Below are 115,343 nucleotides of genomic sequence, written 5' to 3'. Positions count from 1 at the left end.
AAATTAAAACAAGTGGGTCTTCTTATATAATCGCGACGTCACAATCGATTTTGACTAATTATTTAAGTAAGCGTATTAAAGAAAATTTCATGAATTATCAAATATATGTAGAAAATAGTAGTCATTTGCCAAAATTACTGCAGCAACAAAAAGTTGATATGGTCATCACTTATGAGGATGATTCTGGTGCAGGTTTTAAAAAAGTATTTACTACTTCAATTTCTATAGGCTTACTAAAAGATCAAGAAAAATGTATCATTGACTATTCAAAGGAACTCTTCTTCGTTAGTAATGACAAAAAGTGTCCTTTTAGAAATAAGACGATACAATTTCTAAAAGAAAATAATTTATCTCAGCGTCAACTTCAACAATTAGATTCTTATTCGCTTATGGAAGAGTTTATTCAGGACGGAAAAGGGATAGCCTTTTTGCCGATTAAAAATGATAAATTGGTACCAATTGAAGATGTTCCAGTTGAGAAATTAGCTGTTCATTTTTTTACAAATCAAAACTCTTTCAAACAAATCCCTGATGAACTATTTGGTTAATAAAAAAATCCCTCCTTTATGAATCTAAAAGAGGGATTTTCATATTCTATACAATTGATTTTTCACACATTTTGCTCCACTTCTGCACTTTTCTCCTTCTTATTCCGTTTCATATTCTTCAGTCCCTTAACCGTCCCAACCAATCCTTTCGGAAAAACGAGTAGCACGATAATATACAATAAACCTAGAATAATCGTCCATCTTTCAAAAATCGGATATTCCGTCGCTAGTTCTGATAAATAATATTTTAGGGATTCAATAATCCCAGATCCAGCAATAGCTCCAATTAATGTTCCGACTCCTCCAATCATTGTCATCAAGAGTGCATTTAGTGTCATTTCAATTGAAAATACAGTCGTATTGACAAAGCGTAATGTAATAACAAATAAACCACCGCTAATTGCAGCTACTATTCCTGCCACTACACTTGCGATTATTTTATAATGGAGGACTTTATATCCAAGTGCTTCAACACGTTGTTCATTTTGTGAAATTGCCTTTAATACTTTCCCAATAGAAGACTTTGTAAAAAGACGTAATAGAATAAAAATGAAGCATAAACATACAAGTGATACATAATAAAAAGTAAAACGATCACGGAATATTTCTGGTACCCCAAATGTAAAACCATCTCCTCCGTGAGTGAGCCCACGCCATTTTTCAGCAAGGACGAAAAACAACTGTGAAATAGCAAGTGTTAACATTGCATAAAAATGACTTTTCAATCGTAAAGAAAGCAAACCAATTATATAACTAACGATTGCTGAAACGATAATTGCAGCTACTATTCCAATTAAAAAGTTCGTTATTGATACGCCTTGTCGATCAAATAAAAGCGCTACCCCATATGCTCCTATCCCAAAGAACATACAATGACCGAACGATACAATTCCTGTATACCCAAGCAATACATCAAAACTCATTGCAAAAATAGCAAAGATGAAGATTTGAGTGAACAAAATTAACAGGCTCCGTGAATCATTTACGAACGGAAATACACTTAAACAAATGAGCATACATACTCCGAAGTATACTTTAATTCGGTCCGATGTGTTGTTCACCATTTCACCCCTTTTCACCAACAAGTCCAGTTGGCTTCACTATTAAGAAAAATAGTAACATTAACATATTAATTGCAAGTGATAAATCTGGTATAAAATACGCTGTAAAAGCACCAGCTAATCCGACAATTAAAGAAGCAATAGCTGAACCTTGTACGCTTCCTAATCCACCGATAATTACTACTATAAAAGCTAAAATTGCATACTGCATGCCCATCTCGGCGAAAATAACGCCCGAATACGGTGCTAATAAGAATCCTCCCAAAGCTGCCATCCCTGCTCCTAATAAAAAGACGAAAGAAAATATCGCTTTTACATTAATACCAAGCGCTTGAACCATTTCTTTATCCATTACACCTGCACGGATCATAAGACCTATCTTCGTCTTTTTGAGTAATAGTAGTAGTGCGATGTAAATAATTATCCCAATCAAAATAACAAATAGACGATATTTAATTAATATAATACCTCCGAATGTAAAACTTCCTTGTAACCATAACGGTAATTTTGCACTAATAGGGTTTGGCCCCCAAAATATTTTAATACACTCACTAAGAACGAGCATTCCTCCAAGCGTAACGAGCAGCTGTCGAACATGATTTCCATATACCGGTCTAATAAGAAACCTTTCTAAAATAAATCCTAGGAACATTCCCATGGCTACTGCTCCAACTAAAGCTAATATATAACTTCCTGTCATATTAAATAACCAAACACCTGTAAATGCTCCCCATGCAAATAAACCACCGTGTGCAAAGTTTAAAACGCTCATTAGACCGAAAATAAGTGAAAGACCTGATGCTAACAAAAAAATGAGCATCCCTGTTGAAATCCCATTTACAAATAAATTGATTAACACATCCATCCTTTTCACCTCGGATTCATGTTAAGAGATTCCTAAATATTTATGACACATTTCCTTATCCTTTTTTAATTCATTCATAAAACCGTTATGAACAATTCGTCCGTTATCCATAATGTAAAAATAATCACCAATTTGACTAGCCATCATAAAATTTTGCTCAACAAGTAAAACTGTTGTTTTCTCTTTCATCTTCAAAATAGCTACCATTAATTTCTCCACCATTATCGGGGATAGCCCTTTGCTCGGCTCATCAATAAGTAATAATCCATCACTATTAATAAACGCTCTTGAAATAGCCAACATTTGCTTTTGCCCTCCGCTCAAGAGCCCACTTTTCTTATTCCAAAACTGCTTTAAATCCGGAAATAGTTCCAGCATCCACTCTATTTTCCCTTCTACTTCCTCACCTTTTCCCCTAGCAAGAGCGAATGTTTCTTCTACTGTCAAATCATGAAAAATACCTTGATTTTCTGGTACATACCCTATTCCTTTCCTTGAAATTAAATGTGTAGGTAATCCACTTACTTTTGCACTATCATAATAAATTTCACCATCTGCAATGCGGTGAAATCCCATAACTGAACGTAATGTCGTTGTTTTCCCTGCCCCGTTTCTACCAAACAGTACAGTAATCGTCCCTTTCTCAACAGCAAGAGATACTCCTTGCAAAATATGAAACTGATCTAAATACGTTTCTATATTATTCACTTGTAATAGTGCCACTATATAATCCCCCTAAATAAGCACTTTGTACACGCTCATCTTTCATAATTTCTTCTGGCAATCCTTCAGCCAATAACTCTCCATGAAATAAAACGATAAGATGATCTGACAAACCTAGTATCATATCCATTTTGTGTTCGATAAGTACAATTGTGCTCTCTGGATGTTTCTTAATATTTTCAATCACTTGTAATATAGCAGGGACTTCCTCAACCGAAATACCTGCCGTCGGCTCATCAAGTAATAACACATCCGTTTTTAAAGCCAATAACATCGCAAGTTCTAGCTTTCTTTTCTCTCCATGTGCCAAATCTTTCGCTAATATGTTCTCTTTCTCGTGAAGTAATACTGTTTTTAAGAAACGTCTCGCCTCTCCAACTTGTTGCTTTAATTTTGCTGAACTCGGGAAAAAACTATAGTAATCTTGTACGAATGATTGAACACTTAAACGGACATTTTCAAGTACCGTTAATTCTGGGAATATGTTTGTAAGCTGAAAAGAGCGACCGATTCCTAAGCGTGTTCGATCTGAAATCGATAGTTTTGTAATATCTTGCCCTTTAAAATACACTTCACCTGTTGTAGGTGAAATCTGTCCACTTAGTAAATTAAATAATGTTGTCTTCCCCGCACCATTTGGCCCGATAATAGAAATGAGCTTTCCTTTTTGGACAGTTAAATTTACATCTTTAATAACTTGATGTTCACCAAAAGATACACTAAGATTTTTCGTCTCTAGCAAATGTGTCACGAAATCCCTCCCTTTAAAGCCGTGAGTATGAAGGAAATATGTATAAAGAGGGTCCCCCCTCTTTATACAAAAACAACAGAAAATTCAGTCTATTTATTTTGAACTGGTGGTTCTGTTTCTTTCATCGTTAATTCTCGCTCTAACACTGGCACCGGATAATCAACACCATCTTGCTTTTTCAATGTGATAGAATACAGCGTCTGCATCGCTTGGTGGTCCTTCTCTCTAAACTTCATCTTTCCTTTCGGTGTATCAAATTCCATTCCTTCCATTTTCTTAATCAAGGTATCTACATCTGTATCACCTTTTGTTTTCTTTAAGGCTTCTACAATAGAAATTGCTGCTGACATTCCTCCCGCTGTAAACAAATCTGGCACTACACCATTAAAACGTTTTTTATGCTCTTCAACTAGCCAATCATTCACTTTATTTTTTGGAAGTGTGTGATAATATACAGAAAAACCTTGCATACCTACTAATGCATCCATTGTTTTTAATGCTGGTATATCTGGCGCACCTGTAGAAATTTTAATACCTTGCGCTTCCACATTCATATCTTTCAACTGTTTCCAAGGTGAATTTGCCCCTGCCCAAACGATAAATAAATAATCTGGTTTTGAACTAATGATATTTTGAATATTCGCTGTAAAATCTGTTGAATTTGTATCCGCGTATTGCTCATTCACAATGCTCGCACCTAATTTTTTCGCACCCGCTTTAAATGCAGCAATCCCTTCACGACCAAAAGCGTTATCTGGGGCAAATGTCGCAATCTTTACATCTTTTTTCGCAATTGCTGCTGCTCCTGCAATCGCATCTTGTGAGGAACTTCTTCCAGTTCTAAAAATATATTTATTCCAGTTCTTCCCGGTAATACTATCCGCAACTGCCGGTTCTACAACCATAATCTTTTCATATTCCCCGGCCAGTGGTAAAACCGCTAACGTATCACTTGAACTAGACGATCCAACTAAAAAATCAACTTTCTCTTCTTCTAATAACTTCGTAGCTTTTTTAACTGCTACATCCGCTTTCGTTTCTGTATCTTCTACAACAAACTTAATCTTTTTCCCATCTACTTTCCCAGTTCCACCAGTTGCATAATCTAACCCTAATTCAAATCCGTTCACTGTTTGTTTTCCATACGATTCTAGCGGTCCTGTTAAAGAAGCAAGGACTCCTACCTTAATCGTTTTTTCATCCTCTGTACTTGTTTTCTTTCCTGAACAAGCTGCCGTTATTAATAACGAACCTAAAACACAACCAGTAAACATTGTCTTTAGCCACTTTCGTTTTTTCATCGACATTGTGATCCTCCCCATACTTTACTTTCTGATAGAATCAAACACGCCAAAATCCCCTGTCCGTAATCATGACTAACTAATTCGATAGATAATGGAAAACTCTTGTAGTACCCTCTACATTCGGCACAAATATATAATCACCTTCCTATGTAATGGAAACGGACATACAATCAATATATATTCTGCAATCCAATTGAAAATACTGTTTCATTTCAGTAATGATCATACAAAAAGACTAACTTATTTTTTAAGTTAGTCTTTTCACCTTAATTAGAGTTAAGTTCTACTTTCTCTAACCCTTCAGCCAATTGTTTCTTATCTAGTCCTTCTCCTATTACTACTAAGTTTGTCGGGAAACCGAAGTCTTGTTCTAATAAAGTTGGTACTCCGAACGAATATTGGAATAGGTGAGGGTATTTATCTCCACGGAATTTCACAAAACCTTTCACTCGATAAATACTATCTGGTAAATTCGAAAGCCATTCATATAATTTGTCTTGATCAATCGGTTTCGTAAATTGATATGTCATCGTTTGTATATGTAAATGCTGTTTGACATGTAGTGTCTCATGTTCCTCATCATTTGGAAATTCTGCTTCTTCTATATCTTTTAAAGATATATTACAATACTTTGTCTCATACATTTTCGCATGATCATTTATTGCCTTTACTTCTTCAAATACTGTGTTCTTATCTTCATCTGTTAGTAAATCTGCTTTATTAACAAGAATGTGACTACCAAATTTAAGTTGCTCATGCAATAGCTGTTGTACATTTGCACTTAATATACTTCGGTTTAACCACCTTACTGCATCTAAAACGACTACAATTGATTTCACTTCCAGAAAAGGAGCTAAAATTGGCGAGACACACGCGTCTAACACTTCAATTGGATGCGCAACACCTGTCGTTTCTATATAAATTACATCTGGTCTTTCTTGTTGGTATAACGAATGTAATTGTATTTCAAGCTCTTCTTTTAATGTACAACAAATACATCCTTTAAGAAGTTCTCTTAAAACATTCTCTTTTCCAATAATATCTGTATCTACCGAGTATTCACCAATTTCATTCATTAATACTGCAACTTTTCTATTCTTCTTTTTCTCTGCTAACAATAAATTTTGTAATAATGTTGATTTTCCACTACCTAAAAAACCACCTAATATATGAATCTCCACTTTATTCATTCAACCGACCATCCATTTCTTTACTTCAAATGTATTCAAAGCGTAATAATTACGATTTATATTTATCATTTTATTAAAAGAATGACCATTTGTAAATATAAGAGATTCACTGTTCATTTACTTCATATGCAACTCTAACTCCAGACTCAATTGCCCCTTGCATCCATCCATGTGTTAATGTCGTATGCTCTCCTGCAAAGTGTACTTTTCCAGATGGTGGTGTAATATACGGAAATAACTCGAGCTCTTGGCCTGGTTCGAAAGCTGTAAATGCACCGCAAGAATACGGATTTTTACTCCAGCTAAAAGATGTTCCAGTGACAAACTCACTATAGACGATGTCACCGTATATTTCCGCTAAATTTTTTAATGCGTAACGAATACGATCTCTTTGCGGGAGACTATCCCATGTTAACGCCTCATCTGCCCACGTATAACTTGCTATAACGATAGCTGGTCCTGGAGTATGAATGCCATAACTCGGATAGTATGTAAAACGTATCGGTAAATCAGTAATAGATTTACCTCCACACTGTCCCGCTTTCTCCCAAAATCTACTTTTAAACTCTATTGCAATTTTAGTTGCAGCAATATAATTTAATTCACGAATTGCTCTTTTTTTAAAATAAGAGAATAAATAGTATGGCTGAACTTCTACAAACCTTAACGCTGAAAATGGAATTGTAATAATAGCAAAATCACTTGTTATTGTAAATTGCTCTAACGTTTGTTCATGATTTCCTTGTAACATTACTTTATTATCTTCTTGTATAATTTTATCAACCTTATACTGCATTAAAATATGTTCCCTTAATTGTGGTAAGAATGCATTCGATAACTTATCCATTCCACCAGTTATTTCATAATATTTCGTTGTTGAAGTAAAGAAAATCATTTCACGTAATACTTCAATTAAGGACATTCCCATATAAGCTTCCATATCAAGAAGTACCCCAATCATATCTATTGCACCATCTGAATAATACTCCATTAAAAATGAACCAAGCGAATACGTTTTATACTTTTTTTCAACGATAAGCCAGTTTTTATCAGGATCCTTCTTAATATAATTTAGTATTGGTTCTAATACCTCAATCATTAGCTCTTCTGCCGTTTTTCCTCTTTCTTTATCCAAAACCGGATATTCAAGTACACTTGGATCATTTTCAAACACATTCAATCTCGTTTGAATGTTATTCGTATAAATGATATCTGCAAAAGTTTTATTTATAAAAAGGTTTAAAGGTAGTTTAAATTTATGAATATACGCTAAGGTTAACTTATGGGTGTCAGGGATTCTCATCGGTCCCGCATTAAAATATAAACCCACACTAAATGGTTCCCGAATCGTATACACTCTGCCACCTATTCTGTTATTTGCTTCTATAATCGTTACTTCGTGCCCAGCCTCTTTTAATAAAGAACCTGCAACTAATCCAGAAATCCCTGCACCTGCAATCGTAATCCGTTTTGGGTTATTCTTTTTAACAAGCCCTGCATGAATAATATGAAGCATTTCTTCCATTGTTAATGGGTTCCCCATACCATTTCCCCTTTTACAAAGGATTTTACTGAATTATATTCGGTTCACTGAATTCCTATGTTTTGTTCGCAGATTTGCACGGATACATTTTCAAATACTTGAATATCTTTTATAAAATGTAATAAACTAGATATGACTCTATAGAAGTAAGACGTATTATCTTACATAACAAAACCAATGAAATTGCGAGGAATTTTGAAATGAAAAAAGGTATTAACCGTGTTGTATTAGTAGGAACAGGAGCAGTTGGATGTAGTTATGCTTACTGCATGATTAACCAAGCCGTAGCTGAAGAATTTGTTTTAGTCGATGTAAATGAAGCAAAAGCTGAAGGGGAAGCAATGGATTTAAGTCATGCTGTTCCATTCGCCCCAGCTCCAACTAGAGTATGGAAAGGCAGCTACGAAGATTGTAAAGATGCTGACCTTGTAGTTATTACAGCTGGATTACCACAAAAGCCAGGCGAAACACGTTTAGATTTAGTTGAGAAAAACGCCAAAATCTTTAAACAAATCGTTCGCAGTATTATGGATAGCGGATTTGATGGCATCTTCTTAATCGCAACAAACCCTGTAGATATTTTAACTTATGTAACTTGGAAAGAATCTGGTTTACCGAAAGAACGTGTAATCGGTTCTGGTACAACGCTTGATTCTGCTCGTTTCCGCTATATGTTAGGTGAGTACTTCGATATTGGTCCACACAACATTCACGCTTATATTATCGGAGAACACGGCGATACTGAACTTCCAGTTTGGAGCCATGTTTCCGTTGGTATCCAAAAACTACAAACACTGCTTGAAAAAGACAACACGTATAATCAAGAAGATTTAGACAAAATTTTCATAAACGTCCGTGATGCAGCTTACCATATTATTGAGCGTAAAGGCGCAACTTATTATGGTATCGGTATGTCACTTCTACGTGTTACAAAAGCAATTTTAAACGACGAAAATAGTGTATTAACTGTATCAGCTTACTTAGAAGGTCAATACGGTCAAAAAGATGTTTATATCGGGGTACCTGCTGTTTTAAATCGCGGCGGTGTTCGTGAAATTTTAGAGGTTGAATTAAGTGAAGATGAAGAATTAAAATTCGACCACTCTGTTCAAGTATTGAAAGAAACAATGGCTCCGGTTCTTTAATTAAGATAAAAAGCAATCCAATTTATTTTGGATTGCTTTTTATTTTCATTATCTCCTATGACTTTTTAGTGATTTTCTATCATTTCTTATTTTTTAGTCGCATCCTCATTATTTATATCAAGTACATCTAATAAAAAGATAAAGATTGGTATCCCGATAATAAGCCCCCATATTCCGAGGAAATGCTCTGAGAAGATAAGAATCATAAATGTGTAGAATATTGGTAAATTTGTTTTTGCAGACATAAACTTCGGATTTAAAAAATAACTTTCAAGAGCATGGATTACTGTTATGAATACGAGTATGTATACTACGTACATAACTCCGCCTACGTTGTAAGCAATGATACAAAGTGGAAACAAAGAAATAATCACACCTGCAACAGGAATCAACCCTAGTAAGAAAATCATAACAGCTAATACAAGTAGCTGTGGAAATCCTAAAACGATTAATGCAATGACAGTAAGAATACAATTTACAACGGCAATTAAAAACTGAGCCTCAATTACTTTGCCGAACGATCTTGCAAATCTTTCACCAAAATATGCAATTTCCTCATAAAAGATTTTTAACTTACTATCTTTAAACTTAGATGTAAATGTAATAATACGCTCTTTTTCTAATAAGAAAAATAAGCTTAAAATTAGAGATAATAATATTTGTAAACTTACCTTCCCTATATTTGCTATCGATTGATAGATGACATCTACACCTTGTTCTATATATTTTGATACTTCCATCCCATTAATTGTCGAAAGTGCATATTTAACGATTTCATTATCAGGTGGATTTTGAAAAAATAGTTTAAACTGATAAATTAATTGTGAAATTTGTATCGTCAGCACAGGTAAATATTTATATAACGTTGTGCCTATAAAGGAAACCAATATTATATATAAACATGCAATAACAATTTTCCGGTTTACTTTCAATTTTCTTGAAATAAAACGTTGAAATCGATCCATTAAAAACGTCAGTATAAACGTAATTAATATTAAATTAATCATACTTTTTAATGCGTATAATACAAGCGCTACTATTATTAAAACGAGAAACCGTTGAAACCCTCTACTTCGAAAAAAACTCTTTACTTCATTCATTAAGAATTAACCTCCCCCTTCAATGGATGGAAATTGAATATATTACATTTTATGAACTCCTATAGACAATCTTTCTTACTAATTGAGAAGAATCCTTTTTTTCTTTTCATATTGTTAGATTCCAGTTATTTTTCATATAATCTTTTATAAACTAGGTAATTTTCTATTTTTAGACTGCTGTTCATACGCATATCCAATATTGAAAAGCTCTTTTTCACCAAACTGTTTCCCTACAAACACTACACCGATTGGTTCTCCATTTTTATCATATCCAGCAGGAACCGCTAATTCCGGATAACCAGCTACAGCTGATAGAAGAACTTCATCGTTATTAATCATAACTAGAGCATCCAAACCTTTTTCTACTAAATACCTATCTAGCTCTTTTCTTGCATTTTCTTGACTCGTTTGCACTACGTTTTCAAACTCTTCTTTCGTTATAACAGATTTTTCAGACCCTTCAATTAATGTTTGTCCGTATTTTATTCGTCTTTTACTATCCTTTTTATTAAACGCTATAATCTCTTCTAACGATTTTACCGGTACATTCTTTTGCTGTGAAAGATAGTCGTTTACATTATGCTTGAACTCATATTCTAATGTTTGCAAATTATCTACACCCTCAGCACTTAACTGGATATTATCAGTTAATATCGCACCTGCATCTTGAAGGTCTTTTCTAATTTTTTCTGCTACTGCTTTTCTATTTTCATCTTGTTGGTCTACAGAAAAAAGAAGCCCTATCTTTTTCCCTTTTAATCCATCTATCGATAAATCCTTTGTATAATCAATTCTTTCTTTATCTTTCATTTTTTCTGTCATAACATCTTTTTCGTCATAACCTATCATTGCATTAAATAATGTTGCTGCATCTTTTACCGTTCTTGCCATAGGTCCTGCTGTATCAAGAGTTTCAGCTAACGGAATAATTCCTGTTCTACTTACCATACCTAAAGATGGACGTAACCCAACTACTGATTGCTGCGCCGCGGGTGCAACAATCGATCCCGTCGTTTCTGTTCCAATTGCAAGCGGTGCAAAATCTGCTGCAACTACTGTAGCAGATCCTGAACTTGATCCTGAAGTATCGAATGTAATCGGACCGTATGGGTTTAAATTTTGTCCTTTCTTCCCGCTATACCCACTTGGCATTGTAAAAGATAAATAGTTCGCCCACTCAGACATATTCGCTTTTCCTAAAACAAATGCTCCTTCTTCTTTCAACTGCTTCACAATTGTTGCGTCTTGATCTGCAATCCAATCTTTTAATACATAAGTTCCTGCACTAGTCGGCATCACTTTTTCCGTCTGTACATTATCTTTTACAACGACAGGAATACCATATAAATTCGAATTTTTGTTTCTACCCCGCTCTTGATCTAACTTTCTTGCTTCTTCCATCGCATTAGGATTTATCTCTGTAACAGAATTTAATGTTATTCCATTTTGATCATGTTCTTGTATTCTAAAGAGATAAATACTCGTTAATTCTTCATATGACAACTTTCCATCATCAATCATTTTTTGAAGCTCATCTACAGTCGCATTTACGACTTCTTTTTCTTTTATCTTTACATTTTCTATATTGATTCCTTTAAGCTGATTATGTATCGGTTGTAGCACTCTTTCTTTATCATATACAATACGCTCAGGTTCCTTTGGAAAATAATTTTTATACACGTAATATCCACCAGCACACGCTAATAAGACAATGCCTCCAGTGATAGACAGCGTTACCTTTACCCATTTCTTCATGTTGCTTCCTCCACTCTATAAGATGCTTAGCTATACAAAAAAGAGAGTTACCTTTTACTTAACTCTCTCCAATCAAAATGCTAAATGAAAAAATGAAAGATTTCAATCTAATTACTTCTTTTTTTGCATTTGCTTTGCTAACATTTCTTTCACTTGATTATACGTTAACCCTGAATTTTTATTTAAACGCTTTACTTCCTCAACATCAGTACCTACCACTGTATATTTTTTCTCATCATTCATTTTTCTAATTCCCTTCTCACCGTATTATTTCTTATATTTCTTCCCTAAATACGCATAAATTAACACCACTACAAAAAAGGAAGCTGTTTTTAAGCACAGCTTCCTTCTCGTTACATATTGTATTTCTTAATAAAATTTCACTACATCTTCAGTAGGTAAGAACGTTCTTTCTGCTGGTTGTTCGTTTGGTTCACCAAATGGCATTTGACCTACTAAGCTCCACTCTGCCGGAATGTTCCAAGTTTCTTTCACTTCAGCATCTACGATTGGGTTGTAATGTTGTAATGACGCTCCAATTCCTTCAGCAGATAATAGCATCCACACAGTATGTTGTAACATCGCATTTCCTTGATGAGACCAGAATGGGAACTGATCTTTATATAATGGCGCATTTTCTTGCATTTTTTCTACAGTTGCTTGATCTTCAAAGAATAGAACTGTTCCTACACCTGCATGGAAGCCTTTTAGTCTTTCTACAGTCGCTTCAAAGTTTTCTGCTGGTACGCGGGCTCTTAGTGTTTCTTTAACGATATCCCAAAACTTTTCATGCTCTCCATCCATTAATACAACCATACGACCACTTTGCATATTGAAAGATGTTGGTGCGTGTAAAGCTGTTTTTAACACTTCTTCAATTCTTTCTTTCGTAATTGCATCGTTTTTTGCTACTTTACGAATTGAACGGCGGTTCACGATTGCTTCTTTTAAGTTTGTTGTAGTTGCTGACATTTTAATTCCTCCAAATGTTTGTTTTATAATTTATTTTGTTATTTCATAACAAGCGAATTAGCAATATCCATCCGTATTACATTGCATACCTTCAAATGAATTTGTTTTATCCTTTTCAATTTCTTTATCAATGACCCTTTCTAGTGTTTCTTTACTAGCAAGCCCTTGAATGACTTCATCTCCAATCATGACAGTTGGAACAGCCATAATATTCGCTTCATCATATGCGTGTTGAATTGCTTCTTGATGCTTTTCTTTATATTTACGAGTTACTAAAGCATCTTTAAATTCCGCCTCAGGAAGTCCTACTTCTACCGCTAATTTTGTTAACACATCAATATCTTCAATGTTTTGCTCTTCTTGGAAAAATGCTGTGAATACGCGGTGATGATACTCATTACCTAGTCCACGTTCTTTCGCAAATTGACATCCTTCGAAAGCTAAATGTGTATATGGATGTGGTGAAACACGTGGCAAGCGCATATCAATTCCTAACTTCTTCGCTGTCGGAAGAATGAAAGCATCCCATGAACCTAATTTTTCTGGTTCATTCCATGGATCTATTTTTGAATATGGACTTGGACGTAATTCAAATGGCATCCATTCAATCTCTACATCTTTCTCTTTCGCTACCTCATCTAATGGACCTTTTGCTAAAAAACAAAACGGACATATAAAATCTGAGTATACTTTCATTTTTACAGTCATAACTTTTACACCTTACCTTTATCGTTGTAATCAAATCAGTTACATTAATGACAAAAAAATATAAATATGATTTAAGCATTCATTTTTTCTTGCAAAGTTTCAAACAACTGCCCCATTGTAATATTTCTCAAAACTTCTTCCATCGCGGATTGTGCTTGAATTAAAATGATTTCTAACACCGCTTGAATATTCGCCCCAATTGGACAATCTGGATTCGGTTTCTCGTGAATATGAAATAGCTTGTCTTCTTCGACTACGTTCACTGCATGATACACATCTAACAATGTGATTTCATATAAATCCTTTAGTAATCCCGCGCCACCCGGTCCACGATTTACGTAAACAAAGCCAGCTTGTTTCAAGTACGACATGATTTTACGAATGACTACTGGATTTGTATTAACACTCTCAGCCATATAGTCTGAAGTACAATGTGAAGATGGATTGTTTTTCAAAATAGATAAAATATGAACAGCTATGGAAAAGCGGCTACTAATTTTCATCGTAATCACCACCTCGATGTAATCATTATAGTTACAACTAAAAAATAAGTCAATCCTTTTCATAGATTTTTTATAAGTAAATTAAAAAGTGTCCCATTATGATATATGAGACACCTCTTTTTATTCTGCAAATAGCGATTGAAATTCTTCAATAAATAGCTGCACAGCGATTGAAGAATCCTTTAATGAAGGAACAGCTAAAGCAATTTCTCTCCATACTTGTGGTTCCAATTCTCTCGTTTGCACATTTTTTGGTAAATTCGTTAAAGATAATTCAGCTAATATTGCAATGCCCAATCCTTCTTGAATCATATTTAAAGCTGTAGTAACTGTCGAAATTACATATTCAGCCCGAAGTGGTACGTTTGCTTGTTTAAACATATCAATAATGGGTGGTTCGTATCCACCCTTACATAATATGATCGGTTCATTCTCTAAATCACAAATTGTAAGAGCGTCCTTCTTACAGAGAGGATGATCCTCTCTTAAGATAGCAACCATTTTCCCCTTCGTTAATGGAACAATCTCCATATCTTTATTAGGCAAAATAACAATCCCTATATCAATAACCCTCGATACTAACCAATCTTCAACTTCTTTAATCGTCCCTTCACAAAGAACTACTTCTAAGTTCGGATACTTTTCCTTAAAAAGGTTTATCATTTTGGGTAAGAAATGTGCAGAAGCGCTCGGAAAACTCCCAATTCGAATCGTCCCAACTTCGTGTCCTTTCTCCATCGCAACTTCTTGTTCAATCTTCGCTACACCGTTCAAAATCTCTCTAATATGTACAAGAATCCTATTTCCTACATCCGTAACGAGTAGCCCTTTTCGTTTATCACGTATAAGAATAGTAACTCCTAACTCTGACTCAATACTTGAAATCGCATGACTAACAGCTGGCTGCGTCATATTTAACACCCTGGCAGCCTTCGTAAAACTACCTAAATCAACAGTTTTTATTAATACTTGCAGTTGTGTAATGGTCATAACTAATCACTTATACTCCTCATAAAAAAGATTCATTTTATTTATTACAGTCGATATCATATCATAGTGAAATGAATAACAACAAGGAGGTCTTTCAGTGACACAGCTTTCTCGAACTAAGACGGCCATCATCCTTACCTTTCTCGTTTTCATGTGGGGAATCAATTGGCCTTTATCAAAGTTTGCCCTGCATTATACACCACCTGTTTTATTTGCAGGCGTTCGAACTTTAATTGGAGGATTCATTTTACTTCTGTTCGCATTACCGAAATACAAAGAGTTACATTTAAAAGAAACGTGGCATTTATACGTTATTTCTTCCTTACTTAACATCATTATATTTTACGGATTACAAACTGTCGGCCTTCAATATATGCCTGCTGGGTTATTTTCCGCCATTGTATTTCTACAACCAGTTTTACTCGGTATTTTCTCGTGGATATGGCTTGAAGAATCAATGTACGGCTTGAAAATTTTCGGGCTTGTTCTCGGATTTATTGGTGTAGGCGTTATTAGCTCAAGCAGTTTAACAGGACATATTTCTGTTATTGGAATCCTTCTCGCGTTAGGATGCGCTATTGGCTGGGCACTTGGCACAGTATTCATTAAGAAGACTGGTCACCGTGTTAATGCCATTTGGATGGTAACACTTCAGCTTATTATTGGTGGTCTTTGCTTAATTGGATTTGGTACAGAGTTTGAAAGCTGGTCTAGTATCGCTTGGAGTATGCCATTTGTTAGCGTACTTCTCTTTATTTCATTCTTTGTTATTGCAATGGGGTGGCTTGCATACTTCACACTTGTTGGAGCTGGTGAAGCAAGTAAAGTTGGGGCTTATACATTCCTCATTCCACTAATAGCTATTATTGTAAGTTCAATTTTCTTACATGAGGCTATTACCATTAGCTTATTCATCGGACTATTATTTATTGTTGTGAGTATTTGTTTTGTAAATATAAAACCGAAAACACTTGCTGTAAGGCAGCAAGTTGAATTGAAATAAACGTAAGAAAGAGCCTACTGTTTGTAGGCTCTTTCTTACGTCTTACTTTTTACGACGTACTACAAAAACACACGCACTTACCGACGATACTATCGCAAAAATAGATAAGACAATTGCTATCAATTGCATATTACTAGTACCTTCATTCTTTTCTACACTAGAAACTTCACCATGTTCTCCTGTTAATGACGTACCTTTTGCAATTGTAGTAAGTGAATGCGGTTTTTCAGCTTTTTCATCGCCTGTCCATTCAACAATTTCTTCATCTTTATATTGTTGATATGCGTCCCAAGCTATTTTTTGCTCTTTATCCGGATTTTTAGCGACGAAAGTAAATCGCTGGAACTGACCGGGTAAAATCCCTTCTCCTGTTGCTTCCCATACTACAGTTTTAACTTTTCCAGCTGTATCTTTTTGCTCCTCAACTTTCCATCCTGGCACTGGTTCATACTGCTGGAACTCTACTCCAGACGGTATTTTCAGTGTAACTTTTGTTGTTGCTACATTTTTTTCAACTGGTACTTTTATCGTATATGTCTCCCAAGAACCAACGTCAGAAGTTGCTGGTTTTACAGTGACGTGCGCACTAACAGGTAACGAAAACATTCCCATTGCAATAATTGTTGCGATCATTGTTGTTCCTAATTTTTTTATACGTTTCATTTTCTATTAGCTCCTTTTCATACATAGCTTCTTTTTATCTGCCACCGACAATAAATTTAAAATCTGTATCGAGACTATCAAGAGATTTTGTTAATCCACGAACATGTATATTCCAGTTTCCTGTCATATTAATATACATACCTTCTGTTTCATATTCTCCTGGTGAAACTACTGAAACTTTAAATGAACCTTTCCCCATGTTCATATCTAATGATTGAGTCGTCAATATCATTTGTTCCATATCAGTAACAGGCTGTCCCTTTTCGTCCTTTAGTGTAATATGGAATTTATTTTGTCCTACCTTATTCGGACTTACATTTAGCGTAAGTTCATATCCATTATCTAATTGCTTACTCTCTGTAAATGGTCCAGTAGGAGGCATCGGTGGTGTTTGTACGTTTGTCATAAAAGCTACGATTACGAAAATGATAATTCCAATGACAAACTCTACTTTCACCGTAGCTCCTAATCCTTGCTGCGCTCTTATTCTCCCTTTCACATAATGAATAATTCCCAATATCCCCATGAAAATAAATAATAGTATCTTTGCTAATAAAGCCAATCCATACTTCGTATCAAATAACGAGTGGATTGTTGGAATAAAAAATGTACTATTAAAAAGGCCTGTTATTAAAATCACAATGACAGCACCTGTTGCCCACGGTGAAAAACGCTTAATCATATCCCAATACATATGCCACTTATTATCCTCTTTACATAAAAGAAAAATAATAGATGATAAACCACCAACCCATAATGAAGCTGCTAATAAATGTAGAAAATCCATAACGACAGCAATGTCTTTAAACTTTAAACCGTATGCGTGACTATTAAAGGCCTTCATAACAAGTAGCCCTATAAACAATAGTATTGGAATACTCCATACTTTAAACGACGAAAACTTCTCATGCTTCACCGCAAAATACGTAACAATTATAAGCGTACTAATGAGAACCATTTGAGTAATCCATACATAACCAAAAACAGAAAGCTGTAATGTTTCTTTTAATAGTAAAGGATTGAATGCTTCTAGCCATGAAACATCAGCATTTATTTTCGCTTGCAGTGGTAGATTGAATAACAAGCTAATCAATATCCCAAATAAAGAGATCCATATTATGTTCTTACTCCTTGATCGAACCGAGGTTGCATTCCCTTTATACATAATAAGATTAAAGAAGAGAACTCCTAAAAATAGCGAGAAACTCGTATATAGAATCCCACGTTCCATAATCATATCGATTTGCGGGACATACCCCATCTCTTCCACTTGTACATCGTCTGTTCCCGCTTCCGCTAATCCAATACGGAATGGAATAACCCCTTGAATTGGATGCCCATCAGCTGAAATAGCTTTCCACTGAATAGAGTAGAGACCATTTTTGAGATTTTCTTTTAATCCGGCTTCTAATAGTTTTTTATTTTTTTTATCAATATGAGCATCTTTTAAATCGACTCTTTTACCTGATGTATCTCTCACATACAATGTATTAAAACGTGAAACTTGTATGTCCTCATCGAATTCAATTTTCACAACAGATGGTGCTCTCTTCAACGTTTCATTTTCCGTAGGGTTTGATTTCACAACATACGCATGAGCAGATGCACTTTTCGGTATCAATATGATAAGCACACACGCAAGTAATAACCATGTCCCTAATCTTCTCATTACTTTCACGCTCATTTCACTTCTTTCTTCCTCATCGCTCTATTTTCATTACTTTAACTTCCGAAGTTTGATTCTCCGGCGAAATATTAACCTGATTAAATATAAACTTCTAGAAAGTATAACTCTTTATTTCTCTTCCACCTTTAAACTTCTAATATGATAGTAACTATCACGATAGATACAACTTACAATTTTAAAGTAGATTGTTATTATATCATAAAATATATTAATGTAAGTTCTTGAAGAAGAAAAGTTATCGTGAATCATTTGTGAAGAAAATGTGAAATACATAAATAAAAAGGTGTTACGTAATAACGTAACACCTTTTTAAAAATACCCTTCTTCTATTTCTCTTCCGGATAATCACAATACTCGATAATCGTTCCTTCTGTATCCGCTGGGTTAAGATAAATTAACCTTCTACCGTGCTTATTAATGCGCAGTGTATGCTCTAACGTTCGAATTCCTTGTTCTTTCAATTCCTCTAAAGCTACATCTAAATCATCTACTCGATACGCAACATGATGTACACCTTTACCTTTTTGTTTTATAAATCGGGCAATTGGTGAAGTGGTGTTATTTGTCGGCGCAAGTAATTCAATTCTATCTCCATCCACTTCAAGAATGGCTACTTCGCTTTCTACACCTGGTGCCTCACTTACGTAACGATCTATTAATTCTCCTGATAGAACCTGTTCATAAAAACGTATGGTACTATCTATATCACGAACTGCGATTCCGATATGATCAATTGTTTTTTTCATTTTATTTCCCCTACTACTTTATTTTTTCTCATTATTAATAGTAACAAAAAAAGCTATAGAAACAAGTCTATAACTTTTTTTATTTAACCTATTTTCTTATCCGCTCTAGTTGCTGGTTGAACTTGGTTTTTCACTTTTAAAATGCTAATGCCATATCCGATAAATCCACCGATAATCGCTGGGAAGATCCAGCCTAATCCTACTTCCTGCATGGGAAGGAATTTAGTGAACACTTGGCTTACTACTTCAATGTTAACTCCAGCTGCACTTAATCCATCAAATAAGCTGATGATAAATGTTACGATTAAGCTTACTTGATAAACTTCAGCTCTTCCTTTAAATAATGAATGGAAGAATGTTAAGAAAATCAATACGATTGCTAGTGGATAAATTGCTGTTAATACTGGAACAGAAACTGCGATCAATTGTGTTAATCCTACGTTTGCAACAATTGCACTAAATACACATAGCGTAATTGCAATTGCTTTGTAAGGAACATTTGGGAATAACTTATGGAAGAATGAAGAACATGCTGATACAAGTCCCACACTAGTTGTTAAACAAGCTACTGTAATCATTAATCCTAATAATACTCCGCCATATGATCCGAAATAGTAGTTAGAAACTTTCGCTAATACTTCTCCGCCGTTCTCTAAATGTCCAAGCTTTGCAACACTTGAAGCACCCATATAAGAAAGTGCTGTATAGATAATTGCTAAAATAGATGCTGCAATAATTGTCGCTTTTGCACAAACGACCATAATTTGTGTTTTCGTTTTCGCACCTTTTTCTTTAATAGCATTGATAATGATAATCCCGAATACAAATGATGCTAGCGTATCCATCGTTAAGTATCCTTCTTGGAATCCTTTAAAGAATGCATGTGATGTATAAGCTTCCACTGGTGCTTGCATATCTCCAATCGGATGTATAAAAGCAACGATTACTAAAATACCGATGAAAGTCAACTTAATTGGCGTTAAGATTTTTCCAACAATATCGACAATTTTCGCGGGATTTAGCGAAAAAAAACAAGTGATACTAAAGAATATAATTGTGAAAAGAATTAAAGGTGTAGAACCTACTCCTTCTGGCATAAACGGCTTAAGACCAATTTCATAAGAAACATTTCCTGTTCTTGGTATTGCAAATAACGGACCAATCGCTAAGTATAAAACTGTTGTAAACACAATCCCAAACACTGGGTGAGCACGACTAGCTAACGACTGCAAATCATCTTTACCTGAAAAACCAAATGCTAGTACACCTAGTAATGGTAATCCAACACCAGTTACTAAAAATCCAGCGTTAGCAATCCATACATTCTCTCCAGCTGATTGACCAAGCATCGCTGGAAAAATTAAATTTCCCGCTCCAAAAAATAGTGCAAATAACATTAATCCAATAACTACTATGAACGAAAACGGTACTTTATTCGCCATAATATAACCCCCATTCAAGTTTCCTTATCTCATTTTCCAATTTTAACTAATTGAATTTTCTGAATATTTAATTTAAGTATCAACTATTCTTGAATTCATTATAGTTTGCTATATAATATTTTGCAATACTATTTTCGAACTTTTCTTTTATTTTATAAATATACATTTTTTAACATGAAAAATAGACTAAAAAACCAACATGGTCATCCATGTTGGTTTTTCCATTTACTATCATGAATTAAAATTTTGCTGCTACTTTTTTAACGTTTTCTAGACCTTCTTCAACAATTTGTTGTGAACGATCTGGATATTGATTGTGTCCTTCAATTACAACTGTCTCTGGATTTGTAATTCCCCAGAATCCAAGTACAGTTGTTACGTAATTAACTGCCATTTCCATAGGAGCCATTTGTTCTGAAGAGTAATCTGAACCACGAGCACCTAACACAACTACTTTCTTACCACCAACTAAACCTTCTGGGCCATTTGCTGTATATTTAAACGTTTTTCCAGCTTGAGATAAGTATGAAATATATGTGATTAATGGTGCTGGTACTGTAAAGTTCCATAATGGGAATGCAAATACAACCTTATCAGCTTCTAAAAACTGATTTAAATATTGATCTACTGTAGCAACTGCCTTCTCCTCTTCAGCTGTTAACTCCATACCTTGGCTACGTTTATATCCACCTGAAATCGCGATATTTCCGTAATAAGGAAGATCTAATGCAAATAAATCTAATTCCGTAATTTCTGTATTTGGATTTGCTTCTTTATAAGTACTTACAAATGTTTCATACATTTTTGAACTAACTGCTTGCTCCGCTGGACGATCGTTTGCTTTTACAAATAATACTTTTGACATTTTTTTATTCCCCTCTACATTCTTATTTTCTTCTTTTTTACCAAATAATGAGCTAAATAGTCCCATTTTCTTCACCTAATCTTTCTTTTCATATTCATTATTCATCATCATAAAAATTCTTATTCTAAGAAAAAGTTCCAATAGATACCTTAAGTTACGCCGTTGCAACTTTTTGTTATTTAATTACCTTATGTAAGTGATTGTAATATAGTCACTTACTTTAGTCAAGTAACTTTTAATAAAAAAATAAAATCTCGACTTAAAAATATTAAGCGAGATACAATTGAACACCAAATACATCTTTATTACTTGTATAATAAACTTAGAGAGGAAAATTCATATATAGAAAGGATTTATTCATGAGCACTATAGAAAAGATTCAAACTTTTATTATTCTTTTTGCTGTTACATGCGGCATCGTACTCGGACAATTTAATATGATACATACGTATTCAGACAAATTTATTGTCCCCTTCTTATTTTTCATGCTATATGGATTATTCCTCAGCATCCCATTAAAAGAAATAAAAAAAGGATTTCGCAATTTAAAATTTGCTGGAACAAGTCTTACTATTAACTTCTTATGGACACCTTTACTCGCTTGGGGGTTAGGGGCACTATTTCTTTCCGATCATCCAGCACTTTGGGTTGGATTTATAATGTTAATGGTTACTCCATGTACAGATTGGTACTTAATCTTTACTGAAATAGCGAAAGGTAATGTAGCACTTTCTACTGCAATTTTACCTGTAAATTTAATTTTGCAAGTTCTACTCCTTCCCATTTATTTATTTTTATTTGCTGGTGTCATGAAAACTGTAGCGGTTTCTGTTTTAGTAGAAAGTATTGTTATCGTAATCGTCTTACCATTTATACTTGCACACGCTACAAAATTCATTATGAATAAAATAAAAAAAGCTGAAACTCTCGAGAATAAACTCATTCCGTTTTTTAGCTCTGCTCAAATTGTATTTTTAAGTTTAGCAATAGTAGCGATGTTTGCATCACAAGGTAAATATTTACTACAAAATATGAATGTTGTTTTATTATTACTCGTTCCTGTTCTATTGTTCTTCATCATTAATTTTTTACTAGGACAATTTATCGGGCGCATGATGCATTTATCTTACAAAGATACAGTAAGTCTAAGCTTAACAACGTTAGCAAGAAACTCACCTGTTGCACTCGCTATCGCTGTGACCGCTTTTCCAGATGAGCCTCTTATCGCACTTGCACTCGTTATTGGACCATTGATTGAGTTACCAGTATTAGCTTGTGTGTCACAAGTTTTGTTGCTTATTAAGAAAAAACGGCAATACGCATAATAAAAAACGTCCCATTTTGGGACGTTTTTTATTATGGAAAGATTACATACAACACTTATTTCTTATTTATCATTACAAATGAAATTACCGAAACTACAAACATAATACTACCAATTATAAATCGATGGGCTCTAAAAATTTTATATGTTATAGAGAATTAACCTTTCGTTACATTAACAGATCCTTTCTAATTAAAAATGATAGGAAACGTAAATATAACGAAAGCTGCCCAAAGTCCGTAGATTGGCAAATACTTCGTAATGGCATCTTGGATAGCTGTCGGTCCTGATTTGTTTTGCAAGAAACGCATATAGGAAAACATAATCCAAATTAGATTTGCCCAGATCAGTATGTTTACACCTAAAACAGCTAGTCTATTAGGTGTAATCCCGTAAGAAGAAAGTCTGAATACTATGGCTGACAATGCGACAGTGTCAATAATAAGCGCCAGAACAATTAAGGAAAAATTTATATAATCTGAAATGTTCTTTTTCTCGTCCGAGTCACTCTCAACGATAGAAAATATAGTAACAGCCAATACACCAAGCAGTATTCCGTTGAATGCCATTAGGAAATTACGATCCAAGAACGGGTTTTTCCCGACCAAAATTATCGTTATAAGATAAATAAACAATGTGACTAGGACAAGCGGACTAAAGATTTTAGATATGTATGGTGTAATATTTTTAGCAAGCTTAAGATTCATTGATACTAAGTATGCAGCCACAATAGCGAGAGCCGCTGCTCCAAATAAAACAACATTACTAAAATAGAATTCTCCTATATCTAAGTCAACAAAGCTAAATAAACGCATGGTGAATATTGCTAGTATCATTCCGCTCACTGCCATGCTCCCGTAGAGAAGACAATATTCTAAATTAAATTTAATATAGGCTAATCTTGTACCGCCTTTTGAATATTCATTTCCTGTAAACGCAAGCCCTACTAAGACCCATAAAAATATAGGAAGATGTAAATAAGCAAGTATGGTACTGTCTTTATAATTTATTGGCAACGTATTAAGATACACCCCGGAAACTAGGAATAACGCTATAAGGGAATAAATAATACTTTTTTTCGGCTTATTATTGTAAACAAAATAACCAGCAATAAAGGGAATTACACCAAAAGCCAAGTTTATTGGAGCAATTGCTTCCTGCTCAACAAAGTGGAAAATGATCCTGGTGCTTATGCCGGCCAGAATAGCTAAAAGGCCCATGAATAAGAAACCTTTTTGAAACAAAGATGTTTTTTCTTTATTTACTTTCTCCTTGAAATGCAACCTTTCATACCAAGCAGCTAGAACCTGGGAATCAGGGTTTTGGTCCCATGCTTGTGAGAATGCTTTTTTAAAAGCTTTCGGATCTTTTCTATACATCTTCTCCAACTCATGGGGGTTATCCATATGTTTAACAATCAAATTGTTAATGTTCATAGTTATACCTCCTCTAATTTTAAAAATAAGGTTGTTACCTTTTAACAAAAGCACCTCACTCATTTATTATGATTTTAATATAAAATTTATCGTTTTACAATAAAATTTTATTATTTAAAGCATTTTTTTTATCGTTAAATTTCATTTCAAAGAAAAACAAAAGAGCATGACAATTTTATGTCATGCTCTTTTAACAAATTAATTCTCAAATACAAAATTAATCTTATTATCTTTCCACTCTAATTTCGCATCAAACGTTTTCTCGCCCTTTTTAAAGCCTTTAATTAAATCGGTCTTTTCACCTTTTAAGAGCTTTGTCATATTCTTTTGCGAAATTGTTTTACTTAATATCTTCTTTGAAATGGTGAAATCACATTGCGTTGTATTATAGTTAGAACAACCGTAAAACGTTGACTTATCAATTACATCGCCATCACATTTTTTACAGCTACCAACCTTTTTACCCGTTGTAAATTTCGATCCTTTTCGTTCAATCGATTCAACATGTAGTCCAGTGAAATCCCACTTCTCAGACATTTCCACTGCATCTTCAATAATTTTAGCTGATAGCTTTTTCGTTTGTTCCATAAAAGTTGCTGGTGATGCTGTACCTTCACCAATTTCCGCAAGACGTTGTTCCCATTTCGCAGTCATTTCCGGTGAAGCTAGTATTTTGTCACCAATTGCGGTAATTAATACTTTTCCTTTATCAGTCGCATACACTTGGTTTTTCTTTACATCTATATATTTACGGTCTTTCAACATCGTAATAATACCCGCGCGAGTCGCTTCCGTACCTAAACCTTCTGTTTTCTTCAATACCTTCTCTAGCTCTTCATTCTCTAAATACTTACCAGCTGTTTTCATTAACGTAATAAGTTGTCCTTCTGTATAACGCTTCGGTGGCTGTGTTTTTCCTTCTTTCACTTTCACCTTTACAACTTTTCCTTCTTCACCTTCAGCTACAATTGGAAGAATGGTTTCGTCATCTTTATCGTCTTGGAAAATAACTTTACGCCAACCTTCTTGAATTTGCTGTTTTCCTTTTGAAATGAATTCAGCGCGTTCATCTACAAGCGTAATGATTGTTGTATAGTCAAAGATTGCAACTTCATAATGAGCTGCAATGAGCCTTCTTACAATCATATCGTAAATTTTCTTTTCATCACCGGATAGTCTGCTTGGGTTTGTAACTTGCTCTGTCGGAATAATTGCGTAGTGATCTGTTACTTTCTTTTCATTCACATAACGCTTATTGTTCATAATGGATTCAATTGGTGCCGGTAATAAGCCTTTATATTCATCAAATTGACTTAACTTCTGTAAAATATCAGGGAACGTCGCTGCTTCTCCTTGTGTAACATAGTTAGAATCTGAACGTGGATAAGAAACAATCCCTTTTTGATAGAGTGCTTGCGTTATATCAAGCGTCTTTTTCGGTGAAAACTTAAAGGCTTTATTTGCCGTTGCTTGCAGTGATGATAAGTTGAATAAAAGCGGCGGCTGAAACTCTTTACGCTCCGTTTTCATTTCCTTCACAACAGCCGGTTTCCCTTGGCAAAATGCCGCAATTTTATTCGCCATATCAGGGTCTTTTAAGCGGGATTCATTATCCTTCTCCCATTTCCCGTCATATTTTTTTCCTTCTATATTAAAGGTTGCAAACACTTCCCAGAAAGGCTCTGACTTAAAGTTTTCAATTTCTTTCTCACGCTTTACAATCAATGCTAACGTTGGTGTTTGGACACGACCAGCAGAAAATACATCATTCATTCCTTTTTTCTTTAGCAAAATACTAAACACACGTGATGCATTCATACCAACAACCCAGTCAGCACAAGATCTTGTGTATGCTTCGTAATACGTATTAATTGTATCTGATTCATCAAGTAAATTTTTAAACCCTTGATAAATAGCTTGCTTCGTTAAAGACGAAATCCATAGACGCTTCATAGGCTTTTGCACATTACAAAGATTAATAATATTTCGTACGATTAGTTCCCCTTCACGCCCAGCATCGCCTGCGTGAATAATTTCTGTTACCTGTGGATTATGTAACAGCTGTTTCACAACGTTAAATTGCTTATACTTTGACTTTGTTACTTCAAATTGAAAACGCTCTGGAATCATCGGTAATGTATTAAGTGACCATTTTTTCCACTCTGCGTGATAATGCTCTGGATTACATAACTGCGTCAAATGACCAATTGCCCATGTACAGTACGCTCCATTTGGAAATAACTCATTTGCTTCTACTTCTAAATATCCATCTTTCCGGCGATATTTAAACTGTGAAACAAGAGCCAACCCTTGATCTGGTTTCTCGGCAATAATTAATTTCATTTTATAACTCCCTATCTGTATTCCAGTGTTACTTTCATTGTCTATATGTTTAGAAGCGATGATAAAACAACAATCTTATTTATCATTCGCGGTTTGTCTCGCAAATGTGAGACCTATAATATTATACGCTTATTCTTTATGGCTTCACAATAGAAACTCATAATATAACAATTTCTTTCACATGCTTACAATTAAAAAAGACGCCCTAAAAAATCAAGCGTTCCTTTGCTTACATCTATGAAATTGTGCAGATAATATGCAGATATAAATTATCATAAGTACACATATGATGAAATGAACGATAGGACAAGGAGGTATCATAATGTTTGCTTATACGTTAACTACCTTAACACTTTGCTGTACCTCAATTCTTATTGCATCCAATATTTCTAAACGTAAGGGTACCCTAATGGAGTATATGGTATTTATTATGTCTTTTAGTATGAGTATCGGTTTAAGTATTGGTTTTTATTTAGGCATTCTCTTTAAGGGGGAATTACTATATTCTACTTTACTTGCTATTTTAATTAGTGGTTTTATCGGTTTTTTAGTGGGTCTACGTTTTCACCTATATACTGCTTTAGAAGGAATGTTCTCTGGATTAATGGCAAGTATGATGGGAGCAATGATTACAGAAATGTTAAACGCTCAACAAGCTCATAGTATATTGTTCATTAGCCTTTTACTTACTATAACGATTACTATGTCCTGTGTGATTCAATTGTTATCGGAGAACTTTTCTACTTTTATCCAACAGCGTTTTTTGTTATTACTTTCAATTAGTGTAGTAATTATCGTTGCCGTATTCGCGACATTCCCAGATCATACTCCTGCACCTTCACCTGGGCATAATCAACATATACATTAGTACTTGCAACAAAAATGAATAAGCAGCTATCCATAGGATAACTGCTTCCTATTATTCTGGCTTATTAGGAATGTTTTGGTTTGGAACATAGTCAGATTTATAATCTGTATAGTTCACTTCCGTTACCATCCCTGCTGAAGCATGATGTAGGTCGTGACAGTGGAACATCCACTCACCGGGATTGTCTGCTACAAAGGCTACTTCATATTCTTCTCCTGGTTTTAAGTTCAATGTATCTTTTACAATTGGAGAACCTTCTATCGGTTTTCCATCTTTACTCAACACCTGGAAGAAGTGACCATGTAAATGCATTGGGTGATCATCCATTTTAGAACGATTTACCAATTTCACTTTTACTAAATCACCCTTTTTTACTTGAATTGGGTCAATATCCGGAAATACCTTTCCGTTAATTGTATATATCATTTCATTTTCATTCATTTGCGTATTTAAGTCCATATTATATGTAGCAGTATACTCTTGATTTAACGTGAAACTTCCTAATTTTTTAGTACCATATTTCATTATATCTACTTTCGGTAATTTTTCTTTTTCGTCTGCTTTATCTTTCATCTCTTTACTGCCATCATATTCAATAACAGCTTTCATTCCTTTTGCACCTTTATTTTTCGAATGGTCTTCAACATACCATTTCCCAGTTTTATTAGCAGTAAATTCAATATCATAACGTTCACCCGGTGCGATTGAAATTACTTTATCCTTTATAACTTTTGGATCGTTTATTGGTTGACCATCTGTCGCAATTACTTTTATATCATGACCGTGAACATGTATATCATGTGATAGATAACCAGCATTAACAAGTCGAAGACGAACTTTATCTCCCTTATTCACTTTCAATGGCACTACTAAATCACCGCTTTTTCCATTGATTGTGAATAAATCATACATACTCATATCATGACCTTCCATCTTCATATTTCCATGGTCCATTCCTACCATATTGCCAGAGTCTTTTTGATCACTGCCCATGTCCATACCAGAATGATCCATGCCGTTCTTATCATCATTCTTTTTCGTATTTTCATCACCTTTAGATTTATTACCTATTTGCCCTTTTGTCATTTCTTTTAACTGCTTTTTAATTTCTTCTTTATCTGTAACCCATTCATCCAACATTAATGTGTAATCTTTATCATATTTTTCCTTTGTATCTTCTACAATGAGCGCTCCATACAAACCTCTATCTAATTGATTTACAGAATCTTGATGCGAGTGATACCAGTACGTTCCTGGTACGTTCGCTTCAAATTCGTAAGTGAAACTTTTTCCTGGTTCAACTGCATCTTGTGTCACGCCTGGAATTCCATCCATGTTATTTGGGACAGGATATCCATGCCAATGAATAGATACTGGTGCAGATAATTCATTTTTTAATGTCACTTTCACCTTTTCACCTTTTTTCACCCGAATTTCTGGACCAGGAGATGAGCCATTAAATGTCCAGACTGGAACAATAACACCGTTACTTAATTTTTGCTTTTCTTCTTTCGCTATTAAAGTAACTTCTGGTCCTTTTTCAACCTTCAATGGTGTTGTAGCTGTTTCAGTCTGTAGTGTTTTTTTATCATTCATATTTTTATGATCATTTGTTGTATTTGTAGCCAAAGAACATGCAGCAATTAAAAATATTACAGAGACTGTAACGGCTGCCAATACAAATCGCTTCATGGACAATCCCTCCTTTTTCTTTTTCAAAATCATTATAGAAGTTGATTTTCAAGAAAATAAGGAGATGTAATTAGATCTTACGTAAGCTAATTGGAAAATTACTAAAAGTAGAGACATTATAAGAGACGAATATTTTAGTAATACAAAATGCTTTCCTTGTAGCGACTACATTAGCCGTTCTCGTATTTGTTTTGACGTTATTTCTTAAGAAACAATAACACTGCTATTATTAAATAAGAAAAATGTAGCTAAAATGCTCTTCACAAAAGAACTTAGATTTTTGTATAATAAGAACTAATGTTCCTCACAGACAATGGACTCAAATTACACAAATATATCAAATAGAAGAGGATTGATATACGATGAAAATTGATAGACCAAAAATTTCACCAGAGTTATCTTCAAAGAATTTTCAAGATATTTTTTATGAAGAAGATCCAACATTGGAAGTGTGTGAAATTATAGACTCCACTTTCGAAAATGAATCTGTAGATAGAGTGCGGTTATATGATGCGGTGATAAAAAACTGTAAGTTTACTAATACAGACTTTAGCAATATTGATATTACAGATGTTTGTTTTGAAAACTGTGATTTATCAAATGTTAATTTAAGCAATTCTTCTGTTCACAGAGTCGAATTTAAAAACAGTAAATTAATCGGAGTAAATTTCACAGAATCTAGCTTAGGAAATGTTAAATTTGAGAATTCAATTTTGAATTTAGCGGCATTTGGAAATTCTAAACTAGAAAAAATCATCTTCAATGAAACTTCATTAAATAATGCAGATTTTTTTGACTGTAAACTTAAAAAAGTTGAATTCCAATTATGTAGTCTTGATGAAGCTAATTTTGATCAGACATCACTGAAGGGGATAGATATTAGTTCTTCTACCTTTGATACACTTACAGTTTCAGTGAGCGATTTAAGAGGATGTAAAGTATCGACATATCAAGCTGTTCAGTTTGCTACTTTATTAGGATTAATAATTAAAGATTAGTATTTCGAAGAAAAGAACCCTATCCCGAATCATGGATTTTTTAATTGTCCACGATTCGAGATAAAGTTCAAATAAATTAGTGATGACTCTTTTATTATTTAACTACAGCTTGGTTTCCTTTTACATGTTCATTATTTACACTCATAAATTCTTCAATTTCTTCAACTTCCCTAATGATATCTTTTGACAAGTTTTCATACCCGTCTTTCGTTACAAGAATGTCATCTTCAATACGAATTCCAATTGATTCTCCTTCAATATAAAGACCAGGTTCAATTGTTATAACCATACCTTCTTCTAACACTCTATCTTTATATGTTCCTACATCATGTGTATCTAAACCAAGGAAATGGCTGACACCATGATAATAGTATTTTGATAACTCTTCATCTTCTTGAATTAAACCAATTGCTTTACACTCTTCTGCCAGTACCTTTTTTGTATGCTCATTTAATGCAGCGAACTTTAATCCTGGCTTAATAATCTCTGTTGTTTCTTTTAATGCTTTTAATACAATATTATAAATTTGTTTTTGGCGACTAGAGAATGTTCCATTTGCCGGGAATGTATAACTAATATCAGCGTTATAGTAGTCTTTTTGAGCACCTAAATCTAGTAATACTAAGTCACCATTTTGAATTTGTGCATCATTATCTTCATAATGAAGAACTGTAGCATTTTTCCCACTCGCCAAAATTGTATTGAACGCATGGTACTTAATGCCAGATGACTTCAGTGTAAAATCAAATTGTGCTTCTAATTCATACTCCATCATGCCTGCTTTTGCATGCTTAAGTACGTTGTAAATACCGTCTTTCGTTATAGCAATCGCTTCTTTAATAATTTCAATTTCTTCCTCTGTTTTAAATACTCGTAATTCACAAATGTTCGGATATACATTACCAATTGTTACGTGTGGGTATTTTTCTCTTACATGTTTAGCAAATGCTAATGTTTTTGTCTCCGTACCATTCCAATCACGACGTTCTATATCTAAATATAGATGCTTCGCATTTTCTGTAAAAAGTATATTTGACATTGTCTTTTCAAAGCTATCTAAATATATAACTTTCTTTATACCTGAAATTTTCTCTGCTTCTTCGTTAGAAACTGTTTTACCGACCCATTTTTCCATTACTGGATCTGCCTTTTCAATGAAAAGTGTTTCTTCAACACTATTTCCAACCTTTTTCAGCATAAAAATAACATTTGGTTCATCGATTCCCGTTAAGTAGTAAAAATTACGATTCGGTACAAATTTATAATGTGCATCAGCTGACATATGCGGTGCTTGTCCCGCAAATAAAATCGTAATAGATCCCTCTGGTAATGTGTTTGCTAATCGTTCTCTATTTTGAGCAAAAAATGTTGATTTCATGATAATCCCCCTAGCGTTCTATGTATGATTAAAAAACTAATGATCTAATCAATTCATTTTATTATTGTTACAATTTTTCGTCAATTAATAGTACTCATAGAAAAAGGAAAATCCCCCCCTTACTAGTGCCCATCTAATCTACATTATGCATACCACTCCACAATTTCTTGACATTTATTCCATATACTTAAAATCTCATATATAGGAAAGGAGCCACAACTTTGAAACATTATGTAGCAACAGGGTTAGCAATTACTTCCTTATTCATAATTACTGGATGTTCTAGCAACACCGAAACAGCACCCGTGAAGAAAGAAACGGTGCAATCTGAGTCAAAAAATATAGAAACAGCAAATACGAGTCCGCAAGACTTCTATAAAGAAATTACATCTGGAAAAATCGAGCACATTCACGGAATTGGCTATGCAGGAAATATATCTGGGGTTTCTATCGCCACTCATAGCGGGATAAAAGTTTATCAAGATGGAAAATGGCTTGAAACTAAGACTGGATTACATGATTATATGGGGTTTCAGGCAACGAAGAACGGGTTCTTTGCCAGCGGTCATCCTGAACCAGGAGCAGATTTAAAAAATCCTTTAGGATTAATGAAAAGTTCTGATGGCGGTAATACACTTGAAAAGCTAGCGTTTTACGGAGAATCTGATTTTCATAACCTTGCTGTCGGATATAATACAGAAGCAATTTATTTATACAATGAGCGTCCAAATTCTAAATTACAACAAGGTTTTTATTTCAGTACGAACAACGGACAAGATTGGGAAAATAGTAAGTTAAAAGGTCTTTCAAGTACGATTCATTCCTTTTCCGTACATCCGAATCAATCTAGTGTAGTCGTGGTAAGTGCTAAAGACGGTGTATATTTATCTACGGATTATGGAAATAAGTTTGAACTATTCTCCAAATCACTTGAATCGACCGCAGTTACATTAAGTAATGAAGATGTTATTTACGCCCCTATCAATAAGCAAATCGTAACGAAGAAATCAATTGCAACAAATGAAGAAACAAACATACAAATTCCACTTTTAGATTCTAAAGATGCAATTATGTATATTTCACAAAACCCTCAAAATTCAGCTGAAATCGCATTTGCTACAATGAAAGCAAATGTGTTCCTTTCTACCGATGAGGGTAAAACGTGGAAACAGATTACTAAAGAGGGAACATTACAATTAAATTAGAAAGGTGAATATGACGTGTTTTCAACAATTAGTGCATGGAGCTATCAACTCATGTCTTCTTTAATAGATGTCGCGAATGCTACGAAATCTGTACCTCTTTTATTTGCGTTTTTATTAGGCATTGTAGGTACACTTGCTCCTTGCCAATTAACAGGAAACATTAGCGCTATTACACTTTATAGCAACCAATCTTTACAAAAAGGACATGTATGGAAACATATACTTTTATTCATTTTAGGAAAAATAATGGCTTTTACGACGCTTGGACTATTAGTATGGTTTTTAGGAAAAGAGATTCAGCAAATATTAACTTTGTATTTCCCATGGTTACGCAAACTGATCGGACCTTTATTAATAATAATAGGTCTAATATTATCAGATATTATAAGAGGAAGAAATTTCTTCTCTACCCTTTTCCCTATTAAATTTATTCGAAAACAAAATGAAGTCAGCTCATTTTTACTTGTTTTTTTCTTTTCTTTAGCTTTCTGTCCGACTATGTTTGTGCTATTTTTCGGAACGTTACTCCCTTTATCTTTACCCTATAATTACGGGTACTTGTTTCCTACATTCTTTTCGATAGGAACTGCTCTGCCTATCGTCGTATTAATGTCCATCATCTCCTATCTAGGATTAAATGGGGCACTACTTAAAAAGAGCCGAAAAATAGGAAAAAACATTCAACGTATAGCCGGTGTTCTCCTTATTTTAATCGGACTTTATGATACTGCTCTATATTGGTAATACATACAAAAAGGTAAGTTCAATTCATTTGAACTTACCTTTTTTAAAAATTATATTTAACTCTTCTACATGTCCTTTTGCTTCATCTCCCACTTTTTATACAGTAGTACTGCACCAAATAAAAATACTCCCGCAACAAATGAAGCTACTGGTAACATTTTTATCATTTCATCAGGAAATACGAGTGGCAATAATGGAAATGCATACGCTGCTGGAATACGTACTCCAACGATTTTTAATAAAATAACCATTAATATCATATTTAATAACGTGACTACAATCCATGAATCAATTGCAAAATACAATAAAGTTCCAACAGTTGCCGATGCAGTTAATACTAATATTTGTTTAAAAGCCATTTTTTCATTATACATCGGCTTTTGAAGTGATTCATACACAACAACTAATATTGGTGGAATAACTGCTAATTGTTCATAACCAGTTATCCAGCATAAACTGATCCATACGAAATTTAGTATTAGAAATACAGTCATATATTTATACTGTATTTGCACTTTTCGCTCAATACCGTTGTTCAATTTAAATATAAGAACACCTATCATTAAAATAAATGTTAAAGCAAATACCGCGATAACAAATGACCATTCCGTCGCATTTGTTACTAACGGTAATAAACCTGTCGCAATGGATGGTGCTAAATTGGATTGAATAACACATAAAAACAACATCATTAATATAAGTGTTAAGCTAACTTTTCCTATATAGGAAATATCCATTTGATTCACTGCAAAACCAATAACAGCTGTTATTGACGGTGCAATAAAGATTTTTTCTGGTTGTCTTAACCATCCTGGCTCACGATACGCCCATAAAGCAATTGCCATCGCTGCTATTTCTGGCAAAATGACTTCCGGATCATTTAATAACACACCAGCTGTTACCATAGCTAAAATAAATAAAATAGCAATCGTATATGAGATGATTGTTTCTTTCTTTGAAATTACTGCATTCATTATTGCATACTCCTTTTTACTTATTACTTTCATAATGTAAAACAACAACTCTTTATACCCTACCATAGTATTGTATATTAGCATCTTTTCTATTTCAAGTATTAGTATTCATTTACATCCTCTCTCATCCATACACATACAAAACAAAGCATTTTATAGACATTGACACTTATTAAAAGATAGGTTACAATAACTATACATTAGTAAGCAGCTAATGTAATTACATCTAACTAGAGGTGAAACAAATGAAAAACATTTTATTCCGTATTAACGAATTGTCAAAAAAAGAAAAAGCGAATGGATTAACAGTTGATGAAAAACAAGAACAACAAATGTTGCGCCAAAACTATACACAAACATTTCGTGGAAGCTTAGATTCCATTTTATTAAACACAAAAATTGTTGATCAAAATGGTCTTAACGTTACACCTGCTGCATTACAAGATGCTCAAATACGTTTAAAATTAAGCAAATGAGTTCCGCGCTAAAGAATTCTAATAAAACATAAAAAGAGCTGGATTTCCTATATAGAAATTCCAGCTCTTTTTATTGTCTTTTTTAATTTAGTAAACGAGCGATACATCGCAATTCTCCACGACACAATCATCGCAAATGCAAGTAAGAAAAACATGCCGCTTAACTCTGCCAAATCAATTGATTGGCTTAAATATGACTTTAATGCCACGCGTACAGCTAATAAGCCTACTAAAATAAATATGAATGCTTTTGACGGTTTCATAAATATATGTTCGCCTTTTATTTCGAACTTAGTTGTTTTAATAAGAAAAATAGAAAAGATAAGCCCTATACTAATTGCCTCAACTATTTCTAACGATGTTAATCGAAACTCTGGTAAAAAGTACATCATTGCTCCAGTACTCATAAAAATTGGCGGCAATATAATTTTCTTTTTCGTTACCGGCTTTTTCGCTGCTTTAAAGCGCAGAAACATGACACCAACAGCCATACAAACCGCTAAAATACTTGATAAAAGTGCTATCATACTCTTCCCACTCCTATCTATTTAAAAGACTTTTTGAGCAAAATCATAAACCAAACGAGCCCGACACTTATAATAACATGACCTAATCCAGCCATATGGCTTAAACCGTAAAAGTCAGTTCCATTTACTTGTAGAAGACCTCTCCATAGCATTGTAGCAATAGTAAAGATTACTCCTACATTATAAACAACAAACCATGCACAAAAGCTCTTTGTTTCTTGTACATGAAACACTTTACATAAGGCTAAAGCAATTAAAAAGAATACAAAACCGAGCACTAATACATGTGTATGCACTAATTGCAACATTGTGGATCCTTTAATTCCTTGTGCTTTCGAATACTCTCTTGCAAATACACCTGATAATAAACCAATAATTAAGTAAATAAATGCCGCATTATATAATTTCTTCATTCTATTCCTCCTGTTGTAAACTTTCTATATTCGCTGCAATTATTTTAAGCAAAGTTTATGAACGGAGTATGAACAAAATATTACATTCAATTTTTGAAAATAAAAAAGCCATTCCACAAATAATAATTGTAGAATGGCTTTTCAATTTATTTTAAATCTTCTATTGAGAAAGCACCTGGCAGTAACTGCTCAACAGTCACTTCTTTTTCATCACCTTTTACATTCGTTAATAATACAGGCATTTTCGGGTCACAGAATTCAGCAATTACTTGTCTACACGCACCACATGGTGAAATCGGTCCATCAGTTTCTCCTGTAATAACTAAGTAACTAAAATCGCGCTCACCTTCTGATACTGCTTTAAATATTGCTGTTCTTTCTGCACAGTTACATAAACCGTAAGAAGCATTTTCTATATTACAACCAGTATAGATTTTCCCTTCTTTCGTAACTAACGCTGCGCCAACAGGAAATTTAGAATACGGAATATACGCTTTCGATAACATCTTGTTTGCTTCTTCAATATATTTTTTCTTACCCATATTATTTCCCCCTCAAAGTAAACGAAATGATGATTAGTCAGTAATAACTGTATGAACTAATTTAGGAGCCACTGCTGTTTCAGCGATAGAAATATTTTCATAAATTTTTGCTTTTACATCTTCTACATTTTCACGATTTGCGTAGATTGTTACGAATGGCTCGCCTTCTTTTACTGCATCGCCAACTTTTTTACGTAACATTAATCCTACTGCTAAATCGATTTCATCTTCCTTCGTTGCACGACCTGCACCAAGTAACATAGCTGCAATACCAATCTCATCTGCAACAATGTTAGAAATAACACCTGAAGTTTTTGCAGGTACATCAATTACATACTTAGCTTGTGGCATTTTTTCTGGATTGTCTACAATTGAGCTATCTCCGCCTTGATTGCTTAAGAACTCTTTAAATTTCTCAGTTGCTTTTCCGTTTTTCATCACTTCAATTAGCATTTCACGAGCTTCTTCTAACGTATTTGCTTTTTTCGCAAGTACGACCATTTGGCTACCTAATACAAGTACTAATTCTGTTAAATCTTCTGGACCTTCACCTTTTAACGTATCAATCGCTTCTTTTACTTCTAGAGCGTTACCAATCGCAAAACCAAGCGGTTGTGACATGTCCGAAATAACAGCCATAGTTTGACGTCCTACATTATTTCCGATACGTACCATTGCATGTGCTAATTCTTTTGCATCTTCTTCTGTTTTCATAAATGCACCAGCACCTGTTTTTACATCAAGTACGATTGCGTCAGCACCAGCTGCAATTTTTTTACTCATAATTGAACTTGCGATTAAAGGAATTGAGTTAACAGTTCCTGTTACGTCGCGCAATGCATAAATCTTTTTATCTGCAGGTGTTAAGTTTCCTGTTTGTCCAATAACAGCTACTTTGTCACGGTTTACAATATCAATAAATTGTTCTTTTGTAATTTCAACGTGGAATCCTTCTACCGCTTCTAATTTATCAATTGTTCCGCCTGTATGTCCTAAACCACGACCAGACATTTTTGCTACTGGTACATCTAAAGCAGCAACTAATGGTCCTAATACTAAAGTTGTTGTATCACCAACACCGCCAGTTGAATGTTTGTCTACTTTAATTCCTTCAATTGCTGATAAGTCGATCGTTTCACCAGACTCAACCATCGCCATCGTTAAATCTGCACGTTCGCGATCTGTCATATCTTTAAAGAAGATTGCCATTGCAAGCGCACTCACTTGATAATCAGGAATACTTCCGTCTGTATATCCATTAATAAAGAATTTGATTTCTTCAGTCGTTAATTCTTTGCCGTCACGTTTTTTTGCAATAATATCTACCATTCTCATTACAATCACCATTCCTTTTTATATGATACGAATCTATTAAAATAATAAGCCAACGATTGTTGCTGATAAGAAACTTACTAATGTTGCACCGAATAGTAATTTCAAACCAAATCTTGCGACTACATTCCCTTGCTTTTCATTTAAGCTCTTAACCGCCCCTGCAATAATCCCAATTGAAGAGAAGTTTGCAAATGAAACTAAGAATACAGATATAATCGCTGTCGTTCTATCTGAGAAATTAAAGTTTCCTTGTGCTAAATCTGTCATAGCGACAAATTCATTCGATACTAATTTTGTTGCCATAATATTTCCGGCATTAACTGCTTCATGCCAAGGTACACCCATAATAAATGCAAATGGTGCAAATGCATAACCAAGAATTTCTTGGAATGAAATACCGATTACACCTTTAAATACTGCATTAATGAATGCGATAAGAGCAACGAAACCGACTAACATAGCTGCTACTGTAATCGCAACTTTAAATCCATCAATAATGTATTCCCCTAATACTTCAAAGAAAGTCTTTTTCTCTTCTTCTTGTACTTCTAACATATCTTCTTCCTCAGTAACTTCATACGGGTTAATGATAGAAGCAATGATGAAGCCACCGAATAAGTTAAGCACTAAAGCGGTTACAACATATTGCGGTTTTAATAACACCATATATGATCCGACGATAGACATTGAAACGGTAGACATTGCAGATGCACATAATGTATACATTCTTTTCTCTGGCAATAACCCTAATTGTTTCTTAACTGAAATAAACACTTCAGATTGTCCTAAAATCGCAGAAGCAACTGCATTATATGATTCTAGTTTCCCCATTCCATTTACTTTACTTAATGCTAGACCGATAGATTTCACAATAATAGGTAATACTTTAATGTGTTGCAAAATACCTATTAAAGCTGATATAAATACGATTGGCATTAATACACTTAAAAAGAACGAAAACTCTTTTTGATTTACTAATCCACCAAATACGAAATTCACACCATCAGCGGCATATTTTAATAACTCTCCAAAACCATCTGCTATTCCGCTAATTAATATATTCCCTACACTTGTATTTAATAATAAAAACCCCAAAATAAATTGTAATATAACCATCGTTATGATTGGGCGATATTTGACTTTCTTTCTATTATTACTAGCAAGCCAAGCGATACCTAAAATCAATACGAGGCCAAAAATACCAATTAAGTATTTCATAAGCCGTCTCCTCCCATTCGTATCCGCTTACATTTTTTTCAATTATTAAAGCAATAGATACACTTTACTTTGTGTATCTATTGCTCTTCACTTCATTAATGATTAGTAGTTATCTGTAGCACCTTTTGCATCATTTAATACGATTGCAACACTAGCACTTGCTCCAACGCGAGAAGCTCCAGCAGCTACCATTTTGTCTGCATCTTCACGTGTACGAACACCGCCAGATGCTTTTACACCAACGTTTGGTCCTACTGTTTTACGCATTAATGCGATATCTTCAGCAGTTGCTCCGCCAGTTGAGAATCCAGTTGAAGTTTTTACAAAGTCAGCACCAGCTTTTACTGATAATTCACAAGCGCGTACTTTCTCTTCATCTGTTAATAGGCAAGTTTCAATGATTACTTTTACAAGAGCTTTTCCTTTTGCTGCTTGTACTACTTCATAAATATCTTTTTCAACAAGTTCGTTGTCGCCATCTTTTAAAGCGCCTACGTTGATTACCATATCAACTTCAGTTGCACCTTTTGCGATAGCATCTTTTGTTTCAAATGCTTTTGTTTCAGTCGTGCTTGCTCCTAATGGGAAACCGATTACAGTACAAACGTCTACATCATGTCCAGCTAGTTCATCAGCCGCTAATTTTACCCATGTTGGGTTAATACAAACAGAAGCGAATTTATATTCCTTTGCTTCTTCGATTACTTTCATAACATCTTCTCTAGTAGTATTAGCTTTTAAAATTGTATGGTCAATTAACTTTGCAATGTTCATTATCTTCACTCCTCATATCTTTTAACAACTTCATTCTAACTCTTAGTTGAACAAATGTAAATACACTTTTGAAATTTTGTTCATTCTTTTTTAAAAGGAATCATCTTGTAGTAAATAAAGCGCATTCTAACAAAGAACATTTCAGATATATAATCAAAATTTTTATGTTAACAATGGTAGTATGTATCTCCATATCCATAATTATTTTTAAAAAGGCAATTTGTGTTCAAAAAAACTCCTATCATTCATACATAACAAAATAAAAGGCATTCTCAAAATTAACATCTTGAGAACGCCTTTTATTTCTAATCTTTTTGATAATGTAATAATTCTTTCGCTGTATGCTGATCGATAATTAATACATTTGCATACCCGCCACGTAACGCACCATCAATTGCTTTTATTTTTCTATTACCACCTGCAACTAAAATAGAACGTTTCTTTAATTTCAGTTCTTCTAACTCAATTCCAATGGTCCGCTTATTAATTTCTTCACTACTAATATTTCCGTCCCCATCAAAGAATCGTGAACAAATGTCACCGACCGATTGTTTTTTGAGTAAACTCGTTTCATCCTTATCGAAATAACCTAATCGGAATAATAGCGCTTCGTCTCGAACTGTTCCTACAGTGAAAATTGCAATATTCGCTTGTTTCCCCATTTCGATAATGTGATGAATATGTCGATCCTGCTCTACTAATTCTTTCGTCACTGCATTATCAAATATAACTGGAAGGGGGAGATTTCTTGGCGTCGTTTGAAAAGCATCTGCAAATAAAGCGATTGTTTCATTCGCATATGTATTTACACTCGAATGACTAATACCACCTTTTAACTGAACAACCTCTACCCCTTTTACATGTTGCGGTACGATTTTTCTAGCGATTTCATACATCGTCATTCCCCAGCTTACACCAACAATATCACCGTTTTTAACCGTCTTTTCCATATACTCAGCTGCATATTTGCTAATATACTCTGTAATCGTTGCATATTCCGGAACTGGAGAAAATACAACATGTGCCTCTAATAAGTTATACTTTTCTTTCAGTAAATTCCCGACGTTATCTAAATCCGCAAATGGATCAGCGATGCTAATTTGAACAAACCCTTTTTCTTTCGCGTACTTTAACAATCTAGAAATTGTTGGTCTTGAAATATTTAATTTGTTAGCAATTTCTTGCTGACTATAATCTGATTGATAATATAATCTTGCAACTTCAACGCTTAATTGTTGTTTATCTTTTTCCATAGTAACTCATTACAAATCCCTTCCTGTATTTCCCTTTCGTTACAAGCATTATACAGCTTTATGCAAAAAAATTCGACTACCGAATTTTATCTATCTGAACTTCTACTACACTTAATATATAATGAAAACTTATTGTGTAGATTTACAAACTCAATATAGATACGCTTGAAACATGTAAATCAATTAACATTTAATTCACATTTTTTCTGTAGTAACGATAACAAAGCCGTTCAATAAGAAACATGAAACATCATCTAAAAACTATTCAAATACCCCTTATAAACAGAAGTTACTATTTATAAGGGGTATTTACTCAATTTAATTTTATAAAAATTGGATGGAAACAATGCAAGTTCTCACTTATTTAGAATAAGTGAAAAGATGATGTTTTATTTGTTCAATAAAATAATGATGGTGTATATTATCGTTAGATACTCGACTTGCCATAATAGCCCCCTCCATTGCAGAGGCAAGAAAGGAAGCGAGTGATATAACCTCTATATCTTCTTTAAATTCTTGTTTCTCTATTCCTTCTTTTATGAGAGAAGCCATTAACATTACTGTATCATCATAACCTTTTGCTGCTGCTTTTTGTAATTCTGGAAATACTCCAGTACTTTCGATTGCGCTATTAAGTAATGGACAGCCTCCAGCAATAGGAGGATTATTAGCTGCATCTTGATATACAAGGAAAATTGCAAGGATTTTATCAATTGCTGTCTTTTTATTTTCCATTGCTTTATGAAAATGACTCCACATAATCTCACCACTTTTGTCGTAGGCAGCAAGGACAATTTCTTCTTTACTTTTGAATCTACGATAAATAGATCCTTTAGGTAGTTCAGTAGCTGTCATTATATCCTGAATGGATGTGCGAGTTATCCCATTAGTATTAAATAAATATAAAGATGTTTCAATAATTTTTTCTTTAACCTTATCAACTTTAGTCATGCTTTGTAATCCTCCTAATGAAAACGATCCTAATATTCTAGGTAATGTTTACCCTCTATTTTCTTAATTTTTTTGTAAGTATAAATAAGTTTGGAACAGAAATATCTTATCAATCCCTATCTTATGGAAACCTCAAAGAATACAGTTTGAAAAGAAGTTAATCAAATTGTATTACCTACATAAATTAAGTGAATTTTCCGTTAAAACAACATGACCAATTGTTTAATTCAGTCATATTATACAACTAATTTTATCTAAAATCGTAGAGGTGTAAAAATATATAGTTAATTTTAATGTATAGACATATGATTATTATATATAATTTTTATCAATATGTTTAGCTAAAGTGTTTGAACTACTCCCACTTTCACTTCATTCTATAAAAGATTAACCATTAATGATTACTGGAATTAAATTGTAACAAAACAACTAAAATATAAATATATTTGCTTTTTTCCATTTTGATTTTGTTAATACTTTATAAAAAGGGTTTAAAAAACTAGAAACTTGTAGTATCATTAGATTTCGATTCGGACCGAACCGTCCGGTTTATAATCTTATATAAATATATTTAGAAGGAGAGCGTTATGCAGAAAGAAAAATCAAAAATTATAGGTAATTTAATTATGGGGGCAATACAGTGAACTTTATAAAAATGAATAAAAAAGAAATCATTATGCTAATAATCTTTACACTGTTTGTACCATTTCAAATTGGCTTGTACATATTATTTGGCATATCACTTTTAGCTAATGTCAATTTAGTTGAATCAGAATTTGTTCTTAGTGCCATCGGTTTTACTGTACCTGCTATTGTAGGAATCATTTGCTTTAGGAAAGAAATTATTGAAAGTTTTACTTATTTTAAAGAGAAGACAATTTTGAAAATAGTAAGTATTCCTATGGTAGTTTTATTTACGTTAATTGTGGAACAATGTGTTATGCATTTTCTAGCAACTGGTCAACCAGAGAACCAAGAGCAGCTCCTTGAAACGGGTGCAGAGGTACCTCTTGTATTTACATTGCTTGTATTTGGTATTCTGGGTCCAACACTTGAAGAAATTGTGTTTCGCCACATATTAATAAATCGTTTTTCTTACCATATTGGTACTGCTATTGCATCTATCATTTCGATTATGATTTTTACACTTCTTCATACGAACCAACTTGTGGATATTGCTATTTATTTACCTGGATCGTTGATACTTACTGCGGCTTATCTTATTTCTAAAAGATCCATTGCATATGTTATAGCGATACACATGTTAAACAATTGCCTTGCTTTCATTCTGTAAGAAACTAGACTTGTTTCTGATGCCAAAAATATTCTATGTTCCTATCAAGCATTTTTGGCACCAGAACTACTTTTTCTATGACATAAGAAAGCTAATCAAAAATTATAAAATATTAGGAGAGTGTCAGTCATGATTGTAACAACAACTTCTGGAATTCAAGGTAAAGAGATTATTGAGTATATTGATATTGTAAATGGTGAAGCTATTATGGGTGCAAATATTGTCCGCGATGTATTCGCTTCCGTTCGTGATGTTGTCGGTGGCCGTGTTGGTGCTTATGAAAGTAAACTAAAAGACGCTCGTGATATTGCAATGGGCGAAATGAAAGAACTTGCAAAAGAAAAGGGTGCGAACGCTATCGTTGGTATTGACATAGATTACGAAGTTGTTCGTGATGGAATGTTAATGGTTGCTGTCAGTGGTACAGCTGTACGTATATAAGTAAATAAAAAAACGGTTCCTCTTGGAATTTATACTTTGAGGGGAAATCCTGATTCTGTTGCAGATTTTAAAGAATAAAACGAGAAATAATCAACTTTTTTATTTCTCGTTTTATCTACATATTTATTTTTGGAAAAACAATCTAACTCCAAATACTAATAATACGGCGCCTGTAATACCCTCTATTGTACGGTTCACTCTTTCTTTTCTTAAAAAAGTTCTTAATTGACGTATGAGTGAGATGTAAAGTAAATACCATATTGCTGTCAAAGTCGTAAATGTGAGTCCTAACAAAAGAAATTGGAAGAAATGATTTTGATTACTCACAATAAATTGGGGTAAAAAACTAAGGAAAAATACAGCGGTTTTTGGATTTAAAATTGCCGTAGTAAATCCTTGTCTAAAGCTTTTAATTGCCCCAATATCCTTAGAGTCCATTTCTGCTGAACCTGACATATCTTCTTTTTTATGTAAGGCACTTTTAATTGACTTTACAGCTAAATAAATTAAATAAACAGCCCCAGCATATTTTATAAATGTAAATAACATAGCAAATTTCATTAAGATAGCAGAAAGTCCTAACGTAGCCATTATTGTATGAATCATCATTCCAGATATCGTTCCTAAAACAGTCTTTATCCCGCCATTTTTACCATGCGAGATAGTATTTTTTGTAACTAGCGCAAAACCAGGACCAGGCATGATTATGATTAACATTGCTGTAAGGATAAATAACAAATAATTTTCCATGTTGTAGTATTTCCTCTCCAATTTTTAGTTTTGCTTACAGTATAGCTTTTTTCATTAAAACATTACATATAAAAGACTTGATCAGAAATTTATTTAGGTTATTCGTATCAATTTGATTAACTATTACCCAATAGCCACATTGATAAAACACATGACAAACTTATATATAATTGCAAGCTCAACTCTCACAAAAAACAGGATAAAAAATAAACAGCAGAACTAGTCCACTGTTTACTTTGCCACACCTTCATGTAATTTTTCTGTATAATCCTTTACATCTTTCCAGCTATCTTTCGCTGTATGTAAATCTTCTTTTATAAACGTAAACTCTTCCGGACTAATTCCTTTTACGTTTTGTAATAAATTATTATACTTTGCACCTACTGTATACCATTGATTTGATATGTTTTGTAGTGCTGTAATTGCTGCATCAATTGTTTCTGTCATGTTTGTTGTTTTATTTTTTACATCAGTCAAAATTACGACTTCTGCTTGTGCTCCTGAAATTCTATCTTTTAAATTGGCGATTTCTCTTTCTGCATTTGCGATATCTTTTTTCGCAACCGCAATCATCGGCCCGCCAGCAAGACATGTTATTAGAGCTACGCAAAGTACGCCACCAGCAATGACCATATCATTACTCTTTTTAATCGAATCGTTATATGTATTTATTTGTTGCTCTAGAGCTGGAATACCAGCATTCGTACTTGCCAATATCGCTGTTAACTGATTTGTATCCTCTTTGAAACTATTTGTATCTTTCGCCATTCTATCGCGAAAAGCTTTCAAATTTCCTAATAATCCATCTACCTCATTTTGATTCTTTACAATATCCGCATACAACTTTTCTAAATCCGCTTTTAATTTTCCACTATCCTTTTGATCAATCGCTATTAACATGTCATTATAATACGATTGAAAAGTATTATTGTAATTTATAATATTTTGATCTGTTTTCATAATTTGAGGCTTCATATTATTTAACCAATATGCTGCATTAATTTTTGCATCTCTTTGATGCTGAATCATATTCCCTTTAAATTCACTATTAATCGAACTTATTTTACTTAAATCCGTCTCTTGTTGATTTTGAATTAATTTTGCATATGAATCCATTGCAAATATGCTTGATGTCGTTTGTGCCATTACATCTTGGAATCCTGCTGGTCCAAGAGAATAGTTTTTCACATTTTCTTGTAGCACCGTTACATTTTGTTCTGCTGCAAAAGGATGTAAAGGAAATGCGTTACTCGTTGCCACCCCAGCAATCATTACCGCTAAAAGACATTTTTTATAAAATCGTTTCTGCATATTTTTCACCTATTCTCTTTATAAGGATATCAAAAGCTCCTGCTCACAACTGAACAGGAGCTTCAAATCATTCATCAACACTTAACGCCCTAACGATTCGTATTCGATTATGCTTTTTTCGTATCTACTACTTTAATATCTTCAGCATAAATCTTTTCTGCATAGTCTTTAATGTTTTTCCAGCTATCTTTCGCAATGTTTAAATCTTCTTTAATGAAAACAAGATCGTTTGGACTAATTGAATCCACATTTTGAAGTAAAGAATTGTATTTTGATCCCATTGTATACCATTGGTTTGAAATGTTTTGCAACGCTGTAATTGCAGTATCAATCGTATTTGTTAAATACTCAGTTTGTGTTTTAATGTTCGTTAACCCAGCTACTTCTAATTGAGCAGTTGTAATTTGTCCAGTTATTTTTTGAATTTCAGCTTGTGCATTGTCAAGTTCTTTCTTCGCTAATACGATACCAGCTGTACCACCGCCTACAGCTGCTCCACCACCTGCAATTAATGCGACTCCTAGCGGTGTTCCTGCGCCCGTAGCAATAACTACTGCACCACCAATAATTGCAATTGGTCCTAGAGCTGTCGCAACAGATGAACCGATAATAATTGCATTATATTTACTAATTGCTTCATTGTACGTTGTAATTTGATTTTGCAGAAGTGGAATCCCTGCATCTTGACTAGCTAATATAGATGTAATTTGATTTGCATCACCCTTGAAGTTTTGCGTATCCGACGTCATTTTATTTCGGAATTTTTTCAAGTCTTCTACTAACTGATCCACTTGCGCTTTATTTTCATTAATACTACTTGATAATCTAGTTAGGCCTTTCGTAAGAGTCGCTTTATCTTTTGCATCTACCGCAGCAACTAAAGTATCATAATAGTTTTGGAATTTTGTATTGTAGTTAATGATGTTTTGATTCGTTGAAATAAGCTGTGGCTTTAATACATCTAACCATTGCTTCGCATTTCCTCTAGCTGTATCTTGGTGCTGAATCACTTTTCCTTTTAAAGCTGCATCAACAGTCGATACATTTCCAAAGTTAACATTACCTTGTTTAATAATTGTTAAAGCATACAGATCCATTACTAAAGCATTTGAACCTGTTCTTTCCATTGCATCTTTCAAGCCTTCTGGTCCTAATGAATATTCTTCATAGTCATTATAAGCTTTTGCTACCGCATGAACTGGAGCTTGTTTCACTGTACTTTCAGCTGCATACGTATGAGCCGGCATAATATTTCCTGCTGCAAATACTGCCATAAGTGCTGATAGAGCCATTACTTTATATGGTTTTTTTGTCATTTTTCTTCTCTCCCTATATCGCTAATTATTTTTCTATTTAATGTACTTCAACGTTTGTAACGTAATCTTCAAATTGATTTGTTTGCTTATTCATTTCATCACTTACTTTTTTAATTTGATTAAAATGTTTTTGAAGTAAACTACTGTCTGTATACGTGCCTTCTTCAACATTTGTTTGAATTTGAATCATATTATTATTTAAAACTTTCCAATCCGTTAATAACGTTTCTAAAGTTGTAATTTGACGATCAATTAATTCTGTAAAGCTATTTACTTGATCTTCAACGAATGTAATTTGAGTCGCCTCTGCTTCAGTTTGTGATAACTTTTGAATAAGTGGCAATAACTCTTTTTGCTTTTGCTGAATGCGAAAAGCTGCTTCTCTCGTTTGACTATCTGCAGCATTTACAATTTCATTACTTAAAGTACCGATAGAAACAAAATCGATTGTTTTCGTTTGTGCAGTTTGATTTGTGATTGTAAATACTTGTTTACCGATATTAATAGAACCTTTAATGATTTCTTGAGGTCTATTCAAAATAGTAGTTAGTTCAGCTTGAATTTCCCCTTGAATTCTTTTAATATCTTCTCTTAATTTCACAATATCTCCACTTGATCCTTGCAGTGTTTTTATTGCTTCATCGGCTTTAATTGATAAGTTGTTACTATCTTTGTCTAATACTGTTTTAAATCGATTTAACTCTAATAAATCTTGCTCCATACTCTCTTGGATGCTCTGTACTTGCAATTGTAATTTTCCATATGCACTCATAAAATCTGTTTTTGCTTGCTGATCTTCATTTACATTTCCTGCTAGTTCATAGAGCTTACTATAATAACTATTGAATCTAGTGCTGTATCTCATCATCTCTTGATTTAAGTCAATTAGCTTCGGATTATATTCATCAATCCACTCTCGTACATTCGCCTTTGCAAACTTTTGATGATTCGTTAAGCTACTCATCGCATTTACCTTAATGTCTGGCTGTTGCAAAATAATTAATCCGTATACTTGAATAAGCGGTGATTGTGATCCTAACATTCTAATTGAATTGGATAATGTATTTGGAGCAATTACATTTTGCGCATATACTGTTTTCACTTCCGTTTGCCCCTCCTTAGCGTAAGCGCTTACAGGAATGAAGCAACTCGTAGATACCGCTGTAACCAATAACCCTGTAATTAAAGTCTTTTTCACTTTAACTCCTCCTATGTATTAGCAACTATTACTATCGCATTTTATTATTCTATTTTCTTGCCCATAATTTGAGATGGTTAAAATAGAGAACGTTCTCAACGTGATCTATGTATGAACCACCTCTCTCGTATTGCTACAGTACTTACTTATCGTCACAAAACATTTCATTATTTTTCATATGTGTTTAGTATGAATAATATTGTATAAATTTTCTATTTCATCGAAATTCCCACATTCACACAGTGAATATATTTCATAAAAATATTATTCATTTTAAACTAAACAACATACGTAAATATGAAATTTCATTTTGTTTTCATATAAGTTTTGTACTGTAAGGTCATTTAAACACAGCTGTTTATATATCGTAAAGAAGTATTTTCATTCCCTTTATTTTCAAGCTTTCATGTCCTTATTTCAAAATATAATCCGATTCACTTTATCGATTGAAATATCTACATATCACAACAGAAAACACTACTTTCAAATAACCAATGAAGTTATATTAGTATAATTTTTAACCCCATATGCAATTATGCATAGCATATACACAAAAAGGATAGCTTCATTTTCGCGAAGCTATCCTTAAAAAATTTTCTTATTTTTTCAAATGATATGGAACTGTCGTAATAACAACATTTCTTTTATAAAGTAAATACGCACGTATAAGTAAACTGGATTGATTATGAAGAATGTTATGCCAACCTTTTTTCGGAATGAACTGTGGTATAACGACCGTAACACGGTAATTCGATTCACTTGCCTTATATTGCACTGTATCGATAAACTTCGTTAGCGGCTGAATAATACTTCTATAATGAGAATGTAATGTAACAAGCCTTACTTCAGGTTGCCACTTCTTCCATTTCTCCTCAAATTTCTTTTCCTCTTCTCTGTCAAAAGCAACATATACTGCGATAACTTGATCTGCCGAAAGCGATTTCGCATAGTTCAATGAATTTTCTACTACATGCGTCATACCTGCTACAGGAACGACAATTACATTCCCCTCAATTGGAATAAGAGGCTCGCAAGTTTTTAAACTTAATTGATCACCCACTGCATCATAATGCTTCTTAATTCGATGGAATAAGAAGATAATAACTGGTAAGAAAATAAGAATCGACCAAACTTGTGCAAATTTAGTTAAAAAGAACATGCTCATTACGATAAAACTAATAACTGCACCAATTAAATTAACCGTTAATCTTAAAGCCCATCCTTCAGGCTTTTCGCGAAGCCATTTTAATACCATCCCTGTTTGAGAAAGTGTAAATGGAATAAATACACCTACTGCATATAGTGGAATTAAATGTTCTGTTTGCCCTTGGAAAGCTACAATTAAAATAATCGAAGCAACTCCAAGTATAATAATACCGTTTGAGTAACCTAGGCGGTCTCCTCTAATCGTAAACATTCTCGGTATGAATTTATCTTTTGCAAGGTTAACCGCTAATAAAGGAAATGCAGAATAACCTGTATTAGCAGCAAGAATTAATATTAAAGCTGTTGTACCTTGTATGAAATAGTACATGAAATTACGTCCAAATGTTTGTTCAGCAATTTGAGAAACAACTGTTACTTCTTTACTCGGAGTCACTCCGTAATAATAAGCTAAAAATACAATTCCTGAAAATAACACAGCAAGTAATGCACCCATTGCAAGCAATGTTTTTGCAGCATTGTTTGGCGCAGGATCTTTAAAGTTCGGAATTGCATTTGAAATTGCTTCAACACCTGTTAAAGCAGAACTACCTGATGCAAATGCTCTTAGTAATAAAAATAAACTAATCCCTGCAACTGGTGTACCAATTGGCGCATGTAAAGTGGGTGAAACATGACCAGTTAAAATATTATATATGCCCACACCAATTAATATAAATAGTGCTAAAACGAATAAATAAACAGGATATGCTAAAACGGAAGCTGATTCCGTTACTCCCCTTAAATTTAATATCGTAATTAATATAACAAATATAACCGCAATAATTACGTTGTGTGCATGTAAGCTAGGAAACGCAGACGTAATTGCATCTGTACCAGCGGACACACTTACCGCAACAGTTAAAATATAGTCAACTAATAAAGATCCTCCAGCAATTAAGCCTGGATTCATCCCTAAATTTTCTTTTGATACAACATACGCTCCCCCGCCATGCGGATAAGCAAAAATAATTTGACGATAAGATAAAATAAGGGCTGTCAATAATACTAATACCCCAACAGCGATCGGAATGGAATACCAATAAGCGATCGCTCCAACACCTGCTAAAGCAATTAAAATTTGCTCTGGACCGTAAGCAACTGATGACAATGCGTCAGAAGATAAAATAGCTAAAGCTTTCGTTTTATTAAGCTTTTGTTCTCCAAGCTCCGTTGATTTTAACGGTCTTCCAATTAAAAATCTTTTAATAGATGAAACCAATGCTGTCCACTCTCCAATAATTTTGTACGAACTTTTCTGCTTGTTGCAGCCAGTAAACTATTTACTCAGAAAACAAAAAATGTCTACAAGCCATAGCGAAATAGACTTGTAGACATTATTTTTTTTGTCGCACAAGCTCCACCTTCCTTCTCAATATAACGCTTACGAGGTTAGCTGTCGGATTCGGGCCTATGAGTAGCCCTACCTTTTTTAAGGATTCACCCCATCGGATTATGTACTAATCCGTAAAAACGGGTCCCCCGTACCATGCGGTTTCAGCGATTTAGAAAATTGAAACTGTGGATTATAATACTCCTTTATTTTCAAAAAGTAAACAAAAATTTTTAATAAGAAAAAAATTAAAATGATTGTGCATAATCCACTGAGAAATATACATAATGAATACTAAAAAATCCGCAAAGGAGACCCATATGTCTAAAGAAAAGAAGCCTATTTTTTCCGATTCATATTTAGATGCAGTAGCAAATGAAATTAATCAGTTATATGGTAAACGTGAACAGGAAATAAATTTGACAGATAGAACGAAAAGAAATAAATAATTTGTCATACAAAAAACTAAAAAAGATAGCAATACACTTATATATTGCTATCTTTTTTATTTTTTCATACATCTAATTCTATTACAGATCTGTTAAAGGTCATCTCTTCATACACCTTTAAATTTTGATATATAGTGCCTAATAATGGTGCCGCTATAGAAAATTGCTCTGCTACATCCATTAAATATCCTTGCAAGTGCTTCCCTTCAATAAACGAACCCTTCTCCATATCACGTTGCATCGATGACTTCATATCATACGAAATTTTATCAATTGTTTTCATATGTTCCTGGGCAATATTAACCTTTATTGGAGCTCCTAATACTTTCATAATTTGTACAGATTCCTCAAATACATTACGGATAAAATCACGACCGCCTTCACTTTCACGAATTGGTCCAATTGGTGCACGCATTAACGTTGTCACACCGGACATTACAGTAATAAATAAATATTTATGCCACATATCTTGCGTAATATTTTCACTTAAAACAAAACTAGATTTCGTACCTGCAAATACTTTAGAAATATGCTTTACTCTCTCTGAATTTTGAGACTTAATTTCTCCAAACACAAGTCTGTTGGCAGCGCTAGTTTGTACAATTTCTCCTTGATCGTTTAACGTCGTCTCGATAAAGCATAAACCGCCAAGTACTTTTTCTTCGCCGAATTCTTTTTGTAATAGTGATAAATGAGCGATACCATTTAACAATGGAATGATTACAGTACCTTCGCCAACAAACGGCTTCAAATCTTGAATTGCCTCGTTTAAGTGATACGCTTTTGTTGAAAATAAAATGACATCAAATGGAGAAGTTCTCTCTTCCTTCGTTATTAATTTCGGTTGAAAGGAAAAATCCCCGTTAACACTTCGGATTACAAGTCCTCTTTCCTCTAATTGTTTTTTCCGTTTACTACGAACAAGAAATGTAACATCTTCTCCCTTTTCGACTAATCTGCCACCAAAAAATCCTCCGACTCCACCAGCGCCTAATACTAAAATCCGCATACAGCATCCCCCTTTTCAAAATACAATTTTATAACTTTTAGTATACATAACATTATACATGTCCTCTGCTAAATAAGCTGAATTTTCACTCTCAATCGAGTATAAAACAGTGGTTATTTTCAAATAAATTTGGGCATGTTGTTTCTATAGCATATATGGAAAGGAAACAATGTAGATGGAGGCAATACAAGCAATTGAGGAAAAAGATGTAGCAACAGCTATATTTCAATTTATATTCCCGTTTTCGTTTAAAGCTGGATATGAACAAAATATGTTCCCTTTCTTACAAAAAAACGATTTCCGTCCTTTTCGGCTCGATCATCTCTATGATGAAAATACATATTATGGGGAGTTTAAAGTTTCACATCAAAATATGGAAGCATACTATCTTTCATTTACAAATAAAATTCTCTTTCCTCACTCAGAGCATCAAAAGGGCTTGCAACGTTATTCAAAGGACCTTAACTTAACTGGACATTTAACAACAAACCTTATTTCAATCCCATTCAAGATACACTCTATCGATGTAACACTTTGTCCTTATGAACTTGGCTTCTTAACAATTCGAACAGAAGTAAACACTGCTCCAAGCATGACTTTATCTGAAGCAATCGAATTCGCTGCTCGCTTCCGTGTACTTGAAACTAAAAATGATACAAATGAGACTATTTGTATTGAATGTAACGGAAAAAAGTATTCCCAAGTTGAAAAATTCATTTTTGGTTATTTATTTCATGGCGTAACTGATTTCTTTGAAAAGAAGAGATTAAGAAGTTCATACTTTCAAACCTTCCCATTCTTCGAAGACCAAAGAATGTACGTCCAAACTTTATTGTCACTAAAAGAAGGTATGGAACTTAATGAAGTGGATGTTTATCGTACTTCTAGTCTTTCCGGATTAACAAGTGATGGTAAGCCATATGTGAGTGCAAATAACCTTCCTTACATTCATGACTATTTAAAAAAACACGCTTACCAGAGATGGGCTCCAAATCGTTATTTCATAATGGAAGAACATATTTTTACATGTGTAACAAATGAAGGAGAACGCGAAATCGCTAAACTTGCTAGTCAAATGTACGGGGAATTTTATTACGCTTTATTATTAAACCTATTCCATAAAATTGTTTTATTAAAAATGGCAAACGCCTATGCTGAGCTAAACATTGAACAAGATACTAATGAAATAGAGAAATTAATTTATTCGATCAATTCGTTCACTGCTAATTATTTTTCTTTAGAATTAGTATCCCAATCACAAAGTGAAGATATTTTCTTTCGTTTAAGAAAACTTTTTAATATTGAGGTTCTATACTCGAACGCGAAACAAAATCTTGATAGTTTGTTTAAATATCAAGAAAATGTCGCCTCTAAAAAAGATAGCCTCTTATTATTAATTTTAACGCTCTACTCTGTAGTGGGCCAAATGTTAGGGTTTACTATGATTGACCTTTTAAGAAACACCGATTCAAACAAAATATCGTCACCTCTTGAATTTTTCGCTCTATTAATTGCGATTAGCGGCATTGTCATTTCACTTATTTTAGGAGCTCAAAGTTTATACCAATGGGGTTTACAGCATAAACGAAGAAAAGCTTGGGTAAAACAAACTGTACTTTCTGCCGTTAAAGAGAAAGAAGATAAAAATTAAAGAAGGTTATTTTCAAATTCTTGGCGCGCTGCAGTAAGTGAAATCTTTATCAGCGATTTTCCGATTATATCGGCGCAACTCGAAATATATCAGCGATTTTTAAGATATATCAGCGCAACTCAAAATATATCAGCGATTTTCAAGATATATCGACTTACCGACAAAAACCGACAAATGACAGAACCGTATAATAAAAAAAGGGTGCTCCAAAATAAAACTTGGAGTACCCCTTTTTATTATACGAATTCAATTTATTTCCCTGCTTCGATTTGCTCTAATGCAGTAGCTACTTGCTCTTCCGTTAATTCATGTTGTATTACGTAGCGGTTACGTGGACTTACACGACATTCATGAGAACATGCACGTAAATATTTCGCTTCGTTTTCTTCAGAACATAAAATTTTCTTATTACATTCTGGATTTGAACAGTTTACATAGCGCTCACAAGGTTCACCTGTAAAGTGGTCTTTACCAACGATAACATGTTCTTTTTGGTTTACTGGTACAGCGATACGCTCATCGAACACGTAACATTGTCCATCCCAAAGCTCACCTTGTACTTCTGGGTCTTTTCCGTACGTTACAATTCCGCCGTGAAGCTGACTTACATCTTCATAGCCTTCACGAACTAACCAACCAGAAAACTTCTCACAACGAATTCCGCCTGTACAATAAGTTAAAATCTTTTTACCTTCAAGTACTTCTTTGTTTTCACGAATCCAATCTGGTAATTCACGGAAGGATTCGATATCAGGTTTAATCGCACCTTTGAAGTGACCTAAATCAAATTCATAATCATTTCGTGCATCAATGATAACTGTATCTTCTTGTTTCATTGCTTCATAAAAATCTTTTGGCTCTAAATACTTCCCAGTTATTTCGTGCGGGTTAATGTCATCTTCTAGACGAAGTGTAACTAACTCTGGACGAGGACGCACGTGCATTTTCTTGAATGCATGACCATCAGCTTCATCTATTTTAAATACGATACCGTCAAAACGTGGATCATTGTTCATTGCTTCCATGTATTTCTCTGTTTGTTCTACAGTTCCAGAACAAGTTCCGTTAATACCTTCTTTTGCTACAAGAATTCTTCCTTTTAATTCAAGTGAATTACAAAATGCTAAATGCTCTGCCGCGAATTCTTCTGGGTTTTCAATTGTTGTGTACATGTAATATAGTAATACTCTGTATGGTTTTGTAGTTGCCAATGTATTTCTACCACCTATCTAATTTTTTAAATCATGTATAAGTTAACGTTCATATCAAAACATATATAATAAGAAAATGAATCCCATTTTCTTTTCTTTATACTATTTTCTATCAGTTAACAAAAATAAAAAACAAGATTACACACCAAAACACTATGGTTATGTTGTAATCCCAATATATTATATATCATACAAATGCAATTCCATCAATTAATATGCTGTATTATCGGCTTTATGTTCACATAAATTTCAAAAACAGCCCTTTAATTCACTATGTTTCCCCACGTCATCACACCATAAACTCCCAATTCATTTTACGTTATCACACCATCCATTGCATAAAGGCATATAATTTGCATTAAGGAAACTTTCGTGTTCAAATGAAATTACCATATAATATATTTAAATGTATTGAAATAATGAGTAAGAATAAATACAATAATTTCATCAAGTTAACATTTTAAAGGGGAAAACTACTATGAATAAAGATATAACAAAAGATGAACATCTCCCTTCTGAAAGTACAACTGTACAATCAGCTCACTTAGCTTTAAGTGGAGAAACAAAAGGCTGGAAAAGACTGTTACCATTTTTAGGACCCGCTTTTATCGCGTCCGTTGCTTATATTGATCCTGGCAACTTTGCTACAAATATCGCAGCTGGTTCACAATATGGATATTTACTATTATGGGTTATACTCGCTTCTAACTTAATGGCTGTATTAATCCAAACTTTATCAGCTAAATTAGGAATTGCTACAGGAAACAATTTACCCGAAATAGCTCGTGAAAACTTTCCAAAGCCTGTGTCTATCGGCTTATGGATACAAGGTGAACTAGTTATTATGGCTACAGATTTAGCGGAATTTATTGGAGCTGCTTTGGGGCTTTACTTACTATTTGGAATCCCGATGCTACCTGCCGCTTTAATTACTGCAGCCGGATCATTTATTATTCTTGAGTTTCAACGTAGAGGATTTCGTCCACTAGAAGCTATTATTACAGGAATGATTTTCATTGTAGTAATTGCTTTTGGGATTCAAGTTTTTTATGCAAAACCAGAATTAAGTCCCCTTCTTTCAGGACTATTTATTCCAAAATTCCAAGGTGTAGACAGTATATTACTTGCAGCAGGGATTTTAGGTGCAACAGTTATGCCACATGCAATATACTTGCATTCTGCATTAACACAACGCCGCGTGGTCGGAACAACTGACGAACAAAAGAAAAAGATTTTTCGTTTCGAATTTATCGATATTATTATTGCAATGGTTATTGCTGGAGCAATTAATGCAAGTATGTTAATTGTTGCTGCTGCACTATTCTTTAAAAACGGCTTGCACGTTGAAGATTTAGATGTTGCTTACACTCAATTTACCAATTTAGCAGGTCCTGTATCGGCTGCATTATTTGGGATTGGACTTTTATCAGCAGGACTATCTAGCTCTTCTGTCGGTACAATGTCGGGTGATATTATTATGCAAGGTTTCATTCGCATGCATATTCCGTTATACTTACGCCGATTTATTACAATGATTCCACCATTAGTTATTATCGCTTTAGGTGTAAATCCAACTTACGCTCTAGTCATGAGCCAAGTCGTCTTATCATTCGGTATTGCATTTGCGCTAGTACCACTTATTATGTTTACAAGTAACAAAAAGATTATGGGTGCACTCGTTAACCACCGTATAACAACATTTATCGCTTGGATAATTGCAGCACTCGTTATCATTTTAAATATCTTCTTACTGTATCAAACATTTGTAGGATAATGAAAAAGGGTATTCCAATTTTAATTTGGAATACCCTTTTTTCATTATTTGTATTAATCCTATAAAGTCTTTTTAAAATAAATTTTATAATCTATTTCCAGCCAATAACTTCCTTACGCCTTGAATAATCTTTATTTTCAGATTAAATTATATAATAACAAATACATTCTATTTTCATGTGAAAAGGAGCGAAAATATGTTTCCTTTATTAAAAACTGAAAGACTCATTTTAAGAGAACTTACCGAAGAAGATGCACCGCGTATACTACAATGCTTTTCTAATACTAATGTACTGCGCTATTATGGCCAAAAACCGTTACAAGATATTGATCAAGTGAAGCAAATCATTCATAATTTTAAGTTGAGTTACAATGCAAGAAGCGGTATAAAATGGGGAATCGAATTAAAAGACACGAAAGAACTCATTGGTACCATTGGTTTTCACGATTGGTCTTCTGAGCATAAACGAGCCAATATAAGTTATGCCTTTTTGCCTGAACACTGGGGAAAAGGATATGCGACTGAAGCTGTTTCTGAGGTTATATCATACGGTTTCCATACGATTCATTTAAAGCGGATTGGAGCAATTGTATTTCTTGAAAATGAAGCTTCCAATAAAGTACTATTAAAATTAGGCTTTGAAAAAGAAGGCGTTCTAAAAAATTATATGTATCAAGATGATGTCCCATATGATACGAATTTTTACGCTTTATTAAAATCGGTTTAATAGAATTCATGTGTAAAAAACCTTACTTTTAAAAAGTAAGGTTTTTTGTATTTATTCATTAGCAATATAAGCATTCTTATAAGTATAAATACCACCAAATTGATGCTTTTCAATTCCTTTTACATAATCCTTTTGTACATATGCTGAGCCAATATGATAAAGCGGCGCTACCGCAGCATCTTCTAATAATACCTGCTCGGCTTCTCGCAACGCTTCCCATCGGTTTTCCGTATCTAGTACAAAATCCGTTTTCGCTTTCTTTATTAATTCATCGTAATGAACATTAGAATAATTCATTTTATTATTCGGATTCCCTGTCGTAAATAACTCTAAATAACTAATTGGGTCTTTATAGTCAGGTCCCCAATTTGCCATAGTTATATCGTAATCACCTGTTTGTTCTAACTGTAATTTTTGCTTAAATGGCTGTTGTTTAATTTGTATCGCGATTCCTTGCAAATTCTTTTCTAAATCACCTTTTATATATTCTGCCATCCGTTTTGCATTATCTTGTTCAAACGTTAAAAACTCGAGGTTTACTTGCTCTACTTCAAGCTCTTTTTTCGCTTCTTTCCAAATCTTTTGCGCATTTTGCAAATCATATGAAGAAAGATCTCCGTTTTCTTTTCTAAAATCTTTACCGGTCACTTCATTTACATGACCAACTGGTACAAGCCCGCTTGCAGGTTTTGCTCCGTTATTAATAAAGTGAGCAACAAAATCATCTTTATTTAACGCTAATGAAATAGATTGACGCACTTTTTTATTTGCTAACGCGGTATTTTTTTCATTAAAACGAAGCATGGCAATTCCAGGATCACTCGACATATGTAATTCCTTATTCCCTCTATACTTGTCTACAATTTGCGAATTAATAGGTACTCGATCCAAATCTCCGGCTTCATATAAATTTACAGCTGTCATTGTATCCTTTACGATATGAAAGTTTATTTCGTCTAATTTTACTTTCTTTCGATCCCAATATGCAGCATTCTTCTTTAATTGAAACTCTTGTTCATGCTTCCATTTTTCTAATACAAATGGCCCGTTATATATGAGATTACTAGGTTCCAATGCATAATTGTTTCCTTGTTCTTTCAAAAATGATTCATGCTGTGGTAAGTATATAGGTAGTGCTAACAACTGTAAAAAATACGGAACTGGCTGTTCCAGTTCAACTTCTAACGTATAATTATTTATTGCTTTAACCCCAAGTGCATCAAGAGGCATTGTTCCCTTATTAATCTCTTTCGCATTTTTCACATAAAAGAGCATGTATGCATATTGAGATGCCGTTTCAGGGTTAATTGCACGTTTCCATGCAAATATAAAATCATTTGCTGTTACATTATCTCCATTTGACCATTTTGCATCTTTACGCAAGTTAAATGTATATTTCTTACCATCTTCACTTCTTTTAAACGATTTTGCTACTGCTGGAGTAGGCTGATCTTGATCATTTAATACATATAACCCTTCAAATATGTTTTGCATAACGTGTGCTGATGTACCATCCATCGTTTTCGCAGTGTCCAGAGAAGGAATTTCTTCTGATACTGTTACATTTAACACTTGTTTTTTAACCTCTGTATCACTTTTATTCGCTTTATTATTACAAGCTGTTAATAATAAAGATGTAACAAGTGCCATTACCATTAAATGGCTCTTTTTTCGCTTCATGAGTTGTTCTCCTTAAGTATAAAATATTATAAAGCGTTATATATTATAGCAGAAATATGAACAGAAAGATGCGACATTCTTTTGAATATTTATTCGTTCAAGAAAAAAGCTATCCTTTTAAAAGGATAGCTTTTTCAACTGCCACATAATTAGTTATCTTTGCAAACCTCGTTTATAACGACTTGCTTCAAATATAATACGCTCTTCATCTAACGTTTTACATTCGCCATTCCAAACGACACGTTTTCCGTTAATAATTACATCGCTTATATCTTTTCCACTAGCAGCATATACAAGGTGTGATAACACTTCATCCGCTGGTTGTAAATGAGGCTTATTAGACGGATCAATTGTAATGAAATCAGCACATTTTCCAATCTCAAGTGATCCTGTTTGTTTCATCCCGATTACTTCAGCAGCTCCTTTTGTCGCAAGTGTAAGAGCTGTTTCAACTGGTAAAGCTGTTGCATCTTGGTGAATACCTTTTTGTAGTAAAGTCGCTATGCGCATTTCTTCAAACATATCTAAATTATTGTTAGATGCAACACTATCTGTTGCAATTCCTACTTTTATTCCTGCTTCTAGCATCGCTTTTACATTCGCTATACCAGAACCTAGTTTTAAATTACTATTCGGATTATGAGCTACTCGAACGTCATTTTCTGCTAAAAATGCACGCTCATCTTCATTTAATACTACACCGTGTGCAATAACTGTTGGGCGTTTAAATAATCCGCAGCTCGCTGCATATTCTACTGGACGTTTTCCATATTGTGCTTCAATATCACGTACTTCACGCTCTGTTTCAGAAAGATGGATATGAACCATCGTTTGATTCTCTACTGCAATCCGTGCGCACTCTTCTAACAATTCTGTACTACATGTATATGGACTATGTGGTGCAACCATCGTAGTTAACATGCCACTTTCGTTATAGTAACGCTTCACATATTTCTCAGCTTCTTCAATCGCTTTCTTTTCATCGTCTTTCGTTCCGAAGCTAAATAAAGTCCTTGAAACAGCAGCTCGCATCCCGCTCCTTGATACCGTTTCCATAATTGCGTCTTGATCTACTCCAATTGGATTAAACATGTCAGAGAATGATGTTGTACCACTTTTCACCATCTCAAGTAATCCTAATTCCGTACTAGCGACCGCAATTTGGGGAGTAAATTGACTTTCCAGTGGCCAAATTCTCGTCTCAAGCCACGGCTGTAATAACATATCATCGCCAATACCTCTTAGGAGACTCATTACAACGTGTGTATGTGTATTTACAAGCCCTGGTAAAATCCACTTTCCTTTCATGTCAATTACTTCATCTACTTCAAAATCATTAGCGAATTCTCCGCTCTTTACATCTATAATTTGATCATTTTCTACAATGATATATCCATTTTCTATCACTTCGTTTTGTTCATTCATCGTTACAATTGTAGCGTTTACATAAGTTGTTTTCAAAAGTATTTCCCCTTTCAACTCTATGAAGTTCCCTTTAATAAGTTACCACCATTATAGTAACTTATTAAAGATTAAGAGTCAAAAGATAATTTTAATTCTTTCGTTATTTTTCCCTTCAAAATGCTATATTGCTTTTCATTTGTATCTGCAAATGCTTCTTCCCGATTTGATTCCACACCCAAGTAATTCAGGTTTTCATTGAATTGAGACTCTGTAAAATCAAACCTCTGCCCATCTATAAAGTTATAAAAATGCCACACGCCCCCTATTTTTGTCTTTATAATTTTCCCTCCACATATATCTTGAACGACTAGAGCCGTTACACCACACTGTCCCTTTGCTGGATTTTCAATTGTCCACTTTGAACTTGTTTCAATCGACCACGATTTTATTAGTGCTTCATATATTCTTTTTCCCTTTACATCATCCATTCTAATCTTCCCCTACTATTAATAGTTTTACACATCATATTTCAAAAGAGGCAGTACACGACCCTTAAAGACAGTTGATGGTGTCTCTCCTATTAACTGTGCCCCCATTTTCAAGTAATATCCTTTTGCATTCGGATCACTATCAATCGTAAAACTTTTTAATCCTAGTTCATTGGCTTTTTCTATTACGTACTCCCAAAGTATTTTCCCGTAACCTTTTCCTTTGTAATCAGGATGAATGTACAAGAAATCGAGAGCTTTATCATTACGTAAAAATGAGAAAAAACCAATCTTCGCATTATCGTTTTCTAAAACATATACAAAATTATTTTTTATGTATTCTTCTGTAATTGTTAAATCTTCCTTACAAGCAAGTATGAATTCTTCACTATAATCCCACGTTGCTTTTGATTGTAGTGCGAATTCACTTAATTCATTTGCTTCACTTAATAACGCTTCTCTTATCTTCATGATTCTTTCTCCTCACCTTCGATATGTAAACTACTAAATTGATTCGGAAAGCACTTCAAAAAACCTTTTTTTCATAAATTAGAGGTTATTTTTATAAATCTTTATTATAACCAGTACAATTTTTTTAAAGAAAAAGAACACCATCCCTAAAAGTTGGTGTTCTCTTTTTCTAAAATTTAATCTTCAAACTCACTCATTCGTTTTACTATTTCGTACGATACAAACCTATACAGTTTCTACTACCGCTTCAAGCATTGTTCCATTTTTAGCATAATTCGTATGCCAAGAAAAAGCTTTTTCTAAAATATGAGGAGTTTGTCCACCTCTTGTTTTTGCTTCTTCGTAATAAGCACGTAGTTGATCACGATACATTGGATGTGCGCAATTCTCAATAATAAGTTCCACTCTTTCTCTTGGCGCAAGTCCCCTTAAGTCGGCATACCCCTGTTCAGTAACAATAACATCTACATCATGTTCAGTATGGTCTACATGAGAAACGAAAGGAACAATACTTGAAATGTTACCACCTTTCGCAATCGATTTAGTAACAAAGATAGCTAGGCGTGCATTTCTTGCAAAATCACCAGACCCACCAATTCCATTCATCATTTTTGTACCTAAAACGTGAGTAGAGTTAACATTTCCGTATATATCTAATTCTAATGCAGTATTAATTGAGATTAATCCAAGGCGACGAATGATTTCAGGATGATTGGAAATCTCTTGCGGACGCATCATTAATTTGTCACGATATTTTTCAAAGTTAGAAAATACTTGTTGCATTTTCTCTTCAGAAAGCGTGATAGAACAACAAGAAGCAAAATTGACTTTTCCAGCATCCATAAGATCAAAAACTGCATCTTGTAAAACTTCAGAATACACTTCTAAATCTTCAAATTCTGAATCTAACATTCCATGCAATACTGCGTTAGCAACTGAACCAATTCCTGATTGTAACGGCGCTAAACGATTTGTTAATCGCCCTATTTTAACTTCTTCTCGAAGGAATTCTATTAAATGCTGTGCCATAATGACCGTTTCTTCATCCGGAGGAACAATTGTCGATGGCGAATCCAATTGATTCGTAAACACAATTCCCTTTACTTTTTCAGGATCAATTGGAATACCGATTGTTCCAATTCGGTCATCTGTTTTCACAAGCGGAATTGGAAGCCTCTCCCCTTGTTTACCTGGTTCATATAGATCATGTAGTCCCTCTAATTGCGTGGATTGAGCCATATTCATTTCAATAATAATAGACTTAGCATTTAAGGAAAACGCTAAGGAATTTCCAATTGAAGTGGTTGGAATAATCATTCCGTCCTCTGTAATCGCAACCGCTTCCAAAATAGCGAAATCTATATCCAGAACGTCAGCGCGGAGTAACTCTGCTGTATGAGATAAGTGTTGATCCACAAATAAAAAGTCTCCGTTATTAATTCCTTTTCGCATCGTCGCGTCAGCTTGGAAAGGTAATCTTTTCCCTAAAATTCCTGCCTCAGCAAATAATTTGTCTACATCCGAGCCTAAAGAAGCCCCAGTATAAACATTTACTTTAAAAGATTCATCATTCTTAACTCGGTTTACAAGCGCAAATGGGACTGCTTTTACATCACCTGCACGTGTAAACCCACTTAAGCCTAAAGTCATTCCACTTTGAATCCAGGAAGCTGCTTCTTCAGGTGTAACTACCCGATCTTTTAGACGTTGATCTCTGATTCTATCTAAATTATTCTCCATATGTAATCCCTCTCTCATTGAATATTCATAATTATTTTACACATTTACACTATCAAAATAGGGATTTTAGTATACAATAACGAAAATTCAGACAGAACAGCAAATTTAGGTTCTAAAGCAGAAAAATTTAGAATCCTAGAAGCTTACGGAAATAACTAGCGTATGATTGACTAACTGGTACTCTCTCACCATTATCCATCGAAAGTACAAAAGTAGAATGGGTATCAGGATAAATCGCTTTAATATGATTAACATTTACAATAAACGAACGGTGACATCTAATAAATGAATCTTTAGGAAGCAAGTATTCGAATTCTTGCAGAGAGTATTTATGTGTTCCTGATAACTCTTCTGAATTCACATACGTCTTTTTATCTTTAGCCTCTAAATACATAACCTTTGAAAAAGGAACTGGAATCCAGCCATCTGTTGTTTTTAAAGTAACGACTGACTTTCCATCCGTTAAAGCTGGATAAATTGCCGTTACGCACCCTTCAAGCTTTCCATTGTTTGAAAATGGTACAGCCATTCCATGATAAGGAATACCAAAAACATCCCGATTCATAAACTCAGATGTTTTTTGATTCATCACCATCGCTTTATGAGCAATCGTTCCTTCCTTTATAGGATCCCCAGCGCTAATCTTTAAATCAATTCGTTTACTTGGCCGATAGTAAATATATTCTTTCGTATTCGAAACAGCAATTGAAATTTCATCTGAAAATAATTCACCAACAACATCTAGTAATAAACCTAATGTTCTATCTTCCATTCTATTAACACCTCATTCACTATTATACTACTATTATGAACGAGCATCTGTTGCTTTATAAAAAGTTTGATTTTAAATTATTTTTAAAATTAGTTTTATTCACTATTACTTCGTTACTACAAAAAGCCTCACTTCAGAAAAGTGAGGTTTCCTCTCATACAATATTTCTTTATTTTTTAACGACTATAGAATAAGATTTATTTTTTATTAAGTAAAGTGAATTTAAGAATTTATTGCCCGTATTTCTGTAAAATAAATAATCCCAAACTACAAACAGTTTGGGATTATCTTTCTCATTTATTATGCGCATCTAACCAAGAAATTAAATCTTTAAATACTTCATCCTTATTTACTTCATGAAACATTTCATGTCTACCATTTTCATATAAACGTAGTGTCACGTCTTTCACACCACATTTTTTATAGTTTTCATATACTTCTTTTACACCTTTCCCCATATCGCCAACAGGATCACGATCACCAGAGAATATATGTATTGGAAGATTCTTTGGCGTCTTCTTGTATTCTTCTAGTTTATTTACTTCTAATACACCAGAAAATAATTCTCGGTAAAAACTCGTCGTACAAATGAAACCACATAACGGATCCGCAATATATTTATCAACTTGATTATTATCTGAAGATAACCAATCAAATTTTGTACGATTTGGCTTAAAGTTCGAATTGAAGTTTCCGAAAGATAAAAAGTTTAGCATTGGACTTTTCGTTTTTGCACCACGCAATTTCATTTCGATTGTTGCTACTTTATGACCAATAGCTCCTAAAAGCCCTGGATTTCCACCTGTTCCTGAAATCAGAAATCCATCATATAATTCGCCTCTAAGTTGCACAGCACGTCTTGATAAAAAAGAACCCATACTATGGCCAAGTAAAAATAACGGGCATGTCTGCTCTTTTCTTACCGTTTCTGATACAAAAATAACATCAGACACAGCCTCATTCCAACCTACATTTGGTTTAAAATGACCATAATCTTCTTCTCTTTTCACTGTTTTCCCATGACCTTTATGATCATGTGCATAAACACCATACCCTGCTTCTAATAACGCAGCAATAAAGTCTGTATAAACACCTGCATGTTCTGTCATACCATGTGCAATTTGAATAATCCCTTTCGGTTTACCTTCTGGCAACCACTTGCGTAAATAAATTTCTGATCCATCCAATGCCGTAACGAAACTTTCCTGTACGTTCATTTCGTCAGCTCCCAACTCTATTATGTATCTTTAAAAATGAATATCGATTCATTTTTCTTACTATGTATTATATGCAATTGCCTTCATTATGACAAATGACTCACTTTTCCAATTAGCTCAATAACTATTATGTTGACGAACCGGAAATAAAATTATATAGTTACTTACATAAAGTAACTATATAATTTTTAGGAGGTTTCTACTATTATGATGCCATCATTATTTTTAGCACATGGTTCGCCTATGCTCGCTATTCAAGATACAGACTATACACGATTTTTAAAAACACTTGGAGAAACATATAAACCGAAAGCAATTGTTATTTTCACTGCTCACTGGGAAAGTGAAGTATTAACGATTTCCTCATCAGATAACGAGTATGAAACAATTTATGATTTTGGAGGTTTTCCCCCTGAGTTATACGAAATCAAATATCGTGCGAAAGGCTCTTCTAGCATTGCATCTATGTTAGAAACAAAATTTAAGAACAAAGGTATTTCAGTCCATCATAATATGACGAGAGGTTTAGATCATGGTTCATGGACACTCCTGCACCGCATGTATCCAGAAGCAAATATTCCTGTCGTGCAAATATCAGTCAATCCATTCCTTTCTGCAAAAGAACAATTTGAAATTGGAGAAGCACTTAAAGGACTCGGACAAGAAGATATTTTAGTAATCGGGAGTGGTGTTACCGTCCATAACTTACGAGCTTTGAAGTGGAATCAAACTACACCTGAAAAATGGGCAATTGAATTTGATGATTGGATTATTAAACATATGCAGCATAACGATAAAGATGCATTGTTTAATTGGGAGAAAAATGCTCCTCATGCACAATTAGCAGTACCAAGAGCAGAACATTTTGTTCCTTTATTTATCGCTATGGGAAGTGGTGAAAATAGCGGTGAAGTCATTCACCGTAGTTATGAGCTTGGTACATTAAGCTATCTATGTCTTAAATTTTAAAGAAAAGGATGAAGCAATCATTGCTTCACCCTTTTTTTATTCACTAAGTTAACTAACTTCCAAATGTTGTTTCTCTGATACCTCTTCGTTCTTATTATGAAAATAAACCCAGATACACGCAATAAATAATAGTGATGATGTAGAGAGGAAAACATATTGGAAGCCTGCATGTGCTGCAATTTGCCCCCCGAGCACTGGACCAATCATATTTCCTAAAAACTGAAATGATTGATTATATCCAAATATCCGTCCCGTAACATGGGTTGGTGTATGTTGTTTTAGTAGAGTTTGTACGGAAGGTAATAATCCTGCTTGTGCGATACCTAATAAAAATCGAAGAATTAATAGTTGCCAAGCTGAGGTTACAAATGCTTGCGGGATAAAAATAATTCCTGCAGCAAATAACGCTACAACTAACGTTTTTTGAGGACCGATATGATCTGATAATCTTCCTAGTCTTGGTGCTGCCAAAATAACGGCTAATCCTGTTGCTGACATAACTGCTCCCGCAATTGTTTCAATATGTGCAGTATGAGGACCTAATAAATTTTTCACGTACAATGTAACAATTGGTTGAACTGACATATTAGCAAGTTGAATAATAAATGTTGTTACAAATAAACTAATAATTAAATGCTTCGCTGGGACCATCGTCCATACTTTTTTCGGCTGTGTTTTTTTTGCTTGAGCAGAGTGATTTTCTTCATGCAAGAAGAAAAAAACGATGAGAAAGGAAAGGAATAAAAAAGCTCCTGTAACAAGAAAGACATGACGCATTCCAATTAACTCAGACAAATATCCACCAAGTAATGGACCAAGTAAAGAACCGCTCACGCCACCAGTTGAAATTGTAGAAATTGCCCAACCTGAATGTTCTTTCGGAGTTTCTGCTGCAATAAATGTCATTGCGGTTGAAAGGAAACCAGATACTGCTCCCATTAAAAATCTTAGTGCGACTAATTGATATACATCCGTTACAAACCCCATAAGCGTCATAATAATCGCCATACCGAGGCTAGCACGAATAAGCATCAGTTTCCGTCCATGTATATCACCAAGCTTTCCCCATATTGGCGATACGATCGCACCCATTAAAAATGTTACACCAAATGCAAGTCCCGACCACTGTGCAATACTTGAAGTGCCAGTTACTCCTAATTCCTCAATATAAAAAGATAAGAAAGGAATTACTAAACTCATACCGGCTGCAGTGGTAAAACAACCTAGCCAACAAATCATTAAATTTCGTTTCCAACTGGCCATTTTCACACCTTCTTTCTTTAGATACCCATTCTACACCCTTTCTTGTAAAAAGTTTAGTAATTTGCTTTTTATGCAAGATTTACTACAAAACCCGCTATTTTCTAGTAAAAACCACTACATCTCTACATCATTTTCATAATAAAACCAACTCCTCTATATGAAGTTGGTTACTTATTATCTATCGGTATTAAACGAGCATTACAATTTCTCTCGTAAAACTCAATGGGACCTGCTTGTCCAATAATCGCATATTCATATCCATCTTGCTTCATATTATATAAACAATGATACAATAATTCTTTTCCTACACCTTTCACACGATTTTGTTTCGCTATGCCCATTGGACCAAACAATCCTTTCTTTCCTCTCACTACATCGTAACAGGCGAAACCAACTATTACTTCCTCCTGCTGTGCAATATAGATAGGTAACTTTTCATTATATGTCCGAAATCCGTAATCAACCGACTGTAACCACCGTTCACCAAATTCAGCCGCCACAAATCGTGATAACTTATCAAAATCAGAAGGACTAGCTCTTCTTACATGACAAAATAATGTATTATAAATAGATTTAAAACTATTTAAATCAACCGCTAAGTCTCTCGGTGCAGCTGTAATACGTAATATATCTTTTTGCATTTGTGTATGTATAAATTCACCAATATCTGTATCTACACGAAATAATGCATACATAACATGTCCTTCATTGATTACTACTTGCTGAAAGCGTTCCATACGTTTCTTCGCTATTTGTAAAATTTCTATCGCCTTATAAGATAGTTTATATTGCCCTATTTTTTTATACTCTTGATGATGTAAATCGAATCGTTTTCGTAACGAAAGTTTTTCTAAAAAATCTGGACCGACTTTATGAAACAAATACATAAATAACTCAGCGCAAACTCCTGTACCTTCTTTACACATACCTATGAACAGATGGACTGGTTGAATTATGTTACACTGACTCTCTTTTGCTGCAATCTCCAATATTTTATGCACACGTTTTGTAAATTGAAATTCCTCCATATGTGTTTCCACCCTCTACTAATTTACTAACAAACCGTAACCATAAATAATTGAAACAATTACACCTACTACCAATATACCTGGAAGTAAATTTGCCACCTTGATTTTAATAATACTAAGCAAGTTCAATCCAATAGCAGATATCATAATGCCGCCCGTAGCCGTCATCTCCACTATAAATTGGTTCATTAATTCTTCCGGGACAAAACTATTAATTTGTGTTGCAAAAACTGCAATACCACCTTCATATAAAACAACTGGAATCGCCGAAAATACTACGCCAATTCCTAGAGTTGTCGTTAATATAATAGAAATAAATCCATCGATAATTGCCTTGGTAAATAAAATATTATGATTTCCGCGAATCCCACTGTCAAGTGCACCAAGTATCCCCATCGCACCAATTGCAAAAATTAAAGTAGCTGTTACAAAACCTTCTGATATGCTTCCTTTCCCCTTCGATCCAACTTTATTTTCTAGCCAATCCCCTAAATTTTTTAACTTTTCTTCTAATTGTAACCATTCTCCAATTACCGTACCAATCACTAAACTCAGTATGACAACAAGAAAGTTTTCACTTTTTAATGCCATTTGAAGCCCAAGCACAGTAACCGCTAAACCGATTGCATGCATTATCGTTCCTTTCATACTTTCTGGAATCCTACTAAATAATTTACCAAGTAAAGTACCAAATATAATGCAAATTCCATTTACAACTGCTCCTAATATAACCATTTCTCATTCTTCACCCTTCGAATTCTTTATTTCTATATTTTGGTTTATACATTGATTTACAGGTTATCTATATGTTAACTTAATATTGAGAATATTAACAAATGTTTTCCACTACATAACCCGCTGTTTTTTTGTAACTTTAATTACCTTTAATAGATTCAGTGTTAATTTAATTGCGGGATAATATTAAAAGGGAAGGTATATATGAAAACTTTACTAAAACGATTTTTGTTAATAGCCTTTTTCATTACACCGATTGTTTTATTAATCAATTACTCTTTTATTTCAAAAGCAAAAGACAAACCCGATTTGCAAAACAAATCTAGTAAAACCGCTTCAAAAAGCGAAAAGAAAATAGAAGACCAAGAAATCACACTCACCTTCTCTGGTGATACAATGTTTGATTGGCAATTACGTCCTATAATCGAAAAGAATGGGGCTGATTACCCATTCCAACATGTAAAAGAAGAAATAAAAAAAGCTGATATTTCTTTTGTGAATTTAGAATCGGCATTTACAACGAAAGAAAAGAAAGCACCTGGGCAATTGTTTTGGATTAAAAGTGATCCATCTACACTACAAGCTATTAAAAACACTGGATATGACATCGTAAATATTGGGAATAACCACACACTTGATTATGGGCAAGATGGATTATTGGATACGATTTCTCACGTAGAAAAATTAAAGTTCCCTTACATTGGAGCCGGAAAAAATGCAAAAGATGCATATACTGCACGAGAAATGACCGTAAAAGGGAAAAAGTTTAAATTTCTTTCCTTCGTTCGATTTATGCCTGATTCTAATTGGGTAGCTGGTGAGAATAAACCTGGCGTTGCGAATGGCTATGATTTAAATCTTGTAACAAAAACAATTAAAGAACAAAAACAAGATGCAGACTATTTAATCGTCTATATGCATTGGGGCGTTGAAAAATCAAACCGTCCGGTAGAATACCAAAAGCAATATGTACCTAAAATGGTTGAAGCAGGAGCTAACGCGATTGTCGGAAGCCATCCACATTGGTTACAAGGGTTTGAGTATTATAATAAAGTTCCTATCGCTTACTCATTAGGTAACTTTTTATTCCCAAGTTATGTGAATGGAAAAAGCGCCGAAACTGGCGTATTAACTTTAACTTTTAAAGGAAAGGATGTCCAAATGTCATTCAATCCTTATATCATTCGCAACAACCAAGTTTCCCCTGTAAATGAGGAAGAAAAGAAAAAAGCTCTTCAATATTTACAAACAATTTCAACTGATGTAGAAATTGATGATACAGGGAAAATAAAAAATAAACGAAACTAGACAGCTCAAGATCTATTTCTCTGTAATTTACTTTACAGAATAGGTGATAAACATGCTGAAAAACTTATTAGAAAATGTAAGTTTGTTAGAAAATATTTATAAAATGTCTATAGCCGTTCTACTTTTATGTTCAGTTTTTTCTGTTAGATTTCTAAAAAAAATAAAACGCGAACGAAAACTTACTACCTTTGAATTTACTATGTATGTAATTATTCGCATTGCGATATTTTTTTGGTTAACTAGCTTTATTCTTCTTGAATTTAATGAGTATCTAGTTTAACTATAAAAAAGATAGAACAAGCACTATATTTCCTCGCTTGTATCTATCTTTTTTATTTAGATGCTTATTCTTCCCTTCTATTAAATAAGCAAATCAAACAAAACAGGGTTTTTATTAAGCTCCATAAATTGAATATTATTTTCTTTAAAGCGAGTAATTAATTGCTCATAATCTTCTTTATGTTTTAATTCTACTCCGACTAATGCTGGACCATTTTCCTTATTATGTTTCTTAATATACTCAAAACGAGTAATATCATCTTCTGGCCCTAATCCTTTATCAAGAAATTCTCTTAACGCGCCTGAACGCTGTGGGAATTCAATGATGAAATAATGCTTTAACCCTTCATAAATGAGAGATCGTTCTTTCATTTCTTGCATTCTATCAATGTCATTATTTCCACCACTTAATGTGCATACAACTGTTTTATCTTTAATTTCATCCCTGTATAAATCAAGTGCTGCAATAGAGAGTGCACCAGCCGGTTCAGCTACAATCGCATTTTTCTTATACAGTTCTAAAATCGTCGTACAAACTTTCCCCTCTGGTACTAAAACGATGTCATCAATTACATCTTTACAAGTTTCAAAAGTTAACTTTCCTACCTTTTTAACCGCTGCCCCATCAACAAAACTATCTATTTTCTCTAATGCGACATTATCATTTTGAAGAAAAGCCTCTTTCATAGATGCAGCTCCCATCGGTTCTACACCAATAACCTTTGTAGTAGGACTAACACCTTTTACATATGTACCAACACCTGATGCTAATCCACCACCGCCGATTGCCGCAAAGATATAATCAACCGGTTTCTCCATATCATGCATAATTTCAACTGCCACTGTCCCTTGACCAGCAACTACATACGGATCATCAAACGGATGAACAAATGTCATTCTATTTTCTTCACAATAACACTGTGCTTCTTGGAAAGAGCTATCGAATGTATCACCAACTAATACAATCTCTGCGAAATCACCACCGAAAAATTGTACTTGTGATACTTTTTGTTTCGGTGTTGTTGTGGGCATAAATATTTTCGACGGAATCTTCAATAAATTACATGTATAAGCAACTCCTTGCGCATGATTACCAGCACTTGCGCAAACAACACCGTTTTGTAACTTTTCTTTCGGTAAACTTTGAATTAAATTGTATGCACCACGAATTTTGAAAGAGCGAATTAATTGTAAATCTTCTCGTTTTACATAAACGTCACAATCATATTTCTCAGATAAAACTGTATCACGTTGTAACGGTGTTTTAATAACGATATCTTTCATGCAATTATGAGCCATTAAGATATCTTCAATTTTCACTCTCTCCTTTACCTTTTGCACCATTATATATCATCCTTATCTCTTTTAAATTGGCTCAATCAAAATGTGGGATTTTCAGAACAGCCCCTGTATTCGCCGATGTTACCATTTGTGCATAACGTCCAAGCCAGCCAGTTTTCACTTTCGGTTCTGGTCGTTTCCATTCTTTTTTACGCTTATCTAATTCCTCATCACTCACTCTTACTTCTAGCAAGCGTTCTTCAACATCAATACATACAATATCCCCTTGTTCAAGAAGTGCGATCGTTCCACCAGCTGCTGCTTCTGGTGAAATATGTCCTACTGAAATTCCACGTGAAGCTCCAGAGAAACGTCCATCCGTTAATAATGCAACCTCAGCACCTAATCCCATTCCAGCAATTGCTGATGTTGGTGCTAACATTTCTGGCATACCAGGGCCACCTCTTGGTCCTTCATAACGAATGACAACTACATCTCCTTTTTTCACTTTCCCAAGCATAATGCCAGCAAGTGCCTCATCTTGTGAATTAAAAATAACGCAAGGTCCTTCAAAACGCTTTACCTCTGTTGCACCGCTTTTAATAACCGCTCCATCTTTCGCAAGGTTGCCTTTTAATATACGCAATCCTCCTTCCTCACTATGAGGGTTTTCAAGAGAGTGAATAACTTCCTTATCTTTAATCTCTGCCTCAGCAATATTTTCTCTTAATGTTTGCCCCGTAGCAGTTATTCGATCAAGATGAAGTACTCCTTCTTTCCGGCTCATCTCTTTCAAAATTGCACTAATCCCGCCCGCACGATCAATATCTTCCATATGCCAATTGGAAGCAGGGCTTACTTTACATAAATGTGGTACACGTCTTGAAACGGCATCAATACGGTTCATATCGTAATCTAATCCAGCCTCTTGCGCGAGCGCCAATGTATGCAACACTGTATTTGTTGAACCGCCCATCGCCATATCAAGCGCAAACGCATCATCAATTGCTTCTTCCGTTACAATGTCTCTTGGTTTAATATCTCTTTCAATTAAAATTTTCAATTTCTCTGCTGCTTGTTTAATTAGCTCTTCACGTCTTGGATCAATTGCTAAAATACTCCCGTTACCAGGAAGAGCTAAACCTAACACTTCACATAAACAATTCATAGAGTTCGCGGTAAACATACCCGAACAAGAGCCACAAGATGGACAGCCATGATCTTCAATATCTTTTAATTCTTCTTCTGAAATTTTCCCAGATTGATAAGCTCCTACTCCTTCAAAAACGGAACTCAGATCAACAACTTCTCCTTTAGATGTTTTTCCTGCTGCCATTGGGCCGCCTGAAACAAACACAGTCGGAATATTAATACGTAGTGCAGCCATCATCATACCTGGTGTAATTTTGTCACAGTTTGGAATACAAATCATGCCGTCAAACCAGTGTGCATTTACAACCGTTTCTACTGAATCTGCAATTATTTCACGACTCGGAAGAGAATAACGCATACCGATATGTCCCATCGCAATACCATCGTCAACTCCAATTGTATTGAATTCGAATGGTACCATACCTGCCGCACGAACTGCCTCTTTTACAAGTTTCCCAAACTCGTTCAAGTGTTTATGCCCTGGAATAATTTCAATAAAAGAATTACAAATCGCTATGAAAGGTTTATCAAAATCTTCATCTTTCAAACCAGTTGCTTTTAATAAACTACGGTGCGGCGCTTTATCAAAACCTTTTTTAATCATGTCACTTCTCATCTTGTCAAATCCCCTCTTACATATTTTTCATTTATACTCTCTTACTCTATTTCTTTACTAATTCTTTCGGTGCATGAACCCAACTCATCATTTCACGAAGCTCTGCTCCCACTTTTTCTAATTGATGATTTTGTTCTGCTTTTTTCATTGCGTTATACGTCGGACGCCCTGCTTGATTTTCTAAAATCCATTTCTTCGCAAATTCACCTTGCTGAATTTCTGTCAGAACACGCTTCATTTCCTTCTTCGTTTCATCTGTAACAATTCTCGATCCTGTTACATAATCTCCAAATTCTGCCGTATCTGAAATAGAATGGCGCATATTCGTTAATCCACCTTCGTACATTAAGTCAACAATTAGCTTTAATTCATGCAAACATTCAAAGTATGCAATTTCAGGACGATATCCACCTTCCGTTAACGTTTCGAACCCGGCCTTCACAAGTGCAGTTACCCCGCCGCAAAGTACAGCTTGCTCACCGAATAAATCCGTTTCGGTTTCTTCTTGGAATGTCGTTTCAATTACACCCGCACGTGTACAACCTACACCTTTTGCATACGCTAATGCTACATGTAGCGCTGTTCCCGTCGCATCTTGATGCACTGCGACTAATGCCGGAACACCATTTCCTTCTTGATATACACGGCGAACGAGATGACCTGGACTTTTTGGCGCAACCATTGCTACATCTACGTAACTTGGCGGATTAATTTGGCCGAAGTGAATGTTAAATCCATGTGAGAAAAGTAACATTTGTCCTTCACGGAGATTCTCTTCTACTTCTGATTTATATACATGTGCTTGCTGTTCATCTGGCAATAACATTTGTACAACTTGTGCGGTTCGAACCGCTTCTGAAACAGACATTACTTCAAATCCCTCTGCTTTTGCTACTTCATACGATTTACCAGGTCTAACACCAACTACAACTTCCACACCTGAATCACGTAAATTTTGTGCCTGCGCATGCCCTTGAGATCCATAACCAATTACCGCAACTGTTTTCCCTTGTAATAACTCTACATTTGCATCTTTCTCATAATACGTTTTCATACTCCATACACCCCTTATAATTTATTTACTTGCAGTACATCAATTAATTTTTTCAACTGACTAACAAGTAATGTCGCTTCATTTTCAGTACAAACTGCTGTGAGTTTCATTTCAGAAACGCCACTCGTATCTCTTTCGTTTAAATGTAAAGAAGAAATATAATAGCCACGCCGAGCAAAAATTCCACTTATACGTAATAAGACACTTGGCTCGTTATGAATAACGAGTGAAAAAGTATGACTCATTCTTCCCACCTCTTCATAATCATTTCGTTATTCCCTTTGTTTGGCGGAACCATCGGAAATACGTTTTCACCTTCTTCTACACAAAAATCAACTACGACAGGACCTTCGTGAGCAAATGCTTCTAACACCACTTGTTTCGCCTCTGTTGAATTTGTCGCCCTTAATCCCTTCACTCCATAAGCTTCTGCCACTTTCACAAAATCTGGTGAGCCAATTTTTGACTCTGATAAACGATTTTCATAAAACATTTCTTGCCATTGCCTTACCATCCCTAAAAATCTGTTATTTATAATAAATACTTTTACAGGGATGTTATTTTCAGCAATTGTTTGTAGTTCTTGAATGTTCATTTGAAAAGAAGCATCACCTGCAATACAAACGACGAGTTCTTCTTCTTTTGCAAGCTGAGCACCAATTGCCGCTGGGAACCCAAACCCCATTGTTCCTAATCCTCCAGAGGTAAGGAACGTCCGAGGTTTTCTTGCTTTATAGAAGTGAGCAGCCCACATTTGATGCTGTCCTACTTCTGTTGTGACAATCGCTTCACCATTCGTTAATTCACTTACTAAGTTGATCACATGCTGTGGTTTTAACTCAGATTCTTTTTGCTTATAAGAAAGTGGATATTCTTCTTTCCATGCCTTTACTTTCTGAAGCCATTCATCTGTTTGTGTATAAATAGACATATGTAACAACATGTGTAACGCTTTTTTCACATCACCAACAATCGGATGCTCTACAGTTACATTTTTATGAAACTCAGAAGGATCAATATCAATATGTACTTTTTTCGAGTGCGGAGAAAAAAGTTCTAATTTCCCTGTTACACGATCATCGAAGCGAACACCTAATGCAAGTAGTAAATCACATTCTGTTACCGCCATATTAGCAGCGTATGTCCCATGCATACCAAGCATCCCTAGAAACAATGGATCTCCCGGTGGATATGCACCAAGTCCCATTAAAGTTGAAACGACTGGAATACGGTTCTCCCTTGCGAATTCGAAGAGTTCATCGGATCCACCTGAATGAATGACACCTCCTCCAATATAAAGAAGTGGACGCTTTGATTTTGAAATTGCTTTAGCCACCTCTCTAAGTTTCATGCTGTCTGGTACAAGTTCTGGTTTGTACCCCGGAATATCAACTTCTTCATTAAAGAAACTGGTGACTTTTGCATTTTGAACATCTTTTGGAATATCGATTAATACTGGTCCCGGTCGTCCGCTTTTGGCGATGTAAAAAGCTTCTTGCACAATTCGTGATACATGATTTACATCACGAACTTGGTAATTATGCTTCGTAACAGGTACTGTAATTCCGACAACATCCGCTTCTTGAAATCCATCTTTACCAATTAAAGGCGTTGCAACTTGGCCGGTAATGACAACTAAAGGAATCGAATCCATATAAGCGTCTGCTAAGCCCGTAACTAAATTTGTCGCCCCTGGGCCAGAGGTAGCAAAGACTACCCCGACCTTCCCAGAAGCTCTCGCATATCCTTCAGCCGCATGAATGGCAGCTTGTTCATGACGAGTTAAAACATGTTTCAAACCACTTTCGTATAACGCATCGTATACTGGTAAAATCGCTCCGCCTGGATAGCCGAAAACGGTCGTTACACCCAATTTCTTCAAACCTTGAATCACGTGCCCAGCGCCTGTCATTTCTTCACACTGTAACTTCTCATACGCTGTATACTGCTGCTTCATTTCAATTAACTCCTCTCCTTATTTATGCTAAGCTTTCCGTCAGCCCGGGAACACGTACTCCTCTTTCTCTCGTTAATTTTTTAAATTCTTCGGTCAATTGTTTCGTTACACTTCCTGGTTTCCCATCTCCAATTTCTCTCGAATCAACTTTTACAACTGGAATTAACTCCGCTGCTGTTCCTGTTAAAAATACTTCATCCGCTACATATACGTCATGGCGAGTGAATGGTCTTTCCTCACACGGAATACTCAGTCGTTCACATAGCTCGATAACACTATTTCTCGTAATACCTTCTAATGCCCCTAAATAGGATGGCGGGGTTAATACTTTTCCATCTTTCACAACGAAAACATTATCGCCAGAACCTTCACAAACATATCCTTGTTGATTTAACATAAGAGCCTCTAACACTCCTGCTTGTGCCGCCTCAATTTTTACAAGTACGTTATTTAAATAATTCATTGACTTAATACGTGGATCTAACGCGTCTGGCGTATTACGTCTTGATGCAACAGATACAACGCTTAGCCCATTATCATAAAATTCTTGTGGGAATAACTTTAATTGTTCTGCAATGATAATTACGCTCGGCTTCACACAACTTCTCGGATCGAGTCCTAAGTCACCTTTTCCTCTTGAGACAATTAAGCGAATATAAGCATCAGCGTATTCATTTTTTTGGAGTGTATGTAAAACTGCTTCTTCCATTTCTTCTACCGTCATTGGAATTGTTAGTAAAATAGATTTCGCTGATTCATACAATCGTTTCACATGTTCTTTTAAACAAAATACATTTCCTCCGTAACTACGAATCCCTTCAAATACACCGTCTCCGTATAAAAAACCGTGATCATACACTGAAACAACTGCCTTTTCTTTTTCTACAAATTCCCCATTCATGTAAATGTACTGGTTTCCCATCTCACATCGCTCCTCTTTTTTCTCTATTTTTGCAATCTATTTCTACATCGATTGCTGAGATGAGTAATTTTAACAGAATATTCAGTATATAAACCTTAAAAATATACTCGTCTCAACAATCGATTACTTACATACTTGTAGCAATCCATTGCTGAGACGAGGGAATCGTGGTACCACTCAGCTTCCTTATACTTCTCACGAAACATAAGCTCTGCAAGTCCAATTAGACTTTTGTTTTTCTATCGGGAACAACCCCGCTACTTTTTACTAGTTTTCAAAAGTAGTGCTCCAAGGTGATTTTCAATGATTGAATTGTTACCACCCTCACAGCCTCGGGGCAGCTCTCTGAAACAATCTTTATCATTTACTCTCCTCTTCTACGCATTCTCTTCTTCTATTTTTAAAAATAAAAACTCTCGCCTCAGCAATCAACTACTACAATTTAGTAGCTTTGATTGCTGAGGCGAGAGTTTCGCGTTACCACTCAGCTTCCTTATACTTCTCACGAAATATAAGCTTTGTAGGTCCAATCAGACCTCCGTCCTTTTACCGGAGACGATGCCGCCGCCCTCTACTCAGTTTCCCTTTCGCAAGCGATGCTCCGAGGTGATCTTCAATGATTCGATTGTTACTACCCTCACAGCCTTGGAGTAGCTCTCTGAAACGATCATAATCATCTACTTTCCTCTTCTTTGCATATACAACATATAAAGTTAGAAAATTCTTAATTAACTTTCATTTGTTACACGTATTATAGGACGTTGTTCTTTTCGTTGTCAACATGTTTTTTCAAAAAAATCAAAATTCATTCTATTTATTTTTTCTCAAATCAAAATTGAAATGCATTACTTACATACACTCATATATTACTTAAGTATGTTTGCATTACTACATAAAGAAAAACTTATAAAGTTTATGAGGAGATGAGGAAACTATGTTAAAAGGGAAAGTAGCGTTAGTTACAGGAGCAAGCCGAGGAATTGGACGAGCGATCGCTAAACGTTTAGCAAATGACGGTGCATTGGTTGCTGTTCATTACGGTAATCGAAAAGATGACGCTGAAGAAACTGTTCAGGAAATTCGATCAGATGGTGGCCAAGCTTTTTCTATCGGCGCAAATTTAGAATCCTTACACGGTGTAGAAAACCTTTATAAAGCTTTAGATACTGAATTACAAAAGCGCACTGGTGAAACACAATTTGATATTTTAATAAACAATGCTGGCATTGGTCCTGGTGCTTTTATTGAAGAAACGACTGAACAATTTTTTGATAGAATGTTTTCAGTAAATGCAAAAGCACCATTCTTTATCATTCAACAAGCACTGCCACGTTTACGTGACAATAGCCGAATTATTAATATTTCATCCGCTGCCACCCGCATTTCTTTACCTGATTTTGTTGCATATAGTATGACGAAAGGCGCTATTAATACAATGACTTTTACGCTAGCAAAACAGCTTGGAGCACGAGGAATAACGGTGAATGCAATACTTCCAGGATTTATTAAAACAGATATGAATGCAGAACTCTTGAGCGACCCGATGATGAAGCAGTACGCTACTACTATTTCCGCTTTCAATCGCTTAGGTGAAGTAGAAGACATTGCCGATACTGCTGCATTCCTTGCTTCTCCAGACAGCCGCTGGGTAACTGGACAATTAATTGATGTGAGCGGAGGATCTTGTTTATAAAAAACATATATTTTCAAATCTTTTTTATTGCGCAATAAAACAATTTATATAATACTATATAAAACATATACATTTAGGAGGATTACAGCAATGTCCGAAAAAACATACGAACTCGCAACCTTCGCAGGCGGTTGCTTTTGGTGCATGGTAAAACCATTTGATGAACTTCCTGGTATTCATAAAGTACTTTCTGGCTATGCAGGAGGTCATGTAGAAAACCCAACATATGAACAAGTAAAAGCTGGAACATCTGGACATTTAGAAGTTGTTCAAATTACATTCGATCCTTCTATTTTTCCTTATCAGAAATTACTAGACTTATATTGGCCACAAATCGATCCAACTGATGATGGCGGACAATTTTTTGACCGTGGTCCATCTTATCGTACCGCTATTTTTTATCATAACGAAACACAAAAAGGGCTTGCTGAAAAATCAAAACAAGCTCTTACAGAAAGCGGTATGTTTAAAGATCCAATCGTGACTGAAATTCGTCCTGCTGCACCTTTTTACGCAGCAGAGGAATACCACCAACATTTCTATAAAAAGAATCCAGAGAAATATGCTACTGAGCAAAAGGAATCTGGTCGTGAAGACTTTATTAAAGAAAATTGGCAAAAAAAATAATAAAAACGCATCGTGCTTTTTTAATACGATGCGTTTTTATTTTTGATAAAAGTACCATACAATGATGAGAACAACCGCTGTTAATGCCCAAAGCGCTACTTCATTTTTCACTCTACTCTTTTTCTTAGTCATTTCATCTCCTCCTAATAGCAATACAACGTATTCAAGATTTCCTCTGTTTCATTGTCCACCTTATATACATAAATACATCCTTACCAATCCTTATAACAAGACCACCAATGATTCCGATTGCAATTGAAATTACTAACATTTGTCCAAAGCTAAAAGAATTTGTGTACGTTATGTAAAGAACGATACATATAAGTAAAACATCCGGTAAAGAAAGCAAAAACTTTTTAAGCATTTCTTTATCTCCTCTATACTTTATTTATATCTTCTACTGTAATTTTGAAATATAGTTTGTTCAAAAATTCCATTTAGACCCTCATTTTATGAAAAATAATAAGAATCCCTTTTCAAAAGAGATTCTTATTCAGTAGATTTAAGTTTAATTATTTTCTACATATCCTATTCCATAATTACTCCTAAAATAGAATAATATTACTAATCATTTATTGTAAATTGACTATTTGCCAGGCAACCGAATGTCGCGCCAGCTACCTACATCGCATTGGCCAAATTTATTATTACCTACCGCGACTACCGTGCCATCCGATTTAAGGCCAACAGTATGACAACGCCCCGCCGCTATCATATCTTTGGGCCATCGCTTCACTTTTTCTTTCGATAAAAGGTAATCCATGTTTTACCTCCTTGCATATAAGCAACTGTATCATAATAGATATTTTTATCAAATTTCATTATAAATCTACATTTACAAAGAAAGCTTATTTTACTTCTTCAAAAAATAAAAACCTCCAGTTTAAATACTAGAGGTTTTCTCGTTATTTCTTCAAGCGGTCAATAAAATCGTTCAATTTATCTAGCGATTTCATATTCTGATTGCAAGCTACACCATCTTTGCAAATGTAGTTTCCCTTTTTAACGAAAGTTCCTGGTACATCGCCTTTAATTTCAACTAAAAACATTCCTACTTCTTCATGCCCATGACATAATGAACAAATGCTTTTTTTATTTAAACTTTGGAACGTTCCTTGCAGACCAACAAATTTATTTTTATCATTTTTCGCTATAATAAATTTCCTGCTTGATCCCTTATCAATCCAGCTTAAATAAGATATTTCTTTCATATCTATTTCTTCCATATCAGGAAGTTTTAACTTTTTCGCCTTAGGAAATAACTTTTTTAATGTTTGTGCTGTAACTTCTTGAAACGGAATTACATACGGATTTATTTTCATTAAAAATGATTCTGCATCTTCTCTATTTTGAACTGTTAATACCGTATCAATTAACTCTTTCTGTTCATCCGTTAAATTCTCAAATACATGTATTATCTTTTCAATCGCAAGCGATTTTAACGCTTGAATTACACCTCTATCATTTGCCGTTGCATGCCCGTTTGCTAAAATATAAGCTTGTGATTTTATAAAATTATATTGATCACTTCTAATAAACGCTTCCATCTTTATCACTCCATACAAATTGTTGATCTAGTTTTATTGTATACAATGATTACGTTTTTTGATATGTAAAAGATAACTTAGAAACAAACATTACATATATCACTTATTCTCTACCGCTGCATTTCCTGACAAAAGAAGCCATCATCCGTTTTCCATTCCGCATATAATACGTCTTCAAATTTAGTAATTCCTTTTTGCTTTATTTGTTTATAAAGCCACCCTTCATCAAATCCCGCTTCCCTCAAATTATCCTTAACTACTTTTCCATCACTAATTAATGAAATTGGTAAGTATACAGGCTTATGTTTTAAACTTAAATCATTTACAGTAGGAGATTCGTATTTACTTTTTTTCAAAACGCTTATGTTTCCGTTAGGTTCCAATATCATATATTCAACTTCTCGGATTGAAAATATATCTTTTTGTTGCCTAAGCATTTGTTGTAATTGGTTTATATCCAAATGATTTACGCTTAATTGTTCACGATCAATCTTTCCATTACGAATAATAATTGAAGGATATCCTTCAAAAAACCTTCTTGTCCCTCTTACTTTTTGTGTTATCACTTCAATAGTATAAATTAAAATTACCCAAACAAATACTGAATATAAAATAGACCATACTTTAATTTTAGGATCATATATTGAATTTCCAACGAGCTCACCTAGGACGATTGCAGAAATAAAATCAAAGGGCGTTAGCTGAGATATTTGTGTTTTCCCTAATATTTTTGTAGCAATTAATAGAACAAAAAAACCAATTAAAAGCTCTATCGTTATTTGTCCAATATGATTCATATATGTTCACCTTTCTACTCTTCAAATGTTCTGTATAGCATTTAATAAAAAAACGGCACATTTTTTCTATTATCATGCCCGTTCACACTTCATATATCCAATACATATAAAACAAAAAGAGTCTGATTCAAAGTAATATATGAATCAGACTCTTTTCCTCTTATTTAGAATACACAATCTTTTTAATCGTTTCCCCAGAAAGAAAATATTCTTCTGCAAGTTGATGAATAGCAATCCCACTTTTAAACGCTTCTTTAATTGCTTTATTTCTTTCATCTAATTGTTTTCTTCCACCAGATCGTGTACCCCATTTATAATGTTTCGTTTCTTGTTTCGGAATGTAAATTGTTTCACCTTGTATATACTTTTGAATTTCAGTAATTAAACTCTCCGGTAAAACAGCATTAGCTTTTACGTATTTCATTTCTGCTCGCCCCTTATTTTTTATGGTTCATTTCAATAAGGTGCAAAGCCAAATATAAAAAATGATACGAGCTCATATAGGCGATTGTATATTACTTGTCTACCTCACGCAAAGTATCGCCATTTCCATACTTGGCTTTGCATGAGACGTTGCAGTGTCTGGCAATTGAATTATAATCGCCATATAAACACCTCCTAATATACCTTTTGCATTTTATTATATGATAAATTCCTTCTCCTTGCATCCACACCCTTCTTAAAGCACGAAATTTTATCTAAGAAGGGCTATCAGTTCGTAACAGTAAATGAATTGCAAAAAAGAGCAAAATAAAAAGGTAGCGTATCTTTGTATGATACGCTACCTTTCTTTTTATATAATGCCAAGTACATTTAAGAATACGATAATAATCGCAATTGGTGCGATATAACGAAGTAAGAATAACCATAATACGAATAGTTTATAACCTTTATTTTTACTTACACCTAGCTCTTTCATTAATACATCTTTCTTCATTTTTAAAGGAACAAAGATAGAAACTAATAATACACCAAGTGGCATTAATACGTTACTTACTGCATAGTCCGCTAAATCAAAGACTGTCTTCCCGAAAATCTTCAGATCACTTAATATACCGAATGATAATGCTGATGGTACCCCAACAACGAAGATTAATAACCCTACGATTAAGGCCATTTTTTCACGTTTCCCTTTACCTTTTGATGTTAACGATGCGACACTAATTTCTAACATCGAAATTGCTGATGTAATCGTAGCGAAGAAGAATAATAATAAGAAAACGATGAAGAATAATTTTCCGAATGCCATTTTACTGAAAATAGCTGGCAATACGATAAATAATAGTCCCGGTCCTTGAGATGGTTCCATTCCAAATGCGAACACAACTGGGAAAATTGCAAGTCCTGCAAGTAATGTAATAACAAGAGTTAAGGCTACGATAGAAAATGCTGAACGTGGTAAGCTTTCTTCTTTCGGTAAGTATGAGCTATACGTTACCATAACGGCTACCCCAACAGATAATGAGAAGAACGATTGCCCCATTGCGTATAAAATAACTTCTGATGTTACATGTGAGAAATCAGGTTGTAAGAAGAAACGAACTCCTTCTCCAGCACCATCTAACGTAAGTGCACGAACGATTAATACAAAGAATAAAACGAATAGTGCTGGCATGAAATATTTATTTACTTTTTCAACACCATTTTGTACACCTTTACTTACGATAAAAATAGTAATAAGGATGAATAATAGCTGTGATCCAACTGCTAAATATGGATTGGAAATGATTTCACCAAACGTAGCTTCGTATGCTCCATTTCCTTCCCATAGTCTACCTGTAATCGCATTCCATAAATATAATAAAATCCAGCCTCCTACAACACTGTAGAAAGAAAGTAATATGAAACATGTTACAATTCCTAATTTACCTAACCAAGGCCATAACGTTTTAGGAGCAATCTCTCTATATGCATCAACAGCCTCTTTTTGTGTACTTCTTCCAATAACAAATTCAGCTAATAATAGCGGTAAACCAATTAATAATGTGAAACCGATGAAAATTAGGAAGAACGCTCCGCCTCCTCCAATGCCGGCCATATATGGGAATTTCCAAATCGCCCCAAGACCAATTGCCGAACCTGCTGCAGCTAATACGAAACCTAATTTCGATGTCCATTGCTGTGAATTCATTTGTTAATCTCCTCTCTATCTCTTTTTCTTTGTTACAATTCGGTATTTATATTGTTCTATCAATACTCTTTTCTAATACGTTCACTTCCTCCCTAATAATAAAAAAACGCCCCTACGTAAATACGTAGGGACGACAAAAATATCGCGGTACCACCCTAGTTGTGAAGAACACTAAGAAACCACCTAAATAAAAACGCCCCTACGCAAAAACGTAGGGACGATAAAATATCGCGGTACCACCCTAGTTATGAAGCCACACCAAAGTTAGGACCTAAATAAAAAACGTCCCTACGTAAATACGTAGGGACGATAAATATCGCGGTACCACCCTAGTTGTGAAAAAATCTTCACCACTTTATTTGATAACGGTATAAACTACCGTCTTTCATTTCCTCAAAATATGAGATTTATGAAAGATGCTCCAGGACGAACTTCATGAATAATCTATATACTGATTCACACCAACCATCAGCTCTCTGAAATAGGGAGATATTCACTACTATACCCTTTCATTGCCCAAATATTATTTTCCGAATTGATTACTATCATTTTTATCACACATTAAAAATAGTGTCAACTTATATTTCGAATTTTTATGTATTACAATCTATTTAAAAATTCGAAATATAAGTTTTAGTTTAGAAAACAAGTAGCTTAGTACATAACGAATTCTAACAGGCAATAGAAAAAGAATTACGTATTATTGATACTTATTCAATAATACAAATCATCTAGAAACATAACCTGTCTCTCTGTATTCATTTTTTAAGAGTTTGATGGATACCAAGAAAATTTCGCATCACTATCCAGTGGTCTATTTTTTGTTTCTTCTTTAATTACACGAAACCATTCATTTAGAATTTGAGTTTTGGGCAATTGAGCAGCAAGGCTATCTTCCCAAATTATATGTGAGAACCAGGCTTTCGTTTCCCATTCAAACTGCAATTGTGCGAACGAAATTATAGGGTGATCAGCTCCACGAAATTGCTCATTTACTGCATTTGAAACTTCTGGAGCTTGCGGTAACAACTCGTTCTGAATTCTATTTCTTATCGTCTCATTTTCTAGCTGATCCCAGAAATACAATTGCCCATTTATTTGATAAAAAATATCAAATGAAGCCTCACCTTTCTTCAAATTCAATAACACGAAGGCACGTTCCACATCATTGTCAGCCGCTTTTACAGCATTAACAATTATATTTTGTGCCATTGATACCCAGTAACTAGTCGCTTCCTCTACCGGTGATTCAACATACAATTCTTCACTTAATTCATGAAGAGTAGCTTCTTGCTCATTTACTTTTTCAACTTTTTTAAAAAACCTATTAAAAAAACCCATAACTTCCCCCTTATTACTATTTTCTATTTCACAAAATAAAAAATAGATTTTTCTTGCTCATCCACATTTACTCCTGGCGCGTATGTATGAACTTGTTGCAACACTTCTTCTATTAGCAACTCTAACTCCTGCACACTTTTTTCTGGATTCCCTATTAATGTGTCCGCCATACGTTCATATAATTTTTCAGGTTTAATAGTCATTCGTTCCACATTATTAGGCATCCATTTAAACGCTGGATGATGTACGTACATTTTATTCAAACCAAATAAAACACCGAATACGTTCCTTTGTACTTCGCAAATAACGTCATAAAGCATAAGCCAATCTTTCCGTTTTAAAAGCGCCTTTCGATTGTGCCAACGATTACTTAACCATAGATTTTCTGAAATCATCAGTTTTGCTAGTTCATCTGGATATGCCGCTACTTTTTCTTTTAATTCATTCACTTTCCCTTCTCCATACAAACTAACACCATCATGAATGGATGATACAATACATTGTTTTTCATAATTTATATCATATTGATCCACCACATCCGAAATTACTTTCTCTACTGTCTCTGTTAAAAAGTTACTAATCTCTAATTTAATTCCCTCTTTCGTTAAATACGTTTCCGACCATTCTTCTTCCTCATACGGATGATACGATAATATTTTCCCATCAATATGATAAATAGGGGCCCTACGATCCTCATCTTCCGGCGGTGTTGACCATAAAATATGTAATTCTATATCTGAATGTTCATCTTCAAGCTTTCTAGCTACTGAACCCGCTAAAATAATAGCTTCTACTTTCGGATTTTGCCTATAAATCTCTGACATCTCTATCGCTCTCTCTTTTAATCCCATTTCATTTCCCCCTAAAATTGCAGTAATCCCCTATATTTCATTTATCTATTTCGATATTACAGCTTGCATTACCTTTTCAAATTCCTACTTAATCATATTTCTATCCAATAGCGCTGAATAACTTCACCAGTACGAGAAGAAACTACTTCATTTTCTAACACACCTCCAACCTTTTGAATCGTTTTAGCAGAACCGATATTGGATTTATCGCAAGTTATTAATACTTTCTGCAATCCTAATTTTTGCGCTTCAGCTAATGCAAGTTGTAGTTGTTTCGTAGCGTAACCGTGGCGACGTTTATTCGGATGGACACTATATCCAATATGACCGCTTTCTCGTAATAATTCTGGATTTAATCTATGTCTAATATTCACAAAACCTATAAGTTCCCCTTTTTCAAAACTTAAAAACTGACTAGATGGCACTCGATTAGCTAGTAAATTTTCTCCTAGTTCTTGTTTACTCACTTTTTCAAACCATTCATCAAGAGAATCAAAGTTTTGTAAAGAACTACTTCCATGTGGTTGTTCCCCTGAGTGTAAAAACGCTTGTCTATACGCCGTAATACGCTCACTATATTCATGGATTGGTTTTAATAGTTTCATTGTTCTTCTCCCCCTCTTCATTCCATAAAACAAACACCTTAATAGCAGCTATTCACTATTAAGGTGTTTCTATCCTTTTTATTCAAATAACCCCATGCTCAAATAACGTTCACCTGTATCAGGCGCAATACATAAAACTTTTTTACCAACGCCTAGACGTTTCGCTATCATGATTGCAGCGTAAACAGATGCTCCAGAAGATGGCCCAACTAATAATCCTTCTTGTCTAGCTAAGTTTCTCATTGTCGTTAAAGCCTCTTCGTCTGCAATTTGAATAATTTCGTTATACACTTCTGTATTTAAGTTTTTCGGAATAAATCCTGGGCTTGTTCCTACTAGTTTATGAGGACCTGGTACACCACCGGATAAAACGGGAGATCCTTTCGGTTCCACTACTGCAATATATAAGTTTGGCAATTTCTCTTTTAACGTTTCACCAGTCCCTGTAATCGTTCCGCCTGTTCCTGCCGTTGCAACAAAAGCATCAAGCTCTCCCTCCATTTGTTCGTAAATTTCAAGTGCAGTCGTATAACGGTGAATATTCGGATTAGCTGGATTTTCAAATTGTTGCGGGATAAAACTATTCGGTATTTGTTTTTGCAGTTCTAACGCCTTCGCAATTGCTCCTGGCATTCTTTGTTCTGCTGGTGTTAAAACTACTTCTGCCCCGTATGCTTTCAATAAATTAATACGCTCTTTTGACATATTGTCTGGCATAATTAAAATCGCTTTATACCCTTTAGCTGCTGCGTTCATCGCTAAACCAATTCCTGTATTCCCGCTTGTCGGTTCAATAATTGTATCCCCTGGTTTAATGAGACCATTTTCTTCTGCAACGTGAAGTAAATTATAAGCAGCACGGTCTTTCACACTACGTGATGGATTAAACATTTCTAGTTTCACATACACGTCCGCTGCGTCTTCCGGAATAAATTTAGATAATCGGACGACAGGTGTATCTCCTATTAATTCTGTTACGTTTTCACATAATTTCATAGTGCATCCCCTATTCTATCGTTTTCTTATCACTTGGTAATAACCATGAAGTAAGTCCAATTAACGGTAAACAACTACATAATATCATAATGAACTGAAGGCTATATATATCAGCTAACTTTCCTAGTACTACAGCACCTAGAGCACCAAGGCCGAACGCAAGACCTACAATTAGACCTGATACCATCCCTACTTTTCCCGGAACAAGCTCTTGCGCGTATACAACAATTACACTAAAACTACTTGAACTAATAAAACCGATACATAAAAATAAAGGTACGACCCACACAAGTGAGACATGTGGTAATAACAGCGCAAGTGGCGCTGAACCTAACATTGAAAATACGATGATGTTTTTCTTACCAAATCGATCTGCTAACGGTCCCCCGAAGAAAGTGCCTAACACACCAGCAATCATAAATGCGAATACGAAATACTGGGCATTTTTTATAGATAAACCATAATGCTCAATTAAGTAAAATTGATAGAAATTCCCGATACCGGCACCGTACCAAGAGCGCACAAAAGTAAGAAAAACAAGAAGTATAATAACAAATTTAATGTGTGTACTTACAATTGCATTTTCCGCCTCAAGCGCAGCTCTCTTCTTCCTTCTTACAGCGCCGGTTGCTAATTCATTTTTGTACCAATTCGATACGAAAATCAATAATGCAATTCCTACTGCTGCAAATGCTGTAAAACCTAATGAACCAATTTGACCGAGTGGAACGAAAATTAGCGCTGTAAAAATAGGAGCTAAAGAATTCCCCGTGTTTCCCCCAACTTGATAAATCGCTTGCGCTAACCCTCGTTTTGCACCTGCCGCCATATACGCAACACGAGCGCCTTCTGGATGAAAGACTGCGGAACCTAAGCCAATAAATAAAACAGAAATAATAACAATAATAAAGTTTGGTGCAAACGCGAGTCCAATCATTCCAAGCATACTTGAAAACATACCGAGTGGTAATAAAAATGGTGACGGCTTCTTATCTGAATACATACCAAACACCGGTTGCATAATCGATGACGTCATATTTAACGCAAACGCAATCCACCCTACTTGCATATAGGATAAATTCATCGTTTTTTCCAAAATAGGAAACAACGCCGGCACAACTGCTTGCATCGAATCATTTAAAAAATGTCCGAAACTAATCGCAAATAATATTCGATATATTGTCGGTGTTTCTACTGTGTTTTTTTGTGAAACTGCCTGCATATGTGAATCGCTCCTTTCTGTACAAAATATATATTTATTACAGTAGGTGTAATAAATTCTGACTTTTGAAACATTTCTATTCTATACTGCTTTCATTTCTTTTTCCAGAAATATAACTTAACTCCCATCATTGACTTGCATCCTTGTAACTTTCAGCAGTAAAACATTATAGAAAAAGGCAACCCAATCACAAACTGGGTTGCCTCTTACATTAAATTGCAAAACGCTTATACTTCTCATAATCGCTCGTCTTACATTCCACTTCTAGTTTCGTACCTTCATTTTCATAACTCGTTGATAAAACGTGCGCATGATTATTGAAATACGAAACTACCTGTCCGTGATCATACGGAATTAACATTTCACATTTCGTATATTCTTTATAAATATGGGAACGAATCATTTCTACAAGCTCTTCAATTCCAACATGTTTCTTCGCAGATAAATACACGCGGTCTTCTTGTACTTTCGGAATTTCAACATCCACCATATCTGATTTGTTATAAGCATAGATCGTTGGAATATTTTCTACTCCAATTTTCTTTAACGTTTCATTTGTAATATCAATTAATTGTTCATAATTTGGATTTGCGTAATCTACGACGTGAATAAGTAAATCTGCTTCCGCTACTTCTTCTAACGTTGAACGGAACGCCTTCACAAGATGATGTGGTAATTTACTTACAAATCCAACTGTATCTGTTAATAAAAATGATTTATTATCTGGCAAATCAATATTTCGTACAGATGTTTCTAACGTCGCAAATAACATATCTTTTTCAAATACTTGTTTTTCTTCTGTACCATTATAAATTTCAAGCATTGCATTCATCGTCGTTGACTTTCCTGCATTCGTATAACCTACTAATGCTACAACAGGTATTTCATTTTTCTTACGTTGCTTTCGCTGCGTTTGACGCTGGGCAACGAGCGCTTCTAAATCTTTATTCAAAACTGAAATTTGTTCTTCAATTTTACGACGGTCTAACTCTAACTTCTTCTCACCGACACCTTTATTTTTCGTACCAACGCCGCCGCTCTGTCTCCCTAACGATTCACGAAGACCAATTAAACGAGGCATCATGTACTGAAGGTGTGCTACTTCTACTTGCAGCTGTGCTTCTTTCGTTTTCGCACGTTGCGCAAAAATATCTAAAATTAAAATGGTACGATCAATCACCTTACAATCTAAATCCTCTTCTAAATTTCGAATTTGTGAAGGAGATAATTCATCATTAAAGATGACCATATTCGCATCTATTTCTTGTACATACGCTGCTACTTCTTCAATCTTTCCTTTTCCGATATAATGCGATGGATTTACTCGTTGTAAATTTTGCGTTACTTGCCCAATTACCTCTACATCACAAGCTTCCGCAAGATTTGTTAACTCTTCCATCGAATATGCAAAATCATCTTCATTACCTACATTTACTCCAACTAAAACTGCTCTTTGTAATACTTCTTCCATATATTTATTCCTCCATTTCGATTACGTAAAATAAAAAACACAGGTCGCTGCCTGTGTTTTCGTAAACGGATAAGGGTTCACCAAAGAAATAGAAGAAAGCTATGCTTTCATCCTATTTTATAGTCAAAAAGTCCCAAGATCGTATACGTATACACAATAAGCGTTCACCTATACAATCCCATTCTATTTATAAAGGCAAAACAAAAAGAGGGCGTATTCGTCCCTCCCTCTTTTTCACATATAAGCTTAATAAAGGGTTCCTTTAAAATAGGCAGACCAATCCCGTTCACTCTGTACACAGACAGAGCCTTTGAGCGCTATTCAATTATTGGCACAAAGTATTGAGACGTAATCTGATTAAGATCAAAGGAAGCCCCTCCGTTCATTTTAAGTTACATAAAGTGTAGCATAAGTAATTCGCTTTCACAAGGTTTAACAACCTATATCACACTAAAGAAAATCGTTATTTTTTTACTTTAATCGTCATTTTTTGCGAGTTTTTCTCACAATAAAAATAACAAAAGCAATTATCAATTTTAGAAACTTCTCGTATATTATTTTTACAGCACTCGCCAAATTCCTTCATAGTAAGTTAAGTATTATCGTTTTAATACAACAAAAATCTATATTGACATTTTTATAACCTAATATTAGTATCAGGTTATAAAAATAAAAATTAGGAGATGTTCCTATGCATTCTAAATCTCGTATTACTGCAATTGGTACTTATGTTCCAGATCAAATATTGTCTAATAACGATTTAGAAAAGATGGTCCATACGAATGATGAATGGATTGTACAAAGAACAGGAATGAAGGAAAGAAGAATCGCTAGCGAAGAAGAATATTCCTCAAACTTAGCCATTAAAGCAATTAAAAATTTATGTACAACATATAAGAAAAACTTAGAAGATGTCGACTGTATCATTGTCGCTACTACTACTGCTGATTACGTTTTCCCTAGTGTTGCTTGCCAAATACAACAATACTTCAACATACCTCATACACTAGCTTTTGATTTAAATGCAACTTGTGCTGGTTTTACATATGGACTACACGTCGGTAATAGCTTAATCACTTCTGGATCACATGAAAAAATACTTGTCGTAGCGACAGAGACATTATCTAAAGTTACTGATTATACCGATAGAACGACCTGTATTTTATTCGGTGATGGTGCTGGAGCTATTTTATTAGAAAGAGATGAAGACACCCCAAGCTTTATCGCTGCTCACATGGGAACAAACGGTGATGGCGGCATTCATCTATATAGAACAAACTTATCTACTACTATGAATGGCACACCACTGCAAACAAATGAAAAAATCGTTCAAAATGGAAGAGAAGTATATAAATGGGCAACACGAACAGTGCCAAAAGGCATAAAAAATTTATTACATAACGCAAATATGCAAGGGGATGATATAGACTGGTTCATACCCCACAGCGCTAACTTACGAATGATTGAATCTATTTGCGAAAAATCTCAAATTCCAATACAAAAACATTAACGAGCGTGGAATATATGGGGAATACCTCTTCAGTCACCATTCCACTCGCTCTAGATTTAGCTATAAAAGAAGGAAAGTTAAATAATGGAGACACACTTTTACTATACGGATTCGGTGGTGGTCTTACACATTTAGGGCTTATTGTAGAGTGGAATTTAATTTAAGTGTATAAAAAGAGGCTCTAGTCAGTAACTAGAACCTCTTTTTCATTTAATTTCTTGCCCCTTTTCGAGACCATATCACAACAGGAATAAGTAATAACGCTAACACGCCTCCAGCCAATGACAATGCCGCATAACTTGAATTCGCTACTACCATACCTGACATCGCTCCACCAGAAGCTCCAGCTAGCGCAATAAAAACATCTATTTTCCCTTGTGTTTTAGCACGTGTAGACGGTGTTGTGGAATCAACGATTTGTGCTGTACCACTAATCAATCCGAGGTTCCATCCTAGCCCAAGTAAAGACAGAGCAACGATTAATAGTAATAAAGAATCACTTGGCGCTATCGCAGCTATGACACCCGCTGCAAGTAAAATCACTCCACCAGCTATGCTCATTGTAGTTCGGCCAATTTTATCAATTAACATTCCTGTAACGAGAGATGGAAGATACATTGCACCTACATGAAAACCTATCACAAGTCCTACTGCACTTAAACCGTGACCGTGGTGTCCCATATGAACTGGCGTCATCGTCATAATCGCAACCATCACGATTTGCGTAAGTATCATTACGATTGCTCCAACTGTAATACCTCGTTTATTTTCTTTCACTTCTTCTGTTATTGGTTGCCCTTTATATGTATGTTCCTGTTTATATCTTTCTATTATGTTAGCAATAATTAACGGATCTGGACGAAGCATAACAAAAAGAACTAGACCCGCCAGTATAAATGCTGCTGCCGATAGTATGAACGGACCTGCAAGTTTAGGAACTCCAATTGAATGCGCAAAACTACCCATTACTCCTACTAAATTTGGTCCTGCAACTGCACCGAAAGTCGTCATTACCATCGTAATACTAACAGCCGTTGCTCTCTGCTTCTTATCTGCTAAATCTGTACCTGCATAACGAGCTTGTAGATTCGTGGCTGTACCGGCACCATATATGAGTAAAGAAATAAGTAAAAGAATAATGCTATTCGTTAAAGCTGCCATTACAACACCAATTGCTCCAAATCCACCTACTATAAACCCTGTTGCAAGACCTATCCGGCGTCCATATCGTTGCGAAAGCTTCCCTACTATGAAAGCTGCTAATGCTGATCCCAATGTAAACATAGCAGTTGGTAATCCTGCAAATGCATCTGTTCCAAGCATTTGCTGCGCAAGAAGTGCTCCCACTGTAATACCAGCAGCTAGTCCTGCACCGCCAAACATTTGTGAAATGCTGACGATTATTAACGTTCGTTTGTATAGTTTTTGTTGCTCTTCTTCTGTGTACACATGATTATCTATTAAAGCCCCTGCCTTATCTAGCAATTCCCCATCCTCCTTTTAAAATTAATCCCTCTTGTTAATGTACTATGTATAACGTTACATATTCAATGGCATTTTCCATTCATCCCTTTCATTCTAAAAAACTTTCTAATCATACTCGACTTATCCCATGCTATATTAAAAATACTACTATTCACAATATGCAAGGAGAAAACAATGAAAAAACAGGCTAATAGCAGCCTGTTTCCCTTTACACTTCTTCTACTATCCTTCCCCTGCTCTTTTTACTCAAAGCTCTTCCTTCCCAAAACAACAAACTTACGAAAGCACAAATTAAAATAATTGGCACACTTGCTTTATATAAATCTGTAAAACTCATTGCCATCTGATTCTTGGCATAATGATTCACATCATTCGAAAATGTGAGTACCTCTTTCTTTATACTTTCCTCTTGTTTTTCAACTTCTTTTGTTACTTGCCTCATAACTTCTTCTCTTTTTACATCCCTATATTCTACTGGAACTTTTCTTAATATTTCATCCGTCTTGTCGCGAATCAATTCTTCCTTTTTCTCTTTACTTAATCCCATTGTCATTGCATTTTGTTTCTTATTTATATTCGACTCTAAACTTTGATTCTCTATTTTTTCTTTAGTCATTTGTAAAATTTCAGTTTGCTCAGTACTATTCACATGAATATTCCGCACCTTTTCTTCTGCATAATGATATACTTTTTCTTTATTTATAGTTAAATTATGAGTTAAGTTAGAGACAAATATTGCGACCGCCAATACAATTCCAACCTGTCGTAACATTGATACAACACTTTGAGAAGCAGTTAATAATTCTCCTTCAAACGAAGACGCACTTAAAACTGTAATTGGCCCCACTACTAAGCCATATCCGACACCTAATATCATACATGGAATAATAATTTCTATATTTGTTGAATGAACATCAATCATTTGCAACCAATAGTAGGAAAGCCCCATAACAAGAAATCCTGACAAAATAATAGTTACTTTTCCGAGTTTTTTAATTAAAGTTGCTGCAACTGGTGAGACAAAAAATATCATCGCTGAAATAGGTGTCACTAAAAAAGCCGCTTCAATTTCCGTTCGACCTTGTAGTTTCGTCAAGAACGTTGGAAGCAATACAGTAACTCCAATTAAAAATAAATTACTCAATATAACAACGATTGACGCTCCGACAAACATTCGATCTTGAAATAACTTTAAATTCACCATTGGGTTATGAATCTTTCGTTCTACTAAAATAAATAGAATAAGAGAAATAGTGCTAATTGCATAACAAGACAAAGCAATATTACTTTGCCATCCCCATGTATTACCTTTTACTAATATGAGAGTAAATGAAAAAATTGCTGTGCTACTTAATAGTAGTCCTATCCAATCTATTTTTGAGATAATACGTTCTTCATTTTTTATTTGTAGCATGATGCAACATAACACGATTCCTATTATACAAACCGGAACATTAACGAAGAACACCCATCTCCATCCTAAATTTTGCGTAATAATTCCACCTATTACTGGCCCCATAGCAGCTGACAATCCTTGTGTTACTCCTAAAATTGCAAGTGCAACATGCCTTTTAGCTAACGGCATAGCTGATACACCAATTACCATACTTGTTGGAAATAAAATTGCTGCCCCAATACTTTGTATAAAACGAGAAAAAATAAGAAAATCACCTGTATTAGCAAAAGCGCAAAGTACCGATCCACCCCCAAAAATCACCAGACCAAGAATATACATCTTTGCTTTTCCAAAGATATCAGCTATCCGCCCTAACGGAATGGCAAGTACTGCAATCGTCATTGTATAAACATTTAATACCCAAGACATCTTTTCTAATGAAGTATTTACACTCGATTGTATTGCCGGTAAAGCTATATTCATAATTGTCGTATCAATCATACAAAGAAAGATACCTAGACACATTAAAAAGACAATCTTAATACCCTTTGATTGCTCCATCTTTATATACCCCTTTATTTATTGTGAATGCGTTTTTCATTCTTCTGTTTTATTGTTTTCTTTCGCCTCTAACTCTTCTAATTTTTTCTTCAAAGTCTCCACTTGTGCACTATACGATGCAATACCTACATCTAGTGAAATTTCTTCGACGAAAGTAATACCTATTCTCCACTTTTCATATTTCAATCGAAGATCTGCAATGTACGCTTCTTTTCTTTCAATTTCATCTTTAATCCATTCTTTTATTGTTACATCATCACTATAGTTGCCAAAATACATTCTCATTAAAAAATCCGAACGTAAAACATCCTTCTCTATAGGCGTCTGCATGTATTGATAAAATTCTTCACGCCCCTCATCTGTAATAAAGTACATTTTCTTATTCGGTTTTCCCTCTTGCATGACAACCTCTTTTTTTATTTTCCCTTCATTCTCCAATTGCCGTAATGTTGGATAAATCATTCCAAAACTTCCATCAAAAAAATGAGTAAATACGTCTTCAAACACAATTTTAATATCGTAACCAGACAATTCCTTTTCCATTAATAAACCTAAAACAACATCTCTTCCCTTCAAAGTAAAACCCCCACATAGTATATAATCAATAATCATATTAACATTGTTAATATGATTATTGATTATATACCTTATTCTGTTAATTGTAAAATGTTTCTAAATAAAAAAGCCCCATAATTTGGTTTCACCAATTCACAGGGCCATTTTCTTATTTACTCTTTCACACCTACACCTTGCAAAACTTCAATATCCTCTTTCATTTCATAATAATAAGAAGGCAATTCTATACCATGTTCTAAGAAATAATCCTCAATGAATGAAATAATAATTTTTAACGTTTTCACACGAGCATACAATTTATCGTTACTTTCAATAATATGCCACTTCGCATTTGGCTTACTTGTTTTTTCAAACATGTCTTCCATTGCTTCAACATATTCATCCCATTTTTCACGATTACGCCAATCTTCGTCTGTAATTTTCCATCTTTTCAAAGGATTTTTCTCTCTATCTTTAAATCTCTTTAACTGTTCCTCTTTACTTATATGGTAGAAGAACTTTCCTATTATGTAATGGTCATCTGTTAGTAGTTTTTCAAAATCATTAATCTCATCATATGCTCTCATCCACTCTTCCTTTGTAGCAAATCCTTCAACACGCTCAACTAACACACGACCGTACCATGAGCGATCAAAAATGGTGATTTGCCCGTACTGTGGAATTTTGCGCCAGAAACGTTGCAAATAATGGTAACGTTTTTCATGAGGTGCAGGCGCTCCAATTGGATTTACTTGGAACCCACGCGGGTCAAGATGTTCCGTCATCCGCTTAATTGCCCCACCTTTACCAGCCGCATCCCATCCTTCCATAACAAGCATAACCGCGATTTTTTCTTCTTTCAAAATTTGCTGTAATGCTAATAAGCGCCTTTGATATTTTTCTAATTTCTTATTGTACTTAGATTTTGATTCAATTTTTTTCGTTAAGTCTACTTTAGCAAGATGTCCATTTTCCATAAAACAAATCCCCCTTGTTGTATGACAATGTTATTTTAACATATTTTTGGTAATTTTTTCATATCCTAAAAAACTGTGTAGAAACATCTCTACACAGCTTCCTTCTCTAATTTCACATATACAAGCACATTTAACTACATTAAAATAAATAATTTATACTGAACTCTTAGTATATTCTTTTTATTAAAACGTAAAAATAGCCCTTTTAAAAAGGCCAGCAATCTAAGTATAGAAAAACAAATTTATTCTTTTTTACTACATACGTAATTATGCCGGCTATGAGCGTAGTGAATAAGATATTGATTCACTACTCTTATAGCCACTTTACATTATATGGTATATTTACTCGTAAAAAGAAGATAATAACAAGTAAATCCATTAAAGAATGGGAGCTCTAAAAAAATGAAACGAAAAATATTAACTCTCTTTACACTTTTATGCTTAGCACTACCAATACAAGCTAGTGCTTACACATTTCAGTCACTACCGATTGCGTCAAAGTCTAAACAATGGTATGTCGAAATTGATAAATCTCATAACTCAAACAAGCAAGCAATCCAGCCAAAGCAAGGTGTATTTGATACGTATAGTTTACTCGTAAAAAACATCGGTCATGATGTATCAAACGTATCTGTGGAAATACTTGATAACAACCCTACCTCTAAAGCTACCTTTAAACCTACTACACCTAATGAAAATATTTCTAAAAGTCATACAAGCTTTGACTACATGGTATTCCCATTAGACTTTAATAGTCATAATTTTAAAGTTGTAATCACTTGGGAAGAAAAGAATTTCTCTTACAATGGCCATCCGGTAAATGAAGGTAAAAAAATGAAACAAACATTTGTATTTAATGAAGACTAAGTCCTAATTTCTTTAGGGCTTAGTCTTCTTTTTTGAAACCTGCTTGTATCGCTTCCGTCACTTCTTTTGTGATTTCTAATTTTGTTGTGCCAAATATGTACGGACAGTTTTTCATTACAAAGGTGTTTTATTAATACTAGTTGATTATATGCTAAGTTATTTTCTATATAGGTCTAGCCCTCTTTTCCCATATAATCAATTAAATCGACGAATACTCGGTACAGACAATGCTATTCCAATTGTTAAAATTACTAAACTAGCTAGTGTTATAATAGTTATTTCGCCACCTATGACAGTAGCTAACCAGCCTACAACTACATACCCTAATGGCAATAAAGCAAAAGAACCCAACATATCAAGGCTTGCCACTCTTCCGAATGCTTCTTCTGGTACAAGCTCCTGTAAACTCGTTTCCCAAATGAGTCCAAATATCATCATGCCAAATCCTTCAATTGCCATTAAGAATATTAAAGCGGGTGCCCAAGAAATGAATGGCATAATTAATAAAGCAATGCCACTCATTAAAACACCTCCATAAGCCAGTAATCCTCTCTTATGCCACCGCTCTTTCCCACCAAATATTACTGCGGCAATTATAGCCCCACCACCAGAAAAGGCCATGCCAAGCCCATACACGTAAGCTTCAAAATGATGATGAACATTAAATAACCATGGAATTAATACGACGATAATGCCGGCATAACAAATATTTATAAAAGAAAAAACTAAAATTGTAATCCACAGCCACGGATGACTTTTTAAAACTAAAACACCTTCCATAAACTCTTGTTTGTAAGTAAGCTTACTCTTTTCAATGGGTTTTACTTTTTTAAACTTAATTTCTTTTAAAAATAATAAACATAAAAATGATAATAAGTACGTTGCTGCATCTAGTCCGAAGCCTATCCCTGCAGATGCAACCGATACGATTAACCCACCAAGTGCTGGCCCAATCAATCGTATACCTTGATTACTCATTTGAGTGAGTGCGTTAGCTGCATTACGAATTTCAGGAACGAATACTTTCGCCCTTACAGCAGAATATGCTGGTTGGAATATCCCTTCCATAAGTCCGTATATGGCAACGAGAATATATAAAATCGTAATTGTTAATAAATCCATAAATATAAGCGATGCAAGTAATAGCATTAATATACAGCGGATTATATCCGTAAATAACATTAATTTAACCCGATCAATTCGGTCTACAACTAAACCTGCAAACGGTAAAGCAAGAATATTAGGTAGCATGTACATTGCCATCGTCATCCCCATTACAACTGTTGAGCCAGTTAATGAATACACAACAACTGGAAGTATGACCATAGTTATCGAACTACCTAAGGCCGAGAGTAATTGTCCAATCCATAAAAACTTAAAGTGCGTTGATACTTTAACTGGTAATAATAATTTTCCAATATAACTTAAACTTTTCTCCTTTTGTATTTCCCCTTGCATGTCTCTCTCCTCTTTTCAAATGACTATAGAATACATAATATACGACTGAAAATTCATAATATTATATTTCCAATTATATAAGAAACCATTATGTAATGGTAAAATTATCAAAAAAATATAAAGGAGAATGCATCATTATGCCTCCAAATTCACATAACATCGAACACCAAATCTATACAATGTGTATGATCCAGCGCAACAATGAAGTTTTACTCGTAAAACGACCCAATCATCGAGGTTTCCCTGGCTACATAGCTCCTGGCGGCAAAGTAGATTTTCCCGAAAGTATCGTTCAAGCCGCTATAAGGGAAGTAAAAGAAGAAACCGGATTACTTGTTTCGGATTTAAATTTTAAGGGATTAGATGAATATGTAAATCCGAAAGGGAATGTTCGGTACATGGTATTTAACTACTGGACAGACTCATTTGAAGGTGAACTTCTTTTAAACCCACCTGAGGGCAAATTATTATGGATACCAATCGATACAGCACTAAAGCTTCCTATGCAAGATTGGTTTAAAGAAAGATTCCCATTATTTTTTGAAAAAGGCACCTTTGAAATTCAACGTGTTTGGGATAATGAGCTAGATAAACAAGTTGCTATAACAATTACACATACGTAAAAAAGCTTGGAATCTCTCCAAGCTTTTCTTACTTCTCCTGTACTTTCTTAATCTTATAATCAATTTCTAAAAACTTAACTCCAAATATCCACATTCTATGATTAGCTTCTAGTATGTGATCCGTGCGCTCTTTTATAATAAAAGTCTCTGCTAACGGTAAACGGATTGTCAAGAACCGAGTATGTAAATAAATCCCCTCATCTCCCTGACCATTTTCTCTTAACTTACTAGTAATAATTAAATCATGACTATCATTATATAGTTTCAAAATACCAGTCATATTCGAATAAGGTAAAGGTAAGGCGATATTCATATATGTCTCATTCTTATTTGTATGCTTTGAATAAAGAGCTACAAAAATAGATTTACCTGCTTCATTTTTTCTTAGCCAAGCCCTTACATTCTCTCTTCCATCTTTCTCATCTATGACACTAATGATAGAGCCATGCATCGTTTCCCAATTGCCGCCCATTCCTAAATGTATTTGTTCTACACGCTTACTCATTTTCTCATAGCAAAGTGCGAACGGACGGAACCAACGAGCCCATTTAATATTCGATTGCAATTCATACTCTACTGTATTTTCATAAAAATGAATAATACTTAAAGGAACCTTCGTCACATCAAATGCCTCACTATGAAAGTCATTTACTTTATCAACTAAACCGTTGTATTCCTTACTGTCTACTAAATTGCTGCTATATAAATAAGCCTCACCAATTGCCACATTTCCTCTTAACTTACTCATTGGTTTCCCATAGTATTTATAATTCGGAACACTCTTTTCAATCACCCAGCCGATAAATGCCGGTAACGCTACTCCAATTCCGTTGACAACACCATGAATCCAAACCATTTGAGCAATTGTAATCGTCAAGACATGCTTCAAATTCCCGTATGAATATATAAGTGAGAACATAATTGTAACCATGAGTGTACTAGACGAAACGATTAGAAGAATCTTTGCACTGATAGCATTAAATTTTGCTCTCCAAACGTAAAATCCATACCCATAAATTGCACATAAATATAGGAACACTGCAAAAAATTCAAATATTCTTGAGTATGTAATTCCTATTGCAACTGTCATAGGTGAAATCATGATGATAAACATAATAGCATCATACACTTTACTTCTCTTTTCTCTTTTTCTCCCTATTAAACCAGCCGATAATGGCAATAGAAACGCCGAATAATGAAAATGTGCAGCTGTGAGTAAAACAATGTCAGAGCTAAAATGCATAATTGAAAGTTTTGCTACTGAAGCAGAAAACCAAAAACCACCTAAAAACAAATAAATAAACGCACTATCTATGGCGATCTCTTCTAACGGCTTCCATCCTCTTTCTAGCAATCTACTTACACCAAATAACGCAACAATTCCTGTATATACAAACCAAACTAGCGCAAATAAATAGTGATTTGTGACGAAAGCTAGCATTGCACAAATTGCTGCGATTGGATATAAAAATGATACGGATTTATAAAATAATAATTGCGATCCATCTCTTTTTCTTTTATCAATAATACAAAATGACATTGGTATAAATAATAAAACAGATAATAATATAATTGCTTCAACAGGATTTATATTCGACCACTCACATATTAGAAAAACAACATAGCAAGCAAGCCCAAATATTATATTTTTCATATCGTCTATTCCCTTTCCACAAATGTTCCCTTATATGAAAAAAGCGAACCAATTAACGGGTTTCGTACTTGTACATGAATTCGAAAACATTGTAGTGTTTCATCATAACTTTCAACAATTTTTGCCTCACCATACAAAAATTTTGGTAACGGCATTTTTCTTCCAAACATATAAAACCATTGTTTCTTTGAAGAAATATGCATTGCCCCTAACTCATCGATATGAAAATGCAGTGTAGAAACGAGTAAATGTGGTTCACCAAAATAATCTACAATTTCATTTTCGTTTTCATCAAACTGCATAACTGCATTAAAATATCTTTTCTTATTTCACCTATTGATTCCCCTTCTCCAACTATTTCAAGCCCAAATCCAATCTTTGTTTTATACAAAAACTTCTGTGGTTCCCCTTCTTTTTTCTCTAAATACGAAATTTCAGTAAAGCGAGCATCCCACTCTGTATGTATATCTGGTTCTTGCGTATATTCCCATAATTTTTCCATCGTCGTGTTCATTTTTGTCGCAACATAAATAGGCTGTTTCCTTTTCATTCTCCCCACCTCCTATGCACTATAACTTTAATGTACATGCAATGAATTTATTTTGCTACATTTTTCACAAACTTCCCCAGAAAAAAGAAAGAATTTTTAAAATATATATATAACACTTGATTCCACGAAAAATTTAAATTATTATAAAACAAATGTTACCAACAACTTCATAAATCAAACACTCTCGCCTAAAACGTGAGATAGAGGTTGCGATACTTATGAGTATTCTAATGGAGACACAGAGATGTCTATGAACTTAGATGAAAGGAAGTATTGCCGAAATTGATAAATTTCTCTGCATTTATCAATTGGGGCTGTTTTCGAATAGAAACAGAACTGTCATATGTACAGACGTGTACGTATGAAGAGCTATCTACAAAAAAGAGATATCATTTTTGTATGATATTCCTTTTTTGGCGGTTTTTTTATTAGCTCCGTTTTCTGTTTCCCTTTTCCTGTAACAGCACCATCCTCACTTATTTGAGATGGTGTTTTTTGTTTGTCTTTCTGGTAACTACAGGAGTATTGGGGATTTATATATTTCCTAATCTATTCTTAAAAATAGACGAAAGAAGGAATTTGTAATGGAAACAATTGTTCAAAAATTTGGTGGCACTTCTGTCGGAAGCGTCGAACGCATTCAACATGTAGCAAATTTAATTATTGAAGAATATGAACGAGGTCATAGCATTGTCTCTGTCGTTTCAGCAATGGGAAAAAGCACAGATGAACTTGTCGCACTCGCTAACGCTATCACAGAAAATCCAAGTAAACGTGAAATGGATATGCTTCTATCTACAGGAGAACAAGTAACTATTTCATTATTAACAATGGCACTGCAAGCAAAAGGCTATCATGCAATTTCATTAACAGGGTGGCAAGCAGGTATTACGACAGAATCTGTACATAGTAGTGCACGGATTACTGACATTCATACAGATCGTATTCAATCTTATCTTGCTGAAGGTGCGATTGTTTTCGTAGCTGGTTTCCAAGGTATAAGTGTAGAAAATGAAATTACAACGCTTGGCCGTGGTGGCTCTGATACGACTGCTGTCGCATTAGCTGCTGCACTTAAAGCAAAAAAATGTGATATTTATACGGATGTGACAGGTGTATATACGACGGACCCACGAGTTGTAAAAGATGCTTACAAATTAGACGAAATTTCTTATGACGAAATGTTAGAGCTTGCTAATCTCGGTGCTGGCGTATTACACCCGCGCGCTGTTGAGTTTGCTAAAAATCATAATGTAGTTTTAGAAGTTCGCTCAAGTATGGAACAAGAAAACGGAACAATTGTAAAAGGAGAATGTAACATGGAACAACAATCAATCGTTAAAGGTATTGCATTTGAGGATAACATTACACGTGTCACAATTAAAGGATTAGAACAAGGCTCGCTTTCAACAGTTTTCTCTACATTAGCAGCAGCACACATTAATGTAGATATCATCATTCAAAGTATTACAAATGAAGGAACTGTACACCTCTCCTTCTCCATTCATTCGAATGATTTAAGAGAAACTTTAGAAGTTTTGGAACAAAATCAAGAAACTCTTCACTATGAATCTGTAGAACATGAAAATCACTTAGCAAAAGTATCAATCGTAGGATCTGGCATGGTATCTAACCCAGGTGTCGCTGCAAATATGTTCACTACTTTAAAAGAAGAAGATATTCATATTAAAATGGTAAGTACATCAGAAATTAAAGTGTCTGTCGTTATTGACCGCCTTCATTTAGTAACAGGCGTTGAGGCGCTGCATCAATCATTTATGGCGAAAATTGAGCCTTTAGTGCAAATGAGCTAATCTGATATATTTAGTAATGCTAAAAAAATCATATTAATGTATTACCTTCCTATTAAATAAAAAGCTGTTCGTTAACACGATGCTATATGACATATTAAAAAACACCTTGTCACATTTTCCTATACTGTGACAAGGTGTTTTTGACTGAAAGGAATTTGTAACTACTTAGTAGTATAATTATGAGGATAATTAAATAATAGACTTTTATACATAAGGAGATAAGACTATGGCAAAAAACAAATTACTACGAATGGACAATGTCAGCATCGTTGTAGAATCCCTTGATAACGCAATCTCTTTCTTTGAGGAGATTGGCTTGAATCTCGAAGGTCGAGCCAATGTCGAAGGTGAATGGGCTGGTCGCGTAACTGGACTCGGTTCTCAGTGCGTAGAGATCGCTATGATGGTCACTCCAGATGGCCACAGCCGAATTGAACTTTCGCGATTTCTCACCCCACCTACTATATCAGATAACCGAAATGCTCCTGTAAACGCCCTCGGTTATCTACGCGTCATGTTCACCGTTGAAGACATTGACGAAATGGTATCGAGACTCACTAAGCATGGTGCAGAGCTCGTTGGTGAAGTAGTTCAGTATGAGAACTCGTATCGTCTCTGCTACATTCGTGGAGTCGAAGGAATTTTAATCGGTTTAGCGGAAGAACTCGGTAATAAATAAGTAATGTTTTATAAAAAAGAGGGAATAGCTCTATATTTAAGCTATTCCCTCACTTCTATTAAAACAGATGAATGTTTTCTTTTTTACAAGCTGCACGTAAATCGTCAGGCCATACAGAAGATTGAACTTCACCGATATGAGCTTTACGTAAGAAGTACATGCACATTCTTGATTGTCCAATACCACCGCCGATTGTTAATGGTAGTACGTCTTCTAGTATACCTTTATGGAAATCATACTCACGTTTGAAGTCTTCACCAGTTTTCGTTAACTGCTCATCAAGTGATTTACTATCAACACGAATTCCCATTGATGATAATTCAAATGAAGATTGTAGTACTGGGTGCCAGAATAAAATGTCACCGTTTAATTTCCAATCGTCATAATCAGCTGCGCGTCCGTCGTGCTTTTCACCTGAACGAAGTGCATCACCAATTCCGATAATGAAGACTGCACCGTGTTCTTTCGCAATTGCATGTTCACGATCTTTCGGTGTTAATTCTGGATATTTATCTTCTAATTCTTGAGAAGTAACGAAAACAATTTCTTCCGGTAAATACTTTCCAAGGAACGGATATTTTTCAAATAAGTGATCTTCTAAATCTTTGAATATTCCATAAATTGTTTGTACTGTTTTTTGTAAGTAATCGACAGTACGCCATTCTTTTTGAACGATTTTTTCCCAATCCCATTGGTCAACGTAAATGGAATGCGTTGCATCAAGTTCTTCATCACGACGAATCGCGTTCATGTTTGTATATAAACCTTCACCAGCTTCATATCCATATTCATGTAATGCAAATCGTTTCCATTTCGCTAGTGAATGAACAATTTCTAATTCTTCTCCTGAATGTAACATATCAAATTCAATTGGACGTTCTACACCGTTTAGGTGATCGTTTAATCCTGATTTTTTCGTTACGAATAATGGTGCAGATACGCGGAATAGTTCAAGGCGTTTTGCTAATTGGTCCTCGAAAAATGTTTTAACTTCCTTAATTGCAATTTGAGTCTCTCTTACTGTCATTAATGATTGATACATGGTGGTTTCCTCCTAAAATGTTTGGATGTTGTGAAAAGAAGCCAACAAAAAAAGCCCTTCTTTCCCAAAAAACTGGGACGAAAGGCTTTGGTTCCGCGGTACCACCCAAATTAGCAACAGAGGTTGCTCACTTATACAATACGGAGATGAAATATCTCGATACTGTTCTTCTTGTAACGGCGAAGTTCCCGGCTAAGTCTACTTTCCTATAAAGGATTTCGGTTAGCAACTCCAGGAGGTTCTTCATAATAGGCTTCGTATCAGGCTCACACCACCCCTGACTCGCTTAAACTACGTCCTACTACTACTCGTCCTTTCATAGTCGTTTTGTTGTCACATCTCTGAAACATTTTATTAATGATTATTCTATACAAAAAATAAAGAAAGTCAACAAAAAGTTTTAAAATATTTTTCAATTCTTTATTTTACGGCTTTATTGATTGTTGTTAATTTAACATCTTTACTTTTTCTGCCTCGTCAATCCAAAAAATGTTTCACTGACCGAAACTAACGTATACACAATAATTAATGTGATCGTTCGGAATATAGAATCCGCAGTATTTCTTATTATTTTCATTTTCTTTATAATTCCTTTCAGTTTACTTGCAATTTCATGATATACTATAGCATTCAAGCAGTTTATTTTTACTTAAAGCAATCATAGTCATTTATAAAGAGTATTTTCTAAATCATTGACTATTATCAAATAAGATTTTTAAATAACGGAGTGATCATATGAGTAAAACGAAGGCAAAACCGAAAAAAGGTGTAGGACAAGGTACAGGAAGTAAAGGATGGAACCGTTGGCAATCAAGTGCAAAGAAAAAGGCAGCTGCAAAGCCATACAAAAGTAAAGGTACAAAGAAGTAATTTAAATAACATTTGATGTCTTTACTTTGCACAAAACAAAATATAATTATTACAACAAAAAGCTATGCTTTCACATGTGAAAGCATAGCTTTTTCATATTAAATCATTAAAATATCTCGTATTTCTTCCTCCGTGATGGATGCTAATTTTTCTTCTCCCGGCTCAATCACTTCAGCAATTAAATTTTTCTTACTTTCTTGCAGTTCATGCATTTTCTCCTCAATTGTTCCGTGGGCTACTAGCTTTATAACTTGCACTGTATTTTTTTGCCCCATTCGATACGCTCTATCGGCCGCTTGTTGTTCAACAGCTGGATTCCACCATAAATCGTATAATATTACTGTATCTGCACCAGTTAAATTAAGTCCGGTACCACCAGCTTTTAAAGAAATGAGAAATAGATCCCCTTCTCCTTCGTTAAACCGATCGCACAGCTCTACACGTTCCTGCGCTGGTGTACTCCCGTCTAAATAAAAGTATGGAATTGCTTGGTGATTTAACTCACGACCAATAATGGAAAGCATCTTCGTAAATTGAGAAAAAATTAATATTCTCTTTCCTGTACTTCTACATTCCTCTAAAATCTCTAACAGTTGTTCAAATTTAGCTGAACTTCCTTTGTAATCATCAACAAATAAAGCAGGATGACAACAAATTTGTCGCAATCTCGTTAAACCAGCTAAAATTCTAATTTTATTTTTACGTAACGTATCTTTGTCTAAATGCTTTAACGTTTCTTCCCTGAGCTTCGCTAAATAAGCAGCATAGAGACTCTTTTGATCGGGTAATAACTCCGATGATTGTAAGTGCTCTATTTTCTCTGGCAACTCATTTAATACGTCCCCTTTTAATCGTCTTAATACGAATGGTTTCACTCGCTTCGCTATATCTTCACGCCTTAAATCACCGAACTCTTTTCTTCCTGGTAATAATTCTGGGAAGACGACATGGAAGATAGACCATAGCTCTTCTAATGAATTTTCTACAGGTGTACCCGTTAGCCCAAAACGGTATTCAGCTTGAATTGTTTTCACAGCTCTTGCCGTTTGCGTTGTAGGGTTTTTAAACGCCTGCGCTTCATCAAGGAATAGTGTATGAAATGGTCTTGCATACAATCTTATATCTCTTCTCAGTAATGGATATGACGTAATTACGACATCAAATTCCGTTATATCTTTCAAAATTTTCCGGCGCTCTGCTTGGTTTCCATCTGCAATAACTGCTCTAATATGCGGGGCGAATTTTTTCAATTCACTAACCCAATTATAAACAAGAGATGATGGTGAAACGACTAATATAGGTAGTTTCTTTTCTCGAATCTCAGGCAAAACAGAATCTATAAAAGCAATGCTTTGCAACGTTTTTCCAAGTCCCATATCATCTGCTAAAATACCGCCAAAACGGTAATGAGCAAGTGTTTTCATCCATTCGAACCCATATACTTGATACTTTCTCATTTCTGCATTTAAAGTATTTGGCACAGCAAAATTTAATTTTTTCGGGTTTTGAATGTTTTCTACTAACTCTTGAACAGAATCATCTAAACTTAAAACATTGCCTTCATGAAGTCCGTTCATCCATTTTACACTCCGAATAAGCGGAACATTTACCTCTTCTCCATGTAAAAATTCTTTCCGAATACCTGATTCTTTTATAAACTGATTAATTTCATTAAACTCTTTACTCTCTAGCGATAAAAACGAACCATTCGCCAATCGATAATATTTACGTTTCTCTTCAAGGGCCGCTAATACACCTTTAATTTCTGCTTCTGGTATTCCTTTTATATCAAAACGAAATGACAACCAATCAATTCTTTCTTTTCTTCTCACTCTAATAAGAGGAACTGCATCCCCTTTACTAATTCGCAATTTGATTGCTGTAGTCGCATAAATATCAACTAAACCTTTTAATGTTGGCACGACGTGATATAAAAAATTATACTCAGCTTCTTCATTATGCATAAAGTAACCGCCTTCTGTTTTTGCAAAAGCACTTTCACTCATAATGTCTAAAATCTCTTTTTCCTTTTTCTCATCACGATTAAAAACAGACGGCTGTCCATCCTCTTCTAGCGGATTAATCATGACGTTCCCATAGTGAAATTCAAGACCTGCTAATAAGCGATTTTTCACGCGGTCTAAATACAATTTCGCTTTTAGCGAAGGTGTTTCAACACGATCCGATATTACTTCATCAATATGTACAGTTCCGAGCTTCATTAATCCTGGTACAACTTTCGCGACGAAATGTTCCATCTTACTTTCTGGAATATAAAACTGATTACTATTTGAGCGACTCATCATCTTTTGTAATTCAATAAGTCGCATACAATCTTCAATGTGTAAGTGATATAATTTCCCATCGTAAAGTGCATTGTTATACATATCCATAACTTGTACACGATTTAAACCATCTATATGAAGTGTAAATCCGCCATTATTTCCCTTCGTAAATTCAAAGTGTAACGGCAACAACCCTTTTGAAACTTGTAATCCCTGAAACAGTTGTTCATTTTGTTTCAGCTGTACATATTCAACTTTAGAAAGTGAAGAGAGCATATCTTTCCATGAAGCTGGTGGTATAAATATCATACTTTCATCTTGTTTCGCATGTACTTCTAGCGTATCTTCATACATTTTTTCGTTATGATACATTTTAATGAGCTGCTGAATAATCGCATCCGTTTCTTGTTTAAAACTATGTACATCTGGTGTATATGTAAATTCATTTGAACAATGAAAAGATTCCCTTTTCTCCACCTTAGAAAGAAATTCTCTAATATGATTTATGAAATACACTTTGGCAAGTTTCAATTGAATTCCAAGAAGAGCCCCACCACTTCTCGTAGCTACTGGTGTACATATAAACTCAATATCTAATATTTCACGTGTATCAAAACGGTGTTGTTTACTTTTTGGCCTCAGTGGTTTGTCTGCAAACAGCTGAAACATACCACTTGTCAATTGATCATTTCTGCTACTAGTGGAGCTCATTCTACCTGTTTGTTGATTATAGTTTATTTGTATTAATACTGCTGCAACATGTTGACAGTACGTTTGAAAAGACGCTAATGAAGGACAACTACATTTTGCAACAACATCACCCTTTTTGGCTTTTGCTACTGTAACATGGAAATCCTCGTTCCCTTTTACTGTCGCCTCACAAATTTCTTTATTTTCATCGTACTGATCTATTATCACTTTATTTGATTTATAATAGGCTTCACCTCTTTTATATGAGGTCTCTCCGCACACTTCTTTAATAATCGATTTATTCAATGTGAAACTCATTGCTTTGACACTTCCTTAATATAAAACCATTTTCTCTTACTTAACATTTTACATGCTCCACGAGAAAATATAAAATGTTGATTTAACAAAAGAAGATGCTTATTTATAAGCATCTTCTTCACTCTATCTCCATCAACCTCTTCGCCTCAAAATACAACACTTGAATAAACTTTTTCGTATTAATTCGCGTATGACCAGAAGATGCGAGTTCATCTTTCGTCATTTCTGTCATCCGTTTTCTAACTACGGTAAAATCGAAAAATTTTGGAGCATAGCTTTCAAATTTTGGATTTGAAAAGTCTGTTAATCCTAAAGAAGCCAAATGATTTAACGACTGATAAATAGCTCGACGTACTCTTTGTTCAGACGCTTTTTTCTCTTTATCAATATCCGCCTCTAAAGCTAAATCCCCTAATTTTCTTATCGTAATATGATGGAAAATTTCTTTTAACGCAGGAAAGCCAAACTCAAATGTCTGTGCCTTTTCTTGACCATATAAATATTCCAGCATACTAAGTAAATCTTTACTTCCATTCTCTCCCGCAATACCGAGTTCTGATAGTAAAAAGCGCCCTAAATCCCCTATCTTTTTTCCTTCTTGCACTGGTTCAGTACGCAATTGCGGTTTTTCCCACTGAAACACGTTATTCAATGATTTTTGAATATCGTGTATAGAACGCTCCAATCTAATACGCTCCATCACTTTGCGTACAACAGATACAACTTCGATTTTATTTAATGGTTTTGTAATATAATATTCTACACCAAGTGTATATGCCTCACCTATAAGCTGCTTCGATTCCACTTGAGAAATCATAATGATTTTCCCCGTGAAAGTTGACGCAATGTGACGAACTGTTTCAATTCCGTCCCTCATCGGCATCAACAAATCAATAAATAAAATATCTACTTTTTTAAAATTTAGTTGATCCGCCTCAATAAAAGCTCCGTCATCCGCCTCACCAATTACTTCTCCAAGATCTCCATCTTCAATAATTTGCGAAAGCATCGAACGGAAAACTTCATCATCGTCTACGATATAATAAAACAAATCTATTCCCCTTCCCGCTTTAAACTACCCTCTGGTAAACAAACGATAAACTTACATCCTCTTTTATTTTCTCGGCCTTCTAATCTCACTTCTCCGCCTAGCTCTGTTACCATTTCATTTATGTAAGAAAGCCCAATACCAGTTGACGGTGTTCCCGTTTGATCATACTTAGAAGTAAATCCTGGCTTAAATACTAATTTCTTATATTTTTGTGCAATACCAGGTCCATCGTCAATTACTTCAAAAAATATATGTTGATCTCTTTTATATAGCTTAATAATAATGACACCTTTATCTTCAATTGCTTCAACTGCATTTGCAGCGAGGTTATTAAAAATTGATAGAACTGTATACACGTGGTATGCAGCATGCTCACCTTCTATATGTTTAGAAAAACGTATATCCTTTTCTAGCATTTCAGCATACTTCTCGTTTATTCTAACAATCATTTCTGCTAACTCATGTCCTTCTACATATTCAGCCACATTTTTATCTAATAACAGTTTAGATAATCCTGCAAATATCCTTTGATTATCCTTTTTTATTTCATGCACTTCCCCCGCTATTTTCAATGCTGTTTTACTACTTGAATCAGCGCTTACTTGTAAATTTCGATATAGTTGATATGCTTCTTGTGTAATTAACTCCGCATTTTGTAACGTCTTTTTCAAATGAACAGATTCCACATATAAATTAGAAAGATGCATTAACATATTTTCATTTTCTTTTCGAACTTGCGATTCTTTTAATTTCGTTTCATATAAATTCATCATATTTAAAAAACCAAGTGCAAAGAAACTACGAAAAATAGCAATAATGATGAGTTTATTTACTTCAGAAATCGTTATTGTTGTACCTAGTACTAACATGTGATAAAACGCAAGTTCTGACATACTTGCAACAATTTCAATTGAAATCCCAAGGCATCCAATAATGATTGGTTTCTGATGGAACTTATTTACCCTGCAAAGCGAAAAAAAACTGCCATAAATAAAATAATAGAAGAACACAGGATAACGCAAATAAAATGATTCTGTCATATGAAATGAACCTTGCATGATCCAGTCAAGACATACTCGGAATAAGACTACAGATATACCAACAAGAATACCTGCAACTCCTGCTGGTACTCTTCTTAAAAATAATAATAAAAAGAAGAATAGCGGTGTACCGAAGCTAACTCGAAACGTATCATTAAAGGGATGAAAGTTCAGCTCCCCAGCAATCGGAACAACGACCATTAATATAATTAAAAGGGACATATCTTTCTTCCATAATTGATTCCAATTCAAAGGTGACACTTCCTATACTTTTTTTCAGTAGTAAAAGCGAAAGCCCGCTTATTGTTATAAACGGGCTTTTTTTCTATATTCTAACCTTTTCTACCGCTTTTATTTGGCGATACTCTGGCTTCCACATTGCTTCTTTCACTGCCATCTTGATATCGTTATCACTTAAGTTCACTCTTGCAACACCTTCTGCAACTGCAACTTTAGCTACTTCAATTGCAACCATTTCTGAGATATTACGTAATTCTTCGACCTCTGGTAAAATAGGTGCTCCTGGCTGACTTGTATCTACCATACTTGCAACTGCTTCAGCTGCTGCTGCGAACATTCCATCCGTCATGACGCTTGCTCGTACTACAATTGTTCCAAGACCAAGCCCTGGGAAAATCAGTGCATTATTTGATTGTCCAATCACATACGTTACACCGTTATATGTAACTGGTTCAAATGGACTTCCTGTTGCAACTAACGCTCTTCCTTCTGTCCACTCGATTAAATCTGCTGGTTTTGCTTCAGCAAGTGGCGTCGGATTCGACATTGGTAAAATGATTGGTCTTTCTACGTGAGAAGCCATTTCTTTAATAATCTCTTCTTTAAATGCACCTGCAACAGTAGATGTGCCAATTAAAATTGTCGGTTTTACATGTTTCACAACTTCAGCAAGTCCGATCACATCGTTTTGCTTCCACTCACTTACTTCTGCTTCTTTTCTTGCGTACGGAATTTGGAAATCAAGAAGATCTTCCATATTATCTGTAACTAACCCGTTACGATCAATACACCAGAAACGCTTATATGATTCTTCTTCAGATACGCCTACGCGGACCATCGCATCTCTAACTTGATCTGCGATACCGATTCCAGCCGTACCAGCACCAAATACAACAACGCGGTGTTCACTTAGCGGTACACCAGAAGCTTTCACTGCCGATAATACTGCCGCAAGTGAAACTGCACCTGTACCTTGAATATCATCATTAAACGTACAAACATCATGACGATATTTATCTAAAATTTTTCGTGCGTTACGAGAGCTAAAGTCTTCCCAATGTAAAAGTGCTTTCGGGAATTGTTTGTTTACCGCTTGTACAAACGTATCAATAAATTCATCGTAAGCTTCACCTGTTATACGAGGGTGACGATTTCCAATATAAAATGGATTGTTTAATAGCTCCTCACGGTTTGTACCTACATCTAAAATTACCGGTAATACACGACTAGGATCGATTCCAACTGCAGCAGTGTAAACAGCTAATTTTCCGATTGCGATGTTAATACCACCAACGCCCCAGTCACCAATTCCTAATATGCCTTCTCCATCTGTTACAACGACTAAATCAATGTTCTCAGCTGTTGCACCGATATTCGTGAATGCTTCTTCGATACCTGATGGATCGTTAATTGATAAATAAACACCACGTGGTTTACGATATTCATGACTATATCTTTGAATTGCTACACCGACAGTTGGTGTATATACAATCGGTAACATTTCACGTAAATGATCTGTTAATATACGATAAAATAATACTTCATTTCGATCATGTAACGCAGTTAAGTATACATTCTTTAATAAATCATCCGGCTGAGAACTAAATTGTTCGTATGCTCGGCGTGCCTGTTCTTCTAACGTTAAAACCGCTGGCGGTAATAACCCTTTTAAACCTAACTCTTCTCTTTCATTTTGTGTGAAAGCTACCCCTTTATTTAAAAGTGGTGTTGATAATACTTCTGCTCCTCTTAATGTTGTTTCTAATGCACCATTAGAAGCTACTGTAAACTTGCTCATAACATCCCTACCTCTATTCATATATAGCATTTCTATATTGTAAACAAAAAAGAGGGGATTGTCCCCCTCTTCTTTTAATTTTTCTTTAAAAGAGTTGCTCCTGCAATCCCTGGGTGTGTCATTTCGAATGGATCTAGAATTAACTCTAAGTCTTCTTGTGACAATACACCATTTTTCACACAAAGTTCTCGAACGGATTGGCCTGTTGCAATTGCTTCTTTCGCAACGCGAGCTGCTGCTTCATAACCGATATGAGGGTTCACGGCTGTAATAATTCCTACACTTTTCTCAACATACTCTTTTAAGCGATCTTCATTCGCTTCAATTCCTTTTAAGCAATTATCTGTAAAGGCACGGAAACCGTTATTCATAATGCTAATCGATTGCAGTAAGTTGAAAACAAGTACTGGTTCCATCACGTTTAATTCTAATTGTCCTGCTTCTGAAGCAAGGCAAATTGTATGATCATTACCTATTACTTGGAACGCAATTTGATTAATAACTTCTGGCATAACAGGGTTTACTTTCCCTGGCATAATAGATGAACCTGGTTGACGAGCTGGTAACATAATTTCCGCTAA

At 34.6% G+C, this 115,343-nt stretch carries 103 protein-coding genes, 4 pseudogenes, 2 riboswitches and 3 other annotated features (1 of these 112 running past the window's edge); of the genes and pseudogenes, 26 read left to right on the top strand and 81 right to left on the bottom strand.

Annotated elements, in window-relative coordinates; genetic code table 11:
* A protein-coding gene (locus HFD78_RS15650; protein ID WP_000405005.1) for a LysR family transcriptional regulator crosses the window boundary here: on the top strand, window positions 1-548 show its 3' portion. The gene continues 241 nt to the left of window position 1, outside the view; 548 of the gene's 789 nt are visible here — the last part of the coding sequence; the start codon falls outside the window, past its left edge; its stop codon occupies window positions 546-548.
* Window positions 549-610: 62 nt separating this feature from the next.
* Here the strand turns inward: HFD78_RS15650 and HFD78_RS15645 are convergent, their stop codons facing one another.
* The 7 genes from HFD78_RS15645 to HFD78_RS15615 form a co-directional block, all read right to left on the bottom strand.
* Window positions 611-1,564: a branched-chain amino acid ABC transporter permease gene (locus HFD78_RS15645; RefSeq protein ID WP_002102967.1), complete on the bottom strand. Its 954-nt coding sequence runs from the start codon at window positions 1,562-1,564 to the stop codon at window positions 611-613.
* A 49-nt stretch (window positions 1,565-1,613) separates the two neighbouring features.
* On the bottom strand, window positions 1,614-2,474 hold the full coding sequence (locus HFD78_RS15640) for a branched-chain amino acid ABC transporter permease (protein WP_000382787.1): 861 nt from the start codon (window positions 2,472-2,474) through the stop codon (window positions 1,614-1,616).
* Window positions 2,475-2,495: 21 nt separating this feature from the next.
* Window positions 2,496-3,197 carry an ABC transporter ATP-binding protein gene (locus HFD78_RS15635; protein WP_001196696.1) on the bottom strand — a complete coding sequence of 234 codons (702 nt, stop codon included), beginning with the start codon at window positions 3,195-3,197 and terminating at the stop codon, window positions 2,496-2,498.
* Complete coding sequence (locus HFD78_RS15630; protein WP_000149337.1) at window positions 3,175-3,948, bottom strand: ABC transporter ATP-binding protein; 774 nt, start codon at window positions 3,946-3,948, stop codon at window positions 3,175-3,177. Before HFD78_RS15630 ends, HFD78_RS15635 begins: the two co-directional genes overlap by 23 nt.
* Window positions 3,949-4,037: 89 nt before the next feature.
* Window positions 4,038-5,255 carry a substrate-binding domain-containing protein gene (locus HFD78_RS15625; RefSeq protein WP_000062003.1) on the bottom strand — a complete coding sequence of 406 codons (1,218 nt, stop codon included), beginning with the start codon at window positions 5,253-5,255 and terminating at the stop codon, window positions 4,038-4,040.
* A 263-nt stretch (window positions 5,256-5,518) separates the two neighbouring features.
* Window positions 5,519-6,442: a CobW family GTP-binding protein gene (locus HFD78_RS15620; protein ID WP_001044941.1), complete on the bottom strand. Its 924-nt coding sequence runs from the start codon at window positions 6,440-6,442 to the stop codon at window positions 5,519-5,521.
* Window positions 6,443-6,548: 106 nt separating this feature from the next.
* Window positions 6,549-7,985 (bottom strand): flavin monoamine oxidase family protein, encoded by a 1,437-nt coding sequence (locus HFD78_RS15615; RefSeq protein WP_000528025.1) that lies wholly within the window; start codon window positions 7,983-7,985, stop codon window positions 6,549-6,551.
* A gap of 200 nt (window positions 7,986-8,185) precedes the next feature.
* Here HFD78_RS15615 and HFD78_RS15610 point away from each other — a divergent pair, with 200 nt between their 5' ends.
* Window positions 8,186-9,130: an L-lactate dehydrogenase gene (locus tag HFD78_RS15610; RefSeq protein WP_000715321.1), complete on the top strand. Its 945-nt coding sequence runs from the start codon at window positions 8,186-8,188 to the stop codon at window positions 9,128-9,130.
* An 86-nt stretch (window positions 9,131-9,216) separates the two neighbouring features.
* Here the strand turns inward: HFD78_RS15610 and HFD78_RS15605 are convergent, their stop codons facing one another.
* The 7 genes from HFD78_RS15605 to HFD78_RS15580 all read right to left on the bottom strand — a co-directional run bounded on the left by HFD78_RS15605 (window position 9,217) and on the right by HFD78_RS15580 (window position 15,158).
* Window positions 9,217-10,230, bottom strand: coding sequence for an AI-2E family transporter (locus HFD78_RS15605; RefSeq protein WP_001006597.1), 1,014 nt, complete (start codon window positions 10,228-10,230; stop codon window positions 9,217-9,219).
* Window positions 10,231-10,374: 144 nt separating this feature from the next.
* Window positions 10,375-11,985 (bottom strand): amidase family protein, encoded by a 1,611-nt coding sequence (locus HFD78_RS15600; RefSeq protein ID WP_000759469.1) that lies wholly within the window; start codon window positions 11,983-11,985, stop codon window positions 10,375-10,377.
* Window positions 11,986-12,096: 111 nt separating this feature from the next.
* Window positions 12,097-12,228 carry a hypothetical protein gene (locus HFD78_RS29815; RefSeq protein ID WP_000997344.1) on the bottom strand — a complete coding sequence of 44 codons (132 nt, stop codon included), beginning with the start codon at window positions 12,226-12,228 and terminating at the stop codon, window positions 12,097-12,099.
* Between the two features lie 126 nt (window positions 12,229-12,354).
* Window positions 12,355-12,957 (bottom strand): nitroreductase family protein, encoded by a 603-nt coding sequence (locus HFD78_RS15595; protein WP_001277011.1) that lies wholly within the window; start codon window positions 12,955-12,957, stop codon window positions 12,355-12,357.
* A 57-nt stretch (window positions 12,958-13,014) separates the two neighbouring features.
* Window positions 13,015-13,665, bottom strand: coding sequence for a DsbA family oxidoreductase (locus HFD78_RS15590; RefSeq protein ID WP_000216673.1), 651 nt, complete (start codon window positions 13,663-13,665; stop codon window positions 13,015-13,017).
* A gap of 71 nt (window positions 13,666-13,736) precedes the next feature.
* Window positions 13,737-14,168 (bottom strand): Rrf2 family transcriptional regulator, encoded by a 432-nt coding sequence (locus tag HFD78_RS15585; RefSeq protein WP_000704063.1) that lies wholly within the window; start codon window positions 14,166-14,168, stop codon window positions 13,737-13,739.
* Window positions 14,169-14,288: 120 nt separating this feature from the next.
* Window positions 14,289-15,158, bottom strand: a complete 870-nt coding sequence (locus HFD78_RS15580; RefSeq protein ID WP_000156749.1) for a LysR family transcriptional regulator — start codon at window positions 15,156-15,158, stop codon at window positions 14,289-14,291.
* A 97-nt stretch (window positions 15,159-15,255) separates the two neighbouring features.
* Between HFD78_RS15580 and HFD78_RS15575 the strand changes: the two genes are divergently transcribed.
* On the top strand, window positions 15,256-16,161 hold the full coding sequence (locus tag HFD78_RS15575) for a DMT family transporter (RefSeq protein WP_000192815.1): 906 nt from the start codon (window positions 15,256-15,258) through the stop codon (window positions 16,159-16,161).
* Window positions 16,162-16,203: 42 nt separating this feature from the next.
* On the opposite strand, the gene HFD78_RS15570 is transcribed toward HFD78_RS15575, so the two are convergent.
* The 5 genes from HFD78_RS15570 to HFD78_RS15550 form a co-directional block, all read right to left on the bottom strand.
* Window positions 16,204-16,824: a YcnI family copper-binding membrane protein gene (locus HFD78_RS15570; protein ID WP_000821400.1), complete on the bottom strand. Its 621-nt coding sequence runs from the start codon at window positions 16,822-16,824 to the stop codon at window positions 16,204-16,206.
* A gap of 34 nt (window positions 16,825-16,858) precedes the next feature.
* Window positions 16,859-18,508: a copper resistance CopC/CopD family protein gene (locus tag HFD78_RS15565; RefSeq protein ID WP_000114328.1), complete on the bottom strand. Its 1,650-nt coding sequence runs from the start codon at window positions 18,506-18,508 to the stop codon at window positions 16,859-16,861.
* A gap of 329 nt (window positions 18,509-18,837) precedes the next feature.
* The gene (locus HFD78_RS15560) at window positions 18,838-19,257 is read right to left on the bottom strand and encodes a VOC family protein (RefSeq protein ID WP_000750855.1); all 420 of its coding nucleotides are present in this window, start codon (window positions 19,255-19,257) and stop codon (window positions 18,838-18,840) included.
* 83 nt (window positions 19,258-19,340) lie between these two features.
* Window positions 19,341-20,699: a branched-chain amino acid transport system II carrier protein gene (gene brnQ, locus HFD78_RS15555; protein ID WP_001284783.1), complete on the bottom strand. Its 1,359-nt coding sequence runs from the start codon at window positions 20,697-20,699 to the stop codon at window positions 19,341-19,343.
* A 238-nt stretch (window positions 20,700-20,937) separates the two neighbouring features.
* On the bottom strand, window positions 20,938-21,630 hold the full coding sequence (locus tag HFD78_RS15550; protein ID WP_000522502.1) for an FMN-dependent NADH-azoreductase: 693 nt from the start codon (window positions 21,628-21,630) through the stop codon (window positions 20,938-20,940).
* Between the two features lie 293 nt (window positions 21,631-21,923).
* Here HFD78_RS15550 and HFD78_RS15545 point away from each other — a divergent pair, with 293 nt between their 5' ends.
* Entirely contained in the window at window positions 21,924-22,889 is a 966-nt protein-coding gene (locus tag HFD78_RS15545) for an arsenic resistance protein (protein ID WP_000103804.1), read from the top strand.
* A 187-nt stretch (window positions 22,890-23,076) separates the two neighbouring features.
* On the opposite strand, the gene HFD78_RS15540 is transcribed toward HFD78_RS15545, so the two are convergent.
* Both HFD78_RS15540 and topB read right to left on the bottom strand, forming a co-directional pair.
* Window positions 23,077-24,324 (bottom strand): DUF4153 domain-containing protein, encoded by a 1,248-nt coding sequence (locus HFD78_RS15540; RefSeq protein ID WP_001024713.1) that lies wholly within the window; start codon window positions 24,322-24,324, stop codon window positions 23,077-23,079.
* Window positions 24,325-24,522: 198 nt separating this feature from the next.
* Window positions 24,523-26,667 carry a DNA topoisomerase III gene (gene topB, locus HFD78_RS15535; protein ID WP_000766764.1) on the bottom strand — a complete coding sequence of 715 codons (2,145 nt, stop codon included), beginning with the start codon at window positions 26,665-26,667 and terminating at the stop codon, window positions 24,523-24,525.
* A 322-nt stretch (window positions 26,668-26,989) separates the two neighbouring features.
* Between topB and HFD78_RS15530 the strand changes: the two genes are divergently transcribed.
* On the top strand, window positions 26,990-27,535 hold the full coding sequence (locus HFD78_RS15530) for a hypothetical protein (protein WP_000458531.1): 546 nt from the start codon (window positions 26,990-26,992) through the stop codon (window positions 27,533-27,535).
* A 51-nt stretch (window positions 27,536-27,586) separates the two neighbouring features.
* Here HFD78_RS15530 and HFD78_RS15525 read toward each other — a convergent pair whose 3' ends face one another.
* Window positions 27,587-29,227, bottom strand: coding sequence for a multicopper oxidase family protein (locus HFD78_RS15525; protein WP_061654541.1), 1,641 nt, complete (start codon window positions 29,225-29,227; stop codon window positions 27,587-27,589).
* A 362-nt stretch (window positions 29,228-29,589) separates the two neighbouring features.
* Here HFD78_RS15525 and HFD78_RS15520 point away from each other — a divergent pair, with 362 nt between their 5' ends.
* On the top strand, window positions 29,590-30,225 hold the full coding sequence (locus HFD78_RS15520; RefSeq protein WP_000687271.1) for a pentapeptide repeat-containing protein: 636 nt from the start codon (window positions 29,590-29,592) through the stop codon (window positions 30,223-30,225).
* Window positions 30,226-30,319: 94 nt separating this feature from the next.
* Here HFD78_RS15520 and HFD78_RS15515 read toward each other — a convergent pair whose 3' ends face one another.
* Complete coding sequence (locus HFD78_RS15515; protein WP_000842966.1) at window positions 30,320-31,603, bottom strand: aminopeptidase P family protein; 1,284 nt, start codon at window positions 31,601-31,603, stop codon at window positions 30,320-30,322.
* 221 nt (window positions 31,604-31,824) lie between these two features.
* On the opposite strand from HFD78_RS15515, the gene HFD78_RS15510 reads away from it, so the two are divergent.
* Window positions 31,825-32,808: a F510_1955 family glycosylhydrolase gene (locus tag HFD78_RS15510; protein WP_000683835.1), complete on the top strand. Its 984-nt coding sequence runs from the start codon at window positions 31,825-31,827 to the stop codon at window positions 32,806-32,808.
* A 15-nt stretch (window positions 32,809-32,823) separates the two neighbouring features.
* Window positions 32,824-33,552: an urease accessory protein UreH domain-containing protein gene (locus HFD78_RS15505; RefSeq protein WP_000493092.1), complete on the top strand. Its 729-nt coding sequence runs from the start codon at window positions 32,824-32,826 to the stop codon at window positions 33,550-33,552.
* A 65-nt stretch (window positions 33,553-33,617) separates the two neighbouring features.
* Here HFD78_RS15505 and HFD78_RS15500 read toward each other — a convergent pair whose 3' ends face one another.
* Window positions 33,618-34,526 (bottom strand): HPP family protein, encoded by a 909-nt coding sequence (locus tag HFD78_RS15500; protein ID WP_000994720.1) that lies wholly within the window; start codon window positions 34,524-34,526, stop codon window positions 33,618-33,620.
* 245 nt (window positions 34,527-34,771) lie between these two features.
* On the opposite strand from HFD78_RS15500, the gene HFD78_RS15495 reads away from it, so the two are divergent.
* A complete protein-coding gene (locus HFD78_RS15495) occupies window positions 34,772-35,002 on the top strand; it encodes a DUF896 domain-containing protein (protein ID WP_000789773.1) in 231 nt (76 codons plus the stop codon).
* 47 nt (window positions 35,003-35,049) lie between these two features.
* Here HFD78_RS15495 and HFD78_RS15490 read toward each other — a convergent pair whose 3' ends face one another.
* The 8 genes from HFD78_RS15490 to HFD78_RS15455 all read right to left on the bottom strand — a co-directional run bounded on the left by HFD78_RS15490 (window position 35,050) and on the right by HFD78_RS15455 (window position 42,015).
* Window positions 35,050-35,529, bottom strand: coding sequence for a CcdC family protein (locus HFD78_RS15490; protein WP_000561045.1), 480 nt, complete (start codon window positions 35,527-35,529; stop codon window positions 35,050-35,052).
* 17 nt (window positions 35,530-35,546) lie between these two features.
* A complete protein-coding gene (locus tag HFD78_RS15485; protein ID WP_000737863.1) occupies window positions 35,547-35,942 on the bottom strand; it encodes a DUF2871 domain-containing protein in 396 nt (131 codons plus the stop codon).
* A gap of 146 nt (window positions 35,943-36,088) precedes the next feature.
* On the bottom strand, window positions 36,089-36,484 hold the full coding sequence (locus HFD78_RS15480; RefSeq protein ID WP_000516778.1) for a cytidine deaminase: 396 nt from the start codon (window positions 36,482-36,484) through the stop codon (window positions 36,089-36,091).
* Window positions 36,485-36,517: 33 nt separating this feature from the next.
* On the bottom strand, window positions 36,518-37,819 hold the full coding sequence (locus HFD78_RS15475) for a pyrimidine-nucleoside phosphorylase (protein WP_001983022.1): 1,302 nt from the start codon (window positions 37,817-37,819) through the stop codon (window positions 36,518-36,520).
* Between the two features lie 36 nt (window positions 37,820-37,855).
* The gene (locus tag HFD78_RS15470; RefSeq protein ID WP_000876171.1) at window positions 37,856-39,037 is read right to left on the bottom strand and encodes a NupC/NupG family nucleoside CNT transporter; all 1,182 of its coding nucleotides are present in this window, start codon (window positions 39,035-39,037) and stop codon (window positions 37,856-37,858) included.
* Between the two features lie 102 nt (window positions 39,038-39,139).
* On the bottom strand, window positions 39,140-39,811 hold the full coding sequence (gene deoC / locus HFD78_RS15465; RefSeq protein ID WP_001017452.1) for a deoxyribose-phosphate aldolase: 672 nt from the start codon (window positions 39,809-39,811) through the stop codon (window positions 39,140-39,142).
* A 305-nt stretch (window positions 39,812-40,116) separates the two neighbouring features.
* Window positions 40,117-41,064: a sugar-binding transcriptional regulator gene (locus tag HFD78_RS15460; protein ID WP_000409782.1), complete on the bottom strand. Its 948-nt coding sequence runs from the start codon at window positions 41,062-41,064 to the stop codon at window positions 40,117-40,119.
* Window positions 41,065-41,424: 360 nt separating this feature from the next.
* Window positions 41,425-42,015: a TetR/AcrR family transcriptional regulator gene (locus HFD78_RS15455; RefSeq protein ID WP_000169647.1), complete on the bottom strand. Its 591-nt coding sequence runs from the start codon at window positions 42,013-42,015 to the stop codon at window positions 41,425-41,427.
* A gap of 640 nt (window positions 42,016-42,655) precedes the next feature.
* Here HFD78_RS15455 and HFD78_RS15450 point away from each other — a divergent pair.
* Window positions 42,656-43,309, top strand: coding sequence for a CPBP family intramembrane glutamic endopeptidase (locus tag HFD78_RS15450; protein ID WP_001009297.1), 654 nt, complete (start codon window positions 42,656-42,658; stop codon window positions 43,307-43,309).
* Between the two features lie 129 nt (window positions 43,310-43,438).
* Window positions 43,439-43,750, top strand: coding sequence for a heavy metal-binding domain-containing protein (locus HFD78_RS15445; RefSeq protein ID WP_000637517.1), 312 nt, complete (start codon window positions 43,439-43,441; stop codon window positions 43,748-43,750).
* Between the two features lie 123 nt (window positions 43,751-43,873).
* Here the strand turns inward: HFD78_RS15445 and HFD78_RS15440 are convergent, their stop codons facing one another.
* The 5 genes from HFD78_RS15440 to HFD78_RS15420 all read right to left on the bottom strand — a co-directional run bounded on the left by HFD78_RS15440 (window position 43,874) and on the right by HFD78_RS15420 (window position 50,750).
* The gene (locus HFD78_RS15440) at window positions 43,874-44,500 is read right to left on the bottom strand and encodes a LysE family translocator (RefSeq protein ID WP_000432986.1); all 627 of its coding nucleotides are present in this window, start codon (window positions 44,498-44,500) and stop codon (window positions 43,874-43,876) included.
* A gap of 231 nt (window positions 44,501-44,731) precedes the next feature.
* Window positions 44,732-45,811: a non-hemolytic enterotoxin NHE subunit C gene (nheC, locus tag HFD78_RS15435; RefSeq protein WP_001171989.1), complete on the bottom strand. Its 1,080-nt coding sequence runs from the start codon at window positions 45,809-45,811 to the stop codon at window positions 44,732-44,734.
* Between the two features lie 107 nt (window positions 45,812-45,918).
* Window positions 45,919-47,127 carry a non-hemolytic enterotoxin NHE subunit B gene (nheB, locus tag HFD78_RS15430; RefSeq protein ID WP_000162977.1) on the bottom strand — a complete coding sequence of 403 codons (1,209 nt, stop codon included), beginning with the start codon at window positions 47,125-47,127 and terminating at the stop codon, window positions 45,919-45,921.
* Window positions 47,128-47,164: 37 nt separating this feature from the next.
* A complete protein-coding gene (nheA, locus tag HFD78_RS15425; protein WP_098005601.1) occupies window positions 47,165-48,325 on the bottom strand; it encodes a non-hemolytic enterotoxin NHE subunit A in 1,161 nt (386 codons plus the stop codon).
* A 598-nt stretch (window positions 48,326-48,923) separates the two neighbouring features.
* A complete protein-coding gene (locus HFD78_RS15420; protein ID WP_000254887.1) occupies window positions 48,924-50,750 on the bottom strand; it encodes an APC family permease in 1,827 nt (608 codons plus the stop codon).
* A 144-nt stretch (window positions 50,751-50,894) separates the two neighbouring features.
* Window positions 50,895-51,041: riboswitch (cyclic di-AMP (ydaO/yuaA leader) on the bottom strand.
* 140 nt (window positions 51,042-51,181) lie between these two features.
* On the opposite strand from HFD78_RS15420, the gene HFD78_RS29810 reads away from it, so the two are divergent.
* Window positions 51,182-51,310, top strand: coding sequence for a hypothetical protein (locus HFD78_RS29810; RefSeq protein WP_000031873.1), 129 nt, complete (start codon window positions 51,182-51,184; stop codon window positions 51,308-51,310).
* A gap of 64 nt (window positions 51,311-51,374) precedes the next feature.
* On the opposite strand, the gene panE is transcribed toward HFD78_RS29810, so the two are convergent.
* Window positions 51,375-52,319, bottom strand: coding sequence for a 2-dehydropantoate 2-reductase (gene panE, locus HFD78_RS15415; RefSeq protein ID WP_001221898.1), 945 nt, complete (start codon window positions 52,317-52,319; stop codon window positions 51,375-51,377).
* A 175-nt stretch (window positions 52,320-52,494) separates the two neighbouring features.
* On the opposite strand from panE, the gene HFD78_RS15410 reads away from it, so the two are divergent.
* Complete coding sequence (locus HFD78_RS15410) at window positions 52,495-53,970, top strand: hypothetical protein (RefSeq protein ID WP_000387423.1); 1,476 nt, start codon at window positions 52,495-52,497, stop codon at window positions 53,968-53,970.
* A 251-nt stretch (window positions 53,971-54,221) separates the two neighbouring features.
* Here HFD78_RS15410 and trhO read toward each other — a convergent pair whose 3' ends face one another.
* Entirely contained in the window at window positions 54,222-55,181 is a 960-nt protein-coding gene (gene trhO / locus HFD78_RS15405; protein ID WP_000246215.1) for an oxygen-dependent tRNA uridine(34) hydroxylase TrhO, read from the bottom strand.
* A 478-nt stretch (window positions 55,182-55,659) separates the two neighbouring features.
* On the opposite strand from trhO, the gene HFD78_RS15400 reads away from it, so the two are divergent.
* The gene (locus HFD78_RS15400; RefSeq protein ID WP_001030676.1) at window positions 55,660-56,955 is read left to right on the top strand and encodes an Nramp family divalent metal transporter; all 1,296 of its coding nucleotides are present in this window, start codon (window positions 55,660-55,662) and stop codon (window positions 56,953-56,955) included.
* A gap of 196 nt (window positions 56,956-57,151) precedes the next feature.
* Complete coding sequence (locus tag HFD78_RS15395) at window positions 57,152-57,682, top strand: GNAT family N-acetyltransferase (RefSeq protein WP_000484219.1); 531 nt, start codon at window positions 57,152-57,154, stop codon at window positions 57,680-57,682.
* A 51-nt stretch (window positions 57,683-57,733) separates the two neighbouring features.
* On the opposite strand, the gene HFD78_RS15390 is transcribed toward HFD78_RS15395, so the two are convergent.
* The 7 genes from HFD78_RS15390 to HFD78_RS15360 form a co-directional block, all read right to left on the bottom strand.
* Complete coding sequence (locus tag HFD78_RS15390) at window positions 57,734-59,362, bottom strand: peptide ABC transporter substrate-binding protein (RefSeq protein ID WP_000823519.1); 1,629 nt, start codon at window positions 59,360-59,362, stop codon at window positions 57,734-57,736.
* 153 nt (window positions 59,363-59,515) lie between these two features.
* Window positions 59,516-60,841 (bottom strand): bifunctional S-methyl-5'-thioadenosine deaminase/S-adenosylhomocysteine deaminase, encoded by a 1,326-nt coding sequence (locus tag HFD78_RS15385; RefSeq protein WP_002196386.1) that lies wholly within the window; start codon window positions 60,839-60,841, stop codon window positions 59,516-59,518.
* Between the two features lie 53 nt (window positions 60,842-60,894).
* Window positions 60,895-61,254 (bottom strand): YunG family protein, encoded by a 360-nt coding sequence (locus tag HFD78_RS15380; protein ID WP_000342922.1) that lies wholly within the window; start codon window positions 61,252-61,254, stop codon window positions 60,895-60,897.
* Window positions 61,255-61,281: 27 nt separating this feature from the next.
* Window positions 61,282-61,725 (bottom strand): GNAT family N-acetyltransferase, encoded by a 444-nt coding sequence (locus tag HFD78_RS15375; RefSeq protein WP_000701894.1) that lies wholly within the window; start codon window positions 61,723-61,725, stop codon window positions 61,282-61,284.
* Between the two features lie 225 nt (window positions 61,726-61,950).
* Window positions 61,951-63,465: an acetyl-CoA hydrolase/transferase family protein gene (locus HFD78_RS15370; protein WP_000429821.1), complete on the bottom strand. Its 1,515-nt coding sequence runs from the start codon at window positions 63,463-63,465 to the stop codon at window positions 61,951-61,953.
* Between the two features lie 127 nt (window positions 63,466-63,592).
* Complete coding sequence (locus HFD78_RS15365; protein WP_000390207.1) at window positions 63,593-64,237, bottom strand: LytTR family DNA-binding domain-containing protein; 645 nt, start codon at window positions 64,235-64,237, stop codon at window positions 63,593-63,595.
* A 293-nt stretch (window positions 64,238-64,530) separates the two neighbouring features.
* Complete coding sequence (locus HFD78_RS15360) at window positions 64,531-65,454, bottom strand: alpha/beta hydrolase (protein WP_001102598.1); 924 nt, start codon at window positions 65,452-65,454, stop codon at window positions 64,531-64,533.
* 207 nt (window positions 65,455-65,661) lie between these two features.
* Here HFD78_RS15360 and HFD78_RS15355 point away from each other — a divergent pair, with 207 nt between their 5' ends.
* Window positions 65,662-66,423 carry a DODA-type extradiol aromatic ring-opening family dioxygenase gene (locus tag HFD78_RS15355; RefSeq protein WP_000982910.1) on the top strand — a complete coding sequence of 254 codons (762 nt, stop codon included), beginning with the start codon at window positions 65,662-65,664 and terminating at the stop codon, window positions 66,421-66,423.
* Window positions 66,424-66,471: 48 nt separating this feature from the next.
* Here the strand turns inward: HFD78_RS15355 and HFD78_RS15350 are convergent, their stop codons facing one another.
* The 3 genes from HFD78_RS15350 to HFD78_RS15340 all read right to left on the bottom strand — a co-directional run bounded on the left by HFD78_RS15350 (window position 66,472) and on the right by HFD78_RS15340 (window position 69,449).
* A complete protein-coding gene (locus HFD78_RS15350; RefSeq protein WP_000179297.1) occupies window positions 66,472-67,686 on the bottom strand; it encodes a multidrug efflux MFS transporter in 1,215 nt (404 codons plus the stop codon).
* A gap of 167 nt (window positions 67,687-67,853) precedes the next feature.
* Window positions 67,854-68,714: a GNAT family N-acetyltransferase gene (locus HFD78_RS15345; protein WP_000390862.1), complete on the bottom strand. Its 861-nt coding sequence runs from the start codon at window positions 68,712-68,714 to the stop codon at window positions 67,854-67,856.
* Window positions 68,715-68,732: 18 nt separating this feature from the next.
* Entirely contained in the window at window positions 68,733-69,449 is a 717-nt protein-coding gene (locus tag HFD78_RS15340) for a DUF554 domain-containing protein (RefSeq protein ID WP_000236039.1), read from the bottom strand.
* A 204-nt stretch (window positions 69,450-69,653) separates the two neighbouring features.
* On the opposite strand from HFD78_RS15340, the gene HFD78_RS15335 reads away from it, so the two are divergent.
* Window positions 69,654-70,757 (top strand): CapA family protein, encoded by a 1,104-nt coding sequence (locus HFD78_RS15335; protein ID WP_000854538.1) that lies wholly within the window; start codon window positions 69,654-69,656, stop codon window positions 70,755-70,757.
* 52 nt (window positions 70,758-70,809) lie between these two features.
* Window positions 70,810-71,037, top strand: coding sequence for a hypothetical protein (locus HFD78_RS15330; protein WP_000916802.1), 228 nt, complete (start codon window positions 70,810-70,812; stop codon window positions 71,035-71,037).
* Window positions 71,038-71,117: 80 nt separating this feature from the next.
* Here the strand turns inward: HFD78_RS15330 and ilvA are convergent, their stop codons facing one another.
* Genes ilvA through ilvE form a run of 6 tightly spaced genes read right to left on the bottom strand, consistent with a single transcriptional unit; the run spans window position 71,118 to window position 78,018 of the window.
* Window positions 71,118-72,380 carry a threonine ammonia-lyase IlvA gene (ilvA, locus tag HFD78_RS15325; protein ID WP_000250321.1) on the bottom strand — a complete coding sequence of 421 codons (1,263 nt, stop codon included), beginning with the start codon at window positions 72,378-72,380 and terminating at the stop codon, window positions 71,118-71,120.
* A 31-nt stretch (window positions 72,381-72,411) separates the two neighbouring features.
* Complete coding sequence (ilvD, locus tag HFD78_RS15320; protein WP_001255817.1) at window positions 72,412-74,085, bottom strand: dihydroxy-acid dehydratase; 1,674 nt, start codon at window positions 74,083-74,085, stop codon at window positions 72,412-72,414.
* A 46-nt stretch (window positions 74,086-74,131) separates the two neighbouring features.
* On the bottom strand, window positions 74,132-75,139 hold the full coding sequence (ilvC, locus tag HFD78_RS15315; RefSeq protein ID WP_000861138.1) for a ketol-acid reductoisomerase: 1,008 nt from the start codon (window positions 75,137-75,139) through the stop codon (window positions 74,132-74,134).
* Window positions 75,140-75,153: 14 nt separating this feature from the next.
* Window positions 75,154-75,384: an ACT domain-containing protein gene (locus HFD78_RS15310; protein ID WP_000019916.1), complete on the bottom strand. Its 231-nt coding sequence runs from the start codon at window positions 75,382-75,384 to the stop codon at window positions 75,154-75,156.
* Window positions 75,381-77,096, bottom strand: a complete 1,716-nt coding sequence (gene ilvB, locus HFD78_RS15305) for an acetolactate synthase large subunit (RefSeq protein WP_000813474.1) — start codon at window positions 77,094-77,096, stop codon at window positions 75,381-75,383. The genes HFD78_RS15310 and ilvB overlap by 4 nt, the downstream gene beginning before the upstream one ends.
* A gap of 22 nt (window positions 77,097-77,118) precedes the next feature.
* Entirely contained in the window at window positions 77,119-78,018 is a 900-nt protein-coding gene (gene ilvE, locus HFD78_RS15300; protein ID WP_000528156.1) for a branched-chain-amino-acid transaminase, read from the bottom strand.
* A gap of 149 nt (window positions 78,019-78,167) precedes the next feature.
* Window positions 78,168-78,407: a binding site (T-box leader), on the bottom strand.
* A 545-nt stretch (window positions 78,408-78,952) separates the two neighbouring features.
* Between ilvE and HFD78_RS15295 the strand changes: the two genes are divergently transcribed.
* Complete coding sequence (locus HFD78_RS15295) at window positions 78,953-79,711, top strand: SDR family oxidoreductase (RefSeq protein WP_000911815.1); 759 nt, start codon at window positions 78,953-78,955, stop codon at window positions 79,709-79,711.
* A gap of 90 nt (window positions 79,712-79,801) precedes the next feature.
* Window positions 79,802-80,338 (top strand): peptide-methionine (S)-S-oxide reductase MsrA, encoded by a 537-nt coding sequence (gene msrA, locus HFD78_RS15290; RefSeq protein WP_001291887.1) that lies wholly within the window; start codon window positions 79,802-79,804, stop codon window positions 80,336-80,338.
* Window positions 80,339-80,501: 163 nt separating this feature from the next.
* Here the strand turns inward: msrA and HFD78_RS15285 are convergent, their stop codons facing one another.
* From HFD78_RS15285 to hflX, 12 genes and pseudogenes are all read right to left on the bottom strand, one after another.
* A complete protein-coding gene (locus tag HFD78_RS15285) occupies window positions 80,502-80,702 on the bottom strand; it encodes a hypothetical protein (RefSeq protein ID WP_000913386.1) in 201 nt (66 codons plus the stop codon).
* 240 nt (window positions 80,703-80,942) lie between these two features.
* Window positions 80,943-81,101, bottom strand: a pseudogene (locus HFD78_RS15280) (RCC1-like domain-containing protein); the annotation flags it as partial.
* A gap of 142 nt (window positions 81,102-81,243) precedes the next feature.
* The gene (locus HFD78_RS15275; RefSeq protein ID WP_000387064.1) at window positions 81,244-81,885 is read right to left on the bottom strand and encodes a FusB/FusC family EF-G-binding protein; all 642 of its coding nucleotides are present in this window, start codon (window positions 81,883-81,885) and stop codon (window positions 81,244-81,246) included.
* A 110-nt stretch (window positions 81,886-81,995) separates the two neighbouring features.
* Window positions 81,996-82,682 carry a DUF421 domain-containing protein gene (locus HFD78_RS15270; protein ID WP_001015535.1) on the bottom strand — a complete coding sequence of 229 codons (687 nt, stop codon included), beginning with the start codon at window positions 82,680-82,682 and terminating at the stop codon, window positions 81,996-81,998.
* A 160-nt stretch (window positions 82,683-82,842) separates the two neighbouring features.
* Window positions 82,843-83,106: a CD3324 family protein gene (locus HFD78_RS15265; protein ID WP_000878325.1), complete on the bottom strand. Its 264-nt coding sequence runs from the start codon at window positions 83,104-83,106 to the stop codon at window positions 82,843-82,845.
* A gap of 369 nt (window positions 83,107-83,475) precedes the next feature.
* Complete coding sequence (locus HFD78_RS15260) at window positions 83,476-84,813, bottom strand: sodium-dependent transporter (protein ID WP_001088187.1); 1,338 nt, start codon at window positions 84,811-84,813, stop codon at window positions 83,476-83,478.
* A gap of 299 nt (window positions 84,814-85,112) precedes the next feature.
* Window positions 85,113-85,335: a binding site (T-box leader), on the bottom strand.
* 243 nt (window positions 85,336-85,578) lie between these two features.
* Window positions 85,579-86,154, bottom strand: coding sequence for a hypothetical protein (locus HFD78_RS15255; protein WP_000505545.1), 576 nt, complete (start codon window positions 86,152-86,154; stop codon window positions 85,579-85,581).
* 23 nt (window positions 86,155-86,177) lie between these two features.
* A complete protein-coding gene (locus HFD78_RS15250; RefSeq protein WP_000523213.1) occupies window positions 86,178-87,005 on the bottom strand; it encodes a DUF4037 domain-containing protein in 828 nt (275 codons plus the stop codon).
* A gap of 92 nt (window positions 87,006-87,097) precedes the next feature.
* A complete protein-coding gene (locus HFD78_RS15245) occupies window positions 87,098-87,610 on the bottom strand; it encodes a GNAT family N-acetyltransferase (RefSeq protein ID WP_000771279.1) in 513 nt (170 codons plus the stop codon).
* A 78-nt stretch (window positions 87,611-87,688) separates the two neighbouring features.
* Window positions 87,689-88,606, bottom strand: a complete 918-nt coding sequence (cysK, locus tag HFD78_RS15240) for a cysteine synthase A (protein ID WP_000762279.1) — start codon at window positions 88,604-88,606, stop codon at window positions 87,689-87,691.
* Window positions 88,607-88,616: 10 nt separating this feature from the next.
* Entirely contained in the window at window positions 88,617-89,828 is a 1,212-nt protein-coding gene (locus HFD78_RS15235) for an MFS transporter (RefSeq protein WP_001149411.1), read from the bottom strand.
* A 211-nt stretch (window positions 89,829-90,039) separates the two neighbouring features.
* Window positions 90,040-91,299: a GTPase HflX gene (gene hflX, locus HFD78_RS15230; protein ID WP_000393280.1), complete on the bottom strand. Its 1,260-nt coding sequence runs from the start codon at window positions 91,297-91,299 to the stop codon at window positions 90,040-90,042.
* Window positions 91,300-91,990: 691 nt separating this feature from the next.
* On the opposite strand from hflX, the pseudogene HFD78_RS15225 reads away from it, so the two are divergent.
* Window positions 91,991-92,973: pseudogene (locus tag HFD78_RS15225) on the top strand (beta-ketoacyl-ACP synthase 3).
* Window positions 92,974-93,019: 46 nt separating this feature from the next.
* On the opposite strand, the gene HFD78_RS15220 reads toward HFD78_RS15225, so the two are convergent.
* The 4 genes from HFD78_RS15220 to HFD78_RS15205 all read right to left on the bottom strand — a co-directional run bounded on the left by HFD78_RS15220 (window position 93,020) and on the right by HFD78_RS15205 (window position 97,783).
* Window positions 93,020-94,294 carry an MFS transporter gene (locus HFD78_RS15220; protein WP_000884517.1) on the bottom strand — a complete coding sequence of 425 codons (1,275 nt, stop codon included), beginning with the start codon at window positions 94,292-94,294 and terminating at the stop codon, window positions 93,020-93,022.
* A 208-nt stretch (window positions 94,295-94,502) separates the two neighbouring features.
* Window positions 94,503-96,251 (bottom strand): MDR family MFS transporter, encoded by a 1,749-nt coding sequence (locus HFD78_RS15215; protein ID WP_098204930.1) that lies wholly within the window; start codon window positions 96,249-96,251, stop codon window positions 94,503-94,505.
* Between the two features lie 36 nt (window positions 96,252-96,287).
* Complete coding sequence (locus HFD78_RS15210; protein ID WP_000678328.1) at window positions 96,288-96,827, bottom strand: PadR family transcriptional regulator; 540 nt, start codon at window positions 96,825-96,827, stop codon at window positions 96,288-96,290.
* Window positions 96,828-96,979: 152 nt separating this feature from the next.
* Window positions 96,980-97,783 carry a polyphosphate kinase 2 family protein gene (locus HFD78_RS15205; protein WP_000427309.1) on the bottom strand — a complete coding sequence of 268 codons (804 nt, stop codon included), beginning with the start codon at window positions 97,781-97,783 and terminating at the stop codon, window positions 96,980-96,982.
* 402 nt (window positions 97,784-98,185) lie between these two features.
* Here HFD78_RS15205 and HFD78_RS15200 point away from each other — a divergent pair, with 402 nt between their 5' ends.
* The gene (locus HFD78_RS15200; RefSeq protein ID WP_000823343.1) at window positions 98,186-98,650 is read left to right on the top strand and encodes a hypothetical protein; all 465 of its coding nucleotides are present in this window, start codon (window positions 98,186-98,188) and stop codon (window positions 98,648-98,650) included.
* Between the two features lie 195 nt (window positions 98,651-98,845).
* On the opposite strand, the gene HFD78_RS15195 is transcribed toward HFD78_RS15200, so the two are convergent.
* A complete protein-coding gene (locus HFD78_RS15195; protein ID WP_001161173.1) occupies window positions 98,846-100,108 on the bottom strand; it encodes an MFS transporter in 1,263 nt (420 codons plus the stop codon).
* Window positions 100,109-100,245: 137 nt separating this feature from the next.
* Between HFD78_RS15195 and HFD78_RS15190 the strand changes: the two genes are divergently transcribed.
* Window positions 100,246-100,731: an 8-oxo-dGTP diphosphatase gene (locus HFD78_RS15190; RefSeq protein ID WP_001134949.1), complete on the top strand. Its 486-nt coding sequence runs from the start codon at window positions 100,246-100,248 to the stop codon at window positions 100,729-100,731.
* 28 nt (window positions 100,732-100,759) lie between these two features.
* Here the strand turns inward: HFD78_RS15190 and HFD78_RS15185 are convergent, their stop codons facing one another.
* From HFD78_RS15185 to HFD78_RS15175, 3 genes and pseudogenes are all read right to left on the bottom strand, one after another.
* Window positions 100,760-102,385: a YndJ family protein gene (locus HFD78_RS15185; RefSeq protein ID WP_000789373.1), complete on the bottom strand. Its 1,626-nt coding sequence runs from the start codon at window positions 102,383-102,385 to the stop codon at window positions 100,760-100,762.
* Window positions 102,386-102,390: 5 nt separating this feature from the next.
* Window positions 102,391-102,714, bottom strand: a pseudogene (locus HFD78_RS15180) (DUF4166 domain-containing protein); the annotation flags it as partial.
* Window positions 102,678-102,935, bottom strand: a pseudogene (locus HFD78_RS15175) (hypothetical protein); the annotation flags it as partial. The pseudogenes HFD78_RS15175 and HFD78_RS15180, both read right to left, overlap by 37 nt.
* Before the next feature lie 193 nt (window positions 102,936-103,128).
* Window positions 103,129-103,315, top strand: a riboswitch (Lysine riboswitch).
* 204 nt (window positions 103,316-103,519) lie between these two features.
* Between HFD78_RS15175 and HFD78_RS15170 the strand changes: the two are divergent.
* A complete protein-coding gene (locus HFD78_RS15170; protein ID WP_191968088.1) occupies window positions 103,520-104,749 on the top strand; it encodes an aspartate kinase in 1,230 nt (409 codons plus the stop codon).
* Window positions 104,750-104,975: 226 nt separating this feature from the next.
* Complete coding sequence (locus tag HFD78_RS15165) at window positions 104,976-105,428, top strand: VOC family protein (RefSeq protein WP_001107261.1); 453 nt, start codon at window positions 104,976-104,978, stop codon at window positions 105,426-105,428.
* 58 nt (window positions 105,429-105,486) lie between these two features.
* Here HFD78_RS15165 and asnA read toward each other — a convergent pair whose 3' ends face one another.
* Complete coding sequence (asnA, locus tag HFD78_RS15160) at window positions 105,487-106,470, bottom strand: aspartate--ammonia ligase (RefSeq protein ID WP_000284914.1); 984 nt, start codon at window positions 106,468-106,470, stop codon at window positions 105,487-105,489.
* 70 nt (window positions 106,471-106,540) lie between these two features.
* Window positions 106,541-106,799: a binding site (T-box leader), on the bottom strand.
* Window positions 106,800-107,205: 406 nt separating this feature from the next.
* Here asnA and HFD78_RS15155 point away from each other — a divergent pair.
* Window positions 107,206-107,340, top strand: a complete 135-nt coding sequence (locus HFD78_RS15155; protein WP_000047588.1) for a DUF3934 domain-containing protein — start codon at window positions 107,206-107,208, stop codon at window positions 107,338-107,340.
* A gap of 98 nt (window positions 107,341-107,438) precedes the next feature.
* Here HFD78_RS15155 and HFD78_RS15150 read toward each other — a convergent pair whose 3' ends face one another.
* The 5 genes from HFD78_RS15150 to HFD78_RS15130 form a co-directional block, all read right to left on the bottom strand.
* Window positions 107,439-110,633 (bottom strand): DEAD/DEAH box helicase, encoded by a 3,195-nt coding sequence (locus HFD78_RS15150; RefSeq protein WP_000011052.1) that lies wholly within the window; start codon window positions 110,631-110,633, stop codon window positions 107,439-107,441.
* A gap of 118 nt (window positions 110,634-110,751) precedes the next feature.
* Complete coding sequence (locus HFD78_RS15145) at window positions 110,752-111,684, bottom strand: response regulator (protein ID WP_000500302.1); 933 nt, start codon at window positions 111,682-111,684, stop codon at window positions 110,752-110,754.
* Window positions 111,685-111,686: 2 nt separating this feature from the next.
* Window positions 111,687-112,985: a sensor histidine kinase gene (locus tag HFD78_RS15140; protein WP_002004878.1), complete on the bottom strand. Its 1,299-nt coding sequence runs from the start codon at window positions 112,983-112,985 to the stop codon at window positions 111,687-111,689.
* Between the two features lie 64 nt (window positions 112,986-113,049).
* Window positions 113,050-114,762, bottom strand: a complete 1,713-nt coding sequence (malS, locus tag HFD78_RS15135; RefSeq protein ID WP_016117558.1) for an oxaloacetate-decarboxylating malate dehydrogenase — start codon at window positions 114,760-114,762, stop codon at window positions 113,050-113,052.
* Window positions 114,763-114,836: 74 nt separating this feature from the next.
* Window positions 114,837-115,343 (bottom strand): lyase family protein (locus tag HFD78_RS15130; protein ID WP_255289073.1); only part of this gene is annotated, 507 nt, incomplete at its 5' end.

The sequence above is a fragment of the Bacillus sp. EKM501B genome, assembly GCF_011800505.1.
Taxonomy (GTDB): Bacteria; Bacillota; Bacilli; order Bacillales; family Bacillaceae_G; genus Bacillus_A; species Bacillus_A cereus.
Note: the sequence above shows the minus strand (reverse complement) of the source record. Positions and strands in the feature narration are given on the sequence as shown.

What these genes read in the sequence shown, in the direction of transcription:
- HFD78_RS15645 (WP_002102967.1), bottom strand. Translation starts at nt 1,564, where the DNA reads ATGCTCATTTGTTTAAGTGTATTTCCGTTCGTAAATGATTCACGGAGC.
- HFD78_RS15640 (WP_000382787.1), bottom strand. Translation starts at nt 2,474, where the DNA reads ATGGATGTGTTAATCAATTTATTTGTAAATGGGATTTCAACAGGGATG.
- HFD78_RS15625 (WP_000062003.1), bottom strand. Translation starts at nt 5,255, where the DNA reads ATGTCGATGAAAAAACGAAAGTGGCTAAAGACAATGTTTACTGGTTGT.
- HFD78_RS15620 (WP_001044941.1), bottom strand. Translation starts at nt 6,442, where the DNA reads ATGAATAAAGTGGAGATTCATATATTAGGTGGTTTTTTAGGTAGTGGA.
- HFD78_RS15615 (WP_000528025.1), bottom strand. Translation starts at nt 7,985, where the DNA reads ATGGGGAACCCATTAACAATGGAAGAAATGCTTCATATTATTCATGCA.
- HFD78_RS15610 (WP_000715321.1), top strand. Translation starts at nt 8,186, where the DNA reads ATGAAAAAAGGTATTAACCGTGTTGTATTAGTAGGAACAGGAGCAGTT.
- HFD78_RS15605 (WP_001006597.1), bottom strand. Translation starts at nt 10,230, where the DNA reads ATGAATGAAGTAAAGAGTTTTTTTCGAAGTAGAGGGTTTCAACGGTTT.
- HFD78_RS15600 (WP_000759469.1), bottom strand. Translation starts at nt 11,985, where the DNA reads ATGAAGAAATGGGTAAAGGTAACGCTGTCTATCACTGGAGGCATTGTC.
- HFD78_RS29815 (WP_000997344.1), bottom strand. Translation starts at nt 12,228, where the DNA reads ATGAATGATGAGAAAAAATATACAGTGGTAGGTACTGATGTTGAGGAA.
- HFD78_RS15595 (WP_001277011.1), bottom strand. Translation starts at nt 12,957, where the DNA reads ATGTCAGCAACTACAACAAACTTAAAAGAAGCAATCGTGAACCGCCGT.
- HFD78_RS15590 (WP_000216673.1), bottom strand. Translation starts at nt 13,665, where the DNA reads ATGACTGTAAAAATGAAAGTATACTCAGATTTTATATGTCCGTTTTGT.
- HFD78_RS15585 (WP_000704063.1), bottom strand. Translation starts at nt 14,168, where the DNA reads ATGAAAATTAGTAGCCGCTTTTCCATAGCTGTTCATATTTTATCTATT.
- HFD78_RS15580 (WP_000156749.1), bottom strand. Translation starts at nt 15,158, where the DNA reads ATGACCATTACACAACTGCAAGTATTAATAAAAACTGTTGATTTAGGT.
- HFD78_RS15570 (WP_000821400.1), bottom strand. Translation starts at nt 16,824, where the DNA reads ATGAAACGTATAAAAAAATTAGGAACAACAATGATCGCAACAATTATT.
- HFD78_RS15565 (WP_000114328.1), bottom strand. Translation starts at nt 18,508, where the DNA reads ATGAGCGTGAAAGTAATGAGAAGATTAGGGACATGGTTATTACTTGCG.
- HFD78_RS15560 (WP_000750855.1), bottom strand. Translation starts at nt 19,257, where the DNA reads ATGAAAAAAACAATTGATCATATCGGAATCGCAGTTCGTGATATAGAT.
- brnQ (WP_001284783.1), bottom strand. Translation starts at nt 20,699, where the DNA reads ATGGCGAATAAAGTACCGTTTTCGTTCATAGTAGTTATTGGATTAATG.
- HFD78_RS15550 (WP_000522502.1), bottom strand. Translation starts at nt 21,630, where the DNA reads ATGGGACTATTTAGCTCATTATTTGGTAAAAAAGAAGAAAATAAGAAT.
- HFD78_RS15545 (WP_000103804.1), top strand. Translation starts at nt 21,924, where the DNA reads ATGAGCACTATAGAAAAGATTCAAACTTTTATTATTCTTTTTGCTGTT.
- HFD78_RS15540 (WP_001024713.1), bottom strand. Translation starts at nt 24,324, where the DNA reads ATGAACATTAACAATTTGATTGTTAAACATATGGATAACCCCCATGAG.
- topB (WP_000766764.1), bottom strand. Translation starts at nt 26,667, where the DNA reads ATGAAATTAATTATTGCCGAGAAACCAGATCAAGGGTTGGCTCTTGTT.
- HFD78_RS15530 (WP_000458531.1), top strand. Translation starts at nt 26,990, where the DNA reads ATGTTTGCTTATACGTTAACTACCTTAACACTTTGCTGTACCTCAATT.
- HFD78_RS15525 (WP_061654541.1), bottom strand. Translation starts at nt 29,227, where the DNA reads ATGAAGCGATTTGTATTGGCAGCCGTTACAGTCTCTGTAATATTTTTA.
- HFD78_RS15520 (WP_000687271.1), top strand. Translation starts at nt 29,590, where the DNA reads ATGAAAATTGATAGACCAAAAATTTCACCAGAGTTATCTTCAAAGAAT.
- HFD78_RS15515 (WP_000842966.1), bottom strand. Translation starts at nt 31,603, where the DNA reads ATGAAATCAACATTTTTTGCTCAAAATAGAGAACGATTAGCAAACACA.
- HFD78_RS15500 (WP_000994720.1), bottom strand. Translation starts at nt 34,526, where the DNA reads ATGAATGCAGTAATTTCAAAGAAAGAAACAATCATCTCATATACGATT.
- HFD78_RS15495 (WP_000789773.1), top strand. Translation starts at nt 34,772, where the DNA reads ATGAAAAACATTTTATTCCGTATTAACGAATTGTCAAAAAAAGAAAAA.
- HFD78_RS15490 (WP_000561045.1), bottom strand. Translation starts at nt 35,529, where the DNA reads ATGATAGCACTTTTATCAAGTATTTTAGCGGTTTGTATGGCTGTTGGT.
- HFD78_RS15485 (WP_000737863.1), bottom strand. Translation starts at nt 35,942, where the DNA reads ATGAAGAAATTATATAATGCGGCATTTATTTACTTAATTATTGGTTTA.
- HFD78_RS15480 (WP_000516778.1), bottom strand. Translation starts at nt 36,484, where the DNA reads ATGGGTAAGAAAAAATATATTGAAGAAGCAAACAAGATGTTATCGAAA.
- HFD78_RS15475 (WP_001983022.1), bottom strand. Translation starts at nt 37,819, where the DNA reads ATGAGAATGGTAGATATTATTGCAAAAAAACGTGACGGCAAAGAATTA.
- HFD78_RS15470 (WP_000876171.1), bottom strand. Translation starts at nt 39,037, where the DNA reads ATGAAATACTTAATTGGTATTTTTGGCCTCGTATTGATTTTAGGTATC.
- deoC (WP_001017452.1), bottom strand. Translation starts at nt 39,811, where the DNA reads ATGAACATTGCAAAGTTAATTGACCATACAATTTTAAAAGCTAATACT.
- HFD78_RS15460 (WP_000409782.1), bottom strand. Translation starts at nt 41,064, where the DNA reads ATGGAAAAAGATAAACAACAATTAAGCGTTGAAGTTGCAAGATTATAT.
- HFD78_RS15455 (WP_000169647.1), bottom strand. Translation starts at nt 42,015, where the DNA reads ATGACTAAAGTTGATAAGGTTAAAGAAAAAATTATTGAAACATCTTTA.
- HFD78_RS15445 (WP_000637517.1), top strand. Translation starts at nt 43,439, where the DNA reads ATGATTGTAACAACAACTTCTGGAATTCAAGGTAAAGAGATTATTGAG.
- HFD78_RS15440 (WP_000432986.1), bottom strand. Translation starts at nt 44,500, where the DNA reads ATGGAAAATTATTTGTTATTTATCCTTACAGCAATGTTAATCATAATC.
- nheC (WP_001171989.1), bottom strand. Translation starts at nt 45,811, where the DNA reads ATGCAGAAACGATTTTATAAAAAATGTCTTTTAGCGGTAATGATTGCT.
- nheB (WP_000162977.1), bottom strand. Translation starts at nt 47,127, where the DNA reads ATGACAAAAAAACCATATAAAGTAATGGCTCTATCAGCACTTATGGCA.
- HFD78_RS29810 (WP_000031873.1), top strand. Translation starts at nt 51,182, where the DNA reads ATGTCTAAAGAAAAGAAGCCTATTTTTTCCGATTCATATTTAGATGCA.
- panE (WP_001221898.1), bottom strand. Translation starts at nt 52,319, where the DNA reads ATGCGGATTTTAGTATTAGGCGCTGGTGGAGTCGGAGGATTTTTTGGT.
- HFD78_RS15410 (WP_000387423.1), top strand. Translation starts at nt 52,495, where the DNA reads ATGGAGGCAATACAAGCAATTGAGGAAAAAGATGTAGCAACAGCTATA.
- HFD78_RS15400 (WP_001030676.1), top strand. Translation starts at nt 55,660, where the DNA reads ATGAATAAAGATATAACAAAAGATGAACATCTCCCTTCTGAAAGTACA.
- HFD78_RS15395 (WP_000484219.1), top strand. Translation starts at nt 57,152, where the DNA reads ATGTTTCCTTTATTAAAAACTGAAAGACTCATTTTAAGAGAACTTACC.
- HFD78_RS15390 (WP_000823519.1), bottom strand. Translation starts at nt 59,362, where the DNA reads ATGAAGCGAAAAAAGAGCCATTTAATGGTAATGGCACTTGTTACATCT.
- HFD78_RS15380 (WP_000342922.1), bottom strand. Translation starts at nt 61,254, where the DNA reads ATGGATGATGTAAAGGGAAAAAGAATATATGAAGCACTAATAAAATCG.
- HFD78_RS15375 (WP_000701894.1), bottom strand. Translation starts at nt 61,725, where the DNA reads ATGAAGATAAGAGAAGCGTTATTAAGTGAAGCAAATGAATTAAGTGAA.
- HFD78_RS15370 (WP_000429821.1), bottom strand. Translation starts at nt 63,465, where the DNA reads ATGGAGAATAATTTAGATAGAATCAGAGATCAACGTCTAAAAGATCGG.
- HFD78_RS15365 (WP_000390207.1), bottom strand. Translation starts at nt 64,237, where the DNA reads ATGGAAGATAGAACATTAGGTTTATTACTAGATGTTGTTGGTGAATTA.
- HFD78_RS15360 (WP_001102598.1), bottom strand. Translation starts at nt 65,454, where the DNA reads ATGAACGTACAGGAAAGTTTCGTTACGGCATTGGATGGATCAGAAATT.
- HFD78_RS15355 (WP_000982910.1), top strand. Translation starts at nt 65,662, where the DNA reads ATGATGCCATCATTATTTTTAGCACATGGTTCGCCTATGCTCGCTATT.
- HFD78_RS15350 (WP_000179297.1), bottom strand. Translation starts at nt 67,686, where the DNA reads ATGGCCAGTTGGAAACGAAATTTAATGATTTGTTGGCTAGGTTGTTTT.
- HFD78_RS15345 (WP_000390862.1), bottom strand. Translation starts at nt 68,714, where the DNA reads ATGGAGGAATTTCAATTTACAAAACGTGTGCATAAAATATTGGAGATT.
- HFD78_RS15340 (WP_000236039.1), bottom strand. Translation starts at nt 69,449, where the DNA reads ATGGTTATATTAGGAGCAGTTGTAAATGGAATTTGCATTATATTTGGT.
- HFD78_RS15335 (WP_000854538.1), top strand. Translation starts at nt 69,654, where the DNA reads ATGAAAACTTTACTAAAACGATTTTTGTTAATAGCCTTTTTCATTACA.
- HFD78_RS15330 (WP_000916802.1), top strand. Translation starts at nt 70,810, where the DNA reads ATGCTGAAAAACTTATTAGAAAATGTAAGTTTGTTAGAAAATATTTAT.
- ilvA (WP_000250321.1), bottom strand. Translation starts at nt 72,380, where the DNA reads ATGGTGCAAAAGGTAAAGGAGAGAGTGAAAATTGAAGATATCTTAATG.
- ilvD (WP_001255817.1), bottom strand. Translation starts at nt 74,085, where the DNA reads ATGAGAAGTGACATGATTAAAAAAGGTTTTGATAAAGCGCCGCACCGT.
- ilvC (WP_000861138.1), bottom strand. Translation starts at nt 75,139, where the DNA reads ATGAAAACGTATTATGAGAAAGATGCAAATGTAGAGTTATTACAAGGG.
- HFD78_RS15310 (WP_000019916.1), bottom strand. Translation starts at nt 75,384, where the DNA reads ATGAGTCATACTTTTTCACTCGTTATTCATAACGAGCCAAGTGTCTTA.
- ilvB (WP_000813474.1), bottom strand. Translation starts at nt 77,096, where the DNA reads ATGAAGCAGCAGTATACAGCGTATGAGAAGTTACAGTGTGAAGAAATG.
- ilvE (WP_000528156.1), bottom strand. Translation starts at nt 78,018, where the DNA reads ATGGGAAACCAGTACATTTACATGAATGGGGAATTTGTAGAAAAAGAA.
- HFD78_RS15295 (WP_000911815.1), top strand. Translation starts at nt 78,953, where the DNA reads ATGTTAAAAGGGAAAGTAGCGTTAGTTACAGGAGCAAGCCGAGGAATT.
- msrA (WP_001291887.1), top strand. Translation starts at nt 79,802, where the DNA reads ATGTCCGAAAAAACATACGAACTCGCAACCTTCGCAGGCGGTTGCTTT.
- HFD78_RS15285 (WP_000913386.1), bottom strand. Translation starts at nt 80,702, where the DNA reads ATGCTTAAAAAGTTTTTGCTTTCTTTACCGGATGTTTTACTTATATGT.
- HFD78_RS15275 (WP_000387064.1), bottom strand. Translation starts at nt 81,885, where the DNA reads ATGGAAGCGTTTATTAGAAGTGATCAATATAATTTTATAAAATCACAA.
- HFD78_RS15270 (WP_001015535.1), bottom strand. Translation starts at nt 82,682, where the DNA reads ATGAATCATATTGGACAAATAACGATAGAGCTTTTAATTGGTTTTTTT.
- HFD78_RS15265 (WP_000878325.1), bottom strand. Translation starts at nt 83,106, where the DNA reads ATGAAATACGTAAAAGCTAATGCTGTTTTACCGGAGAGTTTAATTACT.
- HFD78_RS15260 (WP_001088187.1), bottom strand. Translation starts at nt 84,813, where the DNA reads ATGAATTCACAGCAATGGACATCGAAATTAGGTTTCGTATTAGCTGCA.
- HFD78_RS15255 (WP_000505545.1), bottom strand. Translation starts at nt 86,154, where the DNA reads ATGGGTTTTTTTAATAGGTTTTTTAAAAAAGTTGAAAAAGTAAATGAG.
- HFD78_RS15250 (WP_000523213.1), bottom strand. Translation starts at nt 87,005, where the DNA reads ATGGGATTAAAAGAGAGAGCGATAGAGATGTCAGAGATTTATAGGCAA.
- HFD78_RS15245 (WP_000771279.1), bottom strand. Translation starts at nt 87,610, where the DNA reads ATGAAACTATTAAAACCAATCCATGAATATAGTGAGCGTATTACGGCG.
- cysK (WP_000762279.1), bottom strand. Translation starts at nt 88,606, where the DNA reads ATGAAATTATGTGAAAACGTAACAGAATTAATAGGAGATACACCTGTC.
- HFD78_RS15235 (WP_001149411.1), bottom strand. Translation starts at nt 89,828, where the DNA reads ATGCAGGCAGTTTCACAAAAAAACACAGTAGAAACACCGACAATATAT.
- hflX (WP_000393280.1), bottom strand. Translation starts at nt 91,299, where the DNA reads ATGGAAGAAGTATTACAAAGAGCAGTTTTAGTTGGAGTAAATGTAGGT.
- HFD78_RS15215 (WP_098204930.1), bottom strand. Translation starts at nt 96,251, where the DNA reads ATGGAGCAATCAAAGGGTATTAAGATTGTCTTTTTAATGTGTCTAGGT.
- HFD78_RS15205 (WP_000427309.1), bottom strand. Translation starts at nt 97,783, where the DNA reads ATGGAAAATGGACATCTTGCTAAAGTAGACTTAACGAAAAAAATTGAA.
- HFD78_RS15200 (WP_000823343.1), top strand. Translation starts at nt 98,186, where the DNA reads ATGAAACGAAAAATATTAACTCTCTTTACACTTTTATGCTTAGCACTA.
- HFD78_RS15195 (WP_001161173.1), bottom strand. Translation starts at nt 100,108, where the DNA reads ATGCAAGGGGAAATACAAAAGGAGAAAAGTTTAAGTTATATTGGAAAA.
- HFD78_RS15190 (WP_001134949.1), top strand. Translation starts at nt 100,246, where the DNA reads ATGCCTCCAAATTCACATAACATCGAACACCAAATCTATACAATGTGT.
- HFD78_RS15185 (WP_000789373.1), bottom strand. Translation starts at nt 102,385, where the DNA reads ATGAAAAATATAATATTTGGGCTTGCTTGCTATGTTGTTTTTCTAATA.
- HFD78_RS15170 (WP_191968088.1), top strand. Translation starts at nt 103,520, where the DNA reads ATGGAAACAATTGTTCAAAAATTTGGTGGCACTTCTGTCGGAAGCGTC.
- HFD78_RS15165 (WP_001107261.1), top strand. Translation starts at nt 104,976, where the DNA reads ATGGCAAAAAACAAATTACTACGAATGGACAATGTCAGCATCGTTGTA.
- asnA (WP_000284914.1), bottom strand. Translation starts at nt 106,470, where the DNA reads ATGTATCAATCATTAATGACAGTAAGAGAGACTCAAATTGCAATTAAG.
- HFD78_RS15155 (WP_000047588.1), top strand. Translation starts at nt 107,206, where the DNA reads ATGAGTAAAACGAAGGCAAAACCGAAAAAAGGTGTAGGACAAGGTACA.
- HFD78_RS15150 (WP_000011052.1), bottom strand. Translation starts at nt 110,633, where the DNA reads ATGAGTTTCACATTGAATAAATCGATTATTAAAGAAGTGTGCGGAGAG.
- malS (WP_016117558.1), bottom strand. Translation starts at nt 114,762, where the DNA reads ATGAGCAAGTTTACAGTAGCTTCTAATGGTGCATTAGAAACAACATTA.